The 112,741-nt window shown below is 64.2% G+C and carries 95 protein-coding genes and 2 pseudogenes; 62 read left to right on the top strand and 35 right to left on the bottom strand.

All coding sequences use genetic code 11. The features are described 5' to 3' along the window. Positions 1–548 precede the first annotated feature (548 nt). Positions 549–1,604, bottom strand: coding sequence for a LacI family DNA-binding transcriptional regulator (locus RBB42_RS13920; RefSeq protein WP_305972415.1), 1,056 nt, complete (start codon positions 1,602–1,604; stop codon positions 549–551). A 104-nt stretch (positions 1,605–1,708) separates the two neighbouring features. Between RBB42_RS13920 and RBB42_RS13925 the strand changes: the two genes are divergently transcribed. From RBB42_RS13925 to RBB42_RS13960, 8 genes are all read left to right on the top strand, one after another. Continuing rightward, a complete protein-coding gene (locus RBB42_RS13925; protein WP_305972414.1) occupies positions 1,709–2,686 on the top strand; it encodes a Bug family tripartite tricarboxylate transporter substrate binding protein in 978 nt (325 codons plus the stop codon). A gap of 16 nt (positions 2,687–2,702) precedes the next feature. Next, the gene (locus RBB42_RS13930; protein ID WP_305972413.1) at positions 2,703–3,161 is read left to right on the top strand and encodes a tripartite tricarboxylate transporter TctB family protein; all 459 of its coding nucleotides are present in this window, start codon (positions 2,703–2,705) and stop codon (positions 3,159–3,161) included. Positions 3,162–3,173: 12 nt separating this feature from the next. Then, positions 3,174–4,688: a tripartite tricarboxylate transporter permease gene (locus tag RBB42_RS13935; protein WP_305972412.1), complete on the top strand. Its 1,515-nt coding sequence runs from the start codon at positions 3,174–3,176 to the stop codon at positions 4,686–4,688. 4 nt (positions 4,689–4,692) lie between these two features. After that, complete coding sequence (locus RBB42_RS13940; RefSeq protein WP_305972411.1) at positions 4,693–5,469, top strand: HpcH/HpaI aldolase family protein; 777 nt, start codon at positions 4,693–4,695, stop codon at positions 5,467–5,469. Positions 5,470–5,482: 13 nt separating this feature from the next. Next, the gene (locus RBB42_RS13945) at positions 5,483–6,331 is read left to right on the top strand and encodes a carbohydrate kinase family protein (protein ID WP_305972410.1); all 849 of its coding nucleotides are present in this window, start codon (positions 5,483–5,485) and stop codon (positions 6,329–6,331) included. A gap of 628 nt (positions 6,332–6,959) precedes the next feature. Then, a complete protein-coding gene (locus RBB42_RS13950; RefSeq protein WP_305972409.1) occupies positions 6,960–7,994 on the top strand; it encodes an ABC transporter substrate-binding protein in 1,035 nt (344 codons plus the stop codon). A gap of 53 nt (positions 7,995–8,047) precedes the next feature. After that, positions 8,048–8,776, top strand: coding sequence for an ABC transporter permease (locus tag RBB42_RS13955; RefSeq protein WP_305972408.1), 729 nt, complete (start codon positions 8,048–8,050; stop codon positions 8,774–8,776). Further along, entirely contained in the window at positions 8,776–9,531 is a 756-nt protein-coding gene (locus RBB42_RS13960; protein WP_305972407.1) for an ABC transporter ATP-binding protein, read from the top strand. The genes RBB42_RS13955 and RBB42_RS13960 overlap by 1 nt, the downstream gene beginning before the upstream one ends. A 284-nt stretch (positions 9,532–9,815) precedes the next feature. On the opposite strand, the gene RBB42_RS13965 is transcribed toward RBB42_RS13960, so the two are convergent. Both RBB42_RS13965 and RBB42_RS13970 read right to left on the bottom strand, forming a co-directional pair. Further along, the gene (locus RBB42_RS13965) at positions 9,816–10,820 is read right to left on the bottom strand and encodes a transketolase family protein (protein ID WP_305972406.1); all 1,005 of its coding nucleotides are present in this window, start codon (positions 10,818–10,820) and stop codon (positions 9,816–9,818) included. A gap of 12 nt (positions 10,821–10,832) precedes the next feature. Continuing rightward, positions 10,833–11,759 (bottom strand): transketolase, encoded by a 927-nt coding sequence (locus RBB42_RS13970; RefSeq protein ID WP_305972405.1) that lies wholly within the window; start codon positions 11,757–11,759, stop codon positions 10,833–10,835. Positions 11,760–11,849: 90 nt separating this feature from the next. Here RBB42_RS13970 and RBB42_RS13975 point away from each other — a divergent pair, with 90 nt between their 5' ends. From RBB42_RS13975 to RBB42_RS14000, 6 genes are read left to right on the top strand one after another with little or no spacing between them, the layout of a single operon-like run. Beyond that, positions 11,850–14,123 (top strand): molybdopterin-dependent oxidoreductase, encoded by a 2,274-nt coding sequence (locus tag RBB42_RS13975; protein WP_306043719.1) that lies wholly within the window; start codon positions 11,850–11,852, stop codon positions 14,121–14,123. A gap of 11 nt (positions 14,124–14,134) precedes the next feature. Then, complete coding sequence (locus RBB42_RS13980; RefSeq protein WP_305972403.1) at positions 14,135–15,646, top strand: FGGY-family carbohydrate kinase; 1,512 nt, start codon at positions 14,135–14,137, stop codon at positions 15,644–15,646. After that, a complete protein-coding gene (locus tag RBB42_RS13985; RefSeq protein WP_306043433.1) occupies positions 15,643–16,704 on the top strand; it encodes a zinc-binding dehydrogenase in 1,062 nt (353 codons plus the stop codon). The genes RBB42_RS13980 and RBB42_RS13985 overlap by 4 nt, the downstream gene beginning before the upstream one ends. Continuing rightward, entirely contained in the window at positions 16,704–17,369 is a 666-nt protein-coding gene (locus tag RBB42_RS13990; RefSeq protein WP_305972126.1) for a class II aldolase/adducin family protein, read from the top strand. The genes RBB42_RS13985 and RBB42_RS13990 overlap by 1 nt, the downstream gene beginning before the upstream one ends. A 2-nt stretch (positions 17,370–17,371) precedes the next feature. Then, positions 17,372–18,349 (top strand): sugar-binding transcriptional regulator, encoded by a 978-nt coding sequence (locus RBB42_RS13995; RefSeq protein WP_305972125.1) that lies wholly within the window; start codon positions 17,372–17,374, stop codon positions 18,347–18,349. Then, positions 18,342–19,292, top strand: coding sequence for a formylglycine-generating enzyme family protein (locus RBB42_RS14000; protein WP_305972124.1), 951 nt, complete (start codon positions 18,342–18,344; stop codon positions 19,290–19,292). The genes RBB42_RS13995 and RBB42_RS14000 overlap by 8 nt, the downstream gene beginning before the upstream one ends. A 118-nt stretch (positions 19,293–19,410) precedes the next feature. Here RBB42_RS14000 and RBB42_RS14005 read toward each other — a convergent pair whose 3' ends face one another. Then, positions 19,411–20,943: a sulfatase gene (locus RBB42_RS14005; protein ID WP_305972123.1), complete on the bottom strand. Its 1,533-nt coding sequence runs from the start codon at positions 20,941–20,943 to the stop codon at positions 19,411–19,413. A gap of 149 nt (positions 20,944–21,092) precedes the next feature. After that, complete coding sequence (locus RBB42_RS14010; RefSeq protein WP_305972122.1) at positions 21,093–22,103, bottom strand: alpha/beta fold hydrolase; 1,011 nt, start codon at positions 22,101–22,103, stop codon at positions 21,093–21,095. Between the two features lie 111 nt (positions 22,104–22,214). On the opposite strand from RBB42_RS14010, the gene RBB42_RS14015 reads away from it, so the two are divergent. From RBB42_RS14015 to RBB42_RS14035, 5 genes are all read left to right on the top strand, one after another. Further along, on the top strand, positions 22,215–23,225 hold the full coding sequence (locus tag RBB42_RS14015) for an AraC family transcriptional regulator (protein ID WP_305972121.1): 1,011 nt from the start codon (positions 22,215–22,217) through the stop codon (positions 23,223–23,225). A gap of 100 nt (positions 23,226–23,325) precedes the next feature. Continuing rightward, a complete protein-coding gene (locus RBB42_RS14020; RefSeq protein ID WP_305972120.1) occupies positions 23,326–23,691 on the top strand; it encodes a YMGG-like glycine zipper-containing protein in 366 nt (121 codons plus the stop codon). Between the two features lie 196 nt (positions 23,692–23,887). Further along, positions 23,888–24,256, top strand: coding sequence for a hypothetical protein (locus tag RBB42_RS14025; protein WP_305972119.1), 369 nt, complete (start codon positions 23,888–23,890; stop codon positions 24,254–24,256). Positions 24,257–24,272: 16 nt separating this feature from the next. Continuing rightward, on the top strand, positions 24,273–25,139 hold the full coding sequence (locus tag RBB42_RS14030; RefSeq protein ID WP_305972118.1) for an SDR family oxidoreductase: 867 nt from the start codon (positions 24,273–24,275) through the stop codon (positions 25,137–25,139). Next, positions 25,136–25,816 carry a hypothetical protein gene (locus RBB42_RS14035; RefSeq protein ID WP_305972117.1) on the top strand — a complete coding sequence of 227 codons (681 nt, stop codon included), beginning with the start codon at positions 25,136–25,138 and terminating at the stop codon, positions 25,814–25,816. Before RBB42_RS14030 ends, RBB42_RS14035 begins: the two co-directional genes overlap by 4 nt. Before the next feature lie 418 nt (positions 25,817–26,234). On the opposite strand, the gene tcuB is transcribed toward RBB42_RS14035, so the two are convergent. The 10 genes from tcuB to RBB42_RS14085 form a co-directional block, all read right to left on the bottom strand. Further along, positions 26,235–27,308 (bottom strand): tricarballylate utilization 4Fe-4S protein TcuB, encoded by a 1,074-nt coding sequence (tcuB, locus tag RBB42_RS14040; protein ID WP_305972128.1) that lies wholly within the window; start codon positions 27,306–27,308, stop codon positions 26,235–26,237. Further along, positions 27,298–28,689: an FAD-dependent tricarballylate dehydrogenase TcuA gene (gene tcuA, locus RBB42_RS14045; protein ID WP_305972116.1), complete on the bottom strand. Its 1,392-nt coding sequence runs from the start codon at positions 28,687–28,689 to the stop codon at positions 27,298–27,300. Before tcuA ends, tcuB begins: the two co-directional genes overlap by 11 nt. After that, complete coding sequence (locus tag RBB42_RS14050) at positions 28,686–29,357, bottom strand: GntR family transcriptional regulator (RefSeq protein WP_305972115.1); 672 nt, start codon at positions 29,355–29,357, stop codon at positions 28,686–28,688. The genes tcuA and RBB42_RS14050 overlap by 4 nt, the downstream gene beginning before the upstream one ends. A 270-nt stretch (positions 29,358–29,627) precedes the next feature. Next, positions 29,628–30,599: a D-2-hydroxyacid dehydrogenase family protein gene (locus tag RBB42_RS14055; RefSeq protein ID WP_305972114.1), complete on the bottom strand. Its 972-nt coding sequence runs from the start codon at positions 30,597–30,599 to the stop codon at positions 29,628–29,630. Positions 30,600–30,603: 4 nt separating this feature from the next. Beyond that, entirely contained in the window at positions 30,604–30,765 is a 162-nt protein-coding gene (locus RBB42_RS14060; protein WP_305972113.1) for a hypothetical protein, read from the bottom strand. A 12-nt stretch (positions 30,766–30,777) separates the two neighbouring features. Further along, complete coding sequence (locus RBB42_RS14065; RefSeq protein WP_305972112.1) at positions 30,778–31,578, bottom strand: universal stress protein; 801 nt, start codon at positions 31,576–31,578, stop codon at positions 30,778–30,780. A gap of 13 nt (positions 31,579–31,591) precedes the next feature. Continuing rightward, entirely contained in the window at positions 31,592–32,677 is a 1,086-nt protein-coding gene (locus tag RBB42_RS14070; RefSeq protein ID WP_305972111.1) for a 4-oxalomesaconate tautomerase, read from the bottom strand. After that, a complete protein-coding gene (locus RBB42_RS14075) occupies positions 32,674–33,729 on the bottom strand; it encodes an isocitrate/isopropylmalate dehydrogenase family protein (protein ID WP_305972110.1) in 1,056 nt (351 codons plus the stop codon). Before RBB42_RS14075 ends, RBB42_RS14070 begins: the two co-directional genes overlap by 4 nt. Continuing rightward, positions 33,729–35,759, bottom strand: a complete 2,031-nt coding sequence (locus tag RBB42_RS14080) for a tripartite tricarboxylate transporter permease (protein WP_305972109.1) — start codon at positions 35,757–35,759, stop codon at positions 33,729–33,731. The genes RBB42_RS14075 and RBB42_RS14080 overlap by 1 nt, the downstream gene beginning before the upstream one ends. 79 nt (positions 35,760–35,838) lie before the next feature. After that, positions 35,839–36,915, bottom strand: a complete 1,077-nt coding sequence (locus tag RBB42_RS14085; protein ID WP_305972108.1) for a type 2 periplasmic-binding domain-containing protein — start codon at positions 36,913–36,915, stop codon at positions 35,839–35,841. A 154-nt stretch (positions 36,916–37,069) separates the two neighbouring features. Between RBB42_RS14085 and RBB42_RS14090 the strand changes: the two genes are divergently transcribed. From RBB42_RS14090 to RBB42_RS14130, 9 genes are all read left to right on the top strand, one after another. Next, entirely contained in the window at positions 37,070–37,738 is a 669-nt protein-coding gene (locus tag RBB42_RS14090; RefSeq protein WP_305972107.1) for a response regulator transcription factor, read from the top strand. Beyond that, a complete protein-coding gene (locus RBB42_RS14095; RefSeq protein WP_305972106.1) occupies positions 37,738–39,099 on the top strand; it encodes a sensor histidine kinase in 1,362 nt (453 codons plus the stop codon). Before RBB42_RS14090 ends, RBB42_RS14095 begins: the two co-directional genes overlap by 1 nt. Before the next feature lie 304 nt (positions 39,100–39,403). Continuing rightward, a complete protein-coding gene (locus RBB42_RS14100) occupies positions 39,404–40,102 on the top strand; it encodes a glutamine amidotransferase-related protein (RefSeq protein ID WP_305972105.1) in 699 nt (232 codons plus the stop codon). After that, positions 40,099–40,893, top strand: coding sequence for a creatininase family protein (locus RBB42_RS14105; protein WP_305972104.1), 795 nt, complete (start codon positions 40,099–40,101; stop codon positions 40,891–40,893). Before RBB42_RS14100 ends, RBB42_RS14105 begins: the two co-directional genes overlap by 4 nt. Next, positions 40,890–42,116, top strand: coding sequence for an amidohydrolase family protein (locus tag RBB42_RS14110; RefSeq protein WP_305972103.1), 1,227 nt, complete (start codon positions 40,890–40,892; stop codon positions 42,114–42,116). The genes RBB42_RS14105 and RBB42_RS14110 overlap by 4 nt, the downstream gene beginning before the upstream one ends. Then, positions 42,116–43,510 carry an FAD-binding oxidoreductase gene (locus tag RBB42_RS14115; protein ID WP_305972102.1) on the top strand — a complete coding sequence of 465 codons (1,395 nt, stop codon included), beginning with the start codon at positions 42,116–42,118 and terminating at the stop codon, positions 43,508–43,510. Before RBB42_RS14110 ends, RBB42_RS14115 begins: the two co-directional genes overlap by 1 nt. A gap of 4 nt (positions 43,511–43,514) precedes the next feature. Continuing rightward, complete coding sequence (locus RBB42_RS14120; protein WP_305972101.1) at positions 43,515–44,396, top strand: TauD/TfdA dioxygenase family protein; 882 nt, start codon at positions 43,515–43,517, stop codon at positions 44,394–44,396. A gap of 111 nt (positions 44,397–44,507) precedes the next feature. Beyond that, entirely contained in the window at positions 44,508–46,172 is a 1,665-nt protein-coding gene (locus RBB42_RS14125) for an ABC transporter substrate-binding protein (protein ID WP_305972100.1), read from the top strand. A 53-nt stretch (positions 46,173–46,225) separates the two neighbouring features. Next, positions 46,226–46,732, top strand: a complete 507-nt coding sequence (locus RBB42_RS14130; protein ID WP_306043720.1) for a DUF2165 family protein — start codon at positions 46,226–46,228, stop codon at positions 46,730–46,732. A gap of 199 nt (positions 46,733–46,931) precedes the next feature. Here RBB42_RS14130 and RBB42_RS14135 read toward each other — a convergent pair whose 3' ends face one another. Both RBB42_RS14135 and RBB42_RS14140 read right to left on the bottom strand, forming a co-directional pair. Next, positions 46,932–50,030: an efflux RND transporter permease subunit gene (locus RBB42_RS14135; protein WP_305971355.1), complete on the bottom strand. Its 3,099-nt coding sequence runs from the start codon at positions 50,028–50,030 to the stop codon at positions 46,932–46,934. Further along, a complete protein-coding gene (locus tag RBB42_RS14140) occupies positions 50,027–51,238 on the bottom strand; it encodes an efflux RND transporter periplasmic adaptor subunit (RefSeq protein ID WP_305971354.1) in 1,212 nt (403 codons plus the stop codon). The genes RBB42_RS14135 and RBB42_RS14140 overlap by 4 nt, the downstream gene beginning before the upstream one ends. 657 nt (positions 51,239–51,895) lie before the next feature. Between RBB42_RS14140 and RBB42_RS14145 the strand changes: the two genes are divergently transcribed. The 5 genes from RBB42_RS14145 (at position 51,896) to RBB42_RS14165 (ending at position 58,091) form a co-directional block, all read left to right on the top strand. Beyond that, positions 51,896–53,254, top strand: coding sequence for an ABC transporter substrate-binding protein (locus tag RBB42_RS14145; RefSeq protein WP_305971353.1), 1,359 nt, complete (start codon positions 51,896–51,898; stop codon positions 53,252–53,254). A gap of 85 nt (positions 53,255–53,339) precedes the next feature. After that, positions 53,340–54,587 (top strand): carbohydrate ABC transporter permease, encoded by a 1,248-nt coding sequence (locus tag RBB42_RS14150; protein WP_305971352.1) that lies wholly within the window; start codon positions 53,340–53,342, stop codon positions 54,585–54,587. Beyond that, positions 54,584–55,804 (top strand): carbohydrate ABC transporter permease, encoded by a 1,221-nt coding sequence (locus RBB42_RS14155; protein WP_305971351.1) that lies wholly within the window; start codon positions 54,584–54,586, stop codon positions 55,802–55,804. Before RBB42_RS14150 ends, RBB42_RS14155 begins: the two co-directional genes overlap by 4 nt. Further along, the gene (locus RBB42_RS14160) at positions 55,801–57,045 is read left to right on the top strand and encodes an MGH1-like glycoside hydrolase domain-containing protein (RefSeq protein ID WP_305971350.1); all 1,245 of its coding nucleotides are present in this window, start codon (positions 55,801–55,803) and stop codon (positions 57,043–57,045) included. Before RBB42_RS14155 ends, RBB42_RS14160 begins: the two co-directional genes overlap by 4 nt. Further along, positions 57,045–58,091 (top strand): ABC transporter ATP-binding protein, encoded by a 1,047-nt coding sequence (locus tag RBB42_RS14165; protein WP_305971349.1) that lies wholly within the window; start codon positions 57,045–57,047, stop codon positions 58,089–58,091. Before RBB42_RS14160 ends, RBB42_RS14165 begins: the two co-directional genes overlap by 1 nt. Positions 58,092–58,413: 322 nt before the next feature. Here the strand turns inward: RBB42_RS14165 and RBB42_RS14170 are convergent, their stop codons facing one another. Further along, positions 58,414–60,213, bottom strand: a complete 1,800-nt coding sequence (locus RBB42_RS14170) for an NAD(P)/FAD-dependent oxidoreductase (protein ID WP_305971348.1) — start codon at positions 60,211–60,213, stop codon at positions 58,414–58,416. A gap of 157 nt (positions 60,214–60,370) precedes the next feature. Further along, entirely contained in the window at positions 60,371–62,110 is a 1,740-nt protein-coding gene (locus tag RBB42_RS14175) for a sigma-54-dependent Fis family transcriptional regulator (RefSeq protein WP_305971347.1), read from the bottom strand. 196 nt (positions 62,111–62,306) lie between these two features. Here RBB42_RS14175 and RBB42_RS14180 point away from each other — a divergent pair, with 196 nt between their 5' ends. Together RBB42_RS14180 and RBB42_RS14185 are read left to right on the top strand one after the other, a co-directional pair. Next, on the top strand, positions 62,307–63,980 hold the full coding sequence (locus RBB42_RS14180; protein ID WP_305971346.1) for a thiamine pyrophosphate-binding protein: 1,674 nt from the start codon (positions 62,307–62,309) through the stop codon (positions 63,978–63,980). 133 nt (positions 63,981–64,113) lie between these two features. Further along, positions 64,114–64,695, top strand: a complete 582-nt coding sequence (locus RBB42_RS14185) for a VOC family protein (RefSeq protein ID WP_305971358.1) — start codon at positions 64,114–64,116, stop codon at positions 64,693–64,695. A gap of 289 nt (positions 64,696–64,984) precedes the next feature. Here RBB42_RS14185 and RBB42_RS14190 read toward each other — a convergent pair whose 3' ends face one another. The 4 genes from RBB42_RS14190 to RBB42_RS14205 all read right to left on the bottom strand — a co-directional run bounded on the left by RBB42_RS14190 (position 64,985) and on the right by RBB42_RS14205 (position 68,363). Then, complete coding sequence (locus tag RBB42_RS14190; protein ID WP_305971345.1) at positions 64,985–65,488, bottom strand: MarR family winged helix-turn-helix transcriptional regulator; 504 nt, start codon at positions 65,486–65,488, stop codon at positions 64,985–64,987. Next, entirely contained in the window at positions 65,485–65,694 is a 210-nt protein-coding gene (locus RBB42_RS14195) for a DUF2783 domain-containing protein (RefSeq protein ID WP_305971344.1), read from the bottom strand. The genes RBB42_RS14190 and RBB42_RS14195 overlap by 4 nt, the downstream gene beginning before the upstream one ends. 3 nt (positions 65,695–65,697) lie before the next feature. Beyond that, complete coding sequence (locus RBB42_RS14200; protein WP_305971343.1) at positions 65,698–67,320, bottom strand: FAD-dependent oxidoreductase; 1,623 nt, start codon at positions 67,318–67,320, stop codon at positions 65,698–65,700. 92 nt (positions 67,321–67,412) lie between these two features. Continuing rightward, positions 67,413–68,363 (bottom strand): MBL fold metallo-hydrolase, encoded by a 951-nt coding sequence (locus RBB42_RS14205; protein WP_305971342.1) that lies wholly within the window; start codon positions 68,361–68,363, stop codon positions 67,413–67,415. Positions 68,364–68,419: 56 nt separating this feature from the next. Between RBB42_RS14205 and RBB42_RS14210 the strand changes: the two genes are divergently transcribed. After that, positions 68,420–68,983 (top strand): DUF2585 family protein, encoded by a 564-nt coding sequence (locus tag RBB42_RS14210; protein ID WP_305971341.1) that lies wholly within the window; start codon positions 68,420–68,422, stop codon positions 68,981–68,983. Positions 68,984–68,985: 2 nt separating this feature from the next. Here the strand turns inward: RBB42_RS14210 and fahA are convergent, their stop codons facing one another. Together fahA and hmgA are read right to left on the bottom strand one after the other, a co-directional pair. After that, positions 68,986–70,251 carry a fumarylacetoacetase gene (gene fahA / locus RBB42_RS14215; RefSeq protein WP_305971340.1) on the bottom strand — a complete coding sequence of 422 codons (1,266 nt, stop codon included), beginning with the start codon at positions 70,249–70,251 and terminating at the stop codon, positions 68,986–68,988. A 93-nt stretch (positions 70,252–70,344) separates the two neighbouring features. After that, on the bottom strand, positions 70,345–71,697 hold the full coding sequence (gene hmgA, locus RBB42_RS14220; protein WP_305971339.1) for a homogentisate 1,2-dioxygenase: 1,353 nt from the start codon (positions 71,695–71,697) through the stop codon (positions 70,345–70,347). A 147-nt stretch (positions 71,698–71,844) separates the two neighbouring features. Here hmgA and maiA (RBB42_RS14225) point away from each other — a divergent pair, with 147 nt between their 5' ends. Further along, positions 71,845–72,462: a maleylacetoacetate isomerase gene (maiA, locus tag RBB42_RS14225; RefSeq protein ID WP_305971338.1), complete on the top strand. Its 618-nt coding sequence runs from the start codon at positions 71,845–71,847 to the stop codon at positions 72,460–72,462. A gap of 266 nt (positions 72,463–72,728) precedes the next feature. Next, positions 72,729–75,983: a trypsin-like peptidase domain-containing protein gene (locus RBB42_RS14230; protein ID WP_305971337.1), complete on the top strand. Its 3,255-nt coding sequence runs from the start codon at positions 72,729–72,731 to the stop codon at positions 75,981–75,983. A 31-nt stretch (positions 75,984–76,014) separates the two neighbouring features. Here RBB42_RS14230 and RBB42_RS14235 read toward each other — a convergent pair whose 3' ends face one another. From RBB42_RS14235 to RBB42_RS14245, 3 genes are all read right to left on the bottom strand, one after another. Then, entirely contained in the window at positions 76,015–76,206 is a 192-nt protein-coding gene (locus tag RBB42_RS14235) for a hypothetical protein (protein ID WP_305971336.1), read from the bottom strand. A 53-nt stretch (positions 76,207–76,259) separates the two neighbouring features. Beyond that, positions 76,260–76,445 carry a hypothetical protein gene (locus tag RBB42_RS14240; protein ID WP_305971335.1) on the bottom strand — a complete coding sequence of 62 codons (186 nt, stop codon included), beginning with the start codon at positions 76,443–76,445 and terminating at the stop codon, positions 76,260–76,262. A 127-nt stretch (positions 76,446–76,572) separates the two neighbouring features. Next, complete coding sequence (locus RBB42_RS14245; RefSeq protein ID WP_305971334.1) at positions 76,573–77,037, bottom strand: MarR family winged helix-turn-helix transcriptional regulator; 465 nt, start codon at positions 77,035–77,037, stop codon at positions 76,573–76,575. 183 nt (positions 77,038–77,220) lie between these two features. Here RBB42_RS14245 and RBB42_RS14250 point away from each other — a divergent pair, with 183 nt between their 5' ends. Genes RBB42_RS14250 through RBB42_RS14270 form a run of 5 tightly spaced genes read left to right on the top strand, consistent with a single transcriptional unit; the run spans position 77,221 to position 81,471 of the window. Then, complete coding sequence (locus RBB42_RS14250; RefSeq protein WP_305971333.1) at positions 77,221–78,432, top strand: 3-hydroxybenzoate 6-monooxygenase; 1,212 nt, start codon at positions 77,221–77,223, stop codon at positions 78,430–78,432. Positions 78,433–78,452: 20 nt separating this feature from the next. After that, complete coding sequence (locus tag RBB42_RS14255) at positions 78,453–79,154, top strand: fumarylacetoacetate hydrolase family protein (RefSeq protein ID WP_305971332.1); 702 nt, start codon at positions 78,453–78,455, stop codon at positions 79,152–79,154. Beyond that, entirely contained in the window at positions 79,145–79,789 is a 645-nt protein-coding gene (maiA, locus tag RBB42_RS14260) for a maleylacetoacetate isomerase (protein ID WP_305971331.1), read from the top strand. Before RBB42_RS14255 ends, maiA (RBB42_RS14260) begins: the two co-directional genes overlap by 10 nt. 24 nt (positions 79,790–79,813) lie before the next feature. Further along, on the top strand, positions 79,814–80,887 hold the full coding sequence (locus tag RBB42_RS14265) for a cupin domain-containing protein (protein ID WP_305971330.1): 1,074 nt from the start codon (positions 79,814–79,816) through the stop codon (positions 80,885–80,887). Next, complete coding sequence (locus RBB42_RS14270) at positions 80,884–81,471, top strand: maleylpyruvate isomerase N-terminal domain-containing protein (RefSeq protein WP_305971329.1); 588 nt, start codon at positions 80,884–80,886, stop codon at positions 81,469–81,471. The genes RBB42_RS14265 and RBB42_RS14270 overlap by 4 nt, the downstream gene beginning before the upstream one ends. Positions 81,472–81,743: 272 nt before the next feature. Here RBB42_RS14270 and RBB42_RS14275 read toward each other — a convergent pair whose 3' ends face one another. Beyond that, positions 81,744–82,034 (bottom strand): DUF2218 domain-containing protein, encoded by a 291-nt coding sequence (locus RBB42_RS14275; RefSeq protein ID WP_305971328.1) that lies wholly within the window; start codon positions 82,032–82,034, stop codon positions 81,744–81,746. A gap of 103 nt (positions 82,035–82,137) precedes the next feature. Between RBB42_RS14275 and RBB42_RS14280 the strand changes: the two genes are divergently transcribed. From RBB42_RS14280 to RBB42_RS14295, 4 genes are read left to right on the top strand one after another with little or no spacing between them, the layout of a single operon-like run. Then, positions 82,138–83,046 carry a siderophore ABC transporter substrate-binding protein gene (locus RBB42_RS14280; protein ID WP_371931808.1) on the top strand — a complete coding sequence of 303 codons (909 nt, stop codon included), beginning with the start codon at positions 82,138–82,140 and terminating at the stop codon, positions 83,044–83,046. A 3-nt stretch (positions 83,047–83,049) separates the two neighbouring features. Continuing rightward, complete coding sequence (locus RBB42_RS14285) at positions 83,050–83,994, top strand: iron chelate uptake ABC transporter family permease subunit (RefSeq protein ID WP_305971326.1); 945 nt, start codon at positions 83,050–83,052, stop codon at positions 83,992–83,994. Continuing rightward, on the top strand, positions 83,987–84,934 hold the full coding sequence (locus tag RBB42_RS14290; protein ID WP_305971325.1) for an iron chelate uptake ABC transporter family permease subunit: 948 nt from the start codon (positions 83,987–83,989) through the stop codon (positions 84,932–84,934). The genes RBB42_RS14285 and RBB42_RS14290 overlap by 8 nt, the downstream gene beginning before the upstream one ends. Next, a complete protein-coding gene (locus RBB42_RS14295) occupies positions 84,931–85,692 on the top strand; it encodes an ATP-binding cassette domain-containing protein (protein WP_305971324.1) in 762 nt (253 codons plus the stop codon). Before RBB42_RS14290 ends, RBB42_RS14295 begins: the two co-directional genes overlap by 4 nt. Before the next feature lie 377 nt (positions 85,693–86,069). Here the strand turns inward: RBB42_RS14295 and RBB42_RS14300 are convergent, their stop codons facing one another. Together RBB42_RS14300 and RBB42_RS14305 are read right to left on the bottom strand one after the other, a co-directional pair. Then, entirely contained in the window at positions 86,070–86,936 is an 867-nt protein-coding gene (locus RBB42_RS14300) for a HalD/BesD family halogenase (RefSeq protein ID WP_305971323.1), read from the bottom strand. 135 nt (positions 86,937–87,071) lie between these two features. Continuing rightward, positions 87,072–87,758, bottom strand: a complete 687-nt coding sequence (locus RBB42_RS14305) for a TetR family transcriptional regulator C-terminal domain-containing protein (RefSeq protein WP_305971322.1) — start codon at positions 87,756–87,758, stop codon at positions 87,072–87,074. Positions 87,759–87,935: 177 nt separating this feature from the next. On the opposite strand from RBB42_RS14305, the gene RBB42_RS14310 reads away from it, so the two are divergent. The 6 genes from RBB42_RS14310 to RBB42_RS14335 all read left to right on the top strand — a co-directional run bounded on the left by RBB42_RS14310 (position 87,936) and on the right by RBB42_RS14335 (position 95,094). Further along, entirely contained in the window at positions 87,936–88,763 is an 828-nt protein-coding gene (locus RBB42_RS14310; protein ID WP_371931807.1) for an ABC transporter permease, read from the top strand. Continuing rightward, entirely contained in the window at positions 88,760–89,557 is a 798-nt protein-coding gene (locus RBB42_RS14315) for an ABC transporter permease (protein WP_305971321.1), read from the top strand. Before RBB42_RS14310 ends, RBB42_RS14315 begins: the two co-directional genes overlap by 4 nt. A 16-nt stretch (positions 89,558–89,573) precedes the next feature. Further along, positions 89,574–90,707, top strand: coding sequence for an ABC transporter ATP-binding protein (locus RBB42_RS14320; RefSeq protein ID WP_305971320.1), 1,134 nt, complete (start codon positions 89,574–89,576; stop codon positions 90,705–90,707). Beyond that, positions 90,704–91,759 carry an ABC transporter substrate-binding protein gene (locus tag RBB42_RS14325; protein ID WP_305971319.1) on the top strand — a complete coding sequence of 352 codons (1,056 nt, stop codon included), beginning with the start codon at positions 90,704–90,706 and terminating at the stop codon, positions 91,757–91,759. Before RBB42_RS14320 ends, RBB42_RS14325 begins: the two co-directional genes overlap by 4 nt. Positions 91,760–91,823: 64 nt before the next feature. Beyond that, a complete protein-coding gene (locus tag RBB42_RS14330; protein ID WP_305971318.1) occupies positions 91,824–93,881 on the top strand; it encodes an oxidoreductase in 2,058 nt (685 codons plus the stop codon). Positions 93,882–93,891: 10 nt separating this feature from the next. Then, positions 93,892–95,094 (top strand): aromatic ring-hydroxylating oxygenase subunit alpha, encoded by a 1,203-nt coding sequence (locus tag RBB42_RS14335; RefSeq protein WP_305971317.1) that lies wholly within the window; start codon positions 93,892–93,894, stop codon positions 95,092–95,094. A gap of 13 nt (positions 95,095–95,107) precedes the next feature. Here RBB42_RS14335 and RBB42_RS14340 read toward each other — a convergent pair whose 3' ends face one another. Then, positions 95,108–96,010 (bottom strand): LysR substrate-binding domain-containing protein, encoded by a 903-nt coding sequence (locus RBB42_RS14340; RefSeq protein WP_305971316.1) that lies wholly within the window; start codon positions 96,008–96,010, stop codon positions 95,108–95,110. Between the two features lie 31 nt (positions 96,011–96,041). Next, complete coding sequence (locus tag RBB42_RS14345; protein WP_305971315.1) at positions 96,042–97,334, bottom strand: M24 family metallopeptidase; 1,293 nt, start codon at positions 97,332–97,334, stop codon at positions 96,042–96,044. Between the two features lie 280 nt (positions 97,335–97,614). On the opposite strand from RBB42_RS14345, the gene RBB42_RS14350 reads away from it, so the two are divergent. From RBB42_RS14350 to RBB42_RS14370, 5 genes are all read left to right on the top strand, one after another. Continuing rightward, on the top strand, positions 97,615–98,394 hold the full coding sequence (locus RBB42_RS14350) for a (2Fe-2S)-binding protein (protein ID WP_305971314.1): 780 nt from the start codon (positions 97,615–97,617) through the stop codon (positions 98,392–98,394). Further along, a complete protein-coding gene (locus RBB42_RS14355) occupies positions 98,391–101,813 on the top strand; it encodes a molybdopterin cofactor-binding domain-containing protein (RefSeq protein ID WP_305971313.1) in 3,423 nt (1,140 codons plus the stop codon). Before RBB42_RS14350 ends, RBB42_RS14355 begins: the two co-directional genes overlap by 4 nt. A 112-nt stretch (positions 101,814–101,925) precedes the next feature. Beyond that, the gene (locus tag RBB42_RS14360; RefSeq protein ID WP_305971312.1) at positions 101,926–103,065 is read left to right on the top strand and encodes an FAD-dependent monooxygenase; all 1,140 of its coding nucleotides are present in this window, start codon (positions 101,926–101,928) and stop codon (positions 103,063–103,065) included. Positions 103,066–103,191: 126 nt separating this feature from the next. Then, entirely contained in the window at positions 103,192–103,374 is a 183-nt protein-coding gene (locus RBB42_RS14365; protein WP_305971311.1) for a hypothetical protein, read from the top strand. Continuing rightward, the gene (locus RBB42_RS14370; RefSeq protein ID WP_305971310.1) at positions 103,374–104,861 is read left to right on the top strand and encodes a sodium:solute symporter family protein; all 1,488 of its coding nucleotides are present in this window, start codon (positions 103,374–103,376) and stop codon (positions 104,859–104,861) included. Before RBB42_RS14365 ends, RBB42_RS14370 begins: the two co-directional genes overlap by 1 nt. Positions 104,862–104,992: 131 nt before the next feature. Here the strand turns inward: RBB42_RS14370 and RBB42_RS14375 are convergent, their stop codons facing one another. After that, complete coding sequence (locus tag RBB42_RS14375) at positions 104,993–105,403, bottom strand: DDE-type integrase/transposase/recombinase (protein ID WP_371931806.1); 411 nt, start codon at positions 105,401–105,403, stop codon at positions 104,993–104,995. 189 nt (positions 105,404–105,592) lie between these two features. Here RBB42_RS14375 and RBB42_RS14380 point away from each other — a divergent pair. Both RBB42_RS14380 and RBB42_RS14385 read left to right on the top strand, forming a co-directional pair. Continuing rightward, positions 105,593–105,811: pseudogene (locus RBB42_RS14380) on the top strand (transposase); the annotation flags it as partial. A 62-nt stretch (positions 105,812–105,873) separates the two neighbouring features. After that, positions 105,874–106,542 (top strand): hypothetical protein, encoded by a 669-nt coding sequence (locus RBB42_RS14385; protein ID WP_500862292.1) that lies wholly within the window; start codon positions 105,874–105,876, stop codon positions 106,540–106,542. Here the strand turns inward: RBB42_RS14385 and RBB42_RS14390 are convergent. Then, positions 106,464–107,055, bottom strand: a pseudogene (locus RBB42_RS14390) (IS5 family transposase); the annotation flags it as partial. The gene RBB42_RS14385 and the pseudogene RBB42_RS14390 overlap by 79 nt on opposite strands. 853 nt (positions 107,056–107,908) lie before the next feature. Between RBB42_RS14390 and RBB42_RS14395 the strand changes: the two are divergent. Together RBB42_RS14395 and RBB42_RS14400 are read left to right on the top strand one after the other, a co-directional pair. Continuing rightward, on the top strand, positions 107,909–112,183 hold the full coding sequence (locus tag RBB42_RS14395) for a calcium-binding protein (RefSeq protein WP_305971309.1): 4,275 nt from the start codon (positions 107,909–107,911) through the stop codon (positions 112,181–112,183). A 313-nt stretch (positions 112,184–112,496) separates the two neighbouring features. Then, positions 112,497–112,741 (top strand): hypothetical protein (locus RBB42_RS14400; RefSeq protein ID WP_305971308.1); only part of this gene is annotated, 245 nt, incomplete at its 3' end.

The following is a 112,741-nucleotide window of genomic DNA, read 5'->3' on the forward strand; positions in this document are numbered from 1 at the left end:
TCAACCAACCCGATCAGCAGGTGCAACGAGTAGCTTAAATTACGCCAGTTCCTATCCAAAAGATGGGGAGTAGCTCAATCTGGCCTTTCTCAACCGCTGCCGCTCAAGTGAACGGTTAATTGTATGCAGAGCGAGGCAACACACACTGCATAGGTCGGTCACATCATCAGAAACGCATGGGGGGCAAGTGTTTTGCGCCAAGATGCAGGGCCGCTTCGCCTCGCTCAAATGGCTGCATCTCGCCGGGGCGGTGGTAGCCTGAAAAGGATGAGCCTGTTGTCGAGCGTTCCCCGAAAGGCAAGCTGCTCGGATTAGAAACGTGTCGCTTGCGCTCAAATCCCTGCCGGGTCAGATGGGTCGGTCGCGAACCTGTTCCGCCGACCGTACTTGCCCGTGTTCAATGGCCCGCCGTTGCGGAGCCAAGGCGGCAGCGGAGGCAGAGCGCTACTGCCGAACGATGATCTCCGGACGGGTCTTGCGATATCAAAAAGCTTGGGTTTCACCCACCCGAGTCGCTGGTCAGGCCACCGCCCCCGCAGCACGACTGGTCATTCCAACACCGCAGGGCCAACCGTTCCACGGTGGATCAGCTTCGGAGTGAAAACCACCTCTGCGGTCAATGCGTCTGCGGAAATGATCTGGCGGGCCGCACCGCAACCGATACCGCTCTTGTCAACCTGGATGGTTGTAAGTCCCGGAGAGGTAAAGCTGGCTTCTTCCATGTCGTCGCAACCGATGATGGCGATGTCACGGCCGGGCATCATTCCGGCGTCATGGCAGGCCGCGATTACGCCGAAGGCGATCAGATCGCTGAAGCAGACAAACCCGGTAGGTGGATCCGGGCCTTCGTTGGCTGCGCGCGCGGCCTCGAATCCGAAACGGCGAGTCGTGGGGCCGTGCACGAGGCGGGGCGGTGGCGCCTCGCCATGGGCGGCGATCGCATTCAGGCACCCCTTGAGACGATTCCTCGCCGTCGAGGATTCGTGCCCGCCCCCGAGCCAGCACAGGCGCCTGTGACCGGCCTTCAGCAGGCATTCCGCCGCCATGCGTCCCGCCATGAGATCGTCATTGACGAATTGCGGAACTGGCAGACCTGGCATGGCGCGGGAAAATATCACTGTCGGAGTCGTTGCGGAAAGCGCTCCCTCGGGAACCAGCATGTCCAGGTCCGCCGGTGTCGTGCCGCGAACCGGGCAGAGAATGACCCCGCCCACCCCTTGTTCCAGCGCGGTTTGCAGGAACGCGCGCTGAAGGTCCGGGTCCTCGCGGGCGACGCCGAGGAACACATGGCGACCGTGTTTGGTCAACTCGTCCTGAATGTGTTTGAGGAATTCATTGAACACCGGGTTGGAAAGATCGCTGAGCCCGACGGCAACCAGACTGCTTCTGGATTGCCTGAGATCGGCCGCGGCGCGGTTGTATATATATCCAAGGCGTGCCGCGGTCGTGCGGATGCGTTCCGCGGTCTCCGGGGGGATCCGCGGATCGCGGCGCAATGCCAGCGAAACGGTGGAGACCGAGAGCCCCAGTTCGTCGGCAATGTCGCGCAGTCTGATCCGCCTTCTCATGCTTGCATAATATCCACCCGCGCTGCGGGTTTCCAACTTTATTCAATCGATTGACTAAGGGTCCGATGCTATGCTTCAAAGAGGTGCAGAACGACGTTCGGCTCCGCCGGCGCGTTGGCAAACCATCGGGAGGAGAAACCATGAAAACCGTGACAAAGGCCATAGCCGTGACCGCCCTGGTCGCCGGAGCAGGCACCGCAGTTCAGGCCCAGTCTTGTGACTGGCAGCCGGATCGGGCCGTTACATACATCGTTCCGTGGGGCGCCGGGGGCGGCACCGACGCCAATTCCCGCATGCTGGCGAGCATGCTGGAGCAGAAGTGGGATGTGCCTTTCAACGTGGTGAACCGTACCGGGGGCAACGGCGTGACCGGGCATTCCGCGATCGCGCGGGCTGATCCCGATGGCTACACCGTCGGCGCGGTCACGGTCGAGATCAATACGATGCATTGGGTCGGCCTGACGGACCTGACGATGGACGACATCACGCCCATCGCCCTGGTCGACATCGTCCCGGCCAGTGTCCTTGTCGGCAAGGACAGCCCCTTCGAGACGCTTGAGGGATTGCTGGACCATGCGCGCGAAAACCCTGGAGACCTGACCGGCTCGGGCACGTCGCTCGGCGGCATCTGGCACCTTGCCCTTGCCGGGATGCTGAACGCGGAAGGAATGGCGCCCGACGCGATCCGCTGGATTCCGTCGCAAGGGGCGGCGCCCGCGATGCAGGAACTGCTGGCCGGCGGCGTCGACGTGGCCACACCTGCGCTCTCCGAAGGCAAGTCGTTGGTCGAGGCGGGAGAGCTTCGCGCTCTCGCGTACATGCACGATTCCCCGATGGCCGCCTTGCCGGATGTCCCGCTGACCGCGAATGCGCTGGACAGCGGCTGGACGCTTGCCGCCTACATCACGATTTCCGGCCCGGGCGACATGCCCGAGGAAATCGCGTGCTCCTACGAAAAGGCGGTGGCCGAGATCGTCCAGACCGACGAATGGGCAGAATTCAAGGCCAGCCGCGGTGCAGAGGTCGTGTCGATGCCGTCGGCCGAACTCGTGGACTACATGAAGGCATCTGACGCCGCCCTGGGCGATACCATCAAAGCCGTCGGTCTGGCGAAGTGATCGCCCGGTTTCCCAGATGAACATCAACCGCGATGTGGTGACGGGGGCGGCGTTGATCGCCCTCGCCATTGCGATGGCCTGGAATGCACGGGGCTTTCCCCGGATTCCTGTCATGGCCTACGGGCCGGACCTGTTCCCGAACATAATCGCCACCGGGCTTGTTCTGTCCGGACTTGGCATATTGCTTGAAGCGCGCCGCGGAACTGCGCCGGAGCAGGAGGATACCCGACCGACCGCGTGGATTCCGTTCGTGACGCTGATCGGGATTGTCGCGGCTTTCACCATAATCCTGCCCTGGCTTGGATTTCACCTTTCCGCAGCCCTCGCTTTCGTTGTCGCCGCCCGGCTCTTCGGGGGCGGCTGGCCTGTCACGATCGGGCTCGCCGTAGTGGCCCCCTTTGCATTGCATTATGTCTTTTATTCGATCCTGCGTGTGGCTTTGCCCTGGGGCGTCCTGACGCCCTTGGCCTGGTAAGAGGATCTGGCGATGGACCTGATGGCAATCCTGTCGGCGGTGGCCGATCCGCTGATCATCACAACAGTTCTGGCCTGCACCTTGTACGGCGCGCTTGTCGGCGCGATGCCGGGCCTGACGGCCACGATGGCTGTCGCCCTGCTGGTGCCATTCACCTATTTCATGGATCCGGTGCAGGCCGTGGCGGCGATCGTCGCCACGACGACCACGGCAATCTTCGCCGGTGACATTTCGGGCGCGCTCCTGAAGATGCCCGGCACACCCGCTTCGGCGGCCTATGTCGAAGACAGTTATGCCCTCGCCCAAAACGGACAGCCCCGCACGACGCTGTTCGTCTCGCTCTTTGCCTCCGTGGTCGGCGGCGTGATCGGTGTTCTGATGCTGTCCTTGGCATCGCCGCAACTGGCGCGCCTTGCGACCAGTTTTTCCAGTGACGAGGCCTTCTGGCTTGCGACATTGGGGCTGAGCTGCGCGGTTTTCGTCGGCGGGTCTTCCGTGCCCCGAAATTTTGCCAGCCTGTTCATCGGGCTGGCCGTCGCAACCGTCGGGATCGACGTGGCAGTCGGACACCCCCGCTATACCTTTGGTCTGGACGAGCTTTACGATGGCATCAGTTTCATCCCGGCGATGATCGGCCTGTTCGCCCTTTCGGAACTGTTGCGCAACGCGGCGACGGGCACGGAGACTCGTCTTGGCAGGCTCACCGTCGAGCCCATTGCCCAGGCCCTGCGGAATGCGGCAGCAGAAATCCGACGGCGGTGGGCGAGCGTCTTGCGCTCGGGGACCGGTGGCACCGTGATCGGTGCTCTGCCCGGCGCCGGTGCGGACGTTGCCGCCTGGATCTCCTACGCGCTGTCGCGGCGTTTCTCACGTACACCGGAGAAATTCGGCAAGGGCCATCTGGAAGGGATCGTTGACGGGGGCGCGGCCAACAATGCCGCCGTCGCCGGGGCATGGACGCCTGCACTTGTCTTCGGCATCCCCGGCGACAGCGTGACGGCAATCGCCATCGGCGTCTTGCTGATGAAGGGGCTGACGCCGGGCCCCGATATTTTCACCAGCGACGCAACGCTGGTCTACACGCTGTTCGGCGCCTTCCTGTTGGCAAACGTCCTGATGGTGATAACCGGCGGCCTGGCCATCGCCATGGCAACCCAGCTTCTGCGCGTGCCGCGTTCGGTCCTGATGCCGCTGGTCCTGATGCTGTCGATGATCGGCGGCTACGCGATCATGGGCAGCACCATGGCGATCTGGATCATCCTTGTGCTGGGGGTTGTCGGCTATGCCATGGCGCGGGCCGGAATACCCTTGGCGCCTGCGATCCTGGGCATCGTGCTCGGCCAAGTGGTGGAAGACAATTTCATGGTGTCGATGATGAAGGCACAGGGCGACATTACCCAGTTCTTCGAACGGGACGCTGCAGCGGTCCTCGGAGTGATCACGCTGGTGGTCTGGGGCGTGCTTCTGCTGCGCGCCGTATTGGACATGTTCGGCCCGAGAAGGGCAAGAGGCAGGAAGGAAACCTAAACCCATGACAGGACAGAATACTCTCAAGAAGCGGCTGAAGTCGGGTGAAACCGTGGCCGCCGCCTGGCTGGAACTCGGGTCGCCCGACGTGGCGGAATTGCTGGTTCATGCCGGCTGGGACGTTCTGGTGATCGATTGTGAACATGGCATTGCGGGTCTGGAAGAGGGGCTCGGCCTGATCCGCGCGGTCGAGGCCGCCGGGGGACAGGCGGTTGTGCGCGTTCCCGACCCGTCCGAGGCGACGCTGAAGCGCGCGCTGGATCGCGGTGCACGGTCCATCATGGTGCCGATGGTCCATTCCGCCGCGATGGCACGCGACATTGCGCAGGCCTGTCTTTACCCGCCGCGGGGGCGGCGCGGGTATGCCGCACCCATCGTGCGGGCAACTGGGTTCGGCGATGTGACCGACTATGCCAGGGCCGTCGCGCATGACGAATTGCTTCTCATGGTCCAGATCGAGCATGTCGATGCCGTGAAAGATGTCGCCGCGATTGCCGAGATCGACGGGATCGACATGGCGTTTGTCGGTCCGAACGACCTGGCCGCGTCGATGGGCCATCTGGAGGATCTGACCCATGGCGACGTGCGCACGACGATCAGCGAGGTCGAATCCAGCGCAAACGGCGCCGGCCTGATGCTTGGCACGATCGAGGGTGCCGGACGGGATTATGCGGCGCTGCGCGATGCGGGCTATCGTTTCATCGTCGGACCCAACGACATTTCCATGTTGGGCCATGCGGCGAGGGCCGCGCGCAACACATGCACCGAAAATCTCGCCTGAAGGGGCGCCGTTCGTGACACGGGTCGTCTGTGGCGGATTGGTCGCGCTGGACCTTGTGCTGGACGTGGCCGCCCACCCGACCGTCGGAGAAAAGCACAGGGCGCCAGCCTCCCGCCTTTCCGTGGGAGGCGGCGCCTGCAATGCGGCGGCGGCAATCGCGCGGCTGGGTGGGCATGCCATGCTGGTCGGCACTGTTGGCGACGACGCCTTCGGAGAGATCCTGCGCGCGCGCATCCGGGACATCGGGATCGACGACAGCCTGCTGCGTACGTCCACCAAGACCAGGACAGCGCATTCCGCTATCACCATCACGCCGGATGGCGAGCGCACGATTGTCAATTTTCGCGTTGATGCGGAAATGGACAGCGCGGCCCTCCTGCCGGATCGCCTTGCCTTCGAGGCTGCCCTTGCAGACACGCGATTCCCCATCATGGCCGAGGCGCTGATGGGGGCGGCCAGACGCAGGCGGGTTCCGGGCGTGATGGACGCCGAGGCGCCCGTTGCACCTGCCTTGAAGGCGTTGCGCGCGGCGAGCCACGTCGCGTTCTCTTCGCAAGGGCTGCAGGACTTTTGCGGAGGGGCGGACGGTCAGGCGCTCGAGGAGGCGTCGGCGCGCCTCGGCAGGTGGGTCGGCGTCACGCGAGGGGCCGACCCGGTATCGTGTCACGACGGGACGTCGATGATCGACGTGCCTGTGCCGGACGTCACCCCGATCGATACCCTTGGTGCAGGAGACACCTGGCACGCGGCCTTTGCGCTCGCACTGGCTGAAGGGGCCACGGAAACCGAAGCGATCCAGAGCGCGAACGAAACCGCCGCCCAAAAGGTGTGCCGTTTACCGCCGTGGGACGAACCGACATGACGCGCCCTTAGACATGGCCATAACCTTCGATGCTCTTGTCCGGGGGCAGGGCTGACTTCGCTCTCGCTGCATCCCGCACCGTGGCATCGTGTCTGCGCCAAGGTTGCTCTGCCGCCCGACATTGGGCCCCGGCAGCGGGATTTACCGTGGGTCTACCTGACTGCCTTGGAGGCGGGATCGGAGACAAAGGCGGTCATCGGCAAGGTGTGACCTTCTAGGCCCCAAGGCCTTCATCGATTGGCAGAGCAATGATACGGACCAACCCGATCAGCAGGTGCGACGAGTGGCTCAGATTAAGCCAAATCCTGTTCAAGAGATGGGGAGGCGCCGGGTCCTGAGCCTGTGTTCCGTGGAGCGCCTTGGTCGGTCGTGATGCCAGATGTGTTCTCCCTTGGGACGCAATGCGTGGCCAAGGGAGCAGCATCACATTGCTGCAGGCCCAAGTCTCACTGAAATTTCCGCCTCCCGCTCGGTGAGTTGCGAGTGTCAACGAGCACGGGGTTGCCCTCGCGCGCTCCGTGAGAATTGTCATTTGAGAAAAAAATTGACAAAAGTAAAGTTGAGCGAGATAGTAGAGTGATCGATGCCTGAGCATCAGGTTCCGCGATCTGCCACGAGGGAGGACAAGATGGCAAATTCGAGAACGAGCTACGTGTCGCGCCGTGCGTTCCTGAAGGGAGGCGCCGCTGTCGGGACAGCACTGGCAGCGCCGACGTTCTTCGTCGGAAAGGCCCATGCCGCAACCGAAAAGCTGAGCGTCGGCATCATCCCGGCATATTCCTTTGGCATCTATTGGCTGGTGCAGGACCAGGGATTTGCGCCTGGCGTCGAAATGGACTTCAGCGTCTTTCCCTCGGGTCCGCCCGCGATCGAGGCCATGGTCGGCGGATCCGTCGATGCCATCACGGTCGGTTCGGTCCCGCCGCTGGCCGCCATGGCGCGCAAGGTGGCCGCCTTCCGTGAAATCTCTGTTTGCGGGGACGCTTCGGGACTGTTCACCATCGTAGGCAGACCGGGGCTGGAAGGCCTGTCCGACCTCGAGGGCAAGCGTATTGCCGTAACATCCGGGTCGAACTTCGATTTCTTCCTTGGTGTGGCGCTGGAACAGGCCGGATTGGCCGAAATGCCGCTGACGCGCATCAACATGGAACCCATCGACGCGCAGGCGGCACTGATCGCCGGGGCGGTGGACGCCACCGTGCCGCTGGCCACCTCGCGCCAGTTGATCTTTGAAAAACTGCCTGGCGCCAGCATGTTGGCCGAAGGCGCTGCCATGCCGATCGACAAGCGCCCGTCGATCATGGATGTCTTCATGACCACGCAACCGGTGCTGGATGCCAAGCAGGACGCCTTGACCGAAGTCGTGCGGGCCTTCCACGATCAAGGGGTCGGGATGCTGCGAGAGGACAATGCCGAGGTCGTCCAGCGGATGATCAAATGGCAAAGCGGCATTGGCCGGGCGGGCGTCACGACCGCCGAGGTGGAGCCGTTGCTGAACGGGTATTTCTACTTCGACACAGACGAGATCAAATCGGTCTATGCGGATGGCATTCTTGAGAATGCGCTGCGCGTCCAGTCCGAGTTCCTGGTCGAAAACGACCGGATCCGCAACATGCCTGATCTGGATGCGCTGGTGTCCGATAAGATCATTGCACGGCTCTGAAACCCATGACTGTAATGAATGCCCTTCGTTCAAGGCGCCTCTGGTTGGGCGCCTTGTCTATCGCGCTGGTTTTCGCGTTCTATATCTGGATCACGAACCGGCCCGACAACAACCCCGCGCTGCTGCCGCCGATTTCGGATATCGTGGCGTCCTTTTTCACCAACCTGGAAAGTGGCAATCTGCTGACTGCCCTGGGGGCCAGCCTGTTCCGGATCGCGATGGGCTTTTTCATCGGGACCACCCTTGCGCTGGTCATCGGCTGCCTTATCGGCTGGTACAAGGTCGTGGAATACCTGCTGGATCCGCTGATCGAGGCGCTGCGCCCGATCCCGCCGCTGGCCTATATCCCGATCATCATCATCTGGTTCGGGATCGGCGAATTCAGCCGCGTACTGATCATCACCATCGCCTGTTTCATGGTCTGCGTGGTCAACGTGATCGCGGGCATGAAGAACGTCCCGCAAGTCTATGTGGATGCGGCGTCGACCATGGGCGCGTCCCGTTTCCAGGTATTCCGGACTGTCGCGGTTCCGGCAGCGACACCGTTCATCATCACCGGTTACCGCATCGCCCTGGCCGCCGCCTGGACCACGCTGGTCGCCTCTGAGCTTCTGGCGGCGCAGAACGGTCTTGGCTTTCTGTTGCAGGAAGGGCGGCGCTATTTCATGACCGACCAGGTGATGATGATCATCGTGATCATCGGCGGCTGCGCCTTCATCATGGATCGCATCTTTCGCAAGATTCAGTCTCATCTCATGCAATGGTCGGAGGCCCGGGAATAATGCCCGAGATCAGGATCGAAAATCTCAGTCACACCTTCGGCAAGGGCGGCGCCAACGCCCTGACCGTTCTGGACAACATCAACCTTCAGTTCGAATCCGGCTCGTTCAATTCGATCATCGGAACGTCGGGTTGCGGTAAGTCCACGCTGCTCAAAATGATGGCGGGCCTGTTCACCCCGTCGGACGGGCAGATGACATTGGACGGAAATGTGATCGAGGGCACCGACCGGCGCCGAGGCATGGTGTTCCAGCAGGACGCGGTCTTTCCCTGGATGACGGTGGCCCGCAATATCTCGTACGGGCCGCGTTTGCGTGGTGCGTCGAACAAGGAACAGGCCGAGGTCGAGGCGAAATGGACCGAGATGGTGGGGCTGAAGGGGTTCGAGGACCGCTGGCCGCGTGAATTGTCCGGCGGCATGCGCAAGCGGGTCGATATCGGACGGGTCTATGCCAACGATCCCGACGTGTTGTTGATGGATGAGCCCTTTGGCGCGCTGGACGCCCAGACCAAGGAGCGGATGCAGTCCGACCTTCTGACCACCTGGCAGAAGTCCCGGAAGACCGTCGTTTTCGTCACCCATGACATCGAAGAGGCGATCTTTCTGTCCGACAAGATCATCGTCCTGTCGTCGCGCCCGGGCCGGGTGCATCACATCGAAGAGGTCAGCCTGCCGCGTCCACGCAATGACGAGATGCGGCTGACCGAAGAATTCCTCGACATCAAGCGCCGGCTCTGGGGCATGCTGGATCACTGAGGTTTCCTTTCCTCCCCGCCCGAAAGGGCACTTGTCACCGCGCCGATCCCCGGATCGGCGCGGTTTTTTTGGGGACGCCAAGGCGGCAAGATCCAGCGCGGCCCGATGGTGGATCGGGCACCCATTTGCTGGGGGCTTTTGTCGAATTGAGAGACGCGGCCGGGGCAGGGCGTGCACGGCCGGGCGATCCCGGCGGGGATGACAGGTCGATGGATTGTGGCGCCTTGCAAAGAAAAACGCCCCGGTTTCCCGGGGCGTTTTTGTGGTCGGAATGTCCGGCCCGGTTATAGGGCCTCGGCCTTGACCAGCGAATGTACGTCATCCACGCGGGCTTCGGCCAGGTCGTCCTCGGTGATGCCGAAGTTCTGGCCCATCAGGTCTTCGATTCCACCGACCAGCGCCAGCGCGTCCAGCCCGTAGTACCGCATCAAATAGGCGCGCGAGCCGCCATGTGCATAGGTGTCCTTCAGTCCCAGCCGCACCAGCCGCTTGCCAACACCGGCATCGGCCATGGTCTCGGCCACCAGCGAGCCGACGCCGCCTTCGGTGACGTGGTTTTCCAGCGTGACAACGCCGTGTTTGACCGAGCTAATGTGATCCAGCAGTTGCTTGTGATCGAAAGGCTTGATCGTGTGCAGGTGGATGTGCCGGATCGACAGGCCGGCATTGGTCAGGGCCGAGCGGGCGCGCATCGCCTCTTCGGTGCTGATGCCCGAGGAAACGACGAGGATGTCACTCCCTTCCGACAGTACCCGCATCTCGCCCACCTTGATCGGCGTGTCGAAGAGGCGTGGCACCGATCCGCGCAGCACCCGGCACCAGACCGGCCCGTCGATGCTGTCGGCGGCTTCGCAGATGCTTTCGACCTCGGTGGCGTCGCCGGTTTCGAGGATTGTCATGTTGGGGATCGAGCGCATGACCGAGATATCCTCGATCGACTGGTGCGTCATGCCGCCCGGCGTGGTCACCCCGGGCAGAAAACCCATCAGCCGGACCTTGCGACGGGGATAGGCGATCGACGCCATGAGCTGATCGTAGGGCCTGCGGTACATGAAGACGCCGAAGGTGTGAATGAAAGGCCGGAACCCGGCAAGGCCGAGGCCGCCGGCAAAGCTCAGCATGTTCTGTTCGGCCATGCCCAGCGACAGGAACTGATCCGGGTGCCGGTCGCGAAAACCGTCGATCTCGCACGAAGAGGTGAGATCGGCGGAGAGGCAGAGGATATCGGGCTTGCCGGCGGCGAATTTTTCGAAGGCCGAGGCGTAGGGGCGGGATACCATTTCAACCATGTGCGGGTCTCCTCAATGGGCGTAATCGACAGGATCGACGCCCAGATCGGCGGCAATCGAGGTGTTGAAGCGGGCGCGTTCGTCCTCGGACTTGAACCGGACATAGTGCAGCCGGGGGAACCGTTCCTCGAGGATCGGCATGGTTTGATAGGGCGAGGTGCGCGCGAGGATGATCAGCGGTTTGCCTTCATGCGGTTCGTTCACCGCGTCGCGCATGGCGCCCACGTCGTGGCCGTCGATCTCGACGCAGGCGGCGCCGAACTCGATGAATTTGCGGCGGATGTCGCCCACTTCCATCACGCTGTCCATCGCGCCATCGCATTGCTGGTCGTTGACGTCCATGATGGCGCAGAGGTTGTCGATGCCGTGGAACCGCGCCGCCTGGACCGCTTCCCAGGTCTGGCCTTCCTGAACCTCGCCGTCGGACATGAAGACCCAGGTCCGGCCCGGCTCACCGCGCAGTTTTCGGCCATAGGCAAGGCCCGCCCCGGTCGAGAGGCCGATGCCCAGGGTGCCGTTGTGCACCTCCATGCCCGGCGAATGTTCTGCCCCGATCATCTCGACCGAGGAGCCATCCTTGTTGAACATTTCCAGCCCTTCGGGCGCCATTCGGCCGACCTCGATCAGCGTGGCATAGGCCACCAGCGCGTAATGCGCGGGCGCAATGAACAGCCGGTCGAACTCTGGCGCGGCGGGGCCGTTGTACCCGGCGCCAGTGTGGTAATCGGGGTTGGAGGGGGAGGGGACGCCGCCAAACGGCTTGGGGATCATCGGCAGGGTCGGTGCGCCCAGCTTCAATTCCTCATTGTAGAGCCACGCCAGCTGCTCGGCGGCAGAACAGGCCTGGCTCAGGTAACCGCCGTTGTTCCGGATCGTATGTTCGAAAACGCGGCGCCGAATCCCCAGCGCGACGTCTTCGGTGGTTCTTTCGTTTTGCATGGCTTCCTCTCGATTGGATCTTTACAAAAGTCACTAAATCGATCATATGTAAAAGTCAAGCGCCACGGCCTGCGCGGGAAGGGAGGGATGATGAAATACACCGCAGCACATTGGGGGGCATATCGGATCGAGAGCGACACACTGCGCCCGGTCGAGGATGACCCGCATCCGTCGCGCATTGGCCGTGGTTGGCTGTCTGCAGCCCGGGACGAGAACAGTCGCATCCTTGCGCCGATGGTGCGCGAAGGCTGGCTTGACGGGGACGGCGGCGCCAACCGGGGGCGCGATGGCTATCGCGAGATGACCTGGGCGCAGGCCACCGCGTTGGTCGCGCGCGAGATCAGGTCCGTGCGCAAGGTGTACGGCAACCGGGCGATTTTTGGCGGTTCCTATGGCTGGGCCAGCGCCGGACGGTTTCATCATGCCCAAAGTCAGATGCGGCGGTTCCTGAACCTTGTGGGGGGCTGTGTGGCCAGCCACGAGACCTATTCCCATGCCGCTGCAGAGGTGCTGTTTCCTCATGTGCTTGGTCTCAGCAATCGCGGCATGTTCGACGCGATGACCAGTCTGAGCCTCGTCGGGGAGCATTGCGATGTGTTGCTGGCGCTTGGCGGGATTTCAGAACGGACAGCGCAGATTTCCTCGTCCGGCGTGACCCGCCACGACATTGGCGCGCCGCTGCAGCGAATGCGGGACCGGGGCGGGCGGATCATCAATGTCTCGCCGCGCGGCACGGATCTGCCCGGAGCGGAGTGGCTGTCGATCCGGCCCGGCACCGATGCGGCCTTTCTGCTGGCGCTGTCCTACGAGGTGGTCAAGGCCGGGCGCGCGGATGAGGATTTCCTTTCCACCCGCACCAGCGGCTGGCCGGAATGGCGCGCTTACCTGATGGGCGAGACGGACGGCGAGGCGAAGAGCGCCGATTGGGCCGCGCCTCTCTGTGACATTGCCGCCGATGAAATCCGCGCGCTGGCGTTGGTGCTGGCCGACAACCGCAGCATGGTGGCGCTGAACTGGGGCCTGCAACGGGCCGATCACGGGGAACAGGTGATCTGGGCCGCGCTGGGGCTGGCCTCGATCCTCGGTCAGATCGGCCAGCCCGGCACGGGGTTCGGGTTTGGCTATGGCTCGACCACGCCGGTGGGGCGCCCGATCCGCTGGATCGGCTGGCCCTCGGTGTCGCAGGGGCAGAACCCGGTGAAGGACGCCATTCCCGTGGCGCGGCTGGCCGACATGCTGCTGAACCCGGGGCATCCCTATCGTTACGACGGAGAGACACGGGTCTATCCCGATATTCGTCTGGTCTATTGGTGCGGCGGAAATCCGTTCCACCACCATCAAGACCTCAACCGGTTGGAGCAGGCCTGGACCCGGCCCGAGACGGTAATCGTGCAGGATCACAGCTGGACCGCAACCGCGCGGCGGGCCGATATCGTGCTGCCGGCGACGACGCCGTTCGAACGCGAAGACATGATGATCAACCGGCGCGATCCGTCTCTGTTCTACATGTCAAAAATGCACGAGCCGATGGGGCAGGCGCTGGACGATCACGAGATTTTCCGCAGGCTGGCCCGGCATCTGGGTGTAGAAGACGCCTTTACCGAGGGGCGCGACACCGAAGACTGGCTGCGCCACCTCTGGGCGCGCGCGCAAGGCGTGGCGCAGGAAAACGGGTTCTCGCTGCCGGACTTCGAGACCTTCCGCGAGAAAGGGCGTTTTGACGTGCCGGATGCCTTCGAGGAAAAGGTGGCGCTGCAGAAATTTGTGGCCGATCCCGTGGCCAACCCGCTGTCGACCGAAAGCGGGCGGATCACGCTCGGCAACCGGACGATTGCCGAATTCGGGCTGGAGGATTGTCCGGGGCATCCCTCGTGGCTGACACCCGTCGAAAGCCTGCTGCACGCGGCCGAGGATGAGCTGCACCTGATTTCAGGTCAGCCCGACACGCGCCTGCACGCGCAGAACGACCGCGGCAGCGAGGCGCAGGCCGACAAGGTTCAGGGCCGCGAACCGGCCAGTCTGCACCCGGATACCGCCGCGCGCTTCGGGTTGCAGGAGGGCGACGTGATCCGGATCTACAATGCGCGCGGGGCCTGTCTGGCCGGTTTGCGGCTGGACCCGTTGCTGCGGCCGGATTGTATCGCGCTGGCGACCGGTGCCTGGTTCGATCCGCAGGAAGTGGCGGGCGAGAGGCTTGAGGTGCATGGCAACCCCAATGTGCTGACCCTCGACAAGGGGTGTTCGGAGTTGAGCCAGGGCAATTGTGCCCATACCGCGCTGGTGCGTGTCGCGAAATGGACGGCGCCATTGCCGCCCCTGAGCGTGGATCGCCCGCCCAGGATCACGCCGGTGCAACCGAAATGAAGGAGGCCGCTTTGACGAAACTCTGGCTTGGGCTGGATGTCGGCACCACTGCCGTGAAGGCCGCCGCCTACCGCCCCGATGGCACACAGGTCGCGCAGGCCGATGCGCCCAGCAAGGTGATTCAGGTCCCCGGCGGCGGTAGCGAACAGGACATGGATCAGGTCTGGGAGACCGTGGTGGCGGTGTTGTCGGACCTCGTGGCTCAATGCGACGGCGCAGAGTTCCGGTCTCTGGGCATCGCCGCGCAGGGCGACGGGCTGTGGTGTGTGACCGGGGAGGGCCGACCGGCGGGGCCGGCGATGCTGTGGAACGACACGCGCACCGCAGATGACCTTGCCGAACTCGAAGAGGCCGGCGCGACCGGTCTGATTGGACGCGGCTGTCATACCTCGCTCTGGTCCGGCACGTCGGGGATGCTCTGGCGCTGGGTCCGACAGAACCGTCCCGAGATGGCGGCGCAGACCGCGCATGTGATGACCTGCGTCGACTGGATCGGGCTGAACCTGACCGGGGCGCTGGCCACGGATTTCTCGGACGCGACGATCCCGTTTCTGGACATAGCCAGCCGCGCGTATGCGGCCGCGCAACTGGAGGCGCTGGATTGCGCCGACCTGGCCGACAAGCTGATCGCGCCGCAAAGCGCCGACAGCGCGCTTGGGCAAGTGTCGGCAAGAGCGGCCAAGGCGACCGGCCTGCCCGAGGGGCTCCCGGTCTCGGTCGGCACGCTGGACCTATCGGCGATGATCGTCGGCATGGGGCTGCACCGAGCGGGTGAGACGATGATGATCATGGGCACTACCGCCGTGGTCAATATCCTGACCGATCGGATCACCCCGACGGAGGCACCGGTTGGCGCAAGCTGCCTGCATCCGACCGCGCCCGTCACCATCCGCGTTCTTGCCCCCACAACCGGTGCAGCCGCCTTTGACTGGTTCGCGGCGCTGCACCCCAAAAGCCTTGGCGGCGCCTCTGCCGGAGAGGTGGCGCAGCGAATGAACACGCTGGTCGAACAGGTGCCGCCGGGGGCGGGAGGCGTGACCTTCCTGCCCTATCTCAACGGCGAACGTGCGCCTTTCGTGGCACCCAACCTGCGGGCGGCCTTTCACGGGCTGTCCTCGACCACGACCACCGGAGAGATGGGCCGGGCGGTCATGGAGGGCGCGGCATTGAGCCTAAGGCATTGTTTCGAGGAGGAAACCGGCCTGCCGACCGCCCCTGTTCAGCTGACAGGAGGCGGGTCGAAGAACCCGGTCTGGTGTCAGATCATCGCCGATGTGGTTGGCCAGCCGGTGCTGGTCAGCTCGGCTTCGGATCATGGGCTGTGGGGGGCGGCGGCACTGGGGGCCTCTGCCTCTGGCCTGGGCGAGGCCGTCGAACTGGCCCGGCGCGACGAGGCGCTACAGCGTTACGACCCGGAAAACCACGCCGCCTACACCCCCGTCTACCGGCGCTATGCCGCCATTTCACGCCATCACCGCGCCTTGCAGGCCGAACTCAATTCCTTGCGGGAGACCAGACTATGACCAACATGATGACTGCCGCCGTGCAGTATGCGATCGACGACATCCGCATCGAGGATCGGCCCGTCCCCGAGATCGGCCCCGGCGAACTGCTGCTCAAGACGCTGGCATGCGGATTGTGTGGCGGCGAGACCATGGCCTGGTACAAGACCGAGCCCAAGGTGCTGGGGCATGAGCCGGTGGGTGAGGTTGTCGAGGTCGGTGCCGGGGTGACCGATTACAAGATCGGCGACCGGGTCTTTGTCAATCACCACGTCGGGCGGGTCAATTCGCACCTGTCGCGGCGCGGCCATTTCACCCGCGATCCGTTCTACAAGTCGATGAAACTCGATCCCGGCGGGGTCTGCGACTACTACCGGGTGACTGCACAGCACCTGGCGATGGATGCACACAAACTGCCGGATTCGATTTCCACAGAGGCGGCGGTGACCATCGAGCCATGGTCCTGCGTGCTGTCGGGGTTGAAGGTCTGCAACATCCAGCCCGGCGATACCGTCGCCGTTGTGGGGGCGGGTTTCATGGGGCAGGGGTTTGTCCACCTCGCGCCGCTCTTTGGTGCGGGCAAGGTGGTGGCTCTGGACTTTTCCGACTGGCGGCTGGCCCGCGCGCGTGAATTCGGTGCGACCCACACCATCAACCCCAAGAACGAAGACGCGGTCGAGGCGATGCGCGCGCTCAACAATGGGCGACTGGCCGATACGGTGATCGTCATCGCGCCCTTTGCGCCCGCATGGGATCAGGCCTTGGCCCTGACCGAGGTGGGCGGCTGTCTGCATCTTGGCGCGCCGATGCCGCCGGGCGAAACCTGGGCGCGCGACGGCAATGCCGCCTATTTCGACCAGATCACCGTCACCTCGCGCTATTCTTCGGACCACACTGACACCTACAGCTATATCCGCCTGCTGGAGGCGGGGCGGATTAATGCAGAGGCGGCGATTTCCCATCGTTTCGACATCGCCGATACGCCCGAGGCGTTCCGGATGCTGGTAGAGGCGGAAAAGAGTCTCAAGATCGTTGTCTATCCACACGGCATCCCCGCCGCCAAGCAGGAGGCCGCGTGATGCTTGAAGCGCTGAAGGAAGAGGTCTGCGAACAGAACCATGAATTGCCGCGCAACGGACTGGTGGTGGGTTCCGGCGGCAATGTCTCGGGTCGGGACCCCGAGAGCGGGCTGGTGGTGATCAAGCCTTCGGGCGTCAAATTCGCCAAGCTGACCCCGGAAACGATGGTGGTGGTCGATCTTGACGGCAAGGTGGTCGAGGGCGAGATGAAGCCTTCGGTCGATACCGGCATTCACCTGTATGTATATCGCCACAGGTCGGATGTGAACGGCATGTGCCACACTCATTCTCCCTACGCATCGAGCTTTGCGGCGCGGGGGGAGCGGATTCCGGCGGTGCTGACACCGATCACCCATATCCTGGGTCGTGACGTGCCCTGTTCGCGCTATGCGACGCCGGGCGAGGTTGATACGGGCGAGGCGATCCTAGAGGCGGCCGACGGTGGCATGGCCGCACTGGTCAAGGCGCACGGGGTTTTTACCATGGGCAAATCCGCGAGTGAGGCAACATCCGTGGCGATGTACCTTGAAGAGGCCGCGATGACCACGCATCTGGCCATGTTGCGCGGTCCGGTCGAGGAACTGCCGCAGGATGAGATCGACCGCTGCTATGCCTGGTTCCGGCAGAACTATGGTCAAGCGGGGGCAAAGAAGGTAAACGCTTGAGGATGAACAAAACTGCCCCGCCGTCGCACATCTCCGGTGAGAAGGAAGCGCTGCTGTCCAACGTGGCGCTGCTTTACTACGGCGAGGGTCTGACCCAGGGCGAAATCGCCAAGCGCATGAAGGTCAGCCGCGCGACCATCGTCAACATGCTGCGCGAAAGCCGCGAGTTGGGCGTGGTCGAGATCCGGGTGGATGGGCATTACCTCACCGGGTCCTCCCTGGCCCGCGATCTGCGCGAGAAGTTCGGCCTGGTGGATGTCTACGTCGCGCAGCCAGCCTCGGACGAGGTGCCGCTGGGCAGGACCGAGGCCTTGGCGCAATTGGCGCGAGTCGCCGCGATGGCGCTGCTGGACGTGGTCGAGCCGGGCGACCGGCTGGGCGTCGCCTGGGGCGAGACGATCATGGCGGTTGCCGACACCATGCCGCGCAACGCGGTGGCGGATGTCGAGGTCTGCCAGTTGATCGGATCGATGATCTCGGACCGGGTGCCCGCCTCGGAGAACTGCACGATCCAGATCGCGAACAAGCTGGGTGCTCAATGCTACACCCTTCATGCGCCCGGGTTGATTTCGAACGCCGAACTGGCACTGCAAATCCGCGAAGAGCCGACCATCCGGATGCAGCTGGACCGGTTGAAGGCGTTGGATATGGCGATCTATTCGGTGGGCAACGTCCATCCCGAAACCCACCTCGTTGCTGCCGATATGGCGAGCGAGAAAACTTTGGCCGACGCCGTCGGTGCCGGGGCGGCGGGTATCCTCTGTTGCCGGTATCTTTCTGCCGCGGGGGAGCAGATCGACATGCCGCCGCATGACCGTCTGATTGCCGCAACCCTTGGCGATTTGCGGAACGCACGCAAGAAACTGCTTGTCGTCTGCGGTCGGGATCGGGCAGAGGCGACCCTTGCCAGCATCCGCGGCGGGTTGGCGACGCATCTCGTTGTGGACAAGGCGCTCGCCCTCGAGTTGATGAATGACTGAAGGTCCGGAAACGCCCGCGAAATCCGCCTGTTGCGCTCCTGCCGCCAGACGCGGCGGGGCATGGGCCGCGACCGAGGTCATCGCGCGCGGAAGTGCGACCCGCCCACCCACGGCACGGATACCGGGTGGCAAGGCCCTGGTGGGTACGGATCATCCCCATCTGATCGAGGATGCCGAAGGCCCTCTGCGGACCAAGACCGTGGCCCCGTTCGAGATCGGCATCACCACGGTCACCAACGCGCAATTCGCCGAATTCGTCGACGCGACAGGGTATGTCACCGAGGCCGAACGCTTTGGCTGGTCGTTCGTGTTCTGGAGCGAGGTAAGCGCCGAGGTTGGCCCGACCCAAGGGGTGGCCAACGTGGAATGGTGGAGGCGGGTGGACGGGGCCAACTGGCGCGACATCAACGGGCCCGGAACGGCAGAGAATGCCTGGTTCCCGGATCACCCGGTGGTTCAGGTCAGCTGGAACGATGCCCGCGCCTATGCCAAGTGGATTGGCGGCCGGCTCCCGACCGAGGCCGAGTGGGAACATGCCGCCCGTGGCGGATTGGGCGACGTGCCGTACCCCTGGGGGCATGAAGAGCCTGACGATACGGCGCATTTTCCCTGCAACATCTGGCAGGGCCGCTTTCCGGACAGGAACCTTGGGCTGGACGGTCACCTGACGACAGCGCCGGCCATGTCCTTCGAGCCCAATGGCTACGGGCTCTACAACCTCGTCGGAAATGTGTGGGAATGGACGGCGGAGCCGTTTCGCATCCGCTCTCTCAAGCGCGGCGCAAAGGCGCGACAGGCGGCGATGAAAGGATACAAGCTGGCGAAGGGCGGGTCGTTTCTTTGCCACAAGAGCTATTGTTATCGTTACCGCATCGCGGCCCGCACCGGCAATTCCCCCGAGAGCACGACCACACACACAGGATTCCGCGTCGTCTGGGGCTAAGGTGGATCAGGCCGTCCGTCGGGGGCTTCGATCAGGGGCGGAACGTCCCGCCGCCTTTCCCCGGTGACATGCCCCGGGGGCAGATCGGTCGGGCAGGCGGCGGGTGCCGGGCTGGACCTCAGGCGGGAACCGCCTCTTTCAGGCCCAACCGGTCGAATTGCTCGGGCGGGCAGCCTTCGTCCTCCATCAGCTTGCGCACCAGGTCGAGCATGCGCGCCCGCTGCTCCGGCGCGCTGTCCCAGAGGTTCTGCGCCTGCCCCGGGTCCTCGGCCCGGTTAAAGAGCAGGTTCTCTTCGGTGCGCGGGTCGATCTTGATCGGTATCTGCCACATGGGCAGATCGACCGAAGGATCGAAATAGCCCTGATCCACCGGCTTGTTCGGTGCCTTTGACAGCCGCCCGTCAACGGGATTGTCAACAATTAACGGCCGGAAAATGGCCGTGGAGTAGAGGTACAGCGGCTTGTCCGGGTCCGGCGCCTTCATCACGGTCCATGTCCCGTCGGTGGCGCAGACGCCCTGACCGAATGTCCCATATAGCACCGCGTCACGCGGCGAGGGCGCGTCGTCCACCACCATCGGCAAGAGCGACTTGCTGTGGCGGTTGGCCTCCGTGACCTCGACACCTGCAGCCTCGATGATCGTGGCAAAGATATCGACGGTCTGGGTCAGACCGGAGATGCGCCTGCCGTTGCCCGGATTGGCAGGATGGTAGACCATCAGCGGAATGTTCGCGTGGCTGTCGAAATGTGGGTGCTGCTTGCCGAACGCGCGGCGCTCGCCCATGTCGTGGCCGTGGTCGGTTGTCAGGATGACCATCGTATCGTCCCACAACCCTTTCTCGTCCAGCTTGTCCATGAGGGTGCCGAACCACTTGTCCATCATGGTGACCTTGCCCATGAACTGGGACTTCAGGAACTTCAGCTCCTCGGGCGTGGTCTGATCCATGAAGTTCTCAAGATCCTTGTAGACTTGGTAGGGCGGCCACACGTTGAACTCGTTTTTCGTGGCGCCCTCGGCATACATGCTCTCGTAGGGTTCGGGGATGTGAAAGGGTTCGTGCACGTCGAAGGTCTCGACATGCAGGAAGAACTTGCCCTTCTCGGCATTGCGGTCCAGCCAGTCGCAGGCACTGCCAAAGGTCTTGGCCGAAAAGTAATCCTCCTCGCCTGCGAAGTCCTTGGTGTTGGCGTAATACTGGCCGATATGCTCTGGCGCGCGGAACTTCTCGACGTTTTTGACCCAGGCGGGTTTTTCTTCGTTCGGATCCTGCGCCTGCCAGCGATCGACTTCGTAGCCGCGGATCATCTCGGTGGTGTCATAGCTCTGGATGTAGCCGTTGGCCTCTTCTTCCCAGTAGTGGTAGTGGTCCGTCACCACGTGGGTATGATAGCCCCCCTTGCGGACTTCGGCGGGCAGGCGCGGGTCAAACACTTCGAGCGAGCCCCAGGGCCGCCACATGAATTCCTTGCGTCCCGCGATCAATTCACGGCGGGCTGGCATGCAGGGCAGGCTGCCAACGAAGTGATTGTCGAATACCGCGGCGCGCTTGGCAAAACGATCGATATTGGGTGTTTCGCAGCGGCTTTGAGGATCGTACGCGCGCAGGCAGTTCCGCGTCAGGCTATCGACCAGCACGAGGATGATGTTCATGTCGGTTCCCTTTACCGTAGCTGTTGCCGGGACAATAGCGGCGGCGAGCTCATTTTACAAGTGTCACATTTTTTGTCATATGTGATATTTGGGTGTGGCGTGGGCGCGTCGGTACGCTGCGCATCCCGCGCTGCGACCGTCCTTTTTTGCTACGAAACCAGGGACGAAACATGGCGGGCCGCTTCATCCGGGGCGCCGAGGAAGGATCGGATCGCGGCGAGCGTCTCTTCGGGCTTGTCCCAGGCTGTGTCGTGGCCCGCGCCCTCGATCACCTCCATTCGCGCATCCGGGAACATCGTGGCGTGACGGGCCTGAAGCGGCGCGCCGGTCCAGTCGTTGCAACCCCCGGCCAGGATCAGGACGGGGCCGGGGAAGGCGAGGCCGGAGGTCATGGCGCCAAGCGCGACGGCCGGATCGCTCCAGAACACGTCGCTCGCCCGGTGCCCGAAGCGCCAACTGGGGGCATCATAGGCGCGACCGGTGCAGTGATAGGGGTTCGACGGGTGGTTGGCGAAGGCATGAACGACGGCGCCGACGGTGCTGTCCTGCGCCGCGTCTGCATCGCCCCGGACACCACGGGCGCGGAAACCGGCCAGTAGCCCAGCCCAGAGCACGCGCGGGCTGCGGGAGAGACCGGCGCGCCAGGTCTCGAAATCGGCAAGGCCTTCAGCGTCGAGAAAACCCGGCTCGATCAGAACGGCATAAGCAACGGCGGCGGGACGGTGGCCAAGATAGGCCGTCGCAAGCATCGCACCCCATGAGTGCCCGATCAGCACGACAGGACCGTTCCCATGGGTGGCGATCAGCGCATCGAGATCGGCGAGGTGGTCCGGCACGCCCAGCCGGTCTGCCGTCACCCGCTCGGACAGGCCCGCGCCGCGCTGGTCGTAGAACAGGACGCGGTGGGTGGCGCTCAGGCCCTGCAGCGCCAGCAGCGAGCGATGGTCGCCTCCTGGCCCGCCGTGCAGAACGATGACAAGCGGCGCGCCCTCCGCTCCGGCGACGTGGCCGTGCAGCAGGACGTCTTCGCCGAACAGCCGAGGCAGAGAGGGGTCATCTGCGACCGTGGCCGGCACCTCCGGTGGCATCCGTGTGATCCAGAGGAGGACGGCGAAGCTCAGGGCGACAAAACAGGCGAGTGTGACGATCGGTACAATCATGTGAAGCAGCATAAGGGTTGTCCGAATGTGAAGTCTCGGCACAATGTGCCCGCGTCGGTTTGGCGGGGGCATGACCGGGCGTATCAAGATCTTGCCCCAGGAGACCGCCGCATGTCCGATCAGTCCATGGCCGCCGGATTCGCAGCCGCCTTTCTTGACTACGCGGCGGGTGAAGGGGCTCCGCGCGTGCCCTTGCTCGCGGCTTCGGGGCTGGCAGAGGATGACCTGGCGGATCAGGACGCGCGCATCCCGGTCGCCGCGTACCAGGCGCTCATCGCTGCGGGGATAAAGGCGACGGGCGACACTTCACTGCTTTTGCGCCACGTGCTGGAAACCCGGCTGGAGACGATGTCGATCGTCGGCCAGATTGTCCACGCCTCGACCTCCTTCCCGCACAGCCTGGGCCAGCTGAACCGCTACGCGCGGCTCATGGCCGACGTGCCGATCCCCGGCGGTCGGGATCGGTTTGAGCTTGTGCACGAGGGCGCGGCGGTCTGGCTGGTGGACAACCGCACCTGCGACGGAAGCTGGATGGCGACCGAGGCGAGCTTTGCCCGCTTCATCTCAGAGTTCCGCCGCTCTGCCCCGGAACACCCGTTCGAGCAAGCGCTGGAAGTGACCTACGCGCCGCCGCCGCACGCGAACCGATACCCCGAGCTGTTCCGGGTGCCGGTGACGTTCCGGGCCACACGGAACGCTCTGCGGATCAACCCGGTCTGGCTGGACGCCGCGTTCGACGGCGGCAAGGACTATGTTTTTGGCGTTTTCACGCGCCACGCGGACGGACTGCTGGATGACCTCGCAACGCGGAACACCGTGCGCGCCGCCGTCGAGGCGCGAATGCTGGCCGACCTGCACGAAGGCACGCTGTCGATGGACCGCGTCGCACGCGACCTCGGGATGAGCCGTCAGACACTCTACCGCCGGCTGAAGGACGAAGGCGTCACCTTCGCGCAGGTCCATGACGACCTGCGCCGCCGCATGGCGATGGACTACCTCGGCGCGCGCAAGGTCTCGGTCGGCGAAACGGCCTATCTTCTGGGTTTTTCGGAGGCGTCGGCCTTTGTGCGGGCCTTTCGCCGCTGGACCGGGACAAGTCCGACCGCGTGGCTAGGCAATTGATACCTGGGGTCAAGCTGTTGATCTCGGGGGTCATGCCAGCCGTCCGGTGCTTTCGGGTAGATCCTCTTTCGACACCGATCACTGTCGAAGGAGACACCCCATGAAACCGTTGCTGATTGTCCCGCTTTGCCTGACCGTACTCTTGGGCGCCTGTGCCGGGATGGGTACGGCTGTGACCCCGATCCTGGATGGCCCGCCAACAGCACAGTTCCAAAGCGATCTGTCCGCCTGCCGCAGCCTTGCGCGCAGCCAGTCGCAGTTGAAGCACCAAACGATGGCCGCAACCGCCATCGGCGCAGGGGTCGGCGGCGTCCTGGGCGAGGTGGACGACGAGGGCGACGCGCTTGGCGGGGCCGTGGTCGGCGCGCTGGCGGGGGCCGCGGCGGGCGTGTCCGAGGCGAGCGAGACGCGCGAAACCATCGTCCTGAACTGCCTGCGCGGCCGTGGCCATGCGGTCGTGAACTGAGAGACGGCGCGATGCCAGACAGCTTTTACCCTATGACCCGGCGAGCCCAGATCCCGACCAGAGGGGCGTCCCCGCCGGCATGGCAGAGCACCTCTCGGCTCCGGCACCTTTATGGCGTTATCGCCTTGACCGAAGAGGCGGTCCGCGGCTCTGTGGTCCATTCCGGCGCGCCCTCGATGGTCGCGAGGGCCAGGCTGTGACCCAGACCCTCGCCGTTGCCTATACCGGTCTGGCCGCCTTCCCGGTGCTCATGCACCTTGCCAATGCCGCCGGCGCGCCGCTTGGCCGGCTGACGGTCGGCGGCCGTTTTCCCGACCGCCTGCCGCCCGCCTGGAGGGCGTTGGCGCTGGTTCAGGCCGCGCTGCTTTGCACGATGGCCGGGGCCGTTCTTGCCCGGGCCGGGGTTGGCCCCGCGCCTTTGGCACCGCTGTTCTGGCCCGCCGCCGTCCTCACGCTGCTGTCCCTTGCCGCCAATGCCGCAAGCCCCTCGCGCCCAGAGCGCCTGCTCTGGACGCCTGTCCTGTTCCTCATGGCCGCCAGCGCGCTTGGCGTTGGCCTGCTGTAGACACCGGAGGCGATTCATGAATGTTCTCATTGCCGGTGCGACCGGCTATCTCGGGCGGTTCCTTTGCGCTGAATACACAAGGCGCGGACACCACGTCACCGCCTTGGTTCGCGATTCCGGGTGCGCCGAAGGACTGGCCGATGTGTTGATCGAGGCCGAGGCCACGCGACCCCAAACGCTCATTGGCGTCATGGACAGCGTTGACCTTGTCGTCTCTGCATTGGGGATCACCCGACAAACCGATGGCCTCGGCTTCCGAGAGGTCGACTTCCAGGCGAACCTGAACCTCCTGCGCGAGGCTGAAGCGGCAGGCGTAAAGCGCTTTGCCTATGTCCATGTCCTGAACGCGGACGCCATGGCGGGCGTGCCGCTGGTCGATGCCAAGACCGCCTTCGTGAATGCGCTCCAGGCCTCGGACATGCCCGCAACCGTGATCGCGCCCACCGGCTATTTTTCCGACATGGGCGAGATCCTGGCGATGGCGCAATGGGGCCGCGTCTGGCTCTTCGGACAGGGCACCCAGCGCCTCAATCCCATCCACGGCGCCGACCTGGCCGTGGCCATTGCTGACGCCACGGATGAAGGCCGTGGCTGGATCGAGGTCGGCGGCCCCGACGTGATGACACAGGACGAGATCGCCAGCGCCGCCTTCGCCGCGCTGGGGGCCGCGCCGCGCATCACCCACCTGCCGGACGCCCTGCGGCGCGCCGTGCTCGCCGTCCTGCCGTTCCTGCCCCGGCGGATGAGCGGTCCGGCGCGTTTCTTCCTGACCGCGCTCGGAATGGACATGGTTGCGCCCCGGTTCGGGACACGTCGCCTGACCGAGCACTTCGCAACACTCGCCGCCGAAACGGTGCATCAACCGAACGGAGTTGGCTCATGATGCTTCGAACAGCCGGCGGTCTCGCTGCTCTGACCTGCGCGTCCACTTACCTAATAGGTTTTGCCCTGCTCATCACCGTGTTCGCCCCGTTGGGTTTCGGGACGGACGAGATCGACGCCGCCGGTGTCGCGGCCTTCATTGCCGAGCGTCCCGGGTTGCTGATCGCATGGAACACAGTGATTTACATCGTGAACGCGCTGGCGCTGGCCGTACTGGTCGTCGCCCTCCGCCAGCAGATCGCCAGGACCTTGCCCGATGCGGCCGCCCTGACAGCGGCGTTCGGCCTCATCTGGGCCACCCTCGTCCTTGGCGCCGGGATGATCGCAAATGTGGCCGTCGAACGTACCCACGCGCTGGCCGCCGATCCGGGGGCCGCGATCGCGCTATGGCAGGTGCTGCACGCGGTTGAACTGGGCCTTGGCGGCGGAAACGAGATCGCCGGCGGCGCATGGCTGCTCGCGGTCAGCCTTGCCGGGCGCGCGAGCGGGATCTTTGGCAGGCTCACTGCGGGGCTTGGGTTGCTCACGGGCGCGGCGGGACTCCTCACGGTTCTTACGCCGATGGGAGAAACTGCCGGCGCCGTCTTTGGTCTCGGCGCCATCGTGTGGTTCGTGATCGCCGGTCTTGTGCTTCTCCGGGGCGGCGCAGGGCACATCGGAAAGCGACCGTCGACATGACATCGCTTCGCACCCTAACCGACGGCCGTTTCCCCGGGCTTCGCAGCCCCCTTGGATTACCGTTCCCGAAGGCGCTCCGCGTGGGTCTCATGGCCCGCGACCTCGACCCCGGCGCGGCTGGCGAAACTGACCAAGACGTTTGCCGCCGCTGCCATCCTGCGCATGTGCGAGAGGGGGCGCTTGGATCTCGACGCCGCCAGCGCGGACCTGCGTTGCGGCATGTTCTTCTCGTTCCTGGAGACAAACAGAGGTCGGATCGTCGCCTCGGTCACTGTCCGATGTGCGAGGGGTAGCTCAATCAACGCCGTTTACTGACGCCAGTAGTCAAAGGGGCAAATCCCACCTTACGGCGTCTGGTGCGATATCGCCCCGTCGCCGGGGCTGGTGAGGGCGGCCCATCGCTGGGCCGCCTTCCATATCACGCGCCTGTTTTCCGGACTTTCGCCGCTTCGATGGTCAGGGCCGCAAGCCGGTAAAAGCCATGCGCCATCTTGGAGTATGGTGTCAGCAGGAAGAAAGTAAGCACCAGTCCAAGGTGCAAAGCCAGCAGTGCGGGGACCGCCGCCGTGCCGGTTGCCGCGTATAGGGCCAGCCCCGTCGCGCCCACCGCGCCGAGCAGCAGGACAAAGGCCATCTCTCCACCCCAATACCGTGGCGCGCCCAGATCGCGATCCGCCCGGGTCTTGAGCCAGGCAAGCAGTCCGCATCCCAAGGTCAGAAGCAGACCGCCGGGAACCCCCAGAAGTTTCGGAAGGCTGAAGAAGCCATAGGGGGCCTCGAGGCCAAAGACGTAGTGCATGACGGTCGCGCTGCTGGTCGACGCGAAACACAACAGGAAACCGTAAAGAACCGCCTGGTGCGCATGGCGCCGGGCATGGCTGAAGCGGTCTTCGTCCTCGAAGTTGCAGCCGTCTCCGTGCCCGCCTTCAAGGTTGCGCATCCGGCCTGCAGAGCGCAAGGCGTCGCCAAGGTCGGAGAGCCGCACCGCCTGCGCACCCGTGCTCTGCCAATAGCCGCGCAGCGAGACGACAAGGGTCAGCAGTGGCAACAGGAAAGCCGGAGCGAAGATCGCGACCATCAGGGAGTGGGACATGAACGCATAGAATCCCTCGCCGCCTTCGGGGCGCATCCATTGCGCCAACGCAAAGAGCAGCGCGAAGGACAGCGTCAGAAAGGCTGCCATGGCGACGCCCGACCGTTCGAAGAGTTCGGCAAAGGGGCGGGGCCAGGCATGGGCTTTCCAACTGTCCTGGCGCACTTCGGCCAGCGCCTTCGGCAGGTTCAGGTCGAATTCATGCGGGGCCGTGTACTGGCAGGCGTAATAGCATCCCCGGCAGTTGTGGCACAGGTTGGCCAGGTGCGTGATGTCCCCGTCGGCAAAGGCGCGTTCGCGGTGCAGTGCGGGGAAAACGGAACAGTAGCCTTCACAGTAGCGGCAGGCGTTGCAGATCTCGGCCTGGCGCCGGGCTTCCTGGATCAGGTCAGGTTGCATTTGCATGGGCGGCGGCCTCCTTGCCTGCGATGCGTCCGAAAACGGTTCCGATGGTCATGCCGAACCCGGCGAGATAGCCTTGGCCAAGGATCGAGCCGGCCATGGTCTCTCCCGCGGCCCAGAGGTTCGATACCGGTCGGTTTCCGACTGAGCACTGCGCGCGCTCGTCGACCTTGAGCCCGAGATAGGTGAAGGTCACGCCGGTGCGCAGACTGTAGCCGTAGAAGGGCGGGTCCGTGATCGGGCGGGCCCAGTTGGTCTTGGGCGGGTTCAGGCCCTTGGTCGCCACGCCGTCCAGTTCGGTCGGGTGAAACGCCGAGGTGTCGCCACAGGCGTTGTTGAATTCGTCGACCGTGCGCCGCAGTTCGTCAGGCGGCAGCCCCATCTTGTCGGCCAGGTCTTCCAGCGTGTCGGCTTCGATCGGCGGGAAGACCGACGGCATGAACAGTTTCAGCGATTTCGCGTCGATGATGACATAGCCCACCTGATCCGGCTGGGCCGCCACCAGCCGGCCCCAGATGGCGTAGCGCTTGGGCCAGACATCCTCGCCCTCGTCGTAGAAACGCTGCGCGTTCTTGTTGACCACGATGGAGAAGGGGACGCAGTCCAACCGTGTCACGATGCCGCCGTCGAACTTGGGCGCGCGGCCGTCGATGGCGACGGCGTGGCACTGCGTCGGATCCCCCACCTGCGCGACACCCTGGTCCAACAGGTCGGCCAGCACCACGCCGCGATTGTAGGGCGTGCCGCGGATCAGAAAGTTCTTTGCCGCCGGTCCCCAGGCCCGGGCCAGCCAGTCGGTGTCGGCCTGGAACCCGCCCGAGGCCACGACCACGGACTTTGGCGAGATCCGGTGCGTCTGACCGTCATGCGTGTAGTCGAGACAGGCGATCCGGTCGTCCTCCAGTTCCAGGTGCGAGACGGCGGCCTCGTAGAGCACGCGCACGCCAAGCGCCTCGGCGGTGCGGTAATAGGCGTTGACCAGACTCTTGCCGCCGCCAAGGAAGAACGCGTTGGTGCGTGCCAGCGACAGCGTACCGGAAAGCGAGGGCTGAAACCGTACGCCATGCGCCTCCATCCACGGCAGGCATTCCTCGGAACTGCGGATGGCCAGGCGCGCCAGCCCTTCGTCCGTCTTGCCGTCCGTGACCTTCATCAGGTCGGCGAGGTATTCCTCCTCGGTATAGCTGTCGACCAACGGTCCAAGCGGGCCATGATGCATGCAGCGAAAGTTGCGGGTGTGGCGCGAATTGCCACCGCGATAGGGTTTCGGGGCCGTTTCAAGGATCAGGACACGCGCCCCCGCCTCGGCGGCGGTGATCGCGGCGCACAGCGCGGCATTGCCGCCGCCGATAACGGCGATGTCGATCGGTTCAGTCAAAGCATGTCTCCGTCATAGAGAGGGCGGGCCCGCAGGGCGCGCACGCGAACGCGCTGCGCGGCCTCGATATGAGCGCGCATGGCGGCCTCGGCGAGGGCGCCGTCGCGTGCCTTGATGGCGTCCAGCACGCCGAAATGTTCCTCGACCGCCTTCATGGCGCGGTCAGGTTCGGTCAGGGTCGTGGGTCCAAGGATCATGAGCGCCTTTTGCAGCGACGTGATCGAGCGGGTGAGAAAGCGGTTCTTGGCCGCATCGAGAATGGCGGCATGGAACTGGCGGTTCAGCGCAAAGGCCTCGGGCGTGTTGCCCGTGTCTTCCAAGGCCTGGTTCATGTCGAAGAGTTCCTCGATCTCGATGTCCGAAGCCGCACGCGCCGCAAGCCGCGCGGCGGTTCCTTCCAGCACCGCGCGCATCTCGTAGAGGTCCATGACCTCGGCATAATCCAGCGTGCGGATGCTGGCGCCTTGCCGCGGGACGTGCACGACGATGCCATCCGCCTCCAGTTGCCGGATCGCCTCGCGCACGGGCGTGCGGGACACGCCAAGGCGCTCTGCCAGTTCCGTTTCTCGCAGGCGATCGCCGGGGTTCAGCCGACCCTCGCGCAATGCGTCGAGCAGACGGGAGTAGGCGGCGTTGCCCTGCGGTGCGTTTTCCTCGTCTCGTGCCATACAAGCCCTCGAACAGTGTTGTATCCAGGTGGATACAAAGGGATACATGACATGTCAAGTCAGCGGGCCGGGTGAGCGCCCATGCCGATATCCGGGCCGGGAGTGTCGAGGCTGTGTGTTGGGCGCGCAAAACGAACGTGCCAGCGGGGCCGGGCCAGCAGGGCCCGGCCTATCCGGCCTTCGGGACGGGTATGGACGGGGGCGACGTCGTCATCCCCCGTCTGTCTCGCATGGGTCGGATCATCGTCACGACGCCAGCGATGGAGCGGCTCAGGTGTTCCGGGAGAGCGTCTCGGGGTTGATCACGTTGATCGGGGTGCCCGAGGCAAAGGCATTGATCTGCGTAAAGATGTCGGCGAACTGCTTGTCGAATTCGTCCTCGGTGACGAATCCGATATGCGGCGTGCAGATCAGGTTCGGATGCGAGAGCAGGGGATCGGCCGGGTCACGCATCGGTTCCGTGTCGAAGACATCGACCGCGCCGATGATGCCCGATCCCAGCGCGTCCAGCAGCGCACCCTCTTCGACCAGGCCGGCGCGCGAGGTGTTCACGAAGACCGATCCGGGACGCATTCCGGACAGGTCCTCTCGCGTGATCATCCCGCGGGTTTCTGGCTTGAGCCGGACATGCACCGAGACCACGTCGCTGCCTGCGAAAAACGCCTCGCGGCTTGCGGCGACGGTCTCGCCGTCCGCCATGGCTCGGGCGCGGCCCTCCTCGGAAGCCCACCAGACCACATTCATCCCGAAGGCGCGGGCCAGATCGGCCACCGCGCGCCCGATCTTGCCATAGCCGTAGAGGCCCAGCCGCCGACCGCGCAGCGTCTTGCCGACGCCGATTTGCCAGGTTCCGGCCTTGGTCGATGCCATCTGCTGCGGGATCTGCCGCATGGCGCACAGCATCAACCCGATTGTCAGTTCGGCCGCCGCGTGGTTTGCGCCGTCGCCGCCGGTCTTGGAACAGAAGGTCACGCCATGTTCTGTGCAGGCGGGCACATCCACATGCGGATAGACCCCCCGTTGAGAAATCAGTTGCAGCCCCGGCAGACGTTCCAGCAATGCGCCATCCACGCGGGTCCGTTCCCGGAAAAGAACCAGCGCCTCGGCCTCGGCCAACCGTTCGGCCAGCTCTGCCCCCTCGGCGTGATCGGTCCAGACTGTCACGTCGTGATCTGACAGCAGATCGAAACAGGGCAGCCCGCGCAACGTGTCGAACCAGTCGTCGAGAATGTGGACACGCATTCGCTCAGCCTTGCGCAGAGAGTGCCCGCAGCGCCTTGGAAACGCGCTGGTGCAGGTCGGTCAGGGTGCGCATGTCGCCGTCCTGACGCTCGATCTTGCTGCAAAGTGTGGCGCGAAGCTCTTCGAGCGATTTTTCGGCGACGCGAAGCTGGTTGTACTCGTGCATGGTTTCGCCCTTTCAGTGAGAGAGTAGAACGGGAATGGTGGTTTCCCGCAGGACCGAGGCGGTGACGCCGCCCACAAGATCCTCGCGGAACTTGGAATGTTCGTAGGCACCCATCACCAGGAGCGACGGGTCGTGCCGTCGGCAATAGCCCAGAACGCGGTCGGCCACCGGGTGTCCGTCGGGCCATTCCTCGTGAATGGCGGTGACGTCGTGGCGGGCCAGGTGAGTCATCAGATCGTCCATGCCGGGCACCTGGCCCACGGTCAGGACGGAGAACTTTCCCTGAGCTTCCAGCAGGCGAAGGCTGTCGGAGAGCGCCCGTGCCGCAGCGCGCCCGCCGTCCCAGGCCAGCGCCGTATGGCTGTGGCGGGCCTCTGCATCGTAGCCTTCGGGCACGACGATCACCGGCCGTCCGGACAGCAGCGCGATCTTGTCGGGATGCAGGCGGATATGCTCATCGTCGTCGCGCATCGGTCGGCCCGCGATGATCATGTCGAATGCCCGTCCGGTTTCCGACAGCAGGTTATCGACCCGGCCGGGCACCGCCCGAAAACTCAGTGCGTCGCCCAGATCCAAGTCCGCGCGCAGCGCATCCAGCCGCGCCTCGATCTCTGTCAGCAGCCCGGTCTTGGCCTCGGCCAACAGCGCCCGCGCCTCGCGCGGGATCCAGCGCGAGGTCGTATCCAGCGTGTCATGCGTCGAATGCGCCAGCATCGCGGTCACATGCGCCTTGCGATCGCGGGCCAGAGACGCGGCGTACCGCAACGCTGCCTCGGAGGACTCGGTGCCGTTGAAGGCGACGAGCAGGTTCATGATCGCCATCGGTTCAGCCTTTCCAGATTCGTGATGGCACGTAGACTTGGCCATCGGCCAGTTTGCGCGCCGTCCGCAGCAGGCCCGCGGATTTCAGTTCGAACCCGTCACTGTCGTCATAATCCACCAGCACTTCGATGGTGCCTGACGGATGTTCCAGCACGACATTCGCCGGACGGTCGGCGGGACGTTCCAGCAACCCGTCGGCCACGGTCCCCGGCGTCAGCGCGCAGGAGGCGAGGCACTGCGAACCGGTGACCGCCATGCTGGGATGCGTGTTCCAAGGCATGAAGTAGCGCGTGGCGATCGTGCCGCCGTCGCGGGCCGGTGCAAGGATGCCGAACTTTGGCGTGACGGATTTGGTGACGTCCCCCATGCCCATGCGTTTGCCGGCCTCGACGCGGATCGCCTCGAACCGGGCGAAAAAGTCGGTGTTGGCGTCCAGGTCGGCCGCGCTTTCATAGCCCGTCAGGCCGAAATCCTCGGCGCGGGCAATGACGATGGGCATGGCCACGTCCATGCAGGTGACCTCGATCCCGTCGATCTCGTCCCGCAAGCTGCCGGTCGGCAGAAAGGCCCCGGTCGATGAGCCGACCACGCCCATGAAATTCAACGCGATGGGGGCGGCGGAGCCCGGCACGCCCGCGATGGCGGCGTCGCCTTCGTAGGTCAGCGTTCCGCCCGGCGTCTGCACCCGCGCCAGAACGCGGGCGCCTGTATTGACCGCGCGGATCTTGATCTCTGTCTCGTCACCCTGTGGCTGGATCAGGCCCATCTCGATGGCGGCGGGTCCGACGCCCGAAAGGATGTTGCCGCAGGTGGGTTTGAAATCCACAAGCCGATCCTCGACGGAGACCTGGGCGAAGAAATAGTCAACGTCCGCCCAATCGTCATCGGAGGCCGACAGCATGGCGACCTTGGTCGTCACCGCAGCCCCGCCGCCGATGCCGTCGATATTCAGGGGGTGGCCCGAGCCAACCACCGCGATCAGCACCTCGGCCAGGGTCTCGCGATCTTCGGGCAGGTCGTCTCGGCGGAAATAGGGCCCACGCGAGGTGCCTCCGCGCAGGAAATGGTAAGGAATGCCGGTCTGGGTCATGACGTCTCCCGGATCAGGTTGCAAAGCGTGTCGGTGTAGGCCGCGGTGCCCAATGGTCCGCCCAGATCGCCGGTGCGTGTGTCCGGCTGCAAAAGCGCAGTGGTTACCGCGGATTCGATCGCATCGGCGGCCTGCGGCTCACCGCGATGGCGTAGCAGCATTGCGGCAGACAGGATCAGAGAGGTCGGATTGGCCCGGTCCTGCCCGGAGATATCCGGGGCCGAACCGTGCTGCGCCTGTGCCACCGCGTGTGTCTCGCCGGCGTTCAGTGAGCCCGCAAGCCCAAGACCGCCGGACAGTTCAGAGGCAAGGTCCGACAGGATGTCGCCAAACATGTTGGTACAAAGCAGCACGTCGAACCGGTCCGGATGGCGCACCAGGTGCGCCGCCGCCGCATCCACAAGCACCTCGTCGTAGGTAATGTCGGGATGCGCATCCGCCACCTCGCGGCAGACCCTCAGGAACAGCCCGTCGGACACCCGCATCACGTTGGCCTTGTGGATCGCGGTGACGCGGCCGGTCCTTTCGCGGGCCAGGGCAAAAGCGCGTTCGGCGATTCGGCGAGAGCCCTCTTCGGTGATTTTCCGCATGGCCAGCGCCACGCCGGGCACGGGCATGAATTCGCCCCCGCCAGCGTGCATGTTGCGGTCCGCGTAGAACCCTTCGAGGTTCTCGCGCGCCACGACCAGGTCGAAGGCACGTCGCGATGGGGCCTCCAGCCCCGGGTATGTCCGCGCCGGGCGGATATTGGCGTAGAGTTCCAGCGCGACGCGCAGCACGCCCGAAGGATTCCGCCCGCCTTCCGCCACAGGCGGATAGGCGTTGTGCGAAACCGGCCCGAGGATGACGCCATCCGCCGATCGCGCCCGTTCGATCACCTCGTCAGGAATGGTCGTGCCTGCGGCCTCCAGAGAGGCGAAGCCGATCTGCGCCTCCTCGACTTTCAGGCGGCGCGACAGCAGCGGTTCCGCGGCACGGAGCACGGCGAGGGTGGCCGCCGTGATCTCCGGCCCGATCCCGTCGCCGGGCAGGCAAAGCAGGTCGAGTGTCATCACTTCAGCGGCCAGGGCAGATCGACGACATCCTGCAGCAGACCCGGCGGGAAGTCCCGGTTCAGGGCACCGGCCATGACGCACATCAGCGCGATGCCCGCGGCGGTCAGGATCAGCGTCTTGGGCCAGGGCGCCTGCGCACGAACGCGCAGGAACGCGATCAGGAAGCCCATCAAGGCAAGAATGAAGCCCAGGACATAGGTGGCGGCGATCAGACCGGCGAACCATGTCAGCGTGCCCCAGAGACCATAAGGCGCATCCGCATCCTCGCCCGCGACTTCCTTGTCGGCAAAGACCGCGTCGGTCTCGGGCCGCATGAGCATCTGGGCCAGCAGGATCAGCAGCGCCGCCAGCGTGATGCCGCCCACCACGAGGGGCACGATCTTGTCCGTCATGTTGTAGTCGGGGATCATGTTCGCGTTGATCAGCGCGGCCACGACATAGGCCATGATGACCAGCAGGAACACCAGCGGCGAACGTTTGGATCCGGACTTCACGTCGCCTTCGGCCATGATGCTCTTGGCCTGGCGAATGCCCAGCACGACCGACACGATGGTGATGATCAGCAGGACGATCACGATCGGCGAGAAGATGTAGTCCATGCCCTCTTCGAAGGACTTGCGGAAGCGGAACGACGCGATCTGGAACGCCTGGTTGGAGAATTTCTCGACCGGGTTGGACAGCACGAAACCGATCAGGAAGGCCGGGCGCGACCAGTCGAAACGGCGCAGGAAGATGCCGATCAGGCCGATCACGAACAGGGCGAGGATGTCCTCGAAGTTCTGGCCCGACTGGAAGGCGGCAAAGCTGATCAGCATGAACAGGAACGGCGCCAGGTAGGTAAAGCGGATCGTCGTCAGCTTGGCGATCCCGCCGGATGCGGCGATGCACAGCAGGGTGCCCACCACGTTGGCCAGTGCCAGCAGCCAGACGATGGAATAGGTTATGTCGAGATTGTCGCGCAGCATGTTCGGCCCGACCTCGATGTCGCCCGATCCCAGCAGGGCAATGGCACCGATGAAGATCGCCATCGAGCCCGAACCGGGGATGCCGAAGAGCAGGGTGGGAACCAGCCCGCCGCCTTCCTTGGCGTTGTTCGAGCTTTCCGGCCCGATCACGCCGCGGACTTCGCCCTTGCCGAAGTTCGACTTGTCCTTGGTGGTCTGCACCGAATGGCCGTAGGCGATCCAGTCGACGACAGAACCGCCGAGACCGGGAATGACGCCGACGACCACGCCGATCAGCGAACAGCGGACTGACAGCCACTTGTTGGCAAACCAGTCCCGCACGCCTGCGCCCCATCCGGCGCCCAGCTTGGCATCCTTGGCGATGGAGCGGTCCTGTCTTAGCAGGCTGACGATTTCCGGCACCGCAAAGATGCCAAGACCCACGATGACCAGCTTCAGACCGTCCATCAGATAGGGGATGTCGTAGGTGGCCATGCGCAGCGACCCGCCGGCATCGGCCTCGCCGATGGTGCCGACCAGCATGCCCAACCCGGCTGCCGCAACCCCTTTCAGCGCCACGCGCCCTGCAAGCACGGCGACCATGCTGAGACCGAGGACCGAGATCATCAGCATTTCCGGCAGGCCGAAGGCCAGCACCAGCGGGCGGGCAATCACGATGAACATGGTCAGGAAGGCGGCGCCGACGAGGCCGCCGAACAGCGACGAGGTAAAGGCGGCGGCCAGTGCGCGCGCGGCCTGTCCGCGTTTCGCCATCGGAAAGCCGTCAAGAACGGTCGCCTGGCTGGCGGATGACCCTGGAATACCCATCAGGACAGAGGCAAAGGTGTCCGAGGTCGGCACCACTGCCACCATGCCCACCATCAGCGCGAGGCCCATGATCGGATCCATGCCGAACATGAAGGGCAGCAGCAGGGACAGACCGGCGATCCCGCCAAGGCCCGGGAAGACGCCCACGGCCAGACCCATGACGACCCCGAGGACGAGGTAGCCCAAAACGACCGGTTGCAGAATCAGGGCCCATGCATCGGACAGTGCCGGCAGGGCAGTCGCGAACACGTCCATCGCGCCACCTCCTTGTCAGGTATCGTCGGAAATAAAGGCGGCCCCGGCAATTCCCGGGGCCGCGCTTCTGGTCTGGTGCTTAGTTCAGAGAGACGCCGTAGGCTTCCTGCAGCCAGTTGGTCACGAAGGCCTTGGCCTCCGGCGACACGGTTGTGCCGGCCTGCGTGGCTTTCTTCGCGCCTTCGCCGACGAAGACGTCGTACTTGCCCACGCGCTTGGCCGCGATCTGGGGGAAGTCATCCCGATTGCGTACGGCATCGAAGGCCGCGGTGTAGGTGTCGATCACCTCCTGCGGCGTGCCCTGCGGCAGGAAGGCGATCTTCTGAACCGGGAAACCGGCAATGAAGAAGGCTTTCCATGCGTCCCATGCCTTGCCCGAGGTTTCGCAGCCCTCGGTCGCCTCGCAGACTTCCTTGAAGGTCGGAATGTCCGGGAAGGTGGGATCGCGAACGATCTCGCCGTCCTCGTTCAACGCGCCCCAAGTCATCATCGGAACGGCCTTGCCCTGTTCGACCAGGTCGGCCGACGCGCCAAGATAGCCCGAAGAGGTCTGATAGTCGATTGTCGCCTCGCCACGCTCGAACATCAGGCGGCCGTCGCCGCGACCCTTGATGCCAAAGACCGGTTCCACGTTCATGCCCAGCATTTGCCATGCCAGCAGCGGCACGAGGTCAAGACGGGTGGCGCCCTGCGACCCGTAGATGAAATCGATGTCCTTGAGGTTGTTGGCCGAACCGTCGAACTTCTCGCCGTCCTCCGGGTTCAGGTAGGCGACGCCGCCGGTGCCGGACGCCATGACCGGGTTCCAGTCGCTGTATTCATAACGCACGCGCGGGTCGTCCAGCAGGTAGGGGAACTGGGTCGAGCCGGAGGTGCCGAACAGCAGCGTGCCGTCCTCGTGTTCCTGCTCCTGGAACCAGTTGGCGCCCTTGGTCGAGCCGGCGCCGGGCATGAACTTGACCACGACGGTGGGGTTGCCGGGCAGTTCTTCCGACAGCAGCGGTGCGAAGAAGTTGGCCCACTTGGCCGAACCGCCGGTTTCCGAGAACGGGATCACCCACTCGATGGTTTCACCGGAAAAGTCGACCTCGGCGAAGGCCGGGGATGCGATGATGGCGGATGCCGCAACGGATGCTGCGAGGTGCTTGATGGTCATTGGTATCCTCCCGTAGACCTATAAGATCGGTCAGGCTCTTGCCCGCCGATACATGTGATTCTGTTTTCAGGGATCCGAGTCCCTCCTCCAACAGTGGACACATTGCTGTCCCAACCTTGCACGAAACTTGCGCAAAGAGAGAATTTTTTAGCCCATGCGGATCGCCGTGATCGAAGACAACACCGAACTGGCGGAAGGAATCGCGTACCGGCTTCGGGATCGCGGTCACTCGGTCGACGTTCTGCAAGACGGGGTCGAAGCAGCGGATTTCCTTGCTCATGAAGGCGCCGACCTGGTGGTGCTCGACGTCAATCTTCCGGGCCAGGACGGATTGGCGGTGCTGCGCGGCCTGCGGGCCCGGGGCGACGGAGTGCCTGTGATCCTGCTGACCGCGCGGTCCGACACGCAGGACCGGGTGCAGGGGCTGGACGCGGGCGCCGACGACTATCTGGTCAAACCGTTCGAGATGGACGAGTTGGAGGCCCGGTTGCGCGCGCTCGCCCGGCGCAAGGATCTGAACTTTGCGGCGCGGAACGTGCTGGGGCCGCTGGTCTTCGACCGGGACAGCCGACAACTGCTGGATGGTGAAACGACGCTCGATCTGCCCCGCCGCGAGGTGGCGGTGCTTGAATGCCTGCTTGATCGGCGCGGGCGCATCGTATCCAAGGCACAGCTCATATCGCATGTGTACGGCACCGGTGCGGATGTGGATGACAGCGCGGTCGAGCCGCACGTCTCACGCCTGCGTCGCCGGCTTGAAGCCTATGATATCCGGATCAAGACGGCGCGCGGCCTCGGCTACATGCTGGATGTCGAGCAGTGATGGCAACCGCGCCCTCTCTGCGCCTGCGCCTCTTCGTTCTGATCCTCGCGCCGCTCCTGCTGGTGGCGATGTTCCTGGGCCTGTGGCGTTTCTCTGTCGCGCAATCCACCGCCGAGACATTGTTCGACCGCGGGCTCTTGGCCGCGGCGCTCGCCATTTCGCGCGATGTGGCCAGTTCCGAGGGCGATGCTCTGTCGCCGCGGACCCGTTCGCTGATCTCGGATGCCGGCGGCGGCGAGGTCTTTTATCATGTCACCGGACCGGGCGGCATTTACGTGACCGGATACGCCTATCCACCGGCATGGGGCGCGACGGCGGTGCCCAGCGAACCCGAATACCGCGTCGCCACCTACCGGGGCGAACGCGTGCGTGTGCTGCGCATGTCGGAAACCACAACCATCGAAAACCTGACCGGACAGACCGTGGTCACGGTCTGGCAGCGCATCAGCGAGCGCAACGATTTCGCCGCGGCGCTGGCCTGGCGCGCGTCCGCACTGATCGGCGCGCTGATGGCGACATTGGCCGTGGTGGTCTGGTTCGGGGTGCAATGGGGCCTACGTCCGCTGAATGACCTGCAGGAGGCGATCGAACGGCGCACGCCGGACGATCTCGGCCTCATCCAGCGGCCCGTCCCCAAAGAGGTGAAGGGCATCGTTTCGACCCTCAACCGCCTGTTCGCCCAGGTCGATCGAAGCATCCAGTCACACCAGGCCTTCATTTCGGATGCCGCGCACCAGTTGCGCAACCCGGCCTCTGCCATTCTGTCGCTGGCCGAAACCCTGCCGGGCGCCACCGGTCCGGAGGAACGTCGCCGCCGCGAACGCGCACTGATCACAGCCGCGCGTAAGTCCGCCCGCCTTGCGGAACAACTGCTTTCGATGGAACGCTTGCGCCATGGGTACAGCCTGCCGGAAACCTCGTTCGATCCGGTTGCGATGGCGCAGGAGGTCTGCGCCTATCTTGCCCCCTTCGCGCTCGAGCGGGACATCGACTTCTCCTTTTCGACCGGGCTGGACAGCGGCCGCATCTCCATCCGGGGCGATCAGTTGCTCCTGGCAGAGGCCCTGGGCAACCTGATCGACAACGCGTTGCAGCACGGGGGCCCCGCTCTGAGCCGGATTTCGGTAACCTTGGAAAAGACGCGGGACATGCTGGATTTCATCGTGGCGGACGATGGCAAGGGCGTGCCGGCAGAACAGGTACCCACCGCCCTGAGCCGCTTTGGCCAGGTCGATCCCGGCGCCGGCAGCGGTCTGGGGCTTTCCATAGCGGATGAGGTCGCGCGCCTGCACGGGGGCGAGGTACGGTTCTCCCCTTCGGACAGGGGCACGCGGGTCACTTTGCGGATTTCGATGGCGTAGCCGCGGGATCCGGATGGGGCAGGGGACCGCGGGCAATCGGTCCCGCGGCACCTCGAATCATTGCAGGCATGTGGCGCTCTTGCAGGCGGATCAGCGGCTGATCGCCCGGAGAAACATCGCGCCTTTTGATTGGGCGGTCATGGCCAGATTATGCGGGTGTTGAGTCAACTATCTGAAAACATTTCACTTTTGGTGATCAAACAAAAGCCTTGCCAGTTACGTGCAGTTCTGGAAGCCTTTAGACACATCTCTGGCACGGATCTTCCACAGGGCCACGCAACCAGTTCCTTTCGAGGGGAATGATATGGGACAGCGTGTGCTTTCCGTGCGCCACGGGGATGAGCCCCTTGACGATCGCGCAACCGCCTGGCTGGAGACTGCCGGCTACAGGGTCGAAACCCGTCGCCCGTTTCGCGGCGAACCGCTTGGCGTGCCGGGCGACGATCTTGCCGCGACCATCATCTATGGCGGGCTCTACAATGCCTACAAAACCGACCGGCACCCTTTCCTGCTGGAAGAATACCGCTGGATCGATGCCTGTCTGAAGGCCGGGATCAAGGTTCTGGGCATCTGCCAGGGCGCCCAGATGATTGCCCATCACCACGGCGCCTGGGCCGGTCCGCGTGAGCAAGAAATCTTCGAGTTCGGCTATTACGAGATCACCCCGACAGAGACAGCGGGCGATTTTCTCGACCGGCCGCTGACGGTCTGCCAGGCGCATTTCCACACCTTCGACTTGCCTGCGGGGGCCGTGCGCCTGGCCGCGAATGACAACTACGCCAACCAGGCCTTTCGGATGGATGAGACGGTCTATGGCCTGCAGTTCCATCCCGAAGTGACCGAGCCGGGTTTTCGTCGATGGCAGGTGCAAAAGGCCGGCGTTTATGGCCGCCCGGGCGTGCAGGACCGTACCGAACAGGACCGCCTGCTGGCCGAACACGACGCGGCACAGGGCGTCTGGTTCGAGGGATTTCTCGACCGTTTCATCGGGCGCCCGGCATGAGCGTTCAGGGGTATTGGGCGGATCTCCCTTCGGCGGCTTTCCCGGATCTGCCGCAGGACACGGTCGCGGTTCTGCCGTTGGGCGCGACAGAGCAGCACGGGCCGCACCTGCCGCTCTCGGTGGACAGCGATCTGATCGGCGCAGTGGCGGAGCGGATGTTGGCGGCCCTGACGCCCGAGCAGTCGGTTCTGGTGTTGCCGGCTCTGACAATCACCAAGAGCGACGAGCATATCGCGTTTCCCGGGACCTTGACGCTCTCGGCAGAGACGCTGCTGACCGTGTTGCGAGAGATCGGCGCCTCGGTGGCACGCGCCGGGGTCACGCGGCTGGTTCTGTTCAACGGGCATGGTGGCAACAGCGCGCTTTTGCAGGTGGCTGCGCGCGATCTGCGATTGCAGCACGACCTTGTCGTTGTGTGCTGTTCCTGGGGCGGCTTCGCCGAGTGGCGGGGCAAGTTCGACCCCGACAGTTATGCGCATGACATCCATGCCGGTGACAGTGAAACCTCGGCGATGCTGGCCCTGCGGCCTGAGCGTGTGGACATGACCAAGGCAAAAAATTTCAGCCCGGCGATGATGGATTGGGACAGCGCCTTTCCGCAGATCGGATTGGGGGGCAAGCCTGCAAGTCCCGGCTGGCTGGCGCAGGATCTGAACCCGCACGGCGCCTGCGGCAACGCGGCCGCCGCGACCGCCGACAAGGGCGCCGCCCTGCTTGACAGTGCGGGCCGTGGGTTTGCGGCCTTTCTTGCCGAATTTGCCCGGTTCGACCACCGGAGGGCGCGTCCATGACGCGGGTGGAGCGATTGGATGGACACCTGCCCGGCGTGCTGGTGCCGCGGTCCTTGCTGGCCGATCCGGCGGCGTTCGGCGGCACGGTGGTGGCGGATTGCATGGTCGGAGACCTGGTCATCCGCGACGGGCGCGTGACCGGCCTGACCGCCTCTGAAAACGCTCCCGGACGCATGGTCCTGCCTCGCCTGACAGAGCCGCATGTGCATCTGGACAAGTGCCATAGCATCGGCCGGATGCAGGGCGTCGGTGGGGACCTCGCTACGGCCATTGCCGCGCAGAAGGCCGACAAGGTCAACTGGACAGCGGATGATCTTCGCGCCCGCGCCACACGGGGACTGCAGGAGCTGGAACGGGCCGGATGCAGCGCGGTCCGGACGCATGTGGATTGGGGAGAGGCTGCCGATCCCCGGGCCGTCCCGCTGGCATGGGATATCCTGGGCGAACTGTCTGCGGACAGTGCTTTGACCGTGCAGCGTTCGGCCCTGACGGGGATCGAGCGCATGGCCGATCCGGACTACGCCCGACATTGCGCGCAGGGCCTCTCTCACCAGGGGGGCGTGCTGGGGGCTTTCGTCTTTGACCAACCCGAACGGGATGCCGGGCTGGTCAACATGTTCCGCGAGGCCGACCGCCTGGGGCTGGCCCTGGACTTCCACGTTGACGAAGGCCTGGCAGAGGGGCTCGACGGGCTGGAACGCATTGCCGATGCCGCGCTGCTGACACGGTGTCAGGGGCCGGTGCTCTGCGGCCATGCCTGTTCACTGGCGAACCTGTCCGGCGTGGATGTGACCCGGATCGCGGACAAGCTGGCAAAGGCCGGCATCGCCGTCGCAATGTTGCCGCAGACCAACCTGTACCTGCAAGGCCGCACCGGGGGTACGCCCGACCGGCGCGGTGTCACCCGGCTGCATGAATTGCGGGCCGCCGGCGTCACCGTGACGGTCGGTGCCGACAACGTGCGTGATGCCTTCTGCCCCATCGGGCGGCACGATCCGGTTCATGTGCTGGGCCTGAGCGTGCTGGCGGCACATCTCGATCCGCCGCTGGGCGACCACCTGCCGCTGATCACCACCAACGCGCAGCGTGCGCTGGGACTGGAACCCCGAACCGTCGACGGGGCTGCCATCGGGGATCTGCTTGTCTTCGACGCAACCGACAGCTCGGACCTGTTGGGCGGTGTGATGCCGCGCAGCCTGTCCGACGCCTTGGGAGCCCTGTGATGACAGAAAAACAGACTGACTGGCATGCCATTGCCACCGAACTCGCCCCTGTCGAGGTGATCGAGGAACCGGTGCTGATCAAGAAACGCTCGCGCGATTTCTTCTGGTACTCGCCGATCCTGAATGCCCAGCTGAAGAAGAGTTTCGGGGATCTGGTGGCGCGGCCCGCAACCCGCGAGGAACTGGCGCATTGCCTTGCCGTCGCCTACGCGCACGACTTGCCCGTCGTGCTGCGCGGCGGCGGGACTGGCAACTACGGACAGGCCGTGCCGCTGCAAGGCGGGTTGATCATCGAGACCACGGCGATGAACCGCATCCTTGAAGTCGGCGAGGGCTTTGTCCGTGTCGAGGCAGGCGCCCTGATGGCCGATATCAACGCCGCTCTGATCCCGCAGGGCTGGGAGATGGCGATGTTCCCCTCGACCCAGGACATCGCCACCATCGGCGGATTTGTCGCCGGGGGCAGCGCCGGGATCGGGTCCATCGCCAACGGCGCGTTGCGTGAAAAGGGCAATATCATCAGCCTCAAGGCGCTCTCGGTCGAGGAGGCGCCGCAGGAGCGGGTGTTCGACGCCGAAGAGGCGCTGCAACTGCACCACGCCTGGGGCCTGAACGGCGCGATCACCGAGGTCACGCTGCGCACCGTTCCGACCCGTGACTGGATCGGCTGCATGGCCACGTTTGACAGCTATCGCGACTGCTACGCGGCGGGCTACGCGCTTGCGCAAAGCGAGACGATCGGGCGCAAGCTGTGCTCTGCCGTCGAGGCGCGGATCGTCGATTACTTCCCCCGGCTCGAAGGCCACCTGCCCAAGGGGCGGCACCTTTTGGTGGCGCTGGTCCCGCACGAGGACATGGAGGCCTATCGCGCCCTGATCGCGGCGCAGGGCGGGACGGTAGACCTCGCCCTCGACGATGCCGAACGCAAGGCCAAGGGCATCCCGCATGTGTTCGAATTCGCCTACAACCACACCACGTTGCAGGTGCTCAAGGCCGACCGGTCCGCCACCTACCAGCAATACGGGGTCGGCGATCCGTCGGATGCCGAAGCCGTGGCGCGGCTTGGCAAGGAGGTGGGCGACGACCTTTGGCAGCACCATGAATTCGCCCGGGTGGACGGAAGGATCGTCGCGTTCGATCTGCCGATCATCTGGTTCACCGACGAAGCCCGCCTGCGCGAGATCGACGACACCTATCGCGCGCACGGGTTTTCCGTGGCCGACGCCCATACCTACCACGTCGAGGGCGGCGGTCTGAAGAACGCCGACTACCGGCACCTGGCGTGGAAAAAGCGCATGGACCCCAAGGGACTGCTGAACCCCGGCAAGTCACGGGCCTGGGAGATGGTGCGCCATCTCTCCGCAGACGACATCGAAGCAAAGGCCAAGGACTGAACCTATGACCATCCAGACCAAACCGCTGACATCGCATTTCGGTGCGGACGTGCAGGGCATCGACCTGAACACCGTCACGGCCACCCACCTGTTCCCGCAGATCCGCGCCCTGTTCGAGGAGCACTCGGCGCTGCTGTTCCGGGCGCAGGAGATGACGGATGAAACCCACCTGCGCCTCGCGCAACTGTTCGGTCCGATCGAGGATCGAGAGGCGGATGAGCGCAAGCCGGGCGAGGGGTTCAAGATCCCGAAGGTGTCCAACGTCCAGGAAGACGGCACCACCTCGGGTGAGATGGACCTCAAGACGCTGAACCTGAAGACGAACTTCCTGTGGCATTCGGACAGCACCTTTCTGCCCACGCCCGCGCTGACCAATATCATCACGGCGCGCGTCGTGCCCACGTCGGGCGGGGCGACAGAGCTGGCCTCCACCCGTGCGGCCTGGGCGATGATGCCCGAAGAGATGAAGGCCAGGATCAGGGGCCGCGGCATCTGGCATCGCTACAGCCACTCGCGGCGCAAGATCTCGCCCGAACTGGCCGAATTGCCGATGTTCAACAAATGGCCGGACACCCATTGGAACGCGGTCTGGGAAAACCCGATCAATGGCCGAGAGGCGCTTTATATCGCCAGCCACGCCTTCAAGGTCGACGGCTACGACGAGGCCGAGGGCGAGGCGTTGCTCAAGGAGTTGACGGATTTCTGCACGCAGCCCGCCTTTGTCTATGCGCACAACTGGCAGGTGGGGGACGTGCTGATCTGGGATCAGCGGGCCGTGATGCATCGCGGCACGCCATGGCCCTACGAAGAGCCGCGGACCCTGTCCAGCATCTGCGTCACCGTCACCGAAGAAGACGGGCTGGATCGTATCCGCATCCCGGCCTGACCCGAATACGCGCGGCCGACCGGGCCCTTTGCGGCCGCGCGCCTTCCCGCAGTCCTCATGCTGCTTCCCGACAGGGCGGTCCCCCTCACGACCCAACAGAGAGGAATGAAAATGACCTTCACAACGCCAAGCGGCAAACCGCTTCCGGATTTCCTGGCCAAGTCTGCGGAGCGTGCCGGCGACGATGCCGTCAGCCGCCGCGAGTTCCTGGCCACGGCCTGTTCCTTTGGTGCCTCGGCGGCCACGGCCTATGCCATGCTGGGCCTGCCGGCCCCGGCGCAGGCGGCCAGCCATGCGCAGATGGGCGGCACCGTCCGCATCCAGCAGGAAATCGTCGGCATGCGTGATCCGCGCAAGTTCGACTTCAACAGCCTCGCCAACTTTACCCGCGGTTGGCTGGAATACCTCGTACAGTACAATTCCGACGGCACCTTCACGCCCGCGCTGCTGGAAAGCTGGGAAATCAATGAGGATGCGACGCTTTATACGCTCAATGTCCGTCCCGGTGTGACTTGGAACAACGGCGATCCCTTTACCGCCGCCGACGTGGCCCGCAACATCGAACGCTGGTGCGACAGCCGGGTCGAGGGCAATTCGATGGCGATCCGTTTCTCGACGATCGTCGATCCCGAAACCGGCACCATCTTGCCGGACGCGGTCAAGGTCGTCGACGACCTGACGGTGACGATCTCCCTGCCCAAGCCGGATATCTCGCTGATCGCAGGCATGTCCGACTATCCCGCCGCCATCGTCCACGAGAGCTTTGACGAGCTCACGATGGTCGACAATCCGATTGGGACCGGTCCCTACCTGCCAGAGTTCTACACCGTCGGCGAGGCTGCCGCCCTGGTGCGTAACGAGGATCACACCTGGTGGAACGCCGGGAACGGTGCCTTTATGGACCGGGTGGAACTGATCGATTTCGGTACCGATCCGGCGTCGCATTTCGCGGCCGCCGATGCGGATGAATTCGACGTGACCTATGACACAGAGGGCGATTTCATCCCGGCCTTCGATGCCCTGGACGGCTGGACCAAGCATACCGTGACCACCGGGGCCGTGGTTCTGGCGCGGACCAATCAGCTTGCCGAGGCGGGCGGCAGCCGGCCCTATGCCGATGTCCGCGTCCGCCGGGCGCTGGCGCTGGCGGTGGACAATGCCGTGGTGATGGAACTGGCCTACAACGATCTGGGCGCGGTGGGCGAAAACCACCATGTGTCGAAGGTTCATCCCGACTACGCCGACATCGGCCCGGCCGTGCACGATCCGGCGCAGGCGATGACCCTGCTGGAAGAGGCGGGCATGGCGGATTTCGAGCACGAGTTGATCTCTCTCGACTCGGCCTTCTGGAAGGCGACCGCGGATTCGATTGCCGCGCAATTGCGCGACGCGGGCATCAACATCAAGCGGACCGTGATCCCCTCGTCGAGCTTCTGGAACGACTGGGCCAAGTACCCGTTCTCTGTCACCAACTGGAACCACAGGGCGCTGGGCATCCAGACCTATGCGCTGGCCTATGTGTCCGGCACCTCGTGGAACGAGACCGGCTTTGCCAACGAGGCGTTCGACGCGCTTGTCGAACAGGCGCTGGCGACCCCGGATGTCGAGGCGCGCCGCGCCCTGATGGCGCAACTCGAACAGATCATGGTCGATGAAGGCGTGATCATTCAGCCCTATTTCCGGGGTCTTGCGAACCACTCCAAGAGCAACCTGAAAGGCGCTGCGATCCATATCTCGCAGGAAATGTACCCGCAGTACATGTACTGGGAGGCCTGAGCCTGCCACCCCGGTGGGGCGGACCGCATCACTACTGGATACGAACGACCGACATGCTCGATACCGTCATTCTTGCCCTGTGCGGCGCCAATCTTGTCTTCATGGCCGCATGGATGACCGTGGGGGCGCTGGAAAACCTGTTCCATCCCTTCCTCAACGAAACCTACACGGCAGAGGTGATGGACATGGCGCGCATGCGCGAGGACTATCCCGAGGCCTATGCGCTTGTTGCCTATCGGCGCCTGACCAACGCCCGCCTGCGGAAATGGCTGTTCGGCGTGATCGTGGCCTTCGAACTCTTGGCGATGGTGCTGCTCTGGGGAGCGGCGGTCAGCGTCCTGCTGGCCCTGCTTGGTATCGCTTCGGCCGAGACGTCACTTGCGCTTGGCCTCGTCGGGGCGGGGGCGTTCAGCTCTGTCTGGGCCGGCTTCCTCGTGGTGGGGAACTATTTCTGCTACTGGTTCGGCCACGAGGGCGGCCAGAATACCCATTTCCAGATGCTGCAATGGGGTTTGCTGAGCACCATCGTCCTGATCGCCAGCTCTGTGGCGCTTGTCTAGGAGCCCGCGTTCCTGGCGGGCAAGGCCGAACTGGGGGCCGTTCAATTACCAGATCGACGTCGATGGCGAAATCCGGGGAACGGGCGCCGTCGGGCTGACCATGGACGACTGCCTGCCGTCGGTGCAGGGGCGCAATGGTGCATGTCTTGAATCGCTGGCCGGACGTCCCTTGGCAGGACCTCCGGCCTTGGCCGATCCGTCAGGACAGCGCTTCTTCCAGTTCGGTTTCGAGCTGTTGCATGGCCTTGACGCGCGGCTGCGAGAAGCGGGCCAGCAGCAGGTAGGCCACCGGCGTCAGGTAGAGCGTCGAGAAGGTTGCCAGACCCAACCCTCCGACAATGACCCATCCCAGCGCCTCGCGCGCTTCGGCCCCCGCACCAGTCGACAGGATCAGCGGCACGCCGCCCAACACGGTCGAGGTCATGGTCATCATCACCGGCCGCAGGCGGATGGTCGAGGCGTCGAGGATCGCGTCGCGCACCGTGGCACCGCCATCGCGCAGCTGGTTGGCGAACTCGACGATCAGGATGCCGTTCTTGGCCATGATCCCGATCAGCATCACGAGGCCGATCTGGCTGTAGACGTTCAGGCTCAGCCCGGTGAACAGCAGCGCGAAGGCGGCACAGGCCAGCCCGATGGGCACCGTCACCATGACCACGATGGCCGAGATGAAGCTTTCGAACTGCGCCGCCAGCACCAGCAGGACCACCGCGATGGCAAAGCCGAAGACCAGCACCAGCCCCGAGGCCGTCTGGTCCAGTGTCGCGGCCTCAGCCAGCGGGACGATGCGGTTCTCCTCGGCCAGGATTTCATCCGCCAGCGCCTGCACCTGGGTCATTGCGTCGCCAAGCGCCAGGGCCGGTGTCAGCCCGGCCGAAATCTCGACCGAGCGCTTCTGGCCCTCGCGATCAAGCTCGGGCGCGATGGCGCGCTCTTCCAGCCTGACAAAGCTGGACATGGGCACCGTCTGGCCGTCGGCCGTCTGGACAAAGATGTTTTTCAGGTCGCTGGGATCGTTCACCGGATTAGAGGTCGACAGCATCTGGATGTCATAGCTGCGGTCGTCGATAAAGACCGACCCCACGCTGCGCCCGTCCAGAACCGCGCGCAGCGCCTCGCCCAGCCCGGTGATGTCGATGCCCAGGTCAGAAGCGCGCTGGCGGTCGATCTCGATGAACAGCTGCGGCTGCGTGGTCTCGTATTCCAGCCGGACCTGGCCAAAGGCCGGGTTCTCCTGCATCCGTTCCACCAACCGCTGCGAGACATCGGCAAGTTGCGCGTAATTGTCGCCGGTGATGGCAAAGGACAGGCCGCGGCCCGCGCCCCGGATACCCAGAGAGTTGGGCTGGATTGCGAAGGCCCGCACGCCGATCACGCCGCGCAGCTTGCCGTTGATCTCTCCGACGATCTCGTCCTGGCTGCGTGCGCGCTCGCTCCACGGGGCCAGGGAAAAGACCATGAACCCGCGGTTGTCCGAGCCGAAGCCGGTGATCGAAAAGATGTTGGTGACTTCGCCGGTGTCGCGAAGCGGTTCGATCAGGGCCTCGATCTCGTCCATCTTGGCGGTCGTATACTGCAGCGAGACGCCCTGCGGGGCGGAGACGGACAACAGGGCCACCGCCCGATCCTCGCGCGGGGTCAGTTCCTGCCGAATGCCATCGGCGACAAAGACCGCCGTGGCGGAAAAGAGGACTGCCACCAGCAGCACGACGAAAGGCATCGCCAAAGCCCAACCCAGCGTCAACTTGTAGAGCGCGCCCAGCCGGTTGCCCAGCCAGACAAATGGGCCGCGGGGGTTCGGGTTCGGCTCTGCGGTCAGCAGGCGGCTGGCCAGAACCGGGCAGAGCGTCAAGGCCACGACCGAGGACAAGAGCACCGCCATCGCCAGGGTAAAGCCGAACTCCCGGAACAGCCCGCCCGCCTGGCCGGGCAGGAAGGACAGCGGCACAAAGACCGCCGCCAGCGTCGCCGTGGTGGTGACCACCGCGAAAAAGACCTGCCGCGTGCCCAGCACGGCGGCGGCGCGGGGACCCATGCCCTCGCTCCGGCGTCGGACGATGTTTTCCAGCACGACGATGGCGTCATCGACGACCATGCCGGTGGCCAGCACCAGCGCCAGCAGCGTCAGGATGTTGACCGAGAAGCCGACCATGTAGATGGCCGCCACCGTACCGATCAGCGCCACGGGCATGGTCAGCCCGGGGATCAGCGTGGCGCGCGCGTTGCGCAGGAACAGGAAGATCACCGCCACCACGATCACAGTGGCCAGACCCAGCGTCTTGAGCACTTCTTCGATCGAGCCACGGATGAACACCGCATCGTCGGAGGTGACGAAGATAGAGATGTCGTCGGGCAGGGTCTGGTCCAGCTCGGCCACGACCGCCCGCACGGCCGAGGAGATCTCCAGCGTGTTCGAGGTTGCCTGGCGGATGATGCCCATGCCGACCCCGGTCTGGCCGTTGGCGCGCAGGACGGTCTCGTTCGGGGCCGGGCCAAGGGTCACTGTGGCCACGTCGCGGATGCGGACGTTCTCGGAGATTTCGAGGTCTTCGAACTCGGCCGTGGTGGCGACAGTGGCCGTGGTCCGCACGGCGATGCTCTGGCTGTTGCCCGACAGGTCGCCCGCCGGTGCGTCAAAGGCCACGTCCGCCAGCGCGTTCCGCACGTCGGCCAGCGTCAGGCCGCGCGCGGCAAGCGCCGACTGGTCGATGTCGATGCGGAAGATCGGGTCGCGGTCGCCATAGATCTGCAGGTCGGCTACGCCGTTGACCGACAGCAAACGATCCTCGACACGCTCCTGCACGATCCGGGTCAGTTCCTGCGGCGAGCGTCCGGCAGAGGTCACGGCGATGCGCACGACCGGCTGGGCGTTGGCGTCGGCCTTGACGATTTCGGGCGTCTCTGCGCCGTCGGGCATCTGGTTGGCGATCCGCGCCACCGCGTCGCGCACGTCGGTCGCGGCGACGTCCAGATCGACGTCATCCTCGAATTCCAGCGTCACCCGCGACCGACCGAAGCGCGAGTTGGAGGAGATCGAGCGCACACCGGCCACGCGGCCCACGGCGCCTTCGATGCGGCCAGTCACCTCCTGGTCGACGCTTTCCGGCGAGGCGCCGGGGAATTGTGTGGTCACGGTGACGACCGGGCGGTCCACGTTCGGCAGTTCGCGTACCTCGACGCCAAAAACGGCGGCCAGCCCGGAGAGGACGATCAGGGCCGAGAGGACAAGTGCAAGGATCGGACGGCGGACAAACAGCGCGGTGCCCGACCCGGAAACGGCTGCAGAGCTTTCCTTCATCGCGTGACACTCGGCTTGGTGGCGCCGGGCAGGGCGGCGCGGGCCTCGGTGCGTCCGGCGATGGCGACCTCTGCGCCCGGGCGCAGGGTCTGCACGCCCTGGGTGACGACGAGATCGCCGGGCGCCAGGTCGCCTTCGACCAGCACCCGGTCGGCGTCGCGCTGGCGGATGGTCACGCCGACGCGCTGAACCTTGTCGTCGCGCACGGCCCAGACGTAGGATCCCTCGCTGGACCATTGCACGGAAAGCGGGTCGACGGCCGCGAGGATCTCCCCCGGAAAGCGCAGCGTGACGGTAAAGGCCATGCCCGCGCGCAGGCGGTCGTCCTCGTTGGCCAGCCGCCCCTGCACCCGCAGGGTCCGGCTGTTGCGGTCGACCACGTTGTCGACGGCGTGCACGGTGCCGGCCAGGGCGGCCGCTCCTTCGACGCCCAGCAGGCGGGCCTCGATCGGCATGCCCGGCTCGACCTGGGCGACGACGCGTTCCGGCACACGGAAATCCACCAGGATTTCGGACCGGTCGGTCAGGGTGGCGATCACATCCGTGGGCGACAGCCGTTCGCCGATGGCGACATCCACCAGGCCGATCCAGCCGGCAAAGGGCGCACGTACCGTGCGCAGGGACAAGGCAAACTCCGCCTCGCTCAGCTCCAGCTCGGCGGTCCGCAGCCGCAGTTGCGCCTCGCGCTGGCGTACCTCGGTGACGGACCCGCCGTCCTGCAGCCGCGAAAACCGGCTGGCGGCATCGCGGGCATCCTCCAGCAGCAGGCGCGCGCGTTCCACCGCGATCCGCTCTGCCTCGTCGTCGAGGCGCAGGATCACCGCACCCTTGTCCACGAAGCCCCCGGTTTCCAGCGCCACCTGCACGACCTCGCCGCTGACCTCTGTCCGCAGAGTTGCGCTGCGCAGGGCGCGCACGTCGCCGATGGCATCGACGCGGTCGTTGGTGGTGGCCTCGGTCACGGCGGCCACGACGACCTGCGCCGGACCGCGCGGACCGAAGCCCCGGCGGGTGTTCGAGACATCCGCTGCCGCACCTTCGATCCCCAGGACGCCCGACACGCCGGTACGGTCAAGGAAGGCGGCGGCGCCGGGCACGTAGTTCAACCAGAGAAACAGCGTCGCGACCAGGATCACGACAGACAGAATAACTTGTTTCAGGAAACGCATGTTCGATCCGTTCTTGAGAGCTGCGAGCAGGGCAGCCATGTCGGCTGGATACCATTTCGCATCTCTTGCACCTTTCGTATAGTCTTTCGCAGAGAAAGACGTCCGGAACGGCTTTCGCCAGCGGTGAGTGCCTACATAGTTTCCATCCGCTGGCTGTCCCGACTGCTGCCTGCAATTGCACGGTCTCTTGTACCGACGCCCCCGCGACACCCTAGCTGCGCCGCGCTGGTCCAGCCCGGGGGACCGACGCATATCTTCCGGGGGGGGCCACCTTTTGTCCGGGAATAAGCCTCGGCCGTGGTCGGTTCTTGACCCTGCGTGATCTTGTCGACCGCGGCCAGCAGGTCGCCGAAAGGCATACCGGGCGGTTGCAGCATGGCGGCATGCTTATGCTGTGCGCCTGCGGGGGCGGCTGCAAGCGCTTTGGGAAGCCTGCGAAAAACGGTTTCAGACGTGGTGCTGGAAGGGGCGGGCATCCACTCCTGCGCCGCTGATTGATGCTGCGGTGCAGAGCGCCGCTACATCGCGTGACAGACATTGCCTGTCGCAGTTAGATGCCTAATTTTCGAGCAATATTAAGGGCCTGCTGTCCGTTCTGCCACCGGTGCAATCGACGGCACGGTGGAAAAATCGCTAGAACTGCGGTAGGTCATGGAAAACCACCGATAAGAATCAAAGCGCATTGGGAGGTGCGAAATGCCCGTCAAATCACCAAATACTTTGTCCCGACTTCTGACCACCGCGGCGCTTGGCCTGGCGCTGGGCGCGGGCCCTGCGGCGGCCGATATCCGGTTCTGGACAACCGAGGAACAGCCAGAGCGGCTGGCCAAGCAGAAGGAGATGGCCGAGGCCTTCGAGGCTGAAACGGGTATCGGCGTCGAGGTGATCCCCGTCTCGGAATCCGATCTGGGCACACGCGCCACCGCCGCCTTTGCTGCCGGCGACCTGCCTGACGTGATCTACCATACCTTGCAATATGCCTTGCCCTGGGTTGAAGCGGGCATTCTCGATGCCGAGGCCGCAACCGAGGTGATCGACGAGCTGGGCACCGGCACCTTCGCCCCCGGCGCGCTGGACATGGCCAAGACCGATGATGGCTGGGCCAGCGTCCCGGTGGATGGCTGGACGCAGATGATCGTCTACCGCAAGGACCTGTTCGACGAAGCCGGGCTGGAGCCGCCCACCACCTTTGCCGCCGTCACCGCCGCGATCGAGGCGCTGCACAACCCGCCCGAGATGTTCGGCTTTGTCGCCGCCACCAAGGTAGACGAGAACTTCATGAGCCAGGTATTGGAGCATGTTTTTCTTGCCAATGGCGCGACACCGGTTGGGCCGGAGGGGTTCACCGGCTTCGACGAGAAGAAGACTGTCGAGGTGCTGGAGTTCTACAAGGTTCTGGCCGATGCCTCGCCCGAGGGTGAGCTCTACTGGGACCAGTCGCGCAGCCTCTATTTCGCGGGGGATGCGGCGATGATCATCTGGTCGCCCTTCATCCTAGACGAACTGGCCGGCCTGCGTGACAGCGCCCCGCCGACCATCAACGAGGATCCGACCTCATCGGCACTGGCCTCGATGACCGGGATCGTGACCAATTTCGCCGGTCCGTCCAACCCCGACGGCGCGGCCTGGGGCGACATCCGCTATTTCGGCATCACCGCCGATGCGGATTTCGACGAGGCGCAGGAGTTCATCAAGTACTCGATGGACGAGGGCTATACACAGACGCTTTCCATCGCGCCCGAGGGCAAGTTCCCGGTGCGGCGCGGCACCCAGGATGCCCCGACGGCCTTTGTAGATGCCTGGTCCAAGCTGGACGTGGGCGTGGACCGCAAGGCGCCGCTGAGCGAGCTCTACGCGGCCTCGATGATCGACGAGATCGTCGGTGGGCTGGACGTGGCGCAGCGATGGGGCGTCAAGGACGGACAACTGGCGCTGGCCTCCAAGATCATCAACAGCCAGGCGATCAACCGGGTTGTGCGTGAATATATCGACGGCAACATCTCTGGTCCCGATGCGGTCAAGAAGATGAACGAGGAACTGGCCGGCATCGAGTGATGCCGGACCTTCGGGCGACCGGTTCCGCGCCGGTCGCCCGCGCGGACGTGGCTTTCGGCCCGCGTCCGGAAGGGGGGACCGCGACATGAGCGACAGCACCGGGCCGGCCTCGGGGCCGCCAAGGGGCACTGGCCCTCTCCTGAAACGCGAGGCGCGGCTGGCCTGGGGGCTGTTGTTTCCCACGCTGGCCATTGTTTCCGCAGTGGTCGTGCTGCCGCTGCTGGCGATCTTCTGGATCAGCTTCAAGCCCATAGGCCTGGCGGACCTGCGTCCGCCAGCACCCGTGGTCCGCGAGAGCCTGCGCGGATCGGACGACAGCCTGCGCCTGCAATACCGGGTCCGCAATTCCTCGCAGTCGGAACCGATCACCGGCGTCACCCTGTCGGACAGCCTGCCGGACAGCCTGACCGTCCTGACAGCCGATCCGCGCTGTACCTTTGAAGGCGCCGATTTCACCTGCGACCTGGGTGATCTTGACGGCGGCGGCCGTGACGAGGTCGAGATCTTCGTGGCCTTGCAGGGGGATGAGGATGCCGCCGAAGAGGCCGCCGAGGGCACTGACCCTCGGATGACCGGGCGCAGCACCAATATCCTGACGAATTTCGAGTTCACGCTGGAGAACTTCGACCGGATCTTCAGCGGAGACGAGTTCTGGGGCGTGCTGGGGGTGACGATCTTTTACACCGTCTTCGGCACGCTGGGCGCTCTGATCTTCGGCCTCTTCGCGGCGATGCTGCTGAACAAGGAGTTCCGTGGCCAGGGCATCCTGCGCGGCCTCTACCTGTTTCCCTATGTCGCCCCGGTGATCGCCGTGGCCTTTGCCTGGATCATCCTGTTCGATCCATTCTCGGGCTCGGCCAACGCGCTCTTGATCCAGATGGGCGTGACCACGTCCAGTATCAATTTCTTTGGCGAGAGACCTCTGGCGCTGATTATGGTCACGGTCTTCGAGATCTGGCGCTATTTCCCGCTGTCCTTCCTGTTCATCCTTGCCCGGATGCAGTCGATCGACACCGACATGTACGAGGCCGCCGACATGGACGGGGCGTCGCCCTTCCAGAAGTTCTGGTATCTCAGCCTGCCGCAACTGCTGGGCATTCTCAGCGTGCTGTTCCTGTTGCGCTTCATCTGGACCTTCAACAAGTTCGACGACATCTTTTTGCTGACCGGCGGTAACGCCGGTACGCGGACCCTGACGGTGAATGTCTACGAACAAGCCTTTGCCATCTCGAACATCGGGGCTGGCGCGGCGGTTGCGGTGGTGGTCTTCTGCTGTCTCGTGCTCTTCTCGATCTTCTTCTTCCGTTATGTCAGCCAGGAGGAAGGCCTATGAGCAGGCTGCGTTTCGGCTATGTCACCGGCCCCGTTCTGGGCGCGCTCTGGCTGTTCGTGCTGGCGACGACGCTGGCGGTACTGATGTCCTTTGCCACCGGCGATCCGTTCCGCCCGGCGGGCCTGTGGTCCCTGCTTTGGGGGGCGGCCCTGGGGCTTGGCCTTGTCGCGCTGCACCTGGGCAAATGGACCGTGTCGCTGGCGACGGCGGCGGCATTCATCCTGCTGGCGGTGATCGGCATCGGCCCGGTCGCGTCGGGAGAGACGGCCTCGACCTCCTGGAAACTGGTGGGCAGCGGGGCGCTGGGGCTGGCCGCGGGCTGGTCGTTGCAGGTGATCCTGGGGCATCTGCCCGGCCTGGGCACGTTGACGCGGCATGAGTTCGAAGAGGCGGTGATCCGGTTCCTGACCGGCTTCGGCTACATCTTTTTCACCGCGATCGTCGCCATCCCTTTTTACGTCATGGTGATGACGAGCCTGAAAAACCAGTCGGAACTGATCCAGAACCCGCTGGATTTCACCATCGACCTGTCGCAGGGCTGGGGCCTGTTCCGCAGCTACGTCGAACTGTTCGCCGATTTCAATTTCGGCAACTACCTCTGGACCTCCTTCTATGTCTCGGTGCTCACGGTCTTTCTCACGCTGGCCTTTTCGATCCCCGGCGCCTACGCGGTGGCGCGGCTGCGGTTCCGGGGGCGGGCGGCATTTTCGCGCTCGATCCTGCTGATCTACATGGTGCCGATGATCGTGCTTGCCCTGCCGATCTACATCGCCTTTTCGATGACGGGGCTGCGCAACACGATTTTCGGCATCGTGCTGATCTACCCGGTCACCACCATCCCGGTCGCGCTTTACATGTTGCAGGGCTATTTCCGCGGCCTGCCGGCCGAGGTCGAGGAAGCGGGACTGATGGACGGGCTGTCGCGGCTTGCAGTGATCTGGAAGATCACCCTGCCGCTGTCGCTGCCGGCGCTGGCCAGCGTCTCGCTCTATGTCTTCATGATCGCGTGGAACGAGTTCCTGCTGGCCTTCATGCTGCTGGACGATCCGTCGAAATTCACGCTGACCCGGGGTATCGCCTCGCTCAATTCATCCGAGATCCCGCGCCAGCACCTGATGGCCGGGGCGGTGGTGGCGACGGTGCCGATCATGGCGCTCTTCCTGGGGCTGGAGCGGTTCATGACCAAGGGCCTGACGGCCGGGAGTGTCAAGGGATGACAAAAAGAGACGACGAAGCCCGCGCCATCCTGAAAGGGAATGACCGGGGCGGATATACCGTGCCGACTGGCGGGCTGTATCCCTACCAGTGGAACTGGGACAGCGTCTTTGCCGCCATCGGGTTCGCCGAGCACGACATGGACCGCGCCTGGACAGAGATCGAGACGTTGATGAGCGGGCAGTGGCCCAACGGCATGGTCCCGCACATCCTGTTCCACAAGGTCGACCCCAGCTATTTCCCCGGTCCCGACATCTGGCGCGGTGTGGGGCCGATCCCGTCCTCGGGTATCTCGCAGCCGCCCATCGCGGCAACCTTCACCCGCTGGCTGCTGGAGATGGATGGCGCGTACGAGGATCGCGCCCGCGCGCTGGTGCCCGCTCTGATCGACTGGCACCGCTGGTTCATGACCTGGCGCAACGAGGGCGGGGCCATCGTCGTCACCCACCCCTGGGAGACGGGCCGCGACAATTGTCCGGATTGGGACGGTCCCTTTGCTGCCATCGAACCCGAGGGGATCGAAGAGTATTACCGCCGCGACACCACCCATGTAGTCGAGGAAGAGCGCCCGAGACGCTGGGACTACGACCGCTATCTCTACCTGGTGAAACTGGGGGCAGAGTGTGGTTGGGACGAGGCGCATCTGCGCGAGATCACCCCCTTTCGCGTGGCCGACCCGACGATGACCTTCACCCTGCTCAGGTCCACGCGGGACCTGCGGGTTCTGGCACAGCGGTTGGGCCTGCCGACGAACGAACTCGACGGCTGGATCACCGATATGGAGGGCGGGAGCGAGCGGCTCTGGAATGCCGAGATTGGCACATATGATTGCCTCGACATCCGGTCAGGGCAGCACACGGGCGTGGTGTCGAACGCCTCTTTCCTGGCCTGGTACGCCGGGGTGGGCGGGGACCGTATGCAGGGGCATTTCGACAGGATTTCAAAGGCGACCCGCTACTACGTCCCCTCCACCGATCCCGCGCATCCGTCATACGAGCCGAAGCGCTATTGGCGCGGCCCGGTCTGGGCGATGATGAACATGCTGATTGCCACCGGCCTGCGCGAGGCAGGCCATGACGACCGGGCCGAGGCGCTGCGGACAAACACCCGCGACATGATCGCGGAGAACGGCTTTGCCGAGTATTTCGACCCGCGCGACGGCGCAGCGGCGGGCGGGCGCAATTTCACCTGGACGGCGGCAATTTGGCTGGCCTGGGCGTCGGACAGCGCAAGGAGGGCGTGATGGGGGCGATAACTCTGGACAAGGTCGAAAAGTGGTACGGCGACCTTCAGGTGATCAAGGGCATCGACCTGACCATCGCGGATGGTGAATTCGTGGTCTTTGTCGGCCCTTCCGGCTGCGGCAAATCCACGCTTTTGCGGATGATCGGCGGCCTTGAGGAAATCAGCCGCGGCAAGCTCTTGATCGACGGGCAGGACAAGACCGCCGATCCGCCGTCCAAGCGCGGGCTGACGATGGTCTTTCAATCCTACGCGCTCTACCCGCATATGTCGGTGGGTGAGAACATGGGCTTCTCGCTCAAGACCGCCGGCGCGCCGAAATCCGAGATCAAGGCCAAGGTGGACGAGGCGGCACGGGTTCTGAAGCTGGAACCCTACCTGGAGCGGCGGCCCAAGGCGCTGTCGGGCGGCCAGCGCCAGCGCGTGGCCATCGGGCGTTCGATCGTGCGCGATCCGACTGCTTTCCTGTTCGACGAACCCCTGTCCAACCTCGACGCGGCGCTGCGTGTCGAGATGCGGTACGAAATCGCCAAGCTGCACAAGGCGCTGGCCCGCACGATGATCTACGTCACCCATGACCAGGTCGAGGCGATGACGCTGGCCGACCGGATCGTGGTGCTGGAATTCGGCGTGATCGCCCAGGTCGGCAGCCCGAGAGAACTGTATGAACGGCCCGCCAATCTTTTCGTGGCGCAGTTCATCGGATCGCCCAAGATGAACGTGCTGGACTGCACCACCGGCGGAGGCCGCTTCACGTTGGAGGGCGCGCGGGGCGGGGCCTACGAGGGCGATCACCCGGCGGTCAAGGTTGGCATCCGGCCCGAACATATCCGGATCGGGGCCGAGGGCGAAGGCATGATGGACGGCACCGTCGACGTGTTGGAGTATCTGGGCGCCGATACCTTTCTGATCGTGGATTGTGGGCCGCTTGGCCGGGTCACGGTTCGCACCGATGGTGACACCTCTGTCACCGAAGGCGACCGGATCGGCCTGGTCGCGCCGCCGGAACGGCTGCATTTCTTTGACGCGGACGACAAGGCCGTCTGAGCGGCACGCCCTCCGTTGGCCCGGGCCGGTTTGGTTCCACCTCTTCACGCGGGCCAACAGCCGGTCGACGTCGGCGCGACAGGTCTAATCCGTACAGGCGCAAGCGCGCCGCTTTTCCAAAGCGGGGTTCGGGCCGTCGTCCATGACCGTACTTCCCGTGTCTTGTGCGGCTGTACCGGTCACGCCGCCGTTCCGTGCGGCCAGATGCTTCGGGATGCGGGACGCACCGCGCGCGGCAAACTCCTTTGAAGGGCCTGAAACCGCGAATGGCGCGGCGGGCAAGGGAAAACGGCGGACCGGGATTGCCCGGTCCGCCTTGGCGTCAGCTCAGGTGGTGGACTTCCTGCAACCCGTAGACGGGCGTCGGGATGCCTTCCATCCGGGCCTTGATCTGCAGCGCAAGGTACTGCGAATAGTGGCGCGACTGGTGCAGGTTGCCGCCATGCATCCACAGCCCCTCGACCTGCGTCGGCTTCCACATGTTGCGCTGTTCGCCCTCCCATGGGCCCGGATCCTTGGTGGTGTCCGAGCCGAGACCCCAGCACTTGCCAAGCTGATCGGCCTTGTCCTGACCCATCAGGTCCGCGACCCAGCCGTTCATCGAGTTGTAGCCGGTGGCATAGACCACGAGATCCGCGTCCAGGTGCGTGCCATCGTCGAGGATCACGCCTGTCTCGTCCAGTTCGACAACCTGTCCACGCTTCAGCTTGATCTCGCCGTCGATGATCAGCTGGCTGGCGCCGATGTCGATGTAATAGCCCGAGCCGCGCCGCAGGTACTTCATGAACAGACCCGATCCGTCATCGCCCCAGTCCAGCCAGAAGCCGGCCTTTTCCAGCCCCTCGTAGAAGTCCGCGTCGCGTTTCTTCATCTCTTCGTAGGCCGGGATCTGGAATTCATGCATGATCCGGTAGGGCAGCGAGGCAAATATCAGGTCCGCCTTTTCCGTGGTCATGCCATTGGCGACCGCCTCTTCCGAGTAGAGCGCGCCAAGCCCCACCTCCATCAGCGTGTCGGACTTCACGATATGGGTCGAGGACCGCTGAACCATCGTCACGTCCGCGTCGTGTTCCCAGAGCGCGGCGCAGATGTCATGGGCCGAGTTGTTCGAACCGACCACGACGACCTTCTTGCCGATCCACTGGTCGGGGCCCTCATGTTCCGAGGAGTGCTGCTGCACACCCTTGAACCTGTCCATGCCGGGAAACTCGGGCATCCGCTTCTTGCCCGACATGCCGGTCGCCATGATAAGCTGTTTCGGCTTCAGCACCACTTCCTCGCCGTCGCGGTCGACGGTGACGGTCCATTCCTTGGTCTCGTCGTCCCAGGTCGCGGATTGGGCGGTGGTGCGGGTCCAGTAGTTCAACTCCATCACCTTGGTGTAGAACTCCAGCCAGTCGCCGATCTTGTCCTTGGGGCTGAACACGGGCCAGTTGTCGGGGAACTTGATGTAGGGCAGGTGATCGTACCAGACCGGGTCATGCAGGCAGAGCGACTTGTACCGCTTGCGCCAGCTGTCGCCGGGGCGATCGTTGCGTTCCACGATGATCGTCGGCACGCCAAGCTGACGCAGGCGCGCGCCCATCGCGATGCCGCCCTGTCCGCCGCCGATGATCAGGCAATAGGGCTGGGTCGCATAACCCAGTTCCGCCTCTTCCTTCTCGCGCTCTTCCTTCCAGGTCGTCCGGTTCTTGCTGGCACCGTGCTTGGCCCCCATCGGCCGATTGAAGCCTTTCGGTTCCTCGTGGCCTTTCAGTTCGGCCATCGTTGTCAGCAGAGTCCAGATCCTGCCATCCCTGAGCCGCATCAGGCCGTAGCCCCGCGCAACCTCGGTCTCGAACTCGATCCAGGCGGTGGTGACGCCGTCCGCTTCGGTCGGCAGCTCCCCCTCTGCCAGTTTCCAACCCGAGGGCTTGGTCGTCGCCAACTGGTGGCGCAGCATGTCGGCCACGCCGTCCTTGCCCTCGACCGTCTTGAGGTTCCAGGTAAAGCTGACCAGGTCACGCCAGTAGCAGTCGTCCTGGAACAGCGCCGTCGCGGCCTCGATATCGCCATTCTCCAGCGCGGCGCCGAACGCGTCCAGCATTGCCTGCGTCTGGTCCGTCAATGTCGTGTCGAGCATGATTTCCTCCCATTGCCCAAACTTGGATGGCGGCAGTCTGGGCGAAACCCGTCGATCCGATCCAGCGTCGGGGCGGGGATTGCGGCCTCGTGGATGAAATTTCAGCCCGGCCCGTTGCGCGCGCAACGTCGCGCAACACCACCGTTGCAACCGGCCATCATGCCGGCGGCGTCAATCCCGACTTTCGCACACGGCGCAGCACGGTCGAGCGGTTCACGCCCATGCGCCGGGCTGCCCGAGCCATGTTCCAGCCACAGGCATCCAGAATCGCTTCGAGGTCATCTTCGGGCGTCGGCGGCGTGATCCGGGCGGGCAGGTCCGGCAGATCCACGACCTCCCCGTCGCAGAGCGAGACCGCCGTATCCAGCGTCGACTGCAGTTCACGGATATTGCCCGGCCAGTCGCGTCCGGCCAGTTCCGCGCGGGCCGCCGGCGAAAGCTGCAGCTCTCCCGCGGTGCGCCGTCGCAAGAGCCGCTCGATCAGCCAATCCACGTCGCTGCGCAGGCGCAGGGGCGGCAGATCCAGTACGGCGCCAACGGTTCGGAAATGCAGATCCTCGCGCAGACCGGTCGCGCCGGGGACGGTCACCTGCCGGTCGCGGGCAGAGGCGATCACGCGCAGGTCCTCGCGCCGGTCCAGAAGCGTCAGCAGAGCGCCCTGCGCCGCTTCGTCCAGGTCCTCGACGCCTTTCAGGAACAGCGTCCCGGCCTTGGCCTCTTCGAGAGCAACAACGGTTTCGGGACGCAACCCGGCGCAGCGCAGGGCGTGGAAGCCGCGCGGCGGTCCTCCGGCGACATGGATGGCGCGCGCCAGCGTTTCCTTGCCCGTGCCGGTTTCGCCCAAAAGCAGCACCGGCATCTTGCCTGATGCCAGCCGGGCGGCCTTTTGCAGAAGCGCCTGCATCGCCGGGTCCTGTCCGGCCAGACCGGCAAAACATTCCGGCGTCTGCGGTGGTGCGTTGCGCATTGGGCGGCGCACGGTCTGCGGCGCGATGGCATGGCCGAACAGCCCGCGCCCGTCGCGCAGGTGCAGCACCCGGTCCTCTGTCGGGCGCCCGCGCATCAAGTCCGGCAGATCGTCGACGCCAAGGTGCAGCAGACTGTCGATGCGCTGACCGATCAGGCTGTCCGTGCCCTCGGGCGCAAGGCAGGCCTGCGCGCCATGCGTCATGCCGACGATGCGCCCCGACCCGTCGAGCGCCACGGCGGCTTCGGGATCGACCTCCAGAAACTCGGGCGAGGTGGAGAACCGCAGCACCCAGTCGCTGCGCGTCATGGCCATCAGGTTTGCCATCTCGATCCGCCGGGCAGAGGCCCGGACAAGGTTCATTGCAAGGTTCTGGCTGGATTTCGGGCTGGGCGAGCGCAGAAGGGAGATATCCAATACTGCCGTCAGTTGTCCGCAGGTGTCGTAGATCGGGGCCGAGGTACAGGACAGCGGCGTATGCGCCAGGCCAAAGTGATCGCCCTGGTGAATGGTCACCGCCTCGCCCGTCACGATGCATGACCCCACACCGCAGGTGCCGGCCAGGTCCTCGGACCAGTCCGAGCCCAGCGTCAGCCCGGCCCGGCGCAGGTCGTCCTCGAACCTGGGATCGCCAAAGAAGTCGACGCAGACACCCTTGGCGTCGGCCAGCAGAAGTACGTAGTTCTGTCCGGCCACCTGCCGGAACAGCGCCCGCAGTCCTGACCGCGCCGTGGCCACTAGCCGCTCGGCCTGTTCGCGGTGTTCGCGCAGTTGCGACGCGGGCACGATATGGGCCGGATCGGGCCGGGTCGGGTCCATGCCATAGGTTTCGATGCAGCGGCGCCAACTGTCGGCCACCAGCGCGTCGCGTCCCGTTTCCTGACCGCGCAAGACCCTGTCGATTTCCGTCACATGCTCCAGATCGCTCATGGTTCTCCTCCCCAGGATTGCCGGGCAGTCTAGCAATGCGGGGGCGGCGGATCACCCGTTTTCCCCGCCGCGCGCGCCGACGGAGCACCGACCAAAGTCGCAGGCCATTGACATCCGGGGCCGGTTCTAGAGGTGTGTGCACCTAGACGGGTGTCGCCTCGGCAGGGGCGCAAGCGCCGCGAAAGAGGGATGGACGATGACACGACATGGCGGACAATTGCTGGTGGACAGCCTGGTGGCGCTGGGCGCGACGCGGGCTTTCGGTGTTCCGGGCGAAAGCTATCTGGCGGTGCTGGACGGGCTGCATGATACGGCAGGCAGGCTGGACTTCGTCAATTGCCGAAACGAGGGCGGCGCCGCCTTTATGGCTGCCGCCTGGGGCAAGCTGACCGGTCAGCCCGGCATCTGCATGGTCACGCGCGGGCCGGGCGCCACCAATGCCTCGATCGGGGTGCACACCGCGATGCAGGACAGCTCGCCAATGATCATGCTCGTGGGCCAGATCGGCACCGACATGCGCGGGCGCGAGGCCTTCCAGGAGGTGGATTACCGTGCGGTCTACGGCACGATGGTCAAATGGGCGGTCGAGATCGACAATGTCGACCGCATCCCCGAGATCCTCGCCCGGGCCTGGAAGACCGCCACGACCGGGCGGCCCGGCCCCGTCGTCATCGCATTGCCCGAGGACATGTTGAGCAGCCGGACAGAGGCCGCGCCGCTGGCCGGTCCTGCCGAATATCCCGAACCGATGCCCGCGCCGCAGACCGTGCAGAAGGCGCGGGCGATCCTGGCCGAGGCAAAGCGGCCGCTGATCCTGTATGGCGGCTGCAACTGGACGCGTTCGGGCTCGGAGGCCCTGCAGAGATTTGCGGAAGGCTCGGACATTCCGGTGGTCTCGGTCTTCCGCTACCAGGACATGTTCGACAATTTCTCTCGCTGTTTCTGCGGTGAGGCCGGGGTGGGCATGACGCCGGGCGTGCGCAAGCTGATCACCGAGGCGGACGTGATCCTGGCGGTGAACAACCGTTTCGGCGAGAATTCCACCGATGCCTGGACCCTGCTCGAGGTGCCGGTGCCGCATCAGCGGTTGATCCATGTGCACGGGTCCGACCTGGAACTGGGCAAGGTCTACCAGCCCGAACTGGGTATTCACTGCGGCCCCAACGCCTTTGCCGAGGCGCTGGCGGAGGCGCCGGTGAGCGGCGACTGGGCCGACTGGCGGTCCGATGCCCGCGCCACATGGGAGGCCGGTTTCGAGCTGGGCGATCTGCCCAGCCCGGTGGACATGGGCAAGGTCAGCGCGCACCTGCGCGATCTGTTGCCAGACGATGCGATCCTGACCAACGGCGCAGGGAACTTCGCGGTCTGGCCGAACAAGTTCTACAAGTTCGGGCCTGACGCGCGCCTGTTGGCGCCGCAGTCGGGGGCGATGGGCTATGGCGTTCCGGCGGCCATTGCCGCCAAGCTGAACGATCCCGCGCGCACGGTTGTGTGTTTCGCGGGTGATGGCGACTTCCAGATGAATTGCCAGGAACTGGCCACCGCCACCCAATACGGCGCGCAGCCCATCATCCTGATCCTTAACAACGGGATCTACGGAACGATCCGCGCCCACCAGGAACGTCACTATCCCACCCGGGTGTCGGGGACGGACATGGCTGTGAACCCGGATTTCAGCGCATTGGCGCGGGCCTACGGTTTTCATGGCGAACGGGTCGAAAGGACCGAGGATTTCGCGGCTGCCTTCGACCGGGCGCTTGCCTCGCCGTCGGGCGCGGTGCTGGATCTGAACATCTCCCCCGAGGCGCTGACCCCGCGGGTCAGCCTGACGCAGATGCGCGAGGCGGCGCTGAAGGCGGGCAAGGGCTGAGGCCCCGCACAGACTTGGTGCGCCGGTTGAGGGTTTGAAACCGGCGCCTCTTGCCCCATCCTTGGATCAAGCGGGGCCGCATTTGCGGCCCGGTGGTCCAGAGCGGGGAGGAAACATGAGCCAACCAGACGAGATCCGCAAGATCCAGACGCAGGGTGTCCATCACATCACCCTGACCGGCGCCGACAGGCAGACGTCCATCGATTTCTGGGAGGGCGTTCTGGGCATGCCTTTCATCTTTGACCAGCCGAACCTCGACGACCCGGACGAGGGGCACCTCTATTTCGACCCGGGCGACGGGCGGCTGATCACCATCTTCACCAACGAGAGCCGCACCCCCGATCCGGCACGCACGCCGACCGAACCGGGCTGCGTGCATCACCTCGCCTTCAATGTCAGCCAGGCGAGCTTCTGGCAGGCGGCGAAGCGGTTGGAGGCGCGAGGGATCAAGCATTCCGGCCCCAAGGATCGCGGGTTCATGGACTCGATCTATTTCACCGATCCGATGGGCCTTCTGATCGAACTGGCCAGCTACCGGTTCGAGCCGCCCGAGGGCTGCCGCCATGCCGACGTGATGATCGAGGCGCACCGCATCCGCGTGGCGCGCGGCGACCACCACATCGACCGTGAGCACCTGGCCGATGCCATCGAACTGCTGGTCGAACGGCGCCACCAATCCTTGTCCGCCGATCGCGCGGCGAAGAACCCGTACTGAAGAGGCGCGCGACCGCATCGGGGGAGGGCGTCCGCCCTTTGCTCCTCCGGCGGGACCCTGGCCAGGTTGACGCCGATTCAGCCCGCTGATGGGGTTGATGCCGCTGATTTTCTCGGCCATGCACCGGGCGGGCACCTCGTCGTCCCATATGCTCATCTCGGTCGAGTCGTTGGACTGGACCGCCTGTTCCCCAAAATGTCCTTGGCCCTGCCGCCGAGGTTGAGTCCGCATTTCTTGAGATTCGCGACCAGGTGGCGACGTTGAACGAACCCGGTGGAAAGCCCGCCCTTCAGGACGTGTGAAGGGGGCGGGCCGCCATCGCCTCTGCCAAGGCCGCAAGCCCCCGTTCCAGCGCGGCCCGGTCCTCGGTGGACATGGCGCGCAGGATATCGTCCGAGCGTGCCTCGACCTGGGGCAGCACCTCGTCGAACAGCGCGCGGCCCTGTTCGGTGCAGGCGTAAAGGCGCAGGCGCCGGTCGTCCGGCGCGACGGCGCGGGTGATCAACCCCTTGTCCTCCAGCCGTTGCGAGGCGCGGCTGACCTGGACCTTGTCGAGCGTCGAGCGGCGGCCAAGCTCCAGCGATGTCACCTGGTCCTCACCGGCCAGGAGGTACAAGAGCCGCCATTCCTCGCGGCTGAGGCCGAACCGGCGTCCGTAGACCTCGACCAGGTTCCGAGAGAACCCTTCGGCGGCGACCGCGAGGCGATAGGGGAAAAAGCCCTCCAACTCCGTTCCCGGGACGGGCACGGCGTCTGCCGCCGCGCTCTGCCGATCTGCCGCCGCGCCGGTCATGCGGTGGCCTCTTCCGCGGGCTTTGCGGCGGCTTGCAAGGCCGCGTTCAGAACGTCGATGTTTCCGATCTGGTTGGCCAGGATCAGGATCAGGCGGGCATTCAGCGCCGCGCTTTCGTCATCCGACAGCCCGTCATGCGCGGCGATCAGCGCGGCATAGAAATCGTCGGGACGGTCGAGGTTCGGGGTCAGGGTCAGATCGGCCATGTCTCACTCCAGTCCGATGGCGCGGCGCAGGGCGGCGCCGGTGGCGGTTTCGTCGAAGTTTTCCCAGCGCGTGGCGACATGCTGATCGGGGCGGATCAGGTAGACGCCCGACTTGGCCTCTCCCAGGTAACGCTCCGCCAGCGCGCCGCTGGCGTCATCACTGGCCGAGAGGGCGAGGCGGGTTACAGGCACGCCAGCCTCTTCCAGCGCATCTGGCGCTTCGGCGTCGATGGTCAGCAGGGTGAAGGTCCCGCCGAGGTGGTCCAGCAGGAACCCGCCCTTGAGCGGCGCATCGGGGCAGGGGCTGCCAACCCTGGTCCGGGCGGGGCCACCGGGCAGGGCGTCCGGCCCGTTCAGCGGCCCGCCATCGTAGACGCAGGGCACTGACAGGCGGCCCGAGTTCACCAGCGGCCGGGCGAATTCATATTGTTCCGCCAGGTCCAGCACCGCGTTGCGGAACATGTGGCTGACCTTGGACTTGGGGGTGATGAAATCGGTGGATCGGGTGGAATTCAGGATGTTTTCATCGGCGCCGTGGATGCGTTCCCAGTCGTAGCTGTCCAGCAGGCTGTCGGGCGCCTTGCCGTCGATGACCATGCCCAGCTTCCAGCCGAGATTGTCCACGTCCTGCATGCCGCTGTTGGCGCCACGCGCGCCGAAGGGCGAGACCTGGTGCGCCGCGTCCCCGGCAAAGATCACCCGCCCATGCCGGAATTTCTTCATCCGCCGGCACTGGAAGGTATAGATCGAGGTCCAGACGATCTCGTATTCGACATCGCCCAGCATGGCGTCCAGCCGGGCGCGCACGTTTTCTTCTTGCAACTCCTTCTTGCGATCCACGTCCCAGCCGATCTGGAAATCGACCCGCCAGACGCCATCGGGCTGCTTGTGCAAGAGGGTGGAGGCACCGGACTTGAAGTATGGTTCGAACCAGAACCAGCGTTCGGTCGGGAAATCATCGTTCACCATCTTGATGTCGGCGATCAGGAAACTGTCCTCGAAGACACGGCCCTCGAAATCCAGCCCCATCATGCCGCGCAGGGGCGAGGAGGCGCCGTCGCAACCGATCAGCCAGTCGGCCTCGATGGTATAGGGACCGTCGGGGGTGGTGATCTCCAGCGTGACGTGATCGTCGTGCACGGTGACATTGTCGACCCGGTTCTTGCCGCGCAGCTCGATCGGTGCACCGGCGGCCTGCGCCTCGCGGACACGTTCGACGATGAAGCGCTCGAAATAGGGCTGTTGCAGGTTGATGAAGGCCGGGAACTTGTGGCCTTCCTCTGGCAGGAGGTTGAACTCGAACACCTTGCGGTCATCGTGAAAGACCTTGCCGAGGTTCCAGACCACGCCCTTGTCCAGCATCGGCTGACCACAGCCGTAGCGGTCGGCGATTTCCAGGCTGCGCTTGGCGAAACAGATGGCGCGGCTGCCCTGTCCGATGCCCTCGTGATCGTCAAGAACGACAACCGGGATGCCCTGCAGGCCAAGGTCCAGCGCCGTCGCGACCCCGATGGGGCCGCCGCCCATGACCACCACCGGATGACGGACCGGCGTTGCCGCGTCCTGGTCGGTGGAGCGTTCGTAGGGGTAGAGCTTGAAGGCGAGTTGATAGCGGTCGTGGATCATGTCGGTTCCTCCTTGTCCGACGGGCAGATGGGTCAATGACCCATCCAACGCATGGGGTGGCAGACGGGCGCGCCATGCACGCCCGTCGCCGCTCAGCCTTGCAGCGCGCTCCACATTTCCTTGTCGCGTTCCGCCGTCCAGACACGGGGCGTGTCGATGCCGCGGGCCTCGTCGTAGGCGCGGGCAACGTTGAACGGCAGGCAGTGTTCGTAGATCGCGTAGTCCTTGAACTTGGGGTCGCATTCGGCGCGCACCGCGTCCCAGGCCTCTTTCAGCGAACCGCCCCGGCCCACGACCTTTTCCACCGGCTTGTAGGTCGAACGGACGAAATCCTCGGTCGCTGCGATGGCCTTGGCGACCATCTCCGGTCCGACCAGCGCGTCGCCCCGGCCCGGCGCAATCGCCTGCGGCTCGAACGCGGCGATATTGGCGAGCGTTTCGCCCCAGTCGTTGAAATGGCCATCGCCGCAGTAGCAGGCCGAGTGGTATTCGACGATGTCGCCGGTGAACATGACCTCTTGGTCGGGCACCCAGATCACCGCGTCACCGGCGGTATGCGCGCGGCCAAGGTGCATGATGTCCACACGGCGGTTTCCGAGGTAGACGGTCATCGAGTCCGAGAAGGTGGTGGTGGGCCAGGTCAGGCCGGGGATTTCCTCGTGCCCCTGGAACAGGCGGGGGAAGCGGTCGAACTCGCTGTCCCAGTCCTCCTGCCCGCGTTCGGCCACCATCGAGCGGGCCACGTCGGACATGATGATTTCCCGCGCACCATAGGCCGAGGCGCCCAGAACGCGGACCGCGTGGTAATGGGTCAGCACGAGGTGGGAAATCGGCTTGTCGGTGACTTCGCGGACGTGTTCGATCACCTTGCGGGCCAGGCGCGGCGTGGCCTGCGCCTCGACGATCATCACGCTGTCGTCCCCGATGATGACGCCGGTGTTGGGATCGCCCTCGGCGGTAAAGGCGTAGAGCCCCTCGCCAACCTGGGTGAACGAGGTATTCTTCTCTTCCATGTCTCCGGCGGATGCAAAGGCTTTGGTCATTGGTTCCCTCTCATGTCTCTGGACGCACTTGCGTCTTTGTGATTCCATCTCGGGTCATGAGCAACGCCCAGCGACCCGTCCTGATATTTCTTTTCGTGACCACCCTCATGGCGGCCACGCTGTTCCTGATGGGGCGCGATCCGATCTGTCCCTGCGGGTATGTGTCCCTCTGGACAGGGCCGGACGCCGCGCCGCGCGAGGGCAGCCAGCACCTCTTCGATCTCTACTCGCCCAGCCACCTGATCCACGGTCTGATCTTCTACGGTGTCTTGGCACTGGTCGCCCGCCGTCTCAGCCTGAACCTGCGGCTGGGGATCGCGCTGGTGGTCGAGGCGGGCTGGGAGATCCTCGAAAACACGCCGATGGTGATCGAACGCTATCGCGCGGTGACGGTGTCCCTGGATTACAACGGCGACAGCATCATCAACTCGGTCTTCGACGTGATCGCGATGGTCGTGGGGTTCTACCTTGCCCGATGGATCCCGATCTGGGCCAGCGTTCTGGTGGCGCTGGGGTTCGAGGTGCTGACCATCGCGTTGATCCGCGATGGTCTGGCCCTGAACATCCTGATGCTGTTCTGGCCCACCGAGGCGGTGCTCCAGTGGCAGCAGGGCGGCTGACATCAGCCCCGGCCCTGGTAAGGATCGTCGAGCGCCGGCAGCACCTTGCCGGTGCATTCCCCGAACCCGATGCGATAGCCGTCCCCCAGGGCCGCGCCGCGCAGGGTCAGCGTGTCGCCATCTTCAAGGAAGCTGCGTGTTTCGCCGGTCTCCAGCGTGATCGGCTCCTTGCCGCCCCAGGCCAGTTCCAGCAGCGCGCCGCGCGCGTCCTTGTCCGGGCCGGAAATCGTGCCGGACCCCAGCAGATCACCCACGGACATGGGGCAGCCGGAGGTCGTGTGATGGGCCAGTTGCTGCGCCGAAGAGTAATACATCTCGCGATAGTTGGTCCGCGCGATGACCGTCTCGGGTTTGCCTTCGGGCGCAAGGCCCACTTCCAGCTGGATGTCATAGAGCATCGGGCCGGGTTCACGCAGGTAGGGCAGCAACTCGCGCTCACGCTCGGGGGTCGAGGTGCGGAACGGCTCCAGCGCCGCCTTGGGTACGATCCAGGGACTGATCGTGGTGGCCGTCGCCTTGGCCTGGAAGGGGCCGAGCGGCTGATATTCCCAGGCCTGGATGTCGCGGGCCGACCAGTCGTTCAGCAGGACATAGCCAAAGATCATCTCGTCGGCTTCGCCCACCGTCACCGGCCCTTCGGAGTCCTGGCCCACGATGGCGCCCATCTCCAGCTCCAGGTCAAACCGTTTGCAGGGCGCAAAGACCGGCAACTCGGCATCCGGTGCCTTGAGCTGACCCCAGGGCCGCCGCACATCGGTGCCGGACACCACGACCGAGGACGCCCGCCCGTTGTAGCCGATGGGGATCGACAACCAGTTCGGCGGCAGCGCGTTTTCCGCCCCTCGGAACATGGTCCCGACATTTGTGGCGTGGTTCTTCGAGGCGTAGAAATCGGTATATTCGCTGACCGCGAAGGGCATCAGCATCTCGGCCCCCGCTTGCGGGACAAGGAAGGCTGCCAGCCCTCCAGCATCCGGCGCACCCTCGGCCAGCATTTCGGTCACGGTTTCGCGGAAGGCAGCCCAGGCGGCGGGGCCCAGCGCCATGAACTCGGTCCAGTCACCGAAGAAGAAGACCTCCTCCTCGGCATCCAGCGAGAGCAGGCCCTCGGCCTCCAGCGCGGTGACGTCGAGGATCTTCTCGCCGATGGCGATACCGCAATGGGCCTCGCCGTCCGCCGCGCGGAAACTGCCGCAGGGCAGGTTGTTGAGCGGGAAATCCGTGTCGGGGGAGTTGGCTGACTCCACCCAGGAGCGTTTCAGGGGCATATGGTGTCCTGTTCGTTCGAGGTGTGGCGGGGCAAGCCCGACCTTGCGCTGGTGTCGCGGCTTGTGTTGCAGGGCTGGGGGCAGATACCCCCCTTACTTTTTACCCGGAGTGCCGTCGAATTTCTTTTCCAGGCTGTCCCAGCAGTCGATGTAATCGTCCTGCAGCGGCGCCTCTTTCCCGGCGAACTGGGTCAGGTGCTGCGGAAAGCGGGTTTCGAACATGAAGGACATGGTGTTGTCTAGTTTCTCGGGCCCGAGGTTGGAATTCGAGGCGCCTTCGAATGCGTTCCGGTCCGGACCGTGGGGCAGCATCATGTTGTGCAGGCTCATGCCACCGGGGACAAAACCCTGCGGCTTGGCGTCGTACTGGCCGTAGATGTTGCCCATCAGCTCGGACATGATGTTCTTGTGGTACCAGGGCGGGCGGAAGGTGTTTTCCGCCACCATCCAGCGCTCGCGGAACAGCACGAAGTCGATGTTCGCGGTCCCCGGCACGCCCGAAGGCGCGGTCAGAACGGTAAAGATCGAGGGGTCGGGGTGGTCGAAGAGGATCGCGCCGACAGGGCAATAGGTGCGCAGGTCGTACTTGTAGGGCGCGTAGTTGCCGTGCCAGGCGACCACGTCCAGCGGGCTTTGCGGGATCTTGGTCTCGTGGAACTGGCCGCACCACTTGACGGTCAGGGTCGAGGGCACCTCGCGGTCTTCGAAGGCCGCCACGGGCGCCTTGAAGTCGCGCGGGTTGGCCAGGCAGTTGGCGCCGATCGGCCCGCGGCCCGGCAGCTCGAACTTCTGGCCGTAGTTTTCGCAGACGAAGCCGCGGCAGGGACCTTCGAGCACTTCGACACGGTAGACGAGCCCGCGCGGGATGATGGCGATTTCCTTGGGCTCTATGTCGATCACGCCCAGTTCGGTGGCAAAGCGCAGCTTGCCTTCCTGCGGCACCACCAGAAGCTCGCTGTCGGCGGAGAAGAAATAGGCATCCTGCATCGACTCGGTGACGAGGTAGATATGACTGGCCATGCCGACCTGCGTGTTCACGTCGCCGGCGGTGGTCATGGTGCGCATGCCGGTCAGCCATGTCAGCCCGTCCTGCGTCGGCACCGGGTCCCAGCGGTATTGGCCCAGGCTGATGACATCCGGATCGACGTTCGGCGCGCTCTTCCAGTAGGGCAGGTCGATCTTGGTGTAGCGGGCCGAATGCTTGACCGAGGGGCGGATGCGATAGGTCCAGGTCCGCTCTGGCGGATTTGCGGTAAAGGCCGTGCCGGACAGCTGTTCACCGTAGAGGCCATAGTTGCATTTCTGCGGGCTGTTCATGCCCTGCGGCAGCGCGTCGGGCAGGGCCTCTGTCTCGAAATCGTTGGCCCAGCCGGGCATGTAGCCGTCATGCGTGCCGGTCGTGCCGGTGGCGCGGATCATGCCTTGCGGCAGTTCGTGGCGGGTCATGTCGTACCTCCCTGGTGCGGTGAGAGCCGGATTCGGTCTTGCCGCCAATATTTGTTGCATCTGCAATGATGTCAAGTTAATCGTTGCGAATGATACCAATCCGGCAGAGCCTTGCCGTGGTCCCCGATCCCTTGAGGGAGGTTTCCCATGATCCGACTGTTCGATTACTGGCGCTCGACGGCCAGCTACCGCGTGCGCATCGCGCTGGGCCTTGCCGGGCTGGAGTGGGAGAGCCTGCCGGTTGACCTGGTCGAAGGGGCGCAGCGCGCGGATGAGCACCTAGAGCGGAACCCGCAAGGACTGGTGCCGGTACTGGAAATCGACGGACTTAGGCTGACGCAATCGCTGTCCATCCTCGAGTATCTCGACGAGACACGGGGTTTGGGCCTCTTGCCCGAAGACGCGGGCGCGCGGGCAAGGGTGCGCGGGCTGGCGCAGGCTATCGCGATGGAGATTCACGCGGTCTGCAACCTGCGCGTGGCGAAACATGCGGTGGCCCGATCCAATGGCGGGATCACGATGGAAAGCTGGATGCAGGCCTTCATCGGTCCGGGGCTGGCCGCGGTGGAAGAAATGCTGGACGGAGGGGGTACATGCTTGGGCCAGGACCTCACGCTGGCCGACGTCTGTCTGATCCCGCAACTCTACAACGCACATCGCTGGGGGGTTCCCCTCGATGATCTGCCAAAGATCCGGCGGGTCGAGGCGGCGCTGTCCGATCATCCTGCCTTTGCCGCCGCCCATCCGGACCGCGTGGCGCATTAGGTCCTGGTGGCCCGGTCCGAGATCAGTGCCCCTGCGCGCATCATGAGATACTGCCGCGCCAGGTTCTGGCGCGGTTCCTGTGAACGGCGATCCTGATCCACAGCTTTGTCGGGGAGTATTTTCTGCGCAACCGCATGGCCGATTGGAGAAAGCCATTGGCGACCGCACCCTCCTGAGCCGCTGACACGGCGGGTCGACCGACCCCGCGCTTTCCTCTACCGTCCTGACCAAAGTGTTTGGTTCAGGGCATCGAGAGGAGCAGGCGCATGTCGCGACTCCGGCGGATTCGGGGTGCGGGTCTGGTTTTTGCAGGGGCGGTCGGACTTTGTGGCGCCGCTTTGGCGCAGGGGTTGCCGCTGTTCGACGGGGCGGACTTCGATCGTCTGGTCATGCAGGTGCCCGAACGGGACCGTGATCGGATCGAGGCCAGCGGCGCCAAGCCGATCCTCCGCTACACGGCGCCCACCGTAATCCGTCGCGCCGGGCGGGCCGTGGGGCAGGTCCGGGTGGCGGTCGAGACCGAGGCCGGGCCGGCGGTCGTGGCCTGCACGGGTGTCCTGATTGCCGAGAACCTGGTGCTGACGGCCTTTCGATGTGTGCCGGGCGTTCTGGCCGAGCCGGACCTTGCCGCGCGGGGGCCAAAGCGGATCACGGGGGTGGATTTCGTCACCGGCTTTGACGCGCCTCGGGTTGAGGAGCAGGGGCAGCGGGTCGCGCTTGATCCCCAGCCCCTGGAGGCAGATGCGGATCTGGGGTTTGCGGTGCTGCGGGCGGATGGGCGTCCGGGGGCACGGGGCGCCATGCTTGGGCTCGATCCGCCGGTTCCGACGGAAGGGATGCCGCTGACAATCCTTGGCCACCCCTTCGGAATGTCGAAACAGGTGGTCCGCGAGGGCTGTGCCCTGCGTGGGGCCGTCACCGAGGGCGGTCGGCTGACGTATGGTTGCGCGACCTTTTCCGGACACGCCGGGTCGCCCGTTCTGGACGGCGATGGGCGGATGATCGGCCTGCACCTGCAGGAAGAGCCGCGTGCGACCGGCGGGCGCGGCGTCACGACCGCCGCCATGCTGGACGCCTCCGGTTTCCTGCGCGCGGTGGCCGCGGGAGAGGACTGTGATGGCCGGGCCGCCCTGCGCTGCGGATCCGGGACCGCTGCGGGTCCCAAGCCTGTTGTAGCTGCCGAAGCCGCAGAACCCACGCCTCTCCCGGATCCGGCCAAGCCCCCCGATGTCGAGAGCGTGGAGCCTGACGAAGCACGCGAAGACCCGGTCGATGTTTTCCCGGTGGGACTCGGACCGGATGGTCCGGCGGTCTTCGGTGTTGCGCTACCCTATCTGCCGCCGGGAACCGGGGTCGAACTGTTGACCGGACCGCTGGGCGATCTGGACGGTTCCGGGGGCCTGTTGGCCGCCGGTCAGGGGATTGCCGCAACACTCACAGACATCGGTGCGGGGCACTCCGCACTCTCCCTCTGGCGGTTGGAGGATGGTGCTTTGCTGGCCCGACGATTCCTGCCGAAGGGTGTCCGGGCGCTTGCACTCAGCCGGGATGGCGGGCGTCTCGCCTTGGCGCGGGACGGTGAGATCGAGGTCCAGGACCTGCCGCTGATGGAGGTCACGGGGCGCTTTCCTTCCGAAGGCTCCGGCGAAGTCACGCACATGGCGCTGTCCGCGGATGGCGCGCGTCTGGCCTTGGCCCAAGGCGATGCGGTCTCGCTCTGGCAGGTATCGGATGGGGCGCTCCTGTGGACCACGACGGCAGGGGAGGGGCCTGTCGGGGCGGTGACCTTCAACGCAGAGGGGGACATACTGGCCCTGGCGGGGGCGGAGACTGTCAGTCTGCACAAGGTCACGGATGGCGCGGTCTTGCAGCGAATGCAGACCGCGATGCCCGTCGACAGGCTGACTTTCCTTCCCGACGGCGATCTGGTGGGGGGGACTCCCAAGGGGCGTGGGTATCGTTGGAACGTCTCCAGCGGTCAGGTGGCCGGACGGATCGGTGGCGCAGGCGGGGCGACCCTGTTGGGACCGGTCGGCCCGGATGGGCTTGCCATGCAGGATCGCGTCAGCGGCGAGGTTCGGATTTACGGGCCGGAGGGCACTGTTCGGAACAGGCTCGCCGGTCGGCGGTTTGGCCTCGCGGTCCTTGAGCCCGGCGGCGCCCGGCTGTTCGGCCATGTGGCCAAACCGCAGCCCGCTGCGGTGCTTGCAGACCTGGTAACGGGGCAGTTCCTGCGCCAGACGCCGCACCAGGCCGACGCGATCACGACACTGGCCTTCAGTCCCGACAGCACGCGCCTGGCGCTGGGCGGATCTGAAGGTGTGCCGCTGCAGGTCTGGGCCTGGGAGGACGGGCAGGTCACCTTTCGTGCGGACGAGGATCAGGGGCCCGCGGCCTCGGCGTGGCAACCGAATGGGGCCGGGCTGGCCGCGGAAGGTCCGAACGGCCAGCCCCTTCAGTTGGTGGATTTCGGCGGCGAGACCCGGACTGTTGACCTGCCCGGAGATGTCCACGCTTTGCGGTTTGATCCGACGGGCGCCTATCTGGCGCGGAGCGATGCGCGGAACCGGCTCACCTTGCTGGACGCGGCCAACGGCGCGGTGTTGCTGGAGATCGCGGGGGAACATGTGTCTTTCTCACGCGATGGTCAGGTTCTGGCCGTGGCGCGAAATACGCCGAAACCGGAGATCGCCCTGATCGACCCGGGCACGGGTGAACGTGGTCAGCTCTTTCAGATGCCGTTTGCCCGGGTCGGTCCACTGGGCTTTCGCGGCGCATCACAAGAGGTGGTGGCGGTGGTGCAGGGGCGGAGTGTCGCGGCGCCCTGGATGCTTGCCCTGTGGAACGTCGAGGACGGCAGCTTGGTCCGCCGCTTTGGCCAGCTGGACAGCCCTCCGCGCGCGATGGCCGTCAGCCCGGACGGGCGCTTCGTCGCCGTGGCAGCGGAAGGCAGCCCTGAGGTCCTGTTGTGGGACATGTCGGTAGGGCGTTTCCTCTGGCGGCTGGAGACGGGCGGCGCCGAGGTTCGGGCACTGGATTTCACCCCTGACGGCTTGCGGATTGCAGCCGCTCTGGCACCGGGGGGCGTGGTGCTTTGGGACATGATCGATGGCCAGGTCAAGGCGCGGCTGGCGGTCTATCCCGACGGGACGGCGGCGCAGGTTGGCGCAACGCTTTTCCTGTCCGACCCGGCCATGCTGGACCGCGCCGCGGTGCGTCTGCCCGACGGCACCTTTCTGCCCGCTCGCCAGGTGCTGCGGGAGGGGTTGCCCGATTTCGTGCCTGCGGATCTGCCGCTGGCGGAACAGGTTCAGGTCCTGCTGGGTCGACTGCGCGAAGGGGACGAGGATGCGCGGCTGTTGCTGGTCGACGGGCGGGCGCTGGCCTTTGACCTAGAGTTCCGCAAGGAGATGCAGCGCCAGCTCAAGGCCGGGGAGTTTTACACCGGCCCCATAGATGGAGACATCGGCCGGGGCAGCCGACGCGCGCTGCAATTGTTTGCGATCGAAGGGGTGGACTAGGAAGGGGCCAAGCGCCTGTCAGTTGCCAGCCTCAGGCCTTCGCATCCGGCCCCTCCCGGCGCAGGTTGCGCCTGTCCGCGAAGATGAGGCGCCCGGTCAGTTCCGACCGGGCCACCCGGCGCACCTGTTCGGCCCTGCGCAGGATCGCGTCATCCTGTTGCCAATCGGCAAAGGCTCCGGCGTCATGCAGCAGGGCCATGACTTCATCATAGAGATCGTCCATATACGCCCCCGGGTTCAGCCCTTCAACGCTGGCCGGTCCAGGTGAAGACCGGGTTAAAACGTATGGATCGGGGCGGGCGCCTGCGCTTCGGCAAAGCCGTGCGCCGCGGCCAGGGGCAGGGCCGAGGCGCGCAGTTCCTGCGCCAGTGCGCGCAGGGATTTCGCTGTCTCGTAAAAGCCTTGCGCCTCGCAATTGGTGGCCGACTGGATTGCGCGTTCGATGAGATCTTTGGGGTACATATTTTGCTTCCTTACCGCTCGATTTTTTTCATCAAAATGACATTTTCCCCTTAATGAGGCGTTAATCTGGATGACGTCCCGGTAAAAAAGACCGCGAATGATCGGCGGGTGTCCGGCGCACGGCGGGTCAGTCCTCTGGCGCGGCCTTCCGGGCCAGTTCCAGGAAGACGCGGTGCTCGGCTTCGGTGAGGCCGGGCAGGATTTCGGTCTGCAATGCAGTGACTACGGGCAGCGCGCGGCGGAACAAACCCGCCCCCTCTGGTGTCAATGTCACTTCACGGGCGCGGCGGTCCCGCCGGGACACCTGCCGCCTGACCCAGCCTTTCTGTTCGAGCCGGTCGATGACGCCGCCGATTGTGGCGCGATCGTAGGCGATACGCGCGCCGATGGTGGCCTGGTCGATCCCGGGATCGTCATGCACCGCCTTCATTGCGGCGAACTGGACCGGTGTCAGTTCCAGCCCGGCAGCCCGGGTCCGGGTGTGAAAGACATGGGTCGAGGCCTGGTGCAAGCGGCGGATCAGATGCCCCGACAGGGAGTCCAGCGACGCATCCTCCGCGTCTTCTCGATCCGGTGTGCTTGCATCCATCATTCTGGTTCCCTTGGGCGCGCCGGGGCGCCCATTCCTATTTTTGTAAGTGTACGGATCTTTTTCTTGACGTGCAATGCTCAGTATGCAAATCATATGTCTACATATCAAATGCCCGATTCCGGGGAATGATAGGGGGGCGCACCCAGCCAAGGGCGGACCTGCGGAGGAGAAAGGACCAGAGCCATGAATGATCTTCCCATCATCATTGCCGGCGGCGGCATCGGCGGCCTTGCGGCGGCTTGCGGGCTGGCCCGCAAGGGACAGCACAGCATCGTCGTCGAGCAGGCCTCGCAACTTGGCGAAATCGGCGCCGGCATCCAGATCGGCCCGAACGCCTTTCACTGTTTCGACTACCTGGGGGTCGGGGATCAGGCGCGGTCCAAGGCGGTCTACATCGATGCGCTGCGCCTGATGGACGCCCAGACCGCCGAGGACATCACCCGAATTCCGCTGGATGAGCCCTTTCGCAAGTTCTACGGCAACCCCTATGCCGTGGTGCACCGTGCCGACCTGCATGGCGTCCTGCTGAAATTTTGCGAGGAAAGCCCGCTGATCGACCTGCGCACGGATCACAAGGTGCTGGGCTACGAACAGGACGGCACCAGCGTCACCCTGTTGCTGGACGGGCGCGATCCCATCAAGGGGCGTGTCCTGATCGGCGCCGAGGGCCTGCGCTCTCCGATCCGGTCGCAGATGATCGGCGATGGTGAACCGCGGATTTCCGGGCACACCACCTATCGCAGCGTCATTCCGACGGAACAGATGCCCGAGGACCTGCGCTGGAACGCGGCGACGCTCTGGGCCGGGCCCAAGTGCCATATAGTGCATTACCCGTTGAAAGGCTGGAAGGTCTTCAACCTTGTCGTCACCTACCACCGCGACGTGCAGGAGGCGATTGCGGGCAAACCTGTCAGCAAGGAAGAGGTCGCGCAGGGGTTCGAACATGTCCATCCCAAGGCGCGGCAGGTGATCGAACACGGCAACGACTGGAAGCTCTGGGTGCTTTGTGACCGCGATCCGATTTCCAATTGGGTCGACGGGCGCGTGGCCCTTCTGGGCGATGCAGCCCACCCGATGCTGCAATATTTCGCGCAAGGCGCCTGCATGGCGATGGAGGACGCCGTGGCGCTGTCCCATTGCATCGAGCATTTCGGGCAGGACACCGAGGACGCGCTGCAACGCTACCAGGAGATGCGCAAGGTCCGCACCGCCCGCGTCCAGATGAACTCGCGCCTGATCGGGGAATACATCTATCACCCCGGCGATGCGCAGGCCGCGGTGCGCAATTCGGTCATGCGTTCGATGAGCGCGGACGACTGGTACAGGCAGCTGAACTGGCTCTACGGCTCGAATGGGCTGGACACGGGCGCGGCGAAACCCGCCGCCGCCGAATGACTTGAGGAAGGATCACCTTCATGGGCTTTGTCTTTGAACCTGCCGTCACCCCCAGCGTTGCCGTTGCCGACAGCGACGACCGCATCCCAGTGCGCCGCATCTTCTGCATCGGGCGCAACTATGCCGCCCATGCGCGCGAGATGGGCAAGGACCCGGATCGCGATCCGCCCTTCTTCTTCCTGAAACCCGCCGATGCTGTGGTCGAGGATGGCGCGACGATCCCCTATCCGCCGCAGACCGACAATTTCCATTTCGAGGCCGAACTGGTGGCCGTGATCGGCACCGGGGGCGTGGACATTCCCGAGGATAGGGCGCTGGATCAAGTCTGGGGCTATGGCGTCGGCAATGATCTGACCCGCCGCGACCTGCAACTGAAGGCGCGCGAACAGGGCCGCCCGTGGGATCTGGGCAAGGGGTTCGACAATTCGGCCCCCATCGCGCCGATCCATCCCGTCTCTGCCGTGGGTCATCCCTCCAAAGGGGCGATCAAGCTGACCGTCAACGGCGAGGTCAAGCAGGATGCAGACCTGCGCGAACTGATCTGGTCGGTGCCTGAGATGATCTCGATCCTGTCGCAGTCCTTCGCGCTGAAGCCGGGCGACCTGATCATGACCGGCACACCCGCCGGCGTCGGTCCCTTGCGGCCCGGTGACACCTGCGTGGTCGAGGTCGAGGGTCTTGGCACCTGCACAACCCATATCGGCCCCCGGGCATGCGCCTGAAGCTGCACAACTTCTTTCGCTCATCGACGTCGACGCGGCTGCGCGCCGCTTTGAACCTCAAGGGGTTGCAGTATGACTACCTTGCCTACGTCCTGCGCAAGGGCGAGACACAGACGCCGGAGTACCTGGCCAGGAACCCGCAAGGCCTGGTGCCGTCGTTGGAACTGGAGGACGGAACCACCCTGATCCAGTCGCTGGCCATCATCGAGTGGCTGGAGGACGCGCATCCCGACCCCGCGCTATTGCCCGGCGATCCGCTGGGACGGGCGCGGGTGCGCGGCCTTGCCTACATGATCGCCTGCGAGATCCACCCGCTGAACAACCTGCGGGTCCTGTTCCGCCTGCGCGACCAGTTCGGCGCCGATGAAGAGGCGCAGAAAGCATGGTTCACGCACTGGGTCTGCACCACTTTCGACGCGCTCGAAGAGGCGTTGCAGGATGCGCAGACCGGCCGGTACTGTCATGGCGATACACCGGGGCTGGCCGATCTTTGCCTCTATGCGCAGGTCTGGAACAATCGGCGCTTTGCGATCCCGGTCGAGGACTGGCCGACCATCGCGCGGATCTTCGCGGATCTCGACGCGCTGCCCGCCTTCCGCGACGCGGCCCCGCCCAATCAGCCCGACGCGGCCTGACAGGCTTTTCTGAGGAGGAGACAAATGGACAATGCCATGCAACCCGAGGACACGCCGGAGCTGCGCGCGCTGTACCAGGGGTTCAAGGACAATCACCTGAACCCGCTGTGGACGCAGACCGGCGACCTGATGCCCCAGCACCCCAGGCCCAAGGCCGTGCCCCATGTCTGGCGCTGGGCCGACCTGCTGCCACTGGCCGAAAGGTCGGGCGAGCTGGTGCCCGTGGGCCGTGGCGGCGAACGTCGCGCCATCGGCCTCGCCAATCCCGGGCTCGGCGGGCGGGCCTATGTCTCACCGACGCTTTGGGCCGCGATCCAGTACCTGTGCCCCGGGGAAAACGCGCCCGAGCATCGCCACGCCCAGAATGCCTTTCGCTTCGTGGTCGAGGGCGAAGGGGTCTGGACCGTGGTCGACGGTGACCCGGTGCGGATGTCGCGCGGCGATCTGCTGTTGACGCCGGGTTGGCGGTTCCACGGGCACCATAACGTCGCGACCGAGCCGATGGCCTGGATCGACGGGCTGGACATTCCCTTCAGCCAGCAGATGGACGTTGGTTTCTTCGAGTTCGGCTCGGAACGGGTCACCGACAACGCCACGCCGAATTATTCCCAGAGCGAACGCCTGTGGTGCCACCCGGGCCTGCGGCCGCTGTCGCAACTGCAGGATACCGTCGCCTCGCCCATCGGTGCCTACCGCTGGGAATTCACCGATCAGGCGCTGACCCAGCAATTGCTGCTGGAGGACGAGGGCATGCCCGCAACGGTCGAACAGGGGCACGCGGCGATCCGCTTTGTCAACCCGACCACCGGCGGCGACGTCATGCCCACGATCCGCTGCGAGTTCCACCGCTTGCGCGCCGGAGCCGAAACGCCGGAACGGCGCGAGGTCGGCTCGACCGTGTTCCAGGTCTTCGAGGGCCGGGGCGCCGTCGTCATGGGGGGCGAGACCTACACTCTGGAAAAAGGCGACATGTTCGTGATCCCGTCCTGGGTTCCCTGGTCGCTGCAGGCGGAAACGCAGTTCGACCTGTTCCGCTTTTCGGATGCGCCGATCATGGAACGTCTGAACTTCATGCGAACGGCGGTCGAAGGGCAATGAGCCTGACGGCTGAGGAGCAGGCAGCGCGTGAGGCCCTGCGCGCGCGGCAGGGGGCAGGGGCGCGCTATGATGCGGCCTCGGCCCCGGCGGAGGATCTGCTGCTGGCCCGACGCGGTACGGCCTATTTCGCACGCAAGCTGGCCGAGCTGTCGGATTCCGACCTGGATGCGCCTTCGTTGCGCGGAGGTGTCCGGCGCCGGGCGCTGATTGCCGAGGTGGGCTATCACGCCCGGGCGCTGGCGCAGCAGGTGGGTGCGCTGCGGGCCGGGGGCACCGTTCAGCAGGTATCGCCAGCGGCCTACCGTGCGGGGATCGCCCAGGGGGCAACCCTGCCTGCGCGCGCGCTGCGCAGCCTGGTGCATCACGCGGCGATCCATCTTGACGTCGAATGGCGCGACCTGACCGATGCAGGCTGGACGCTGTCGGTTCCCCTGCAAGCCGGAGCGGTCATGCCATTGCGCCAGACACCCCGCCTGCGTGCGCGGGTGGTGTGGCAGGCCGCGCTGGACCTGGGCAATGGTGGGCGGCTGGCCGATGTGCCTGTCGAGCTGCGTTCCGACCTGGCATCGCCGGCTGGCCACTGACCCGCTGCACGGATGATCGCCAATGAATTGGGCAGCGGCAGGACGGGCAGCAGGCCGCCGCCCTCTTCGTGCAGACATATGCCTTGCAGGCTGATACCGGTCAGGGCCGTGCGGCGAGCAACGGTCTGACAACCCGGGGGAATGGCGCGCCGGTGGTATTGGTGCCTTTCCCATCCTGTAGGCGCTGCGCGCCAGCTGCTTCGCCCTGTAACGTCCAGGTCCAGGGGCGCGGCAAGCGGTCTAACGGCGCGCCTTGGCTCGTTCTGTGCCGCTCAGGTGTTCGCCCAGGTCATCGTCTTGAACCCCTCGCGAAAGGCGAACCGTTCAAGATGGCTGTCCACGACGCCACGCGCGCGTTTAAGTCCTGCCTCGTCAGGGCCGGAAATTTCGATGTGCAGGCAGGTGTCGGAGGCCCGAAGGAGGCAGGGCCCGGAGGGCAACTGCGCCTGTCCCCGGGTGTCGTCGTAGTCGACCTCGACCTTGTGCGCGAAGTGTTTGCACAGTTGTTTCAGATACTTGCTGGCGTTGGTTGTCTCGAACAGGCCGGTTTGATGCAGTGTCATTTCGCAATCCCGATTAATTCAGTCGGAAAGACCTTGCATCCTCTTTGCGACCTTGTCTAGAACCCCGGCAGAAATCCTGACTGTATTGATAGGAAATGCCATGATGCGCGCAGCTGCCCTTGCCACGATTGCCGCCGTTCTGACCTTGCCGCTGCCCGCGCTGGCCGAGCAGGTCACGATCCAGACCGCCACCGGCCCTGTTGCGCTGGAGGGCGCACCGGAAACGGTCGTCGCCTTTGACGTGCCCGCCATCGACACGCTGGAGGCGCTGGGCGTTCGGGTTGCCGGCATTCCGGCGCCGCATTTCGTGAGCTACCTTGATGATGTTGCGGAACAGGCCAAGGTTGTCGGATCGCTTTTCGAGCCCGATTTCGAGGCTCTGGCCATCATGGCGCCGGACGTGATCATCGCCGGTGGCCGCTCTTCGGCACAGGTCGAGCCGCTGTCCAAGGTCGCGCCGACCGTCGACATGACCATCTGGGGCGGTGATGCCGTCGGGCAGGTCAAGGCAAGGCTGGCCGCCTATGGCGCGCTGTTCGGCGTCGAGGACAAGGCCGAGGCGCTGGCATCGGAACTGGACGCAAAGCTGGCAGAGGCGGAGGCGACCATTGCCGGCAAGGGCGATGCGCTGATCGTGCTGACCAATGGCGGCAAGGTATCGGCCTATGGCGCCGACTCGCGCTTTGGCTGGCTGCACCGGGCTCTGTCGCTCCCCGAGGCGTTCCCGGATCTAACTGCGAAAACCCACGGCGAGGCGGTCTCTTTCGAGTTCATCGCCGAGGTCAACCCGGACTGGATCCTTGTCATCGATCGCGGAGCGGCCATCGGCCAATCGGGCGAGGCCGCGGCCGCAACGCTGGACAACCCGCTGGTGGCGGGAACCAAGGCCGCGCAGACCGGGCAGATCGTCTACCTGGACAGCGGTCCGCTCTACATCTCGGGCGGCGGCATCCAGTCGATGATGATCACGCTCGACGAAGTGATCGCGGCGTTTTCGGACGGTGAAAGCTGAACCGTGACACGCTGGATCTGGGGCGGCGCTGCGCTGATCGCATTGGTGGCGATCAGCCTGTCAATCGGCGCGGCCTCTCTGTGGACATCGGATCTTGGCTCCGGCTGGCTGATCGCGGTCAGCCGCTTTCCCCGTACGGCGGCAGCCATCCTTGCGGGGGGCGGGCTGGCCTTGGCCGGGGTGGTGGTTCAGCAGGCGGTGCAGAACCGGTTTGTCGAGCCCGGCCTGTCCGGCACGCCGGAGGCCGCGATGCTGGGATTGCTGGTCATCACCCTCTGGGCGCCGGGCGCCGCGCTCTGGATCAAGATGGCGGTTGCGGCCCTTGCGGCAATGGCGGGCACCGCTTTGTTCCTCAAACTTGCCGCGCATGTTCCCCGCAGTGATCCAATGCTCTTGCCCCTTGTCGGCTTGATCTACGCCGGCATCCTTGGCGCGGTCGTGGTCTGGATTGCCTGGTCGGTGGACCTCATGCAGTACCTGGGCGTCTGGCAGATGGGAGAGTTCTCGGGCGTCGTGCAGGGCCGCTATGAGCTGCTCTGGGGGATCGCCGTGCTGGCCGCGCTGCTATACACCTTGGCGGACAGGATCACGATCCTGGGCCTTGGTGCCGATGCCGCACGCTCTCTGGGGCTGGACTATGGGCAGACCGTCGCGCTGGGCCTTGCAGTGGTGGCGGCGATCACCGCGCTGGTTGTCGTGACCGTTGGCGCCTTGCCCTTTGTCGGACTGGTCGTGCCGAACATCATTTCGCGGCTCTGCGGGGACAACCTGCGCCGGAACCTGCCTGTGGTGGCGGTCTGTGGCGGCGGGGCGGTGCTGGCGGCGGATATCGTCGGTCGCTTGGTGCGCTTTCCCTACGAGGTGCCGGCGGCGACGATCTTTGCCATCGCGGGGGCCGCGGTCTTTCTCTGGCTGCTGCATGCCGCACCGAAAGCGGGCAATGGCTGAGCGTCGTCTGATCCTGCTGGCGCTGGTGCTTGTCGGGGCCTCGGCGGCGTTCCTGCTGTGGAACCTGCGCGGCCCGACGGGCTTTATCCTTGGCCTGCGCGCGACCAAGCTGGCGGCGCTGTTGCTGGTGGGCTGCGCGGTGGGCATGGCCACTGTGCTGTTCCAGACAGTCGCCCAGAACCGCCTCCTGACACCGGGGATCGTCGGGTTCGACGCGCTCTTTGTCACGCTGCAAACCGCGCTGGTGCTTGGGCTTGGCGGGCTGGGGGTTGCGCAGTTGCCGCCCCTGGCAACCTTCCTGGCCGAGGTCGCTCTACTGGTCGTGGCTGCGCAGGTCCTCTTCGGCCTGCTGTTGCGCCGTGGTGCCGGCGATCTGATCCGGATGATCCTCACGGGTGTGATCCTGGGGGTCATGCTGCGGGGGCTGGCGGGCTTGATGCAACGGCTGTTGGATCCGTCCGAATTCGCGGTGGTGCAACAGGCCATGTTCGCCTCATTCGGGGCCGTGGACCGGGGCTTGCTGGCGATCGCGGCGGCACTTTTGGGAGTTGCCGCACTGGCCGCCCTGCGCCTGGCGCCCCGGCTGGACGTGGCCGGGCTGGGCCGGGTTCGTGCGCGGACGCTGGGGCTGGATCATGACCGGGTGGTGAACCAGAGCCTGATGCTTGTTTCGGTTCTGGTCGCGGTCTCGACCGCGCTTGTTGGCCCGGTGACCTTTCTGGGCCTGATTGCGGCCAGCCTGGGCCACGCGATGATGCAGACGTACCGCCACGCGGTGCTGTTGCCGGCCGCTGGCATGACGGGTGCGCTTTTCCTTGTTGCGGGGCAGTTCCTGTTCGAGCGGGTCCTGGGGATGCAATCGACGCTTGCGGTGCTGATCGAGTTCCTTGGAGGCCTCCTGTTCCTTGCACTGATCCTGAAACGGAAAGGACGGACATGATCGAGATTGACGATGTCAGCCTCAGGGTGCGCGATACCGGCATATTGCATGGCATCGCGGCGCAGGTGCCGCGTGACGGGATCACGGCGCTGATCGGGCCAAACGGTGCGGGCAAGTCCTCGCTACTGCATCTGTGTGCCGGTCTCACGACGCCGAGCGCCGGACGGATCGTCCTAGACGGCGAGGATGTCCATCGCATGGCACACCGCGACCGGGCGCGGCGGATCGCCGTTCTGACGCAGGCGCAGGCCCTGACCAGTCGGCTGACCGTCAAGGACCTCGTCTCCTTCGGTCGCTGGCCGCATCACCAGGGCAGGCCAAGGGACGAGGATCGCCAGATCGTCGAGGAGGCCCTGCGCCTTTTTGACCTGCTGGGGTTGGCGCCGCGCCAGGTCGAAACCCTGTCAGGCGGTCAGAAGGCAAGAGCCTTCACGGCGATGGCCTGGGCCCAGTCCACCCCCTGGTTGTTCCTCGACGAACCGCTGGCGGCGCTGGATCCGCGCTTTGCGCGGGACCTGATGGCGCAACTGCACGTCATGTCGCGTCCTGGCCCCGAGGCGCGGGGCGTCCTGATCGTTGTCCATGACCTCAATGCGGCGGCGCTCTGGGCCGACCATGTTCTTGCGCTGAAGGACGGAGGCGTCTTCGCAGCCGGCCCGGCGGCAGAGGTCATGACCCCGCCACGTCTCAGCACGCTTTTCGACACGGGCTTTGGCGTCGTGGAGACAAAGCGCGGCCGCCTGGTCTATCCCGAGTGATTGTGCCAACCGGCCCGGCCATTCAGGCAAAACCCGGGGCGGCAGTGTCAGGTTCTCGGTCCAGGCGGCCTGGCTAAGAAACGCGGTTGCTAGCAAGCCTTGCCCGCGGAACGCATTCGCAACACGGTTTCATCGTGCAGAAATGCGCGAAACCAATTGGTTGCAGCGCATTTGCCGCAACTGGCGCAGATCTCCCTGGCGAGGGCCGTGTCCATTCCGGGATCGCCCGTCATCCCCTGCAGCGCGGCAAGGGGCCGCCCGCAGGCAGAGCGCGGAAATGCACCTGGCTCGTCTGCGGTTTTGACTTTGTCTCGTGCGTGTTCTTCAGCTGCGCGGGGTTCGAAGCTTTCGGTTCGTTCCGACATTTTCCCGACCTCTTACCCGTTCAAGCCGTCGTCGTTCTTCGCGGATGACGCGTGCTCACCGGTGACACGGCCGAAAATCTGTTTTGTTTTCTCAGGATTCCCGAGGCGCCCTGGCTCGCGCGAATAGGCAAAAATCACGGTGTGCCGGTCTTGCGAACCACGAATGGTGGACACGCGGTGCAGGGAGTATCGGCCGAAGAAGATCTGCAGATCGCCAGCGCGCAGGTCGAGAAATTTCACCTGGCTTTCGTCACCTTCCAGAACCGCGCCTACCTCGTCGTAGTTCTCGCTACCGGGGCGACGAATCTGCGGGCAGTAGTCAAAGCTGCCACCTTCATCCGGTGGCTGCGTCAGCAGGGTGACGATGAATTCGTTGCTGTCGAAGTGCCAGCCGTGGCCTGTTCCGGGCTTCAGCACGTTCACTACGAGTTGCGCCAGCGGATCGCCGAACTCGTGGATTTCTACGAGTCCGAGGCAGGCACCAACGAAGCGGCGAAAATCGGCGTCGTGATAGAGTTGCCGGATCTGTGCCGTGTCCGGAATGAAGTCTCCGGCGACGAATCCGTTGTCGCGTTTGACTTCTACGCGCCGTGGGTCGCCCTCCGGATGATCCGGGTTCGGTGTGTTGCCATAGACGGTGGCGCGAGAAGAGGTGAAATGTGCCTTTGGCGCGAGGCCGGCGGTTTCTTCGGCCAGGGCAGGCAGCGCATCGGGGCGGATCAGTCCGCGCAGCACGCAGCACCCGTCGTGTTCCAACGCCTCTCGCGCCTCCGTGACGCGCAGGCGGTAGGTGGCGCTGTCGGGATCTCTGAGCGGGAAGCGTTCGGTATCAACGCAACCGAGCGCATCGACGTCTGTCTTGGCGATTGTCTCTTGCATGGGATGCACCTTTCAAGGCTGTGGCGGACCTTTGCGGGGCTTTGGGCCCGCTGGTCCGCATGATTGACAGCGCAAGGGTGCGGCGGTGTGGTGCCCGGTCCAATTGAAATCAATTTCGGGGGCCGGGAATTGAATTCATGCGGGGTGGTCGCGCAGTGCTCCATTCAGTCCGAAATGATTGGGAAAGAGGCCCGAAAGAAAGCGGAAGATGATGCGGCAAGCCTGCTCGCGGTCGAAAGCGTCCTCATGCAGGAGGTAGTCGGTCCACATGCCCTCCAGAAAGGCCAGTGTTCCGTGTGTGGCGTCACGCGCCGTTTGCGAAGGGTCGCCAACTTTTTCCGCACGGCAGATGTTTGAAAAGGCCTTCATCAGCAAAGCGCGCAATCGGTCGTCACGGGTATCGCTGAAAGACTGTATCGACTTGCGCTCGCGGGCCTCTCCGCGGAACGCGTACCAGATGCTGACATTGTAGCCGTTCAGGATCGACGGGCTCATATCCGACCGGATCACCGCCTCGACCGTTTCTTGCGGCAGCGCCTCGGGCCCGGTCTCTTCGAGCAGCGCATAGAGATTGTCGAAATACTGGTTGCTCGCATGGGCGATGGCGGCCTCGATCAACCCGTCCTTGCCGTTGAAATGGAAATGGATCAGCCCGCGGGAAAGTCCGGCCCGTTCGATGATGGTGCTGACCGAGGTTCTGGCGATTCCGAGTTCGGCCACGCAATCGAGCGTCGCCTCAATCATTGCCAGACGGTTGCGTTCGCGCAGCTGTGCCCGGCGTCCACCGTTGTTGTCTGACGGGTCATGCGAACTTTCTGTCATGCCAAGCTCCTCGTTTCGCCGCATTTTTGCGCTTTCTGGGCGCCGAAAACAAACATGCCACGCAGTCCTATTGACAGCTAGCATCCTTGTCGTCATTTTTAATTGGACAATCGTCCAAATTAAATCCGATGGTCCGGGAGTATCATGATCAGACTTAGGTCAGAGGCATCGCGCGGCATGGCGCTCAGCGCGCCGGCGACGCTCTACGTCGGGCTGCTTGTCGCGGCGCCGCTGGGCATTCTGGTGGTCTACAGCTTCTGGTCGCAAACCTACGTCAGCATCGACCGAAGCTTTACTTGGGAAAACTACAGCTCAGCGCTGACGGACCCATTGGTGCGGCACCTGCTTGTTCGGTCCGTCTGGATTGCGGCGCTGGTTACGGCGGCGACAGTGGTCCTCGCCTATCCGATCGCGTATTTCATTGCGTTCCGCACACGCTACAAGACTCTTTGGCTGCTGCTGATCACCATTCCCTTCTGGACCAGCTATCTGCTGCGGGTTTTCTCCTGGAAACTGATCCTTGGGTTTAACGGGCTCATGAACAGCGCGCTGATGGCGCTAGGCTTGATCGACGAACCGCTTGAATTTCTGCTCTACAACGAATTCGCGGTTGTCCTGACCCTTGCGCACGCCTGGGCGCCCTTTGCGATCATGCCGATCTACGTTTCGTTGCAAAAGATCGACCCGAGTCTGCTCGAAGCCGCAAGCGATCTCGGTTGCTCGAAAATCGAAAGCTTCCTGCGCGTGACGCTGCCGCTGACCGTGCCGGGGATCATCGCGTCATGCCTGATCATCTTCATTCCGACGGTCGGAGACTATGTGACGCCGGCTCTCGTCGGCGGATCGGACGGCAAGATGATCGCCAACCTGATCCAGGTTCAGTTCGGCGCTGCCAACAACTGGCCGCTGGGGGCCACGCTCTCGCTGCTGGCCATGGTTTCGGTCGGGCTGGTGGCCGGCGGCTTTGTCGTGGTGTCGAACCTGATGGCAAGGAGGATCAGATGACCCGGCTTGTCCGAAATTTCCCCGGCCTGACGACCTATGCGGTGTTGTACCTGGTCTTCCTCTATGTGCCGGTGCTTCTTCTGCCGCTCTTCTCGCTCAACGACGGGACGATCGTCGCCTTTCCGATCAAGGGGTTCACGCTGAAATGGTATGCGGAACTCGTCGGGCAGGAGGCGCTTCTGCAATCGCTGGTGAACAGCCTTATCGTGGGAGGGGTGACGGCATTGCTTGCCACGTCGCTTGGTATGTTTGCGGCGCGTGCCTATGTGCGCAACCGTTTCACCGGGCGCGAATTCTCCGAAGCTCTGGTCATGCTGCCGCTGGTCGTGCCGGGCATCATCGTGGCCTCTTCGTTCCTCGTCCTGTTTCTGTCCATCGGTCTGAAACCCTCGCTGACTGCAGTTATCCTGGGCCACACCTTCCTGACTGTGCCCTTTGCCGTTGCGATCATGAAATCGGCCTTCGACGAGTTCGATCCCGCACTGGAGGAAGCGGCCTATGATCTGGGCGAAACGGTGTTCGGTACGTTCCGGCGCGTGACGGTGCCGATCGTGGCGCCGGGCATCGTGGCCAGCTTTCTGGTCACGTTCACGGTGTCGTTCGACGAGTTCATCCTCGCGTTTTTCCTGGGCGGCGATCAACCCACGCTGCCGGTCTACATCTGGAGCCAGATCCGGTTTCCCGCCAAGTTGCCGAATACGCTGGCGCTGGGTTCCTGCCTGTTGGCGTTTTCCGTTGTGTTGCTGGTCACCGCCGAATTTTTTCGCCGCCGCTCGGCCAAGTCCGGGTCATGAAGGGGAAGCATAATACATGATAGACGACCCGATCATCCATCTCTCCGGTGTCGACAAGCGCTTCGGCACCTTCAAGGCGGTCGACAAACTCGACCTCAAGCTGAAAGCGGGTGAGTTCTTTTCGCTTCTTGGGCCGTCCGGTTGCGGCAAGACAACGGCGTTAAGGATCATTGCCGGTTTTCAGGAGCCAACAGCCGGGACGGTGCGCATTGACGGTCAAGACATGGCCGGGATCCCGGCCAACAAACGTCCTACCAACATGGTCTTCCAGAGCTACGCGATCTTTCCGCATCTAAATGTCGGGCACAACGTTGGCTTTGGTCTCGTGAAGCAGGGCTTGTCGCGCCAGGCACGACGGGACCGTATCGCCGAGGCGCTGGAGATGGTCGAACTCGGCAGGATGGAGAACCGCAAGGCCGATCAGCTTTCGGGCGGACAGCGGCAGCGCGTGGCGTTGGCCCGGGCGCTGGTGATGAGACCGAAGGTGCTGCTGCTCGACGAGCCGCTTTCGGCGCTGGACAAGAACCTGCGCGAGGCGATGCAGCTTGAACTGCGCGGGCTTCAGCAGTCCATCGGGATCACCTTCGTGATGGTTACGCACGACCAGTACGAAGCCATGACCATGTCCGACCGGATTGGCGTCATGTTCAACGGTCGACTGGAGCAGGTGGATGCGCCTGCAACGCTTTACGCCCGACCCGCCAATCGCGACGTGGCGGCCTTCATCGGTGGCATGAACTTTCTGCCGGCCCGGAGTGCAGACCAGTCCGGTGAGACGATCGCGGTCGAGTTGCCCGGCTTTGGCAAGATCAAGATCCAGCGCAATGCCAACGTGACCAAACGCGGCAGCGGGCTTCTCGTAGGCATCCGGCCCGAACAGCTCGACATCTCGCGTGAGCGGCCCACGGATTACGATGCGACACTGGAGGCGAAGGTCGAGAACGTCGCCTTCTACGGTGAGAGCGTGCACTACCATGTCCGCGCCGAGGGCGTGCCAAGCACAATCGTCGTCGCGGTACCCAACTATTTCCACACCGTCGATTTCAATCGTGGCGACACGGTTTTCATCGGCGTGCAAAGCGCCTCGGTCATCGACCTTGGCAACGACAGCCAAACGCAAAACATCGAGAACGGGGAGTTCACCACATGACACTTTCGGCACCCAGACTAAGCGCCTTGGCCTGCCTGCTGGCTGGCGCCGCACATGCCGAAGGCGGCGATCTGACCGTCTTTGACTGGTCGGGCTACGAGGATCCGGGTTTCTTCGGGACCTATGTCGAGAAATACGGAGAGGCCCCGACGTATTCCTACTTTGGCAGCCAGGATGAGGCCTTCACCAAACTGCAATCCGGTTTCGAGGCCGATCTGGCCCACCCCTGCACCGATGCCACGCGGAAATGGGCGGCGGCAGGGATCATCCAGCCGATCGACACATCGAGGCTCGACAACTGGGACGCCATGTTGCCGACGATCAAGGAGATGGACGGTATCTCTTTCGACGGGGAAACATGGATGGTGCCCTTCGAGTGGGGCAATACCGGCCTGATCTACCGGTCCGACCAGATCTCAGAGGCGGAAATCTCGCTTCAGGCCCTCACTAATCCCAAGTACCGGGGCAAGGTCGCGATCCCCGACGGGGCGGCGTCGGCCTACGCGATGGCGGCCCTGGGGGCGGGTGTTGCGGACAACTACACCGACATGAGCGACGAGGAATTCCGCAAAGCCTCGGACTTCCTGCGGGCCGTGCATCCCAACGTGCGTTTCTACTGGTCCGATGCGGGTCAGCTCGATCAGGCGCTGGCCTCGGGCGAAGTGACCATGGGCTGGGCCTGGAACCAGACCGAACTCAACCTGATCTGGAATGACGTCCCGGCGCAGATGATGCGTGGCGAGGGCAAAGGCATCGCCACCTGGGTCTGCGGCTATGTCCACATGGCGAACGCCTCTGCGACCGACGAGCAGGTTTATGACATGCTCAACGCCCTCACTCAGGCGGAAAGCGGCAAGTATATCATCGAGAACTGGGGCTATCCGCATTCCAACGCTGACTCGTTCGACATTTCCGACCAGGACATGATCGAGACCTACGGTTTCGATGACCCCAAGGCGCTTTTCGACAACAGCCTGTTCTTCGACGCCGTCGACCCGGAACTGGAAGCCAGGATGCTGCAGGAATTCGAGCGCATCAAGGCAGGCTTTTAATCCTGTCCTGAAAACCGGGGGCGGTGATTCCCCCCGTCTCCTATCGCAAGGAAGGAATGCGCCAGTGAAACGCGCAGACGCTTATGACGTGCTTTTCGAACCTGTCCGCATCGGACCTGTGACCGCGCGCAACCGTTTCTATCAGGTGCCCCATTGCAATGGCTTGGGGCATCTTCGCCCGCGCGCCGAGGCCGCGTTGCGCGGTATGAAGGCCGAAGGCGGTTGGGGGGTGGTCTGCAACCAGGAGACCGAGATCCACCCGACCTCGGATCTCGCTCCTTACGCCGAGGGGCGCCTCTGGGATGACCGCGACGTGCCCGCATTGCGGCTGATGACCGAGGCGGTTCACCGTCATGGATCTCTCGCCGGGATCGAATTGGCCCATAACGGCAACCATGCGCCGAACCTTTTGACGCGTGCCCGTGCTCTGGCGCCGGTTGATACCATCCTCGAGGCGGGCTTCGCGCCGCAGGCGCGCGCGATGGACAAGCAAGATCTGCGCAACCTGCGCCACTGGCACCGCAACGCCGCGCGCCGGGCCAGGGACGCGGGTTTCGACATCATCTACGTCTACGCCGGCCATTACATGACCGTGGCACATCAGTTCTTGCTGCCCCAGTACAATGATCGCAGTGACGAATATGGCGGCAGCCTGGAAAACCGTGTGCGTCTGACGCGCGAGTTGCTCGAAGACACTCTGGACGTGGTCGGCGGCGAAAGCGCCGTTGCCTTCCGCTTTGCCATCGACGAGATGCTGGGCGCCGATGCAATGCAGGCCGAGGAGGAAGGCCGCGCCGTGGTCGAACTGTTGGCCGAACTGCCCGACCTTTGGGATGTGAACGTCGCGGGTTGGAAAAACGACTCCCAGACGACCCGGTTCCAGGCCGAGGACAGCTACCAGACCCGCTATCTGGAATTCGTCAAGAAAATCACCTCGAAACCCGTGGTCGGCGTCGGGCGCTTCACGTCGCCTGACACGATGGCGGCGCTGGTCCGCAGGGGCGTACTGGACCTGATCGGCGCCGCGCGTCCGTCAATCGCCGACCCGTTCCTGCCGAAGAAGATCGAGGAAGGTCGGATCGACGAAATCCGCGAATGCATCGGCTGCAACATCTGCGTTTCCGCCGACATGCAGGGGGTGCCGATCCGTTGCACCCAGAACCCGACCATGGGCGAGGAATGGCGCCGCGGATGGCACCCCGAGACGATCGAAAGCACGGCCGACGAACAAGCCGCGCTGGTGGTCGGTTCTGGACCCGCCGGGCTGGAATGCGCCATGCAGCTTGCTCGGCGCGGCTGTCACGTGACGCTTGCCGAAGCTGGGCGAGAGTTGGGCGGCCGGGTCCGGAGGGAAGCCGGGCTCGCAGGCCTGTCTGCCTGGGGCCGGGTGATGGACTATCGCCTGAACGATCTTCGACAGCGGGCAAACGTGGATATCTTTCTCGACAGCGAACTCGGCGCGGAGGACGTTCTGGAACTCGGCGTGCCGAATGTCTTTGTCGCAACCGGATCGCGTTGGCGGCGGGATGGCCGTGGCCGGACCGCCAGGCATGGCATCGAGATCGCCGCTGATGCCACGATACTGACACCTGACGATATCATGGACGGCACCCAGCCAGTGCCCGGGCCGCTGGTCATCTATGACGACGAGCATGGCTATCTCGCCGGAGTTCTGGCCGAGCAACTCGCCGGATCGGGCCACTCAATCACCTTCGTGACGACGGCGCACCTCGTCTCGCCCTTCACCGAGTTTACTCTTGAACAAGAACGGGTGCAGAAATCCCTGATCGAAAAGGGCGTGACGATCGTCACCGCGCAGGCCGTAGAGCGTATCGAAAAGGGCGTCTGCCACCTCGCGTGTGTATATTCCGGACGTCAGACGAGGCTCGAAGCCACCACCACGCTGCTGGTGACACAGCGCGAGCGTGTCCTGTCGCTCTACGATGCTCTTCTCGGTCAGGCCGGCCTGTCCCATCTCGAACTCATCGGTGACGCCACTGGCCCGGGGTTGATCGCCGATGCCGTCTATTCCGGACACAAGGCCGCCCGGGATTTCGGACGCGACCGCGATGCAGTGGAAATGGACTTCTTCCGCCGCGAAACGACAGCCCTAGTAGGATGAGGTAATCACGATGACGCAACACCTTGAGGCACTCGCCCGCCTGATCCAGGACTACCAGAATGGTTTCGCCCTGCCGCGTGACTTCTACACCTCGCAGGATGTTTTCGACCGTGACATCAGCGCATATTGGAACCGAAGCTGGGTCTGGGCTGGTCACGCCAGCCAGATTCCCGAACCCGGCGACTACTTCCTGCTGGAATACGGCCCGGAGTCGATCATCGTGGTCCGGGACCGCGAGGGCGAGGTGCGCGCGCATCTCAATGTCTGTCGCCATCGCGGCTCGCGAGTCTGCGTCCAGCAGGAAGGCAAGGCGCGGCTCTTTGTCTGCCCCTATCATGCCTGGACCTACGAGCTTTCGGGCAAGCTGCGTTCCGGGCGGTCGATGGGCGAGGGGTTCGATCCGGGCGAGTACGGTCTTTTGCCTGCACGGGTGATCGTGTTCCAGGGCATGATCTTCGTTTGCGTCTCGGAAGATGCGCCGCCGATCGAGGCGGGGCTGGAAAAGCTCGCTCCCCTGACCGCGCCTTTCGGGCTGGAGAACCTCAAGGTGGCTCACAAGAAGGTATACCCTGTGCCAGCCAACTGGAAGCTGGCGCTGGAAAACTACATGGAATGCTATCATTGCGCGCCCTCGCATCAGGAGTATGCCAAGTCGCACACGCTCAAAGCGCCGCATGAAATGGAAAAACTGATCGAGCCGCTGCACGAGCGTTCGCGCAAGATCGGCCTTCCGACCCAGGAACTGGACGAAACCGGCTCATCCGCGCCGGCACCGGGGGCGGATGTCTATTACCGGCGTTATCCGCTATACGACGGCTACCAGACGGGCAGCCGGGACGGCTCGCCGCTTGCGCCGCCACTCGGTACCCTGACGGGCTTCGACGGTGGTGCGACTGACGTACAGGTCGGCGCACTCAACAACTTTCTCATCTATTCCGACCATGTCGTGGGCTATCGTTTCCTGCCGCGCGGGTTGCAGGAAACCGATATCGAGCTGATCTGGCTTGTGAGCGAAGATGCCGAAGAGCAGAAGGATTACGTCACCGACGACCTGACGTGGCTGTGGCACGTCACCTCGCTCGATGACGAGCGGATCATCCGCCACAATCAGGAGGGTGTGAATTCGCACCATTTCCGTCCGGGTCCGCTGGCCGAGATGGAATGGGGAATCACCGGCTTCTACGAAGGTTATCTGGATATGATCCGGCCCTGACGGCGCCTGCGCTTCAACGATTGTCGCGCGGCGCGCTGACCTGCGAAAGAAGCCACGCCCGGAACCTCTTGGCCGCCGGGCGGGTGTCCGATCTCTCGGGAGCGATCAGGTAATACGAGGACGCGGTGGCCTGTTTGTGCTGCAGCGGGAATACCAGTTGCCCAGCCTCGATCATCCCGTCGGCAAAGGGCCGCCGCGCCATGGCCACGCCCAGTCCCTCGGCAGCCGCCTGCAGGGCTTGCGAGCGGGATTCGAACTCCAGTTGCGGCTTGGTTTCCTGGGTGCGCACTTTGGCGCCTCTCAGCCAGTCCTGCCATTCTTCCCGCTTCGAGGCGCAGCCGATGAGGCAATGGCTCAGGAGGTCCGACGCGGTTTCGATCGGACCCGATGACTTGAGATAGTCCGGCGCGCAGATCGGCGCGATATCCTCGGCGAACAGCTCGTCGGCGATGAACTCTTTCGGCGGCGTGTCGGAACAGACGATGGCAATGTCGATGTCGCTGCCGCTCAGCGAGCGCTCCCCATCGGGGGAGACGATTCTTACCGAGATGTCGGGATTGGACGACCGGAAATCAGCCAGCCGGGGGATCAGCCAAAGCTGTGCAAGCGACGGGTAGATCTGGATCGTGAGGCCGCCCTCGTCGCGGGCGGCCATCAAACGTCGGGTTCCGGTGTCGATCCGGTCAAGCGCTGCGCTCAGGTCGCCGCGGTAGGCTTGGCCCTCTTTCGTCAGGCTTAGGCCATGCGGCTCGCGCAGAAAGAGCTTCATGCCCACGAATATCTCCAGCGCCTTCACCTGGTGGCTGACGGCGGATGGCGAGATCAGCAGCTCATCGCTTGCATCCTGTAGCGTGCCTTTCCTCGCAACCGCCTCGAATGCACGGATCGATGCGAAGGGGGGGAGGCGTCTGTTCACCGCGAATATCCTCCAAGCTGCCGGACACTGTTCAAATTTCGCGGCTCAGGAGACGCTCGTCAAACGGGTAATGCGACATGGGCTGCAGCCCGCTGTCGGTAACCAGGAACTGGTCTTCGAGCTTCACGCCCTCGCTGCCGCCCGGCTCGCCGATATAGCTCTCGACGCTGACGACCATCCCGGTTTCCAGTGTCCCATCTCCGGTATAGCGGTCCAAATCGCAGCCATGCGCGATAATTGGCTTCTCGCCGTGCATGCCAACCCCGTGGATGATCGATGGATAGCGCAGGTCAAAGAACCTGTCGGGGATCTTCCAGGCCTTGTCAGCGATCTCTCGAAAGGACATCCCGGGTTTGGCGATCGACGCGTTGTGCTGGATCTGCTCCCAGGCCATCTTGTACAGCGACTTCTGGTATCCGCTCGGTCGTCCCGGGCCGCAGAAAAAGGTTCGCGAAATATCGGCGTAGTAGCCGTTCACGCCGATGGTGTCGGTATCTAGCGCCAGCAGTTCGCCGGGGCGCATCCGCCGTTCGCCCGCCTCGTTGAACCACGGGTTCGTCTTGGGACCGGAACTCAGCAAACGGGTCTCGATGAACTCGCCCCCGCCCATCAGCACGCCGTGATACATTTCGGCGAAGAGCTCGTTCTCGCTCACGCCCGGGTCCATCTTTTTCTCCACGTTCCAGACGGCGGTTTCGACCGCGGACATGCTGAGGGCGAGGCAGGCGACTTCCTCCTGCAACTTGATCCGTCGCGTGTGCAACATCATCTGCAGGCAATCTTCGACCTCCAAGCCCTCGGCCTGCAGCGCCATGGCAAGCGTGTAGGAACAGCGGTCCATGCCGACGCGCTTGCCCTCTCCGACGTCGCAGCGCATCAGCGCGGCGATCTCCTCGGCGAAGGGTTTCAGAACGTCCCGGTCGCGACCGTTCACCGAGGCGAAGACCACCTTGGACTCGCGGCTGTCGTCGATCGTTTCAAGCCATGTCGAGATATGCGCGCTGCCCGGGTATTCGAAAAGGATCACGTCGCCTTCGCGCGGAATGTAGATGTACCGCGTGGAGTTGCGCAGGAAATACCCGAACATATTGCGCGACCCGGTGGCGTAGCGCTGGTTGTACGGGTCGAAGAGCAGGACGGCGTCCAGATCGTTGTCCCGCATCATCTCGCGCACCCGGGCCAGCCGCTTCTGCCGTAGCGCCCTCTCGTCGAAATCGCGCGGGATGGTGTCGATGGGCGAGTTCGAACGATTCGGCACCTTGGACGACCCGACGTCGATTTCGACGCGGTCGGGGGCTTCTCGCAGATTGGGGTGATCTTGCATGTTTGCATACCTTCTTGTCGTTGCACCTGCCCCGGTTCTTGGCGGCCGGGAACACCGCCAATGGTGCAATCCAGCGTCTGCCGGGCAGGGGCGGACGTGCATCCGGCCTTGAAGGTGAGTTTGAAGGGGGTTTGATCCAATTGAATTAAATAGCGGTGAGCTCAAAGGAATTCAGGGCAGGCAGCAGGTTGGGTTCGGTCGGCTATTGCTCTGCCCCTGATAGGTGAACCGTTGGAACCTGGGGTTTCGGCCAAGCTTTCCTGGCGGCGAGAGGGAATGCATGACAGCATCGACGTCCGCGGAAGCGCAGCAAGATGCTTACCTGTTCGTCCAGCGAGGAAATGCCAGTTCCTTCTTGGGCGTTGTAGCAGCCCTGCTGGCAACGGACCTGACCCCAAAAGCCCCAATGGGCGCTGCATCATTTTTGGGCGCCAAAGTATTTTGCGCTGAAACCCTGAGCGCAATGTCCGGCCTTTTGCCGAAAAATTTGACTTTTCGACACAGATTGTTTGTATACACTCAAATTTGCCCTGTTCTCGACCCCGATCCAAGACGCACCAGGAAAGGACGCCCCGTGACCACCGATGCCCTGTCTTTCACCTTGAACGGCCAGACCGTGACCTGCGAGGCCAAAGGCACGGCGCTTGACCTGCTGCGAGAGGAATTCGGGCTGAACGGGCCGAAATATGGCTGTGGCATGGGGCAATGCGGCGCCTGCACCGTGCTGGTTGACGGCGAAGTCGCGCGTTCCTGCGTGCTACGCGCCCGCCGCTTGCAGGGGCGGTCAGTATTGACGCTGGAAGGACTGGCGGGGCCGGAGGGGCTGCACCCGGTTCAGTCGGCATTTGTCGAAAATCAGGGCGCGCAATGTGGTTATTGCCTGAACGGCATGGTGATGACGGCGGTTGCCCTGCTCGAACGCGACGCAGAGGTCAGTCGGGACGACATCCGGCAGGCACTGCGCGACAACCTGTGCCGCTGCGGCACGCACCTGGAAATCCTCGACGCGGTGGAACAGGCGGCGCGCGTGATGCTCGCCAAGGCGGAGCAGGCGGCATGACCGGGCTGGTTTCCGTCTTTGAGGACCGTCCGGAAGGACGGATCAACCATGTCCAAATCGGTGCCGACGGCGCGGTCACGGCGTTCAACGGCCATGTCGATCTGGGAACCGGGATCGAAACGGCACTTGCGCAGATCGTGGCCGAGGAACTCGACGTGCCGCTCGACGATGTGCGGATGGTGCTGGGCGATACTGCCGAAACGCCGAACCAGGGGCCGACGATCGCCTCCGAGACCATCCAGATCGCCGCGCTGCCCTTGCGGCAGGCGGCGGCGCAGCTGCGGCACTGGCTGGCAGGGCAGGGGGCGCGGCGCCTGAACGCCCCGGCGGACGGGGTGATGCTACGCGATGGTGCGGTCCACTGGAAGGACACGCAGGTCAGCTATGCCACGCTGGTCGCTGGTCAGGACCTTGCCATGCGGCTGGACGGGGCCGTCCCGGTCAAGGAAGTCGCGGACTATCGGCTGGTCGGTCAACCGATGGGCAAGCGCGATCTGCCGGCCAAGGCGGTTGGCGACTTCTCCTACATTCAGGACGTGCGCGTGGATGGCATGCTGCACGGACATGTCATCCGCCCGCCCTATGCCGGGCGCGACTCCGGCGAGTTCGTCGGGCGCGGGCTGAAAGGCTACGACACGGCGGCGATTGCCTCGCGGCCCGGATTTGTGGCCGTGGTTCAGGAAGGCGACTTTCTTGGCGTCGTGGCAGAGACCGCGCAGCAGGCGCGCGCCCTGGCCGAGGCGCTGCCAGTGGACTGGGCGGTGCCCCCGGCCAATCCCGACCTGAAAGACCTGAAACACGCGCTGAAGGACGCGCCGTCGACGCCCCGTGCGCTCGACCGCAGCGGCGATTTCGAGCAGGGGATGGCGGAGTCCGACACCCGTCTCGCGCGCACCTATGTCTGGCCGTACCACCTGCACGGCTCCATCGGGCCAAGCTGTGCCGTGGCGGACTGGAACGGCGGTCGAGCCATCGTCTGGTCCGGCACGCAGAACCCGCACATGCTGCAGGGCGACCTCGCCAATCTCGTCGGGCTGGCCCCCGCAAGCGTCGAGATCAAGCGCTATCAGGCGGCGGGCTGCTACGGGCGCAATTGCGCCGACGACGTCTGCGGCGACGCGCTGCTGATGGCGCGTGCTGTCGGGCGGCCCGTTCGTGTGCAACTGACCCGCGCGCAGGAGACGCTCTGGGAGCCCAAGGGCGCGGCGCAGCTCATGGAGGTCTCAGGCGGGCTACGGGAGGGCGCGCTGCATGCCTATAGCCTCGACACCTGGTATCCGTCCAACCGGGGCCCGAACCTGGCGCTGTTGCTCACGGGGCGCATTTCGAACGAACCGCGCCCGAGCGACATGGGCGATCGCACCACTGTGCCGCCCTACCGCGTGCCGAACAAGCGGATCACCGTCCACGATATGGCCCCGCTGGTGCGGGCCGCCTGGATGCGCGGTGTCTCGGCGCTGCCGAACACCTTCGCCCATGAGAGCTATATCGACGAGATGGCGCATGAGGCGGGGGAGGACCCCGTCGCGTTTCGTCTGAAGAATCTTGACGATCCGCGCGCCCGCGAGCTGGTTGAAAAGACCGCCACGGCGGCTGGCTGGGAACCGGGCACGGGGCCAAGGCTGACGCGCGACGGGCGCATGGCCTACGGGCGCGGCTTTGCCTATGCCACCTATGTCCACGGTACCTTTCCGGGGACGGCGGCGGCGGCGGCGGCCTGGGTCTGCGACGTCACCATCGATACGTTGACGGGCGAGGTCACGTTGACCCGCGTCTTCGTCGGGCAGGATCAGGGGTTGGTGATCAACCCGGCAGGTGTCACGGCGCAGATCAACGGCAACGTGATCCAGACCGCCAGCCGGGCGCTGACCGAAGAAGTGGTCATCGATGCCATTACCCCCGCACCGCAGAGCTGGGCAAACTACCCCATCGACACCTTCGACAAGGTACCGGAAATCCGCTCGATGCTGATCGAGCGTCCCGAAGACCCGGCGCTTGGCGTGGGCGAAAGTGCGGCGGTCCCCGCTGCTGCCGCGATTGCCAACGCGATCTTCGACGCGACCGGCGTGCGCCTGCGCGAGGCCCCCTTTACGCCCGACAAGATGCGCGCCGGGCTGGCAGAGGTCGGTGGCCTTGCCGAACTGCCTGCGCCGGTCGCGCTGCCCGTGGCAAAGCGGTCGCGGCTGAAATGGCTGGCAGGGGTGGCGGGCGCGGTGACGCTTGGCGCCGTTGCGATGCCCATGGCCCGCGCGATCCCGCCGCAGCCGGCGCCGCTGGCCGCGACCTTCTCCGCCGAGACATTGGAGCGCGGGCGGCAAGTCTTTGCGGCGGGGGATTGCGCCGTCTGTCACACCGCCGAGGGCGGTGCCGCCAACGCCGGCGGCCGCGCGATGGAGACCCCTTTCGGCACGGTCTACACCACCAACCTGACGCCCGATCCCGAGACGGGGCTTGGAAACTGGAGCTTTGCCGCCTTCGACCGCGCCATGCGTCACGGGATCAGCCGCGACGGCCACAACCTGTACCCGGCCTTCCCCTACACGTCTTTCGCCAAGATCGACGGAACGGACATGCAGGCGCTTTACGCCTATCTCCAGACGCTCGACCCGGTGCGGGCCGAGACGCCGCGCGCGCAAATGGTCGCCGGGACCAACCTTCGGCCCGTGAATGCGGCCTGGAACATGATGTTCCATGACGCGTCACCCTTCCAGCCCGCGCCGGAACAGTCGCCGGAGTGGAATCGGGGCAAGTACCTGGTCGAGGGCGCGGGCCATTGCAGCGCCTGCCATGCGCCGCGCAACGTGCTTGGGGCAGAGACGGGCGTCATGAGCGGGGCCGAGATCGACGGCTGGTTCGCGCCCGCGCTGGAGACCACGATGCAGGGCTGGGACAAGGCGTCGCTGGTGGCCTATCTGCGGAACGGCCATGCGCCGGGGCGGGCCGTGGCCTCCGGCCCGATGGCCGAGGTGGTGGCGAGCCTGAAGGATCTGCCCGATACGGACATCTCTGCCATGGCGACCTATCTCGCCGATATCGGCGGCAGTGCGCCGCTGCCGGAGGTCGTCCAGCCCGAACTGGTGCCGGGGCAGGGGTCGCGACTGTTCCGCTCGGCCTGCGCAAGCTGCCACGAGCCGGGCCTGCCGGGGCTGACCTCTGCGCTGGAGCCGTTGACCCATTCGGCAGCGGTCCGCGCTCCCTCGCCACAGGCGCTGCGGACGTTGATCGCGGGCGGCATCGAATCGCCCGAGGCTCTGGACCTGCGCGACATGCCGGGATTTGGCGATGAACTGTCCGCGGCGCAGATCGACGCGATCATCGCCTATCTACGGGCCCGTTATGCCCCGGACCTGCCAAACTTTGACGGGCTGGAAGCGGCGCCTGTCGCCCGCGTGATGAACTTTCAGGCGGCGGCGGAATAAAAATGTCCTGTTCATGCAGAATTTTTCGACACCGTTGCGACAAACAGATGACTCGGCCATTATTGTTGGTGTACAAACAAGTTTATCGGAACTTTGATACAAGGAAAACAGCATGACCGTCGAACGGATCGACATTGCGGTGATCGGCGCGGGGCTGGGCGGTGCGGCAGCGGCTGCGCTGCTGGCGGATGCCGGCTTCTCGGCGCATACCTTCGAACAGGCGCCCGAGTTCAACCGCCTGGGCGCGGGCATTCACATCGGCCCCAACGTGATGAAGATCTTCCGCCAGATCGGGCTGGAAGACACGCTGGCCAGGATCGGCTCGCACCCGTCACACTGGTTCTCGCGCGATGGCAACACCGGGGAATACCTGTCGGAAATCCCGCTCGGCGATTTCGCCCTGAAGGAATACGGTGCGCCCTACATCACCATCCACCGCGGCGACATGCACGCTGTTCAGATCGAGGCGCTGGATCCGTCCACCGTGCATTTCGGCTACAAGCTGACCACGCTGGAGGAACGCGACGACCATGTGCTGCTGACCTTCGAGAACGGCAAGCAGGTCCAGGCGGGGCTGGTCGTCGGTGCCGATGGCATCAACTCGAAGATCCGCGAAGTGCTTCTGGGCGTGGAAAAGCCGCGCTTTTCCGGCTGGGTCGGGCACCGCGCCCTGGTCAACATGGACAAACTGCGCGCCACCGGCCTCGAATACGAGCGCTGCGTGAAATGGTGGTGGGAACAGTCGCGCCACATCATGGCCTACGCGACCAAGAACGACGCCAGCGAATACTACTATGTGACCGGCGTGCCGGTGGACAGCTGGGAGCATGAGGCCTCTTTCGTCGACAGCTCGCGCGAGGAGATGGAGGCGATCTTTGGCGGGTCGCACAAGATGGTGCAGGGGCTGATCGACGCCACCGAGGAGGTCACCAAGTGGCCCTTCTGGAACCGCGATCCCATGGGCCTGTGGTCGCGCGGTCGCCTCGTGATGATCGGTGATGCCTGCCACCCGATGCGCCCGCATATGGCGCAGGGCGCCTGCATGGCGATCGAAGATGCCGCCGTCCTGACCCGCTGCCTGTCGCTGACCGGCGTTGCGGGCTATGCCAATGCCTTTGGCATGTACGAAAATACCCGCAAGGAGCGTGCCACCAAGGTGCAGACAATTTCCAATGCGAACACCTGGCTCAAGGAGCCCGAAGACCCGGCCTGGGTCTATGCCTACGACCCGATGACCGCCGAACTGGCGTAACGGAGTGGTCGGGCGGAGAGGCCCGGCTTCCACGACGAGGATTGGTCGCGGCAAGCGGCCCGTGGCGGAGCCCTGCCGGGGCTCCGACCAGAAAAGTATGAGCCAACAACAGGGACATAACGGAAAATGATGCGCAACACGGCATTGATATTACTGGCGATGGTAGTCATCGCCTGTTTCGCCGTGCCCTATCTGGTGATCGGCCAGGTGGCGGCATGGTACGGTAGCTTTCTCTTCTGGACGCTGGCAGGGGTGGCGGTGATCGCCCTCAACGCGGTGGCCATGGCCGGCTTCAAGGGGGACGAGTGATGGATACCAGCTTTGTCATCTGGGGCATCGTGATCTACATCGCCCTGTCGTCGGTCATCGCATGGCTGTCGCGCGGCGGGACGTCCGAAAGCACCTCGACCATGTCGGAGTATTTCCTTGGCGGGCGCGGCATGGGCGGTATCCTGTCGGCGCTGAGCTATTCCGCCACCACCTATTCCGCCTTCATGATGGTCGGCCTTGCGGGCCTGACCTACAAGGGCGGCGTCGGCGCGCTTGGCTTTGAAATCGTCTACTTCGCCGGTGTGTCGCTGGTGGCAATCTTCGGCCCGCGCTTCTGGGCCGTGGGGCGCAAGTACAACTTCGTCACGCCGTCGGAAATGCTAGGCCATCGCTACGGTTCGCGCTGGGTGGCGGTGTTGGCGGGCGTGACCTCGCTGGTTTTCCTGATCCCCTATTCCGCCGTGCAACTGTCCGGGGTGGGCTACCTCTTGTCGGGCATGACCGATGGCGGCATCTCGTTTGGCGCGGGCATCGTGGTGGCGACCGTTCTGGCGATCTTCTTCAGCTACGTTGCGGGCATCCGTTCCGTTGTCTGGACGGACAGCCTGCAGGCGCTGGTGATGATCGTGGCCTCCGTGCTGGTCGGCGTGCTGGTGGTGTCGGAACTGGGCGGCTTCTTCGGCATGTTCGAAACGCTGGCCGAAACGCGCCCCGAGGTGCTGACCGTGCCGGGACCGGGGCTGTTCAGCTTCACAACCTTCCTTGGCCTCGCGTTGCCGTGGTTCTTCTTCTCGATCTCGAACCCGCAGGTGAGCCAGCGTCTGTTCATGCCGGCCTCGCTGGGGGCGCTGCGCCGGATGCTGCTGATCTTCCTGTGCTTCGGTCTGGTCTACACTCTGGTGTCGGTGACCTGGGGCTTCTCGGCGCTGGTCGCCTTCCCCGAGCTGGAGCGCGCCGACCTAGCGACCGCGACGCTGCTGTCCTCGGATTACGTGCCGCCGCTCTTGGGGGTGATCGTGATGATCGGGATCCTGGCGGCCGCCGTTTCCACCATCGACTCCATCCTGCTGACGCTGTCTTCCGTTTTCGCCCGTGACGTCTATGGCAACGTGGCGACCGGGGCCGACGACGCGCACCAGCTGAAGATCGGCAAATGGGTGATCCCGGTGATCTCGCTGCTGGCGCTTGGCTTTGCCGCGATGGAGTTCTCGATGATCGCGATCCTGTCCGTGGCGGCCTCCGCCGGGCTGGTGGTCGTGGTTCCGTCAATCATCGGCGCCTTCTTCTGGAAGCGCGCGACGGCCTGGGGTGCCCTTGTGTCGATCACCGGGGGCGTGGCTTTCGTGCTGATCATGTACTCGACCGGAAACAAGCTCTTCGGCCTGAACGCCGGCGTGCTGGGCTTTCCCTTTGCCTCGATCCTTTTCGTGGTGGTGAGCCTCATGACCAAGCCCTCTTCGACCGCCGTTACCGACGGATTTGTTGAGAGTGAGGCAGAGGATATGGTTGCGCAGCCCGCTGAGTAACCCATTCCTTGCAATGTCTATTGCGCCCCCCGGCAGATCGTTCCTGCCGGGGGGCGTCTTTCCGTATCCTGCCCGCTCCGCAGGTCATGGCCCAGGAGACCTGTCACAACGGACATGAGTTCGGGAGATCTCTACGCGGTTGCATTTCCCTTGCCGTCCAAAGAGATGCGGGAGTCCATCCGCTTCAGCCGGTCGGTCCAGGCGAAGGGTGTAAACTGCGAACTCTGATCGCTATTCATGATCTCGGGCGGGTTGAAGCGGTGGACCGTCTCGTCCAGCGCCTCGACGCAGAAGTCGGATTCGAGGATGTTGGAGATGCGCCAGGCGAGCACCTCGCGGGTGAACCAGTCCATGATGGCAACCAGGTAGAGGAAGCCACGTCGCATCGGCAGATAGGTGATGTCGGCGCATCGGACCTGGTTGGGCCGATCGACCCGTGGCCCACCCAGCAGGTAGGGGTAGGTCTTGTGCCTCTTCGCGGGCTTGTTGGTGTTGGGCTTCTGGTAGATCGGCATCAGCCGCCGGATGCGCTTCACGTTCACGGCGTGGCCCTCGTTTTGCAGGTGCCACGACTCTGTTGCACAAATCGGGTAATGGCCGAGTTTCCCCTTCCCCCGGACGGACCTATCCCACAGCTTCCGTAACGGGTATGCCGAGCGCGGTGTTGGAGTAGCCCCCTGAAAGTGGTCCACCAACTGGGATAGATTGTCCCTTAAATTGGAGGATCAGCGATGGCTGTAAAGCGAGAGAAGCCCGAAGAGATTATATCGAAGCTTTGGCAAGTTGAGGTTTTGCAGGGACAAGGCGCCACGATTGCCGAGGCGGCGCGCCAGATCGGCGTGACGGAGCAGACGTTCTACCGATGGCGGAAGCTCTATGGCGGAATGCAACGGTATCAGTTCGCTCGGCTGAAGGAGCTTGAGAAAGAGAACCCGCGGCTTCGGCGGTCAGCGTGGCGCTCTCGTTGGACAAGGTCACGGCCTACGGCGAGAGGAACTCCGCCCAAAAGGACGTGACCACCGAACTGGATGGTCCGGTCGGGCAGTTCGGCCCGCGACTCTGGGGCATCGCGAAGGGACAGCGCCCTCAGGTTTTCACCGGCTTGGCCCGTCTCGTGCAGGTTACTTACAATGATCGATACCTGCGCAGTCCGTTCACTGCGCGCCTCCTCTTCGAGGCATGGCGCACGCTACCATTGAAAGACTCGGATACGCGGCTGGAGATAGTGACAGAGGCGATTGGGTCGCCCGAACGACCAGGGTTCCTCCTCTGGCACAATTGGGAAACGGATATGCTCCGTCGGGAGGTCCTGTCGGCGCTGCTCCCTGGCGCTTCGGTAATACTCGGAACAAAATCCGATTGCGCCCATGCGCGTTTCTTCCGTTTCCGCTTCGAAGATGGATCGCAGACTTCCCTGTTTCTGGACCAAGGGTTCGGAGCTTGGCGCGAAGCCTCGCGCCGGAGTTCACGGTTCGCTCATGATATCACCCCCGATGCACAGGCCCGTGCGCTTCGGGATTTGCAGTTCGACGTGGCTTTGCAGGACGGCGGACGTTCCCCTTCCCCCGTCTGGCTAACCTACAAGCAGATCGCCGACGAGGCCTTGCGTTGTTTGCGTCTGGGGATGCAAGCGCGTATCCCTTTGTCTTGCAGGGCTTCTCGGAACCAGTCAGCATCGTAGCCCCGGTCGCCGAGCAACCATTTGACATTCGGCAGGCTGCTCAACAGCGCCCGCGCACCGATGTAGTCGCTGACTTGCCCGGCAGAGACGAAGGAGTTGATCGGGCGACCGTGACTGTCACAGATGGCGTGCAGCTTGGTGTTCAGCCCGCCCTTGGTGCGCCCGATCAGGCGGCCACGCCCTCTTTTTCGCGCCCAGACTGGACGCGGTACAATGTGCTTTCAAGTAGGTCGCATCGATCATCACCGTCTTCTGCTCGCCATGCTCGGCCGCCAGGCCCGCCATCATCCGCGCAAAGATGCCTTTGTCACTCCACCGCTTCCAACGGTTGTAAAGTGTTTTGTGCGGACCATACTCCTTGGGGGCATCCCGCCAGCGTAATCCATTGCGATTGATGAAGATAATGCCGCTAAGGACGCGCCGATCATCGACACGAGGCTTGCCGTGGGCCTTGGGAAAGAAAGGTTCAAGGCGCGCCATCTGCGCCTCGGTCAACCAGAAGAGATCAGACATGTCACCGCTCCGTTTTCAGAGCCGTGAATCACTCAACGGACCTGAAATCAATGGGTCCTGACACTAGGGGCAAGCGGGAAGCCGTCTTCGGCGACGAGGCGCTGGACGAGACGGTCCACCGCTTCAGTACGCCCGAGATCATGAATGCCGATCAGAGTTCGTAGTTCACGCCCTTCGCTGGAGTTACCAGCTATAACGGATCAGCACCCGGATATCGATGGACGACAAGAGACGCTGCCTCGATAAATTCTTCATCGAGCGCCTCTGGTGACCCTTGAACCATTTATGCGAGTACTTTCACGCTTGGTAGCCCGGCTCGCAAGACAAGCATTGACAGATGAATCACGTTCTACAACCACCAACGGCAACGGGCCGCCCATGGCGGAAAGCGGCCCGCCGTGGTCCACTTCAACCAGATCGAAACCGACCAACGTCGATAAAGAATGGCACTAATAAGTTTGAAAACTGACCAGAGATCGGGGACCGAGGCGTATCTCAAACCGTCTACCAAACTGGTTTCAAAAGACGAATCCTCTCGGCTGTTGCGTAACAAAGCTCAGTTGACACGCCACGGTCCTTTGCCGCAATATTTTCATGTAGGGGTAACAATAATTTCACGACGATTTCCACCTGCGCGAACGACTTCGTGGGGCCTTCACAGCTTTAAGAAACTCGTCGGCTTCTGAAATTCGTCGTATCCATTCGTTCTCGGATGCGATCCGTACCGGTACGCATGTCGTTTGGCTTTTGCGTTAATTTGCGACGCGTGCCGAAGCCACAAATTGGTCCGACATACTTTGAGCCTCGGTGCTTCCTCTCGCCAGCATCGGAGATGCTAGCAGGAGAAAAATTCATGGCAAGGTATGAAGTCACAGGCGAAGCGTTTTCATCCGTCATTATTCCCACCGAAACATTCTTCAATTTCAATACACAAGACACAATCAGCAGGACTGAGACCTCTATTGTGGTCACCTCGGCCGATGGTACCTCGACCCTCGTGGTTACCGGTTTCAGCAACGAAGTGGACGTATGGTTTTCCTCTGATTCCGATACCTTCATTGGCGACACCGGAAACGACGTTTTCTATGGCGATAACAGGCGAACCGACGGAGACGGGAATGTCTCCGGCTTCGGCAATGACACTATGTTCGGCATGGCCGGGGATGACTTCCTGGTTGGCGGGCCGGGCAGCGATTCGATCGATGGCGGCGACGACTACGACACCTACCGCAGCGGCGCCGGTGGTCCGGACCCCGTCATTGCAAACATCACCGACGCATCCTTCAGTTGGACAGACACGGACATCACGGCTGCAGGCTTGGCGCTGGTGCCGCAGCTTGGGATCCAGTCAGCGATTGCAGCCAACACGGTCAGTGACGGTTCGGGGGGGACGGACACCGTGGTCAACGTCGAGGCCGTGATCGGCAGTTCGACAGACGACATACTCGTGACGGCCAGTTACGCCGAGGGCGGTTCGGGCAACGATGCAATCTTTTCCCAGGGATCCCAAGACGAACAGGAAAGGGACCCTTCCACGCACCTCCTCGGCGGAGCCGGGTCCGACCTCCTGGTCGGCAATGAGAGTGACAACAGGCTAATCGGAGGACCCGACGCCGACTACATGGCCGGGCGCGGCGGTGACGACAGTTTCGATTTGGGAGAAGGCCTTGAGCGGACAGGTTCAAGTGGAAACGACACGATTGTCGGCGGGGCGGGATGGGATTCAATCAACGGCATGTCCGGCATTGCTGCCGACGTCGCCGCTAGATTCGCGGTCTACTACAACACGAGCGGTACCGATTTCCTGAAGACCGACCTGATAAGGGCGGTCTCGGAAATATCGGAACTTGCAGCCACCGCACTCAGCCTACGCTTGCTTGACATTAAGGATCTCGTGCAAGCCAACACGATCACCAAGGACGGGTCACCGGACTTAGCGACCGTTTCAGGCATCGAACGGGTCAACGGCCAAAACCTGATCGACGTGATCATCGGCGGCGGAGAAAAAGGTTATCTGTTCGGCTCGGGCAACGACGACGTACTTGTCGCCACCGAAGGGTCATACGAACTGGTAGGTGGCGTGGGCGACGACGTCCTGGTCGGCGCGACAGAGAATGACCGCCTCGACGGTGGTAGTGGCCACGACATCCTGGTTGGTTTCGATGGGGATGACATCCTCCTCGGGGATGGTGTGTCATTCTCTGCGGTTCCGGGCAACGATATCCTGATCGGCGGAGAGGGGAGCGACTTTTTCTCCGGGCGGGGCGGAACCAACACGATCATTGGCGGAGAGGACTGGACCGAAGAGGCGCCAGGGGGAACGGATATTGACGTGGTTTTCTACGCCGGTCCGCGGTCCGCGTACAACATCGAGTACAAGGGGAATGGAACCTGGAAGATATCGACGAAGCCGGGGTCTATATACGAGGCTCAAACCGACACCGTGAGTGAGGTTGAATACGCCGTGTTCGGCCAGACCTCCACTCCCTCTCCGTTCCTGGTGGAAAGGAGAATTTCGGATTTCAAAGCCGACCCCTCGTCGGACCCGGATGTCGTGCCTCTCATGCATCAATTGTATTTGGACTTCGAGACACCGATCCCGGTCAAATTTTACGTTGATCAACTTCCATTTTCGCCAGGAAGCAGTGAGTTTTTGAGTGTTCGGTCCGGGTTTATGGATCCTGCGAATTTTACGCCGGAACAAAAAGACGAGATAGTTCGGAAAGTTCAAGACATATATGACAGCTCTGGAATTTCAATCTTTGTGACACGTTATGCGCCCTCTGAGGGCAGTCAGTATCACACGGTAAAGTTCACATCCGAGAAGCTGGTTTACGATACTGATCTTGATCCGAATGATTTGGGCATCGACGTGCCAAACGGAGATCCCGGCGATGATGGCAGGCTGTATGGAAGAGCATTCTCCGGTGTTGATCTGAAAAACAATATGGGTAATGGGGATGAAGTTTTTGTTTTCATGGATAGTGCCGACCTTGGCCTGCCAGATAGTTTCACCGGCGCCGAAATAACCTTGGGTTGGATCGCCGAGTCGATCGTCCATGAAGCCGGGCACGCGATGGGGCTTGTGCACCGTGAACCACCGTTAGACCCCGATCGTTCACCTGGTTCACCGGACGTCATGGATTACTCCTTTGGCGCTGCAAGACCTGTCATTTCAAATGATCCATTGGCAGGTGACGGGGGTAAGACCCAAAATGGCGCCTATCACATCAGAAAATATGTCCTTCACGAAGATGCGCAAAAATTGCTCGATCTCGGGCTTCAGCCTGGTCAATGGGACGAGTCGTTTTCTTCCGAGTTAAAAATTCGCCTTCGTGGCTTGCCGGACGGGGATTGGCAGATGCAATTCATTCCCTCCACCGGCCCTTTCATAATTGGCGGTTCCGATGTGTGGGTGCCCAGCGGACTCGTGCGGCCAGAAGGCGCGCTCACCACATTTGATATCGCTCCCGGTCAGGTGTTTCGAATAATCGGATTCAACGCTTCTACCGGAAACTACCAGGTTGTTTCTTTTGACGGCGGAACGGGCGCGTCGTCTTTCATTCAAAACGCCGATGAGCTGAGCTTTGACGGAGCCAAGATATACGAGGTCGACCAGGCCACGTCCAACTTGTCCGAAGTGGGCGCTGTATCCCTTGACTCCGTTTCCGTGATTGCAACCGGAGGCTCCGGGGATGACACGATCCTTGGCGGGGCGGGCGCCGACAGCATGACCGGCGGTCCCGGCGACGACCGCTACGAGGTCAACGATGTCGGGGACGAGGTAATCGAGGCCCCGGGTGAAGGTCGGGATGAGGTGCAGTCCTCAATGAACTTCGACCTTTTCACGCGTGCGCCAAACGTCGAAGACCTGACCTTGCTTCCCGCAGGCGATATCAATGGCTTCGGCTCCGGTGACGCGAACATCCTGACCGGAAATGCAGGCGCCAATGTGCTGCATGGTCGAGGTGGCAATGACACGATGGGCGGCGGCAGCGGGCAGGACACGCTGATCGGCGGCCTGGGAGATGATCGCCTAATTGGCAATCTGGGTGCCGAGCGGCTGGACGGTTCGCCCGGTGGCAGCGACACGTTGGATTACGGCTTGGCGGTCGGAGCCGTCCAGGTTCGGCTTTGGAACAACACGGCCTCCGGCGATCCGGTGGCGGCGGGAGACGTTATCCTGAACTTCGAGAACGTCGAAAGCGGCTCGGGCGGCGATCTGATTGTTGGCAATTACCTCGACAACGTTTTGACCGGTAACGCAGGCAACGACACCATCTTCGGTTTGGGTGGGGCGGACGTCTTGCAAGGCGGAGACAATGATGACCTGCTGGACGGCGGCCCCGGCAACGACAGCCTGATTGGCGGGCCCGGGGTGGACGAATTGCGCGGCGGAACAGGCAACGACACGCTCGATGGCGGCAACGGGGCAGATAGCCTGATGGGAGGCGGCGGGGATGACCGTGTTATCGGTGGACTCGGGGCGGAATTTCTGGACGGCTCGCCGGGTGGCGCCGACACCATAGACTACTCGGCGGCCACCGGCGACCTTACTTTACGGCTGTGGAACAACACGGTGGTGGGCGACCCGGTTGCGACGGGCGATACGATCCGAAATTTCGAGAACGCCGAGGGCGGGGCGGGCGAAGACTTGATCGTCGGGAGTTTGCTGGACAACGTCCTGCGCGGGAACGATGGGAACGATTCGCTCTACGGTCTCGGCGGGGTGGACGTGCTGGATGGCGGGCCGGGCAACGACCAACTGCGCGGCGGCGAGGGGAACGACACCCTGTCGGGGGGCACAGGGATGGACCTGCTGATCGGCGGAACAGAGACGGATACATTCCTCTTCTTCTCCATCACGGATGCGGGGCTGGGCACTGCGCGGGATCAGATCCTCGACTTCGAAAAAGGCCTGGATGTCATCGACCTGTCCTCGCTCTCTGTCGGCACTCTAACCTTCGTTGGGACAGGTCCCTTCACCGGAGCCGACCAGGTGCGGCTGTTCGAAACGCCGTCTGGTTCGACCATCGTGCAGATCACCGTGGATGCGGACCTGGGGGCGGATGCAGAGATCAGGGTGGCGAACGTGACGGGCCTGGCGGCTTCAGATTTCGTGCTCTGACGTCTCTGGCCGGTGTTTGGCGGAAGTGGTGACCTGCGGGGCGGCCTTGGCGGTCACCATGGCTGTCCCCGCTTGCGTCTCGCTGATGCCTGCCACCTGATCGACGGTGACGAGAGGAATTGGGTGCCACCATCGCGTAACCCAAAACTTCGGGGCTGGACCGCGTTCCTGACTTTGAGGGTTTGCTCCACCCCGACCGGGCTTGCCCCCTCCTGATCATCGCCATCACAAGGACCACCACATGCTCCCTCCAGCGCATTCCGCTCATGGGACGTCACTTGCTGCCCTGACGTCCTCGCCGGGGGGTACTTCTTTGGTAAAAGATCTCTTTATCAACTTTGTACCCCCCAGCAGCTTCTCCCTCTCTGATACGACAATGGCCGCTGTTCTGGCCGAGCTGGACAGCTATGGCCTGACACTGACGGAGGAAATGGTCGAGGGGCTATACGACCTTGCCCGGTCACTGGAGCTGATGGCTGAGTGTCAATCGGCACGCAATCTTGACCCCCTATCGGCATCCAAAAATGACCCCGTTGGAGCGCACGGTAGCTGGCCCGA

The organism is Mameliella sp. MMSF_3455 (assembly GCF_030733205.1).
Taxonomy (GTDB): Bacteria; Pseudomonadota; Alphaproteobacteria; order Rhodobacterales; family Rhodobacteraceae; genus Antarctobacter.

Excerpts from the sequence above, each read along its gene's own strand:
- RBB42_RS14355 (WP_305971313.1), top strand. The coding sequence starts at position 98,391 with ATGACCGGGCTGGTTTCCGTCTTTGAGGACCGTCCGGAAGGACGGATC.
- RBB42_RS14335 (WP_305971317.1), top strand. The coding sequence starts at position 93,892 with ATGACGCAACACCTTGAGGCACTCGCCCGCCTGATCCAGGACTACCAG.
- RBB42_RS14140 (WP_305971354.1), bottom strand. The coding sequence starts at position 51,238 with ATGGCTGCCCTGCTCGCAGCTCTCAAGAACGGATCGAACATGCGTTTC.
- RBB42_RS14205 (WP_305971342.1), bottom strand. The coding sequence starts at position 68,363 with ATGACCAAAGCCTTTGCATCCGCCGGAGACATGGAAGAGAAGAATACC.
- RBB42_RS14230 (WP_305971337.1), top strand. The coding sequence starts at position 72,729 with ATGTCGCGACTCCGGCGGATTCGGGGTGCGGGTCTGGTTTTTGCAGGG.
- maiA (WP_305971331.1), top strand. The coding sequence starts at position 79,145 with ATGCGCCTGAAGCTGCACAACTTCTTTCGCTCATCGACGTCGACGCGG.
- RBB42_RS14075 (WP_305972110.1), bottom strand. The coding sequence starts at position 33,729 with ATGACACTCGACCTGCTTTGCCTGCCCGGCGACGGGATCGGGCCGGAG.
- RBB42_RS14010 (WP_305972122.1), bottom strand. The coding sequence starts at position 22,103 with ATGATTGTACCGATCGTCACACTCGCCTGTTTTGTCGCCCTGAGCTTC.
- RBB42_RS14170 (WP_305971348.1), bottom strand. The coding sequence starts at position 60,213 with ATGCTCGACACGACATTGACGGACCAGACGCAGGCAATGCTGGACGCG.
- RBB42_RS14315 (WP_305971321.1), top strand. The coding sequence starts at position 88,760 with ATGACCCGGCTTGTCCGAAATTTCCCCGGCCTGACGACCTATGCGGTG.
- RBB42_RS14090 (WP_305972107.1), top strand. The coding sequence starts at position 37,070 with ATGCGGATCGCCGTGATCGAAGACAACACCGAACTGGCGGAAGGAATC.
- RBB42_RS14290 (WP_305971325.1), top strand. The coding sequence starts at position 83,987 with ATGGCTGAGCGTCGTCTGATCCTGCTGGCGCTGGTGCTTGTCGGGGCC.
- RBB42_RS14250 (WP_305971333.1), top strand. The coding sequence starts at position 77,221 with ATGAATGATCTTCCCATCATCATTGCCGGCGGCGGCATCGGCGGCCTT.
- RBB42_RS14165 (WP_305971349.1), top strand. The coding sequence starts at position 57,045 with ATGGGGGCGATAACTCTGGACAAGGTCGAAAAGTGGTACGGCGACCTT.
- RBB42_RS14065 (WP_305972112.1), bottom strand. The coding sequence starts at position 31,578 with ATGAACCTGCTCGTCGCCTTCAACGGCACCGAGTCCTCCGAGGCAGCG.
- RBB42_RS13950 (WP_305972409.1), top strand. The coding sequence starts at position 6,960 with ATGGCAAATTCGAGAACGAGCTACGTGTCGCGCCGTGCGTTCCTGAAG.
- RBB42_RS13990 (WP_305972126.1), top strand. The coding sequence starts at position 16,704 with ATGCTTGAAGCGCTGAAGGAAGAGGTCTGCGAACAGAACCATGAATTG.
- RBB42_RS14360 (WP_305971312.1), top strand. The coding sequence starts at position 101,926 with ATGACCGTCGAACGGATCGACATTGCGGTGATCGGCGCGGGGCTGGGC.
- RBB42_RS14325 (WP_305971319.1), top strand. The coding sequence starts at position 90,704 with ATGACACTTTCGGCACCCAGACTAAGCGCCTTGGCCTGCCTGCTGGCT.
- RBB42_RS14395 (WP_305971309.1), top strand. The coding sequence starts at position 107,909 with ATGGCAAGGTATGAAGTCACAGGCGAAGCGTTTTCATCCGTCATTATT.
- RBB42_RS14070 (WP_305972111.1), bottom strand. The coding sequence starts at position 32,677 with ATGACCCAGACCGGCATTCCTTACCATTTCCTGCGCGGAGGCACCTCG.
- RBB42_RS14265 (WP_305971330.1), top strand. The coding sequence starts at position 79,814 with ATGGACAATGCCATGCAACCCGAGGACACGCCGGAGCTGCGCGCGCTG.
- RBB42_RS14125 (WP_305972100.1), top strand. The coding sequence starts at position 44,508 with ATGACCTTCACAACGCCAAGCGGCAAACCGCTTCCGGATTTCCTGGCC.
- maiA (WP_305971338.1), top strand. The coding sequence starts at position 71,845 with ATGATCCGACTGTTCGATTACTGGCGCTCGACGGCCAGCTACCGCGTG.
- tcuB (WP_305972128.1), bottom strand. The coding sequence starts at position 27,308 with ATGCAACCTGACCTGATCCAGGAAGCCCGGCGCCAGGCCGAGATCTGC.
- RBB42_RS14115 (WP_305972102.1), top strand. The coding sequence starts at position 42,116 with ATGACAGAAAAACAGACTGACTGGCATGCCATTGCCACCGAACTCGCC.
- RBB42_RS14150 (WP_305971352.1), top strand. The coding sequence starts at position 53,340 with ATGAGCGACAGCACCGGGCCGGCCTCGGGGCCGCCAAGGGGCACTGGC.
- RBB42_RS13925 (WP_305972414.1), top strand. The coding sequence starts at position 1,709 with ATGAAAACCGTGACAAAGGCCATAGCCGTGACCGCCCTGGTCGCCGGA.
- RBB42_RS14350 (WP_305971314.1), top strand. The coding sequence starts at position 97,615 with ATGACAGCATCGACGTCCGCGGAAGCGCAGCAAGATGCTTACCTGTTC.
- RBB42_RS14240 (WP_305971335.1), bottom strand. The coding sequence starts at position 76,445 with ATGTACCCCAAAGATCTCATCGAACGCGCAATCCAGTCGGCCACCAAT.
- RBB42_RS14030 (WP_305972118.1), top strand. The coding sequence starts at position 24,273 with ATGAATGTTCTCATTGCCGGTGCGACCGGCTATCTCGGGCGGTTCCTT.
- RBB42_RS14130 (WP_306043720.1), top strand. The coding sequence starts at position 46,226 with ATGCTCGATACCGTCATTCTTGCCCTGTGCGGCGCCAATCTTGTCTTC.
- RBB42_RS14160 (WP_305971350.1), top strand. The coding sequence starts at position 55,801 with ATGACAAAAAGAGACGACGAAGCCCGCGCCATCCTGAAAGGGAATGAC.
- RBB42_RS14110 (WP_305972103.1), top strand. The coding sequence starts at position 40,890 with ATGACGCGGGTGGAGCGATTGGATGGACACCTGCCCGGCGTGCTGGTG.
- RBB42_RS14200 (WP_305971343.1), bottom strand. The coding sequence starts at position 67,320 with ATGATCCACGACCGCTATCAACTCGCCTTCAAGCTCTACCCCTACGAA.
- RBB42_RS14245 (WP_305971334.1), bottom strand. The coding sequence starts at position 77,037 with ATGATGGATGCAAGCACACCGGATCGAGAAGACGCGGAGGATGCGTCG.
- RBB42_RS14050 (WP_305972115.1), bottom strand. The coding sequence starts at position 29,357 with ATGGCACGAGACGAGGAAAACGCACCGCAGGGCAACGCCGCCTACTCC.
- RBB42_RS13930 (WP_305972413.1), top strand. The coding sequence starts at position 2,703 with ATGAACATCAACCGCGATGTGGTGACGGGGGCGGCGTTGATCGCCCTC.
- RBB42_RS14055 (WP_305972114.1), bottom strand. The coding sequence starts at position 30,599 with ATGCGTGTCCACATTCTCGACGACTGGTTCGACACGTTGCGCGGGCTG.
- RBB42_RS14190 (WP_305971345.1), bottom strand. The coding sequence starts at position 65,488 with ATGACCGGCGCGGCGGCAGATCGGCAGAGCGCGGCGGCAGACGCCGTG.
- RBB42_RS14155 (WP_305971351.1), top strand. The coding sequence starts at position 54,584 with ATGAGCAGGCTGCGTTTCGGCTATGTCACCGGCCCCGTTCTGGGCGCG.
- RBB42_RS14005 (WP_305972123.1), bottom strand. The coding sequence starts at position 20,943 with ATGAACATCATCCTCGTGCTGGTCGATAGCCTGACGCGGAACTGCCTG.
- RBB42_RS13935 (WP_305972412.1), top strand. The coding sequence starts at position 3,174 with ATGGACCTGATGGCAATCCTGTCGGCGGTGGCCGATCCGCTGATCATC.
- RBB42_RS14310 (WP_371931807.1), top strand. The coding sequence starts at position 87,936 with ATGGCGCTCAGCGCGCCGGCGACGCTCTACGTCGGGCTGCTTGTCGCG.
- RBB42_RS14345 (WP_305971315.1), bottom strand. The coding sequence starts at position 97,334 with ATGCAAGATCACCCCAATCTGCGAGAAGCCCCCGACCGCGTCGAAATC.
- RBB42_RS14100 (WP_305972105.1), top strand. The coding sequence starts at position 39,404 with ATGGGACAGCGTGTGCTTTCCGTGCGCCACGGGGATGAGCCCCTTGAC.
- RBB42_RS13970 (WP_305972405.1), bottom strand. The coding sequence starts at position 11,759 with ATGCAAAACGAAAGAACCACCGAAGACGTCGCGCTGGGGATTCGGCGC.
- RBB42_RS14320 (WP_305971320.1), top strand. The coding sequence starts at position 89,574 with ATGATAGACGACCCGATCATCCATCTCTCCGGTGTCGACAAGCGCTTC.
- RBB42_RS14135 (WP_305971355.1), bottom strand. The coding sequence starts at position 50,030 with ATGAAGGAAAGCTCTGCAGCCGTTTCCGGGTCGGGCACCGCGCTGTTT.
- RBB42_RS14035 (WP_305972117.1), top strand. The coding sequence starts at position 25,136 with ATGATGCTTCGAACAGCCGGCGGTCTCGCTGCTCTGACCTGCGCGTCC.
- RBB42_RS13975 (WP_306043719.1), top strand. The coding sequence starts at position 11,850 with ATGAAATACACCGCAGCACATTGGGGGGCATATCGGATCGAGAGCGAC.
- RBB42_RS14255 (WP_305971332.1), top strand. The coding sequence starts at position 78,453 with ATGGGCTTTGTCTTTGAACCTGCCGTCACCCCCAGCGTTGCCGTTGCC.
- RBB42_RS14295 (WP_305971324.1), top strand. The coding sequence starts at position 84,931 with ATGATCGAGATTGACGATGTCAGCCTCAGGGTGCGCGATACCGGCATA.
- RBB42_RS14235 (WP_305971336.1), bottom strand. The coding sequence starts at position 76,206 with ATGGACGATCTCTATGATGAAGTCATGGCCCTGCTGCATGACGCCGGA.
- RBB42_RS13940 (WP_305972411.1), top strand. The coding sequence starts at position 4,693 with ATGACAGGACAGAATACTCTCAAGAAGCGGCTGAAGTCGGGTGAAACC.
- RBB42_RS14195 (WP_305971344.1), bottom strand. The coding sequence starts at position 65,694 with ATGGCCGATCTGACCCTGACCCCGAACCTCGACCGTCCCGACGATTTC.
- RBB42_RS14120 (WP_305972101.1), top strand. The coding sequence starts at position 43,515 with ATGACCATCCAGACCAAACCGCTGACATCGCATTTCGGTGCGGACGTG.
- RBB42_RS14280 (WP_371931808.1), top strand. The coding sequence starts at position 82,138 with ATGCGCGCAGCTGCCCTTGCCACGATTGCCGCCGTTCTGACCTTGCCG.
- RBB42_RS14175 (WP_305971347.1), bottom strand. The coding sequence starts at position 62,110 with ATGAGCGATCTGGAGCATGTGACGGAAATCGACAGGGTCTTGCGCGGT.
- RBB42_RS14085 (WP_305972108.1), bottom strand. The coding sequence starts at position 36,915 with ATGACCATCAAGCACCTCGCAGCATCCGTTGCGGCATCCGCCATCATC.
- RBB42_RS13965 (WP_305972406.1), bottom strand. The coding sequence starts at position 10,820 with ATGGTTGAAATGGTATCCCGCCCCTACGCCTCGGCCTTCGAAAAATTC.
- RBB42_RS14305 (WP_305971322.1), bottom strand. The coding sequence starts at position 87,758 with ATGACAGAAAGTTCGCATGACCCGTCAGACAACAACGGTGGACGCCGG.
- RBB42_RS14015 (WP_305972121.1), top strand. The coding sequence starts at position 22,215 with ATGTCCGATCAGTCCATGGCCGCCGGATTCGCAGCCGCCTTTCTTGAC.
- RBB42_RS14145 (WP_305971353.1), top strand. The coding sequence starts at position 51,896 with ATGCCCGTCAAATCACCAAATACTTTGTCCCGACTTCTGACCACCGCG.
- fahA (WP_305971340.1), bottom strand. The coding sequence starts at position 70,251 with ATGCCCCTGAAACGCTCCTGGGTGGAGTCAGCCAACTCCCCCGACACG.
- RBB42_RS14095 (WP_305972106.1), top strand. The coding sequence starts at position 37,738 with ATGGCAACCGCGCCCTCTCTGCGCCTGCGCCTCTTCGTTCTGATCCTC.
- RBB42_RS14105 (WP_305972104.1), top strand. The coding sequence starts at position 40,099 with ATGAGCGTTCAGGGGTATTGGGCGGATCTCCCTTCGGCGGCTTTCCCG.
- RBB42_RS14365 (WP_305971311.1), top strand. The coding sequence starts at position 103,192 with ATGATGCGCAACACGGCATTGATATTACTGGCGATGGTAGTCATCGCC.
- RBB42_RS14210 (WP_305971341.1), top strand. The coding sequence starts at position 68,420 with ATGAGCAACGCCCAGCGACCCGTCCTGATATTTCTTTTCGTGACCACC.
- RBB42_RS13960 (WP_305972407.1), top strand. The coding sequence starts at position 8,776 with ATGCCCGAGATCAGGATCGAAAATCTCAGTCACACCTTCGGCAAGGGC.
- RBB42_RS13995 (WP_305972125.1), top strand. The coding sequence starts at position 17,372 with ATGAACAAAACTGCCCCGCCGTCGCACATCTCCGGTGAGAAGGAAGCG.
- RBB42_RS14020 (WP_305972120.1), top strand. The coding sequence starts at position 23,326 with ATGAAACCGTTGCTGATTGTCCCGCTTTGCCTGACCGTACTCTTGGGC.
- RBB42_RS14275 (WP_305971328.1), bottom strand. The coding sequence starts at position 82,034 with ATGACACTGCATCAAACCGGCCTGTTCGAGACAACCAACGCCAGCAAG.
- RBB42_RS14270 (WP_305971329.1), top strand. The coding sequence starts at position 80,884 with ATGAGCCTGACGGCTGAGGAGCAGGCAGCGCGTGAGGCCCTGCGCGCG.
- RBB42_RS14060 (WP_305972113.1), bottom strand. The coding sequence starts at position 30,765 with ATGCACGAGTACAACCAGCTTCGCGTCGCCGAAAAATCGCTCGAAGAG.
- RBB42_RS14000 (WP_305972124.1), top strand. The coding sequence starts at position 18,342 with ATGACTGAAGGTCCGGAAACGCCCGCGAAATCCGCCTGTTGCGCTCCT.
- RBB42_RS14080 (WP_305972109.1), bottom strand. The coding sequence starts at position 35,759 with ATGGACGTGTTCGCGACTGCCCTGCCGGCACTGTCCGATGCATGGGCC.
- RBB42_RS14300 (WP_305971323.1), bottom strand. The coding sequence starts at position 86,936 with ATGCAAGAGACAATCGCCAAGACAGACGTCGATGCGCTCGGTTGCGTT.
- RBB42_RS14180 (WP_305971346.1), top strand. The coding sequence starts at position 62,307 with ATGACACGACATGGCGGACAATTGCTGGTGGACAGCCTGGTGGCGCTG.
- RBB42_RS13985 (WP_306043433.1), top strand. The coding sequence starts at position 15,643 with ATGACCAACATGATGACTGCCGCCGTGCAGTATGCGATCGACGACATC.
- RBB42_RS14370 (WP_305971310.1), top strand. The coding sequence starts at position 103,374 with ATGGATACCAGCTTTGTCATCTGGGGCATCGTGATCTACATCGCCCTG.
- hmgA (WP_305971339.1), bottom strand. The coding sequence starts at position 71,697 with ATGACCCGCCACGAACTGCCGCAAGGCATGATCCGCGCCACCGGCACG.